Below are 115,343 nucleotides of genomic sequence, written 5' to 3'. Positions count from 1 at the left end.
TTTTTTAGGGGTATTTGGAAGCCTTGTTGCACTATGACCCTTTTGTGGAACAACTTGTATCTATTCACCAAGACAAAAAAGTAACCACTCTCCGCTGACCGGCAAGTTAGCAGGGTAGTTACTTTTCTTAAAAACACCGTGGAAATGGGCCGATCGCACGTCTTGCGGATGTCAGCTGTATGGACTGGGTGTTCGCGCACGCGGTCTTTCTTCGTATATGCTCAGGTTACCACAGTCATACAAAACGTACACGCATTCACCGAGATAATGCTGAGCTCAAATTTTATGAACTTCACTCAAACACCAAATGTACGGAATCCGCTATAAACCGGTAGCCGATCTCCTGGTAGATCTTGTTCGACGTGGGATTCGCCATGTCCGTGTACAGGATGCAGAAGTCGTAGTCTTTCAGCAGTTCCGCGGAACCGGCGGTGACCATGGTGCGGCCGTAGCCTTTCCGGCGTTCTTCTTCCGGCGTGTAGACGAATGATACGGTCACACCGTGCACGGTCGGACGCGCCTTTTTCATGACCGAGACGATGCGGCCGCCGTCTTCCCATAGGAACACTTCTCGTTTCCCTATGAATCGGGCGGTTTTTTCACGGATGGTGTCCGCGGAAGACGGTGGCAGTCCGCAGTCTTTTTCGAACGCAGCGAACCAGTCTTCGATCAGCGGGCTGTCCGCTTCCTCTGCATACCGGAACTGGCCGGGGCTTGCGGATAGACCGGAGACGACTTCATCCAGCCGATAGATCCCCTGGTCCATCGCCTCCCGGATGGATTGCCCTGTTACGGCGGCCCATTTTCCGGCAAGCGGCTTGACATGGTGTTTCCGGCCGATAATTCCTGTCGGCCGGACATCATGCGCCGTCAAACCTTGGACAATTGTATCCAGCACCGTCCCTGCGCGCGACTCCTCGATCAGCACGACATTGAGCGGATGCGGCGGCGTCATCAGAAGCAAGGCGAGCGGCCGGCCGTCTTCTTCCACCGCTGCCAGAAAGAACTCTTCATAGGTGCCTCCCTGAATCGCGTGGAGAACCCCCTGCATTAGGCTGAGACTGTCCTCGTGCTGCTGCAGGAAGGGTACCGCTTTCTTTGCGAATTCTTCCGGCTTCTCATATACGATCCATTCCATCGGTGTTCCCTCCTGACTGCCAAATTACGTAATTATTACTTCCTTCCGCCATCTTAGTTCCAATTTCGCCCTCATGATCCATTGTAAGAAGTCTGTTTCTGGCCGGCCGTCCGACCTTTCAGGGATAGCACGGCATATAGGACAATAACCATCAGGCCGGCCCATATGAGCAGGATGGCACTTCCCGTGTAGACACTGACGGACGGATTGTTCAGCAGCGTCGCCGTCTCTCCATTCAGGATTTTCGGCAGATCCAGATACAGGAAAGGCGAGTACAGGGCAAGCGCCTTCCATTGCCCGCTCAGCAGGCTGCCTCCGACTGCCAACAAGGCCGTGAGTAAATAGACCGCGAACGGCTGCCGGATAACCAGGCCGAGACTGTTCGTCAGTGCCACCAGGAACAGGGTGATGCACACATAGAGCAGCAGCGCCTGCAGCAGATAATCCCCAAGCGGGATGAACCCATACCCGCCTTCGAATGCGCGCAGCCCCGTGAAGTCGAATGACTGCACTTCCTGTTTGGTGTGATACTGCAGCACCGGATACATCCAGTCCCCGAACCGGTTGAAGACCGCGCCGATCACCATGGTGAAGAGGAACACGCCCGCAGCGCTGAGGACGGAAACCACCGACGCATTCACCACTTTCCCGAGGAACAGGGAGCGGCGTGTGAAAGGCAGTGTCGACAGCAGCCGCAGCGTCGGCCGCTTGCCGCGTTCCGTCGCGAGACCCGCTCCTGTCAGGTAAAGAAGAAGCACCAGCGGAATGACGAACAGATAGTCGCGGAAGACGCTATACAGCACGAACAGTCCGCTGTGGTCGACTTCCCGGTTCCCCTTTTCAAACAACACTTGTTCATTGCGGTCTTCAGGTTTCCAGCGGTTATGGATATTCGGGATGTAGCCGCCTAAGAACACCGGGCGGACGTCATGCTGCTGCATCCATTCCGTCCGTGCGATGACGGCTTCATAGCCGAAATACGTCAGCGCCCCTTCCATGGATCCTTGCGACTCTTTATACTCCTCGAACCAGCGCTCAACATACAGGCGGTGCGTATACACAGGTCCCCAATCGCCTTTCCCAAAAGCGATGGCAGACTGATCAGCGAGTTCGGCCTCTTCCTGTGCTTTCTCGATCATCTGCTCGAACATCGGGATGTTGTGGGCATAGATGGCTTCTCCGTCCTCGCCCTTTTCGTTCGCCTGTTCAATGAGCTCTTCGTACCTTCGGATCTCCTCCTCGAAATGCGGAACGATTTACGTCTCTGTACTCGCTTTCGTCCCCGCCAGTTCCTCGAGCGCCCGGCTCTCTTTCTCCTCCGACTGGTGCGCAAGGAGGAAATAGCCGACAGCCGCTCCAGCCAGCAGGACCAGAAGGCATTGGACGAGAAGCCCCTGCCGTCTGACTTTGCGCCACTCGAACAGGAGGCTTGTGATAATGCGACCCGCGTGACGCACCTTCCCCTGATGATACGGCTTTACATCCTGCGCGGCCCTGGACAGACCCCGGTTCCCTTCCCGCAGCCAGACGGCCGCCAAAAACAGGGCGGCACTCCACAGGACGGCAAAAATTGCATACAGCCCGATTGGATGGTCAGACGGGACGGCCAATACATCAGATGCCCGGAAGAGCTGGAAAGGATTCCAAGGGTGCTGCAGAAAACGGGACGTCCCGGTCAGCACAAACCCGATCATCGAAAGGAGCCCTGTCAGCAGGATGGCGGTGAATGAGCTGCGCAGCTGGGTGCCGAGCAAAAGCAGCAGCGCAAACAGGACGGCCGCCGATCCGATGAACAGGACGGCATGCTCGAACAGCAGCTGCCAGACCGGGAGGATGGCAAACGAGGATGCCGACTGCAGCACAACCGGATACGACCAGTCCTTGAAGGTTTCACCGAAAACGGACGGTGCTGCCCAGCTGCTGCCGGCGACAAGGAACACAAATACACCGGTCACTGCCAGCAGGATGACGTATTTGGCGGTCAGCAGTGCGCCTCGTCGGATCGGCTGCGTACGGAGCGTCGACAGGGTGTGCTGCTCCTTTTCCGCAGTGTAGAGACTGCCAAAAAGCACAAGCAGCAGCAACAGTCCCGCCGGTCCAAGAAGAGTTCTTTTCACCTGGTTCAGCAGCAGTCGGGTGAGACCGGGTAGGTTTCGTTGGCCTCCGGCAGCTGCCGCTCCATTAAAACCGCATTCCGCGCGATAGCGATCTCCCTGTCGATCCCTTTCAGTTCGGTGTAGGTGCCGCCCGCCTCTTCATAGGCGGACAAGCCCGTCAAAAAGTCCTGTTCGATCGGCGGGATGTCGTTCCAGCGATTCTCGTAGATCGCACTCCGCCACTGGAAGATGGCGGTTGCCATCTTGTTCAGGCTGTCGAACTGATGCTGCTGTTCCATAGACAGCTGATTCTCCCGCTCAAGCGGCAGAAGGCTGGCATATAATTGATCGGCTTCGACCGCTAGCGACTCCACCTGGTCGATCGCCTCTTTTACCCGCAAGTCCTGATTCACCTGGTTCTGGTAAAACAGCCAGCCGGCAATGACCGCCGCGGAAACCAGCAGCCAGATGAGCTTGTGCTGGCGGATGAGTTTCTTCAGCTCAAACTTCAGCAGGCGCATCGGCTTTTGCCCCTCCCCCGAAGATCATCCGGTAACGCTCTTCGGAACCGGAGATGTTCTTATCGATGTCCTGGATGGTGACCCCCTGCTGTGTCAGTTCCTGCAGCACCCGGTCCAGCGTACACGCCTTCTCCAGGAAGCGCAGATTTCCATCCGCCTGCTCAAACGGGATTCCGGCGGTCTCAAGTGTCTGAAGTGCTTTTTCAAGCGGGAGCGCCGTGATCTGATAGCGGATCTGTTCGAACGCCGCCAGATCTTCCTGGATGAGTTCCCCGTTTTTCAGGAACAGGATCGCAGACGTCACCCTGTCGATCTCCGCCAGATTGTGGGACGACAGCAGGATCGTGGTCCCTTCCGCCCGCAGGGACAGCAGCAGCTCCCGCACCCGGATGGCACTGGTCGGATCGAGGCCGTTGAGCGGTTCATCCAGAATGAGCAACTTCGGCTGATTGACGATCGCCATGGCGAGCAGCAGATGCTGTTTCATGCCAAGGGAATAGTTTTTCACTTTCTTCCGCAGGTAGCTCGTGATGCCGATGCGTTCTGCTGCGGCCAGCAATTGGTCCTCAGAAAGCCCCTGCACCTCGCAGATGAACTGCAGATGGTCATAACCGGTCAAATAGTCATACAGCACGATATTGTCCTGCATGAAGGACACATGGCGGAACATTTTCGTATCTTTGTTGCTGCTGCCGAGAACGGTGACGGTGCCCGTGTCTGCCGGCAGCAGATTCGCAATGATGTTGAGCAAGGTCGATTTCCCGGAACCATTCGGTCCGACAAGCGCCGTGATCTGCGCTTCCGCCAATTCAAACGAGACGCCTTTCAGCACGGGGTCTTTGCCGTACGATTTGGTGACATCCCGGACAGATAAAATCATTGTCATCCCCCTGTACTGACAAATGCAGACTATCCCCCAGTCATTTATGAAGTTAGAATAGTCGCACTTTCGTTTTTGCCAGTATATCACAACCATCTGCCAAGAAGACCGAAGACCGGAAAAGAATCCCTGGGAGACCAACTAGTTCCTTCAGAGAAGTGACAGGACATCTTCCGGCTGCCGAAGGATGAAATCCGCAGTCTCAAATTGCCCGGCGTCCTGCGCTCCCCACAAGGCGAGTGCAAACTGGACACGTGCGCTCTGGGCGCACTGCATGTCGTAGATGGAGTCACCGATATAGATCGCTTCGTCATGGGTGACTCCGAGTTTGTCAAGACAGAGCAGGAGCGGATCCGGGCATGGTTTGTGCAATTGTGTATCGCTTGCCGAGACAATTGCATCGAAATGATGGCTCAGCCCGAACGGATCGAATTCATCCGTCACTTCCCGGCGCGTTTTGGAGGTGACAATCCCTAAACGCAGCGGACTTTCCGCCAACTGCTCGATCACTTCCTGTGCCCCTGCAAACAAGGTGACATCATCCGCGTACGCCAATACGGCATCCGACCAGTCCGCCTGCACGCGCTCACTGTCCTCGATGCCGAGCCGAGCCAGCGTTTCTTTGCCCGGAATACCGAGCGCAAACCGCAAGTCTTCCTGCTCATAGGACAATCCTTCCTCTTTCAATACGTGCTGGAGGGATTGTAAGATGGACTGCTCCGTATCGATCAATGTGCCGTCTACGTCGAATATCACTGCTTTGTACATTTGGCAGCCTCCTCGAATTTCAAATACTTAACTTTCACAGATCCTGTGACAGCCGGATCATGTCCCGGCTGTGGATCCCGTTCTCCATGATATTCTCCGGATAATGCCGGAGAAAAAAATCCAGATCGACACCCGTGATACGGAATTCGCATTTCTGATAGAGTGCGAGCTGCGCGATGCTCGAATTGCCGGTACCGACGTCAATCGTCTTGAAACCTCTCTCTGCCGCTTCCCTGATCGCATCGAGCACCAGCTGCTTGCCGATCCCCCTGCCATGCAAGTCTTCCGCTACCGCCACATTCACGAGTTCCACGGTCTCCGGACGGGTCGGCAGCAGGACATAGACACCGACCGGCTGCTGATCCCGTTCAGCGATGAAACAAGAACCCCGGCTGACATAGTCTTCGATGATCTGGCGGGACGGATCGGCGAGCAGGAGGAGATCCATTGGCGGTGTTTCATTAGTTCTTAGTTCTCTGATAATGACTTTCATGGTCGAAACTCCTGTCACTTTATTGATCCATCAAATCTCTGCAATTCCTTTCAGCCGCGCCAGTCCCTCCTCCGCGGTCCTGTTCATCCCGTCGAACAGCTCCTGCACAGCCGGTACATCGTCGATCAGTCCGATTACCTGGCCGCCCCAGCCGAATCCTGCGGAGTCATCTCCGTCGTAGATATAGTTCCGGTTCGCTTCCCCGCTGATCGAATCTTTCAGGTCCTCGTAACCGGCGCCTTCCTCTTCATGCGAGAGGATCTGTTCCGAAAAGGGAGTTTTCAGTACGCGGCCCGGCGCGCCAAGGCTCCGTTTGATGATGACGGTATCCGTCTCGGCACCCTGTACGATCGCCTCCTTGTAGGCTTCGTGCGCATGGACACATTCTTTCGTCGCAATGAACCGTGTGCCCATTTCGATGCCTTCCGCACCGAGGGCCAGTGCTGCGAGCAGTCCGCGTCCGTCGCCGATTCCGCCACTCGCTAGAACCGGGATGGACACCGCATCGACAACACGTGGTGTCAGTACGATGGTACCGATGTCCTCCCTGCCGATATGGCCGCCGCCTTCCTGGCCGACCGCCATCACGATATCGGCGCCGAGCTGTTCGGCTTTTACGGCCTGCCGGACACCGGACACGAGCACGAGGGTTTTGATCGGTTCGCTCTGCAGCCGCTCGAACACAGGCTTCGGGTTGCCGCCGGTGATCGAAATGGCAGGCACTTTTTCTTCGATGGCCACTTCGAGCAGTTCTTCATAGTTGCCGTCATGCCGGGCGATGGCAAAGTTGACGGCGAACGGCTGATCCGTCAGCGTCCGCACTTTCCGGATCTCTTCACGCAGCCGGTCCGGCGTCCGCAGTGTAGCCGCTGTGATCTGCCCAAGGCCCCCCGCGTTCGACACGGCCGCCGCCAATTCCGCGTAGGCCAGATACGCCAGGCCCCCCTGGATGATGGGATAGCGGATTTTTAAAATTTCAGTCACTCGTGTTTTCAATGACCAAACACTCCTTTCTTCAATAAGGCCGCCAACCAATTACGGTCTGTCTTCCCGAGGTCCAAGTTGTCCAATGGTGGTCAATTCTGCTTTATGCGCAATTGCCTTCAGGACGCCCTGAGAAATCTCTTGATGGGTCAGCCATCTTGAGACACCGTTCTCTCGAATAGAACCAAGCTGTATTTGCGAGTAGCGACAATCAGCGGGCACATCCAAATCCCGTCTGAGCGCTTCGGCATCTGTCCCGCTGCTGATAACTTGAAAGAGTTTCCATGGCCCGGGAGTCTTAGAAATAGTGCGGATCAGTAAGGGCAGTGCTTCAGCGGCATCTGAATGGATCCAGGCAACAGCCATATCGATAGGACCATTCCTCTGGATTGTCTCTATTGTTTTATCTCGCAGCCCCGAACTGTCACGATAATCTGCTAAGAGTGGGGTGACTTGTTCGGACTCCTCCAAACTATCCAACAAGGCATCCATTGGAGCGGCGTTTCTGGCCAATACCGAAACATGATAGCCGTCAGCCGCCAGCTGTCGTGAGACGCCCGCCAGCATGCCGGTCCCCCCGACAACAAGTGCGTGTTTCAACAGGCAGCCCCCCTTTCTTTTAGCAAAATCAAATTCGGTCAAAATGCTACATAAAACGGATGCTTGCTGCGGTCAAGACAGTACTCAATCCGCTGTTTAAAATTAGGGAGTGATACCATTTCCAGCGCTTGATCGATCGGAAAAAAGCCGACCTCCAGACTTTCCGGGGAAGTCGTACACTCACCGCCGACCGGCTTCGCTAAAAAGAGAGTGTTGCAGATTGAACGCTGCACATTCTGGAAAACGCCGCAGAACTGTTAGATTTCAATATCTATCCCTGATTCTTCCTTTGTTTCCCGTATGGCCGCAGCTTCAAGAGATTCACCGTTTTCCACAATCCCGCCGGGCATCTCCCAGCCTCGACGCGGCCCCTTAATAAGCAGAAGTTCTTGCTGGCTATTCACCACGATAGCGGCAGCGGACACAAAATGTTTTGCGGGTAAGTTCTCTGTTTCCGATAATGATCCCATGAGTGCACCTCCTGTCAAACCAGCACTTGTATAAATATCTTCCTCTTTACAACTCCAATAGTTCGACCAAGCCACCATCCAAATTATAGAGAGGACTTTTTTGGACCACTTCTTTAAAGAGCAGAATGAGATGGTTTCTTGCAGCTTTTAACGTTCCAACACTCGTATCGGTTGGATAGATGCTCAGGAAATTAGAAACAAACTCGGGATCCAGCGTATTATACGCTTTGAACTGGTGAACTTTTTTCTGTTCATTCATCGCTTGGATGTACAGCAGGTAGGTCCGCATCGTTTCGAGCATTTGTAACGCGTAAATAGGATTGTTCCTGTTCAGCGCCTTCTTCGCGCTATGGGCACAATAGGCAAATTCAAACGGGAGATCGATACCTGTTTCGTACTGCACGGCCTCCTGCTCAAAACGTTTATTCTCCTGATTCATTCTTTCAGCGACAGCCCCTGTTTTATCTACTAGGATCTTCCAAAGTGGTGACTTGACGGGAAGGAGTCGTAGCGGAGCGACAGAAACATTGAATTCGAGCCCGTTATCAAGAAAGACGATCAGGAGATGGATGTCTGCACTGAATTGCTTCTCTTTTATATATAACGGCCGCAACTCTTCGAATATATCTTTTATATCTGTTTTCGCTTGCCCGGGGTCTGCGGAATTTGATACTCCCACCATCAGATCGATATCCGAGTAGAGGTCACTGAATCCATCCACACCTGAGCCGATCTGGACAACTCCTTCAACATTAGTCAGAAGCGTAATTTCTTCAGTGATACGCTCCAAAAACTGCTGTCTTTCACTCTCGCTGTATCCCATCTGACAATCAACCTTTCGCTAGAGAGCCCGCTGAAAAAGATTCAGCAATACCTTATTTCTTCTGGTATGTAATCAACGCAGGACAAGGCATAAATGGAAACCGTTTTAATATTTCCATTGCATACGGATCGGTCGTATCGAATTCCCCTTCAATTGTATGAATTTGCTGAGACACCGAGTAGTGCAACTGCTGCTGAACCAGCTTGGGCAGGACGGCTAATTCCGTTTTCTTATTGCAGCCGCACCACCCAAGCTCATGCACGCCATCTTTTCCGGATTCATGAAGAAATGAGTACGCAATGACTTGCCCTGTCTTCCTATCGGTAGAAACGAAACTCCCTTCTGGAATCATATCTTCAGCAAACACAAGCGGCTCCCATTCGTCAGTCGATTGATCAGCCGGCGGATTCACTTCATGCGTCTCCTCGTATATTCGTTTCACCAGCGATACAAGCTGGTCGCGGCCTTCTTTCGCCAAATCTGAAATACATTGTATAACTTGACCATCATGTTCTGTATTCAGCGGAAACTCCAACAGATCATTGCCTAAAGAGAGTGCCGGCATAGACGTTCGTCTGATTTCAAAAAATCCGTTTTTTTCATAGACGGATTTCAATGCGGCCGCTGTCTCCCAAATGGTTGTTTGCAATGGATAGCGAAATTTTTCCTGCTGTTCCACTTCTGCCAGGAGACATTCAAACAGCTGTTCATCTGCAATTAGAGGATTGCTCACTGCCTTGAAATATGTACAATTGGGATGAAAACGGCTCCTCCAGCCGAACATCACAGCTGCGAGCTTTTCACTCGAAAAGGCTGAATACGCAAAATCATATCTGTGCCGTTTCAATAGCTCCAGCAGATGGTCTTCTTCGAAAGACATGGAAAACAGCTGTTCTGCATGTGGTGCATCGTTTGTGCTGAACGGTTTTATATCCATTCCAAAGCAGCCTCCTTTCTTTACATGTTAGCTGAATGGTGGGCAACACATCTCCTCACTCATCAATTCGCTTTAAAAATGAAAGCATCCGTTCAACCATCTGCGCTGTCGCATCAGCATCATATCCAGGCTGGCTGTTGTCTGCGAAAAAGTGCTGGTCTCCCGGATAGAGGAACAGTTCACCGCTGTCCGAAGCCTCCGTGATCTTCTGGGCTGCTTCAAGATCTTCTTCGTCTGCGAAGAAATGATCTCCCTTCGTCCCGTGGACCTGCACGGGGAGCTCGGCTGGCCACGGACTGCCAAACTCCTCGGCAGGTGCGCAAGAAGCGATGAACAAGGCACCTCTCGCATTTGATTTCGTTTGGGCGAGCTGCTGGGCGGCCATCACCCCGAGGGAGTAGCCGGCGTAGACAACAGCCTCTGGCAGACCATCCGCTGCCTGTCCAGCGCGCTCCGTCAGCGTGTCGTATCCGGTTTCTTTCACATAAGCGAACCCTTCGTCAATTGTTTCAAACGTACGACCTTCGAATAGATCCGGCGTGTGTACCGCGTGTCCTGCTTGCTGCAGCTGCTCGGCCAAGTGAAGAATTCCTTCGGTGCGCCCCAATACATGATGAAAAAGTAAAACGTCTGCCATCTCATGACCTCCTCAATTTATTTTGCATTCTGTATATTGTCCCGTTGCTCATTCATCCTCTTCCGTCAGCAAGTCCAGCAACCCGTCGGGAACGATCCGAAGTTCCCCTGACTGAAATTTATGGATGGGGAGACGCCGGACGACGAAAGAGGCCCCGTTGTCTTCAATTCCTTCAAAGGTTTCCGCAGTATTGAAGAATTTGTCGACGAACACACCGTCATAGACACGCACAATCTCGTGTCCTGTCTTCCCGTTGAAGGTAAAGACATTCTCAACGGTACCCAAGTAGGTGAGATCCGTGATAGCCGCATTCAGCTCTTCTCTTATCTCCCGGGCAAGGGTCTCTTCACTGGTCTCGCCGAACTCGATACCGCCGCCGATCGGCCGGTAAAAGTGATCGCCCTTGACAGCATCATAACCTTCCGCAACCAGGATGGTGTCCTGCTGGCGGAATATACAGATAGCAATCGGGCGGATGACGCCTTCTTTCATGACCCTTCCCTCCCTTTTTCACTTGGAATGGGTGTAATTAGTTTCTCCGATAAGATCAGCAGCCGAAAATGCTTGCACATACTTATTTGACCGCATGGAAGATGAATGATTTAGTGTACGGATTTGCCTCTTCAAATGACCAGTCATGGTATGCCTGGAAGGATGCGAAACCGGCAGCCTGCAGACTCTCTGCAATCACATCATAGCTGCGAAAACGGAGCTGCATTTTTTCACGCACCAGCACGGCGTCTGTCCGCGCATTGACGACTGTTTCATAAAACGAATAGACATTCCCCTTGAATCCTTCATAGTCTGTCCAGATCAAAAGAGGCTCCCCGTTCTGGTCATCTATGGCATGGTCGGGAGTGTCGTCTTTCTCCCACTGCTCCCATGCTTTGGCTGCTGGATTCCGTGTATCGAAAATCAAATGGCCGCCAGGTTTCAATGCACGATAGACATCGGACAGAACTTGCTGCCAGCTCTCGTCCGTTAAGAACACTTGCGCGACATTTGCCGTCATGATGACCGTGTCGTATGCATCCTCCTCCAGATTGCTGCTGTCTCCGACAATCCACATGACGTCATTTCGATACGCCTTCCCCTTCGCGCATTCAATGGCCTCTTCGTTAGGGTCGATTGCAGTGATTTGGTAGCCTGCTTCCGAAAAATGTGTCGTCAGCCGTCCGGTTCCGCACCCGAGATCCGCAATTTTTTCGGGACTTACTTTCTTGAGCAATTTCATAAAGAATTCATCATCCCTTGCCCATCTGTTCACTTGGTCATATACAATGGGAATCACGTACATACCTTCTTTCTGTCTGCGTTTCTATTTCACAGCGCCTTCAAGGATTGTGAAACTCTTCTCGTTGCAGCCAATTTCCGCCAGCGCCCCATACGGCAGGATGCATTTCGGCTCGGTATGTCCGAAATTCAAGTTATACAGAATCGGCAGGTCTTCCAGGCCATACTCTTTCATGACCGTCCGGATCTCTTCTTTGTATTCATCATAAAATTGTTCGTCCTGCGGTTTACCGAAGAGGATGCCGTTTGCCTGTTGCAGGATTCCCTGGGCGGCATAGTTCCGCAGCCAGTAGCGGATGAGGTCCGGCTTCGGCTTCTCTTCGGATGTCTCGAAGAACAGGATACTGTCTTTCCAGTAGTCCTGATCCGGCCACAGCTCGGTCCCTTTGACGGTCTCCAACACTTCCATGCAGCCGCCGATCAGGCGACCCTGCACCGTCCCGGTACCCTGCAAGAGCTCGTACCCGTGGTTGTCCTGCATGCGGCGACGTGTGAACTTATTCTCTTCCACCCACTCCAGCCGCTCGCTCGTCCACTGTGCGGCCGGTTCAATCGGACCAATCGGCTGATCCAAGAACAGCGTCTGGTTCACCATTTCGACCGTGTACGGATCCATCTCAATATTTTCGGCAAAGTCGGTCAGGACGGCCGGACCGTAAAATGACGACAGGCCGGCTCTGTGACAGAACAAGTGGGAGATCGTGACATCCGAGTAGCCCATGAAGATTTTCGGGTTATCACGAATCACTTGAAAGTCGATGTACGGGAGCAGGCGGATGCTGTCCTCCCCGCCGATATTCGCGAAGATCCCCTTGATGGTATCGTCACGGAACGCCGTCATCAGATCTTCGGCACGTGCTTCCGGATGCTCATAAAGATAGCTTGCACCTTTCAGACTGTTCGGCATGGGCACGACTTCCAGGCCGAATACCTCCTCCAGCCGTGTCACTCCCTGCTCGTACCGCCAGCGGATCTCCGGCTCGCCGGCACCTCCCCACGAGGGGCTGACCGTGGCAACACGGTCCCCTTTTTGTAATTTATTCGGTTTTTGCAGCATGTTTCTTCACTCCTTTTTAAAAATCAATCGTCCAGTTCTCACAGACTTGTAAAGATCAATGAAATCCCGGTCGCCGCTAATAGGATATACGTGATGACCTGGAACATCGCGACATTGAGATACTTGAACAGGAGCTGCCCCAGGACAATTCCGCCGAGCAGTGCCGGCAGTGCAGCTGCCGAGGCGATCCATGTTTCCTTTTGTGTTCCGCCAAAGAGAATCTGCATGACCAGACTCACCGTATAGACAACAAGATAGAAGGCAAGTGTTGTGCTGCGCAGAACACTCTTGTCCATCTGGGTACCCGCAAAATACAAGAGCAGCGGAGGGCCCGGCACCCCGATACTGGTCGTCAGGATCCCTGAGATGCTGCCGGCGAGAGCATCCTTTCCTGCGCTGCGGGAAGTCGTCCATTTCAGCAGCAGCAAAGCGGTCAGGAAGAGGGTGGCCGTCCCCGTTGCCAGCTTAAGGATCCAGATGTCTGCATACAGGTAGATGAAGATCCCAACTAGCAATCCCACCGTGCTTCCTTTTAGAAGCCGGACGAAGAGTGTCTTATCCATTTCCTTATGGATGCTTTTGATCATCAGGGCAGACAGGCAGATGGACAGTATGATATTCACCTGGATGGCCATATGAGCGGGAAATAAGATCAGCAGCACAGGAGTACCCAGTATTGAAAATCCAAATCCGGTCACAGCCTGCAGCAGGGACGCAAGCAGGACAACCAGCAGTAACAGCAGCCATTCTTCCATATCCATTCACCTGCTTTACGATACGTGTTTCCGACATTCGGCAGAATTCCTATAATATAACCCTGCCGATATGTAAAAAGACGCTTACCTGTTACCGATAAGCGTCTTTCTGTTTTCACTTCAACAATGAATCCGTTAAGCTGACGAATTCGTCCACGTCTTTTTCTACGATTTCGATGCCGGCTGCCCAGAAGTCCTGCTGGGTGATGTCGACCCCCAGATGTTTCTGCGCAAGCTCTTCCACTTTCATCGAACCGGTGTCCTTCAGCAGCGCGATGTATTTCTCCTCAAATCCTTCCGGCTGCTTCAGGTATTCCGCATAGATGCCGAGGCTGAACAGGTAGCCGAACGTATACGGGAAGTTGTAGAACGGCACGCTGTCGATGAAGAAGTGCAGCTTGGCCGCCCAGAAGTGCGGATGGTACGACGACAGGCTGTTTCCGTACGCTTCCTTCTGTGCTTCTGTCATCAGCTCATTCAGCCGTTTTTCCGAAACGAACCCTTTGGCGCGTTCCTGATAGAAGCTGTCTTCGAACATGAAGCGGGACCGGATGTTGAGGAACATCGCCGTTGCGTTCTCGAGCTTCGTCGCAAGCAGGGCGATCTTTTCTTCATCACTGGAAGCGTTCCGCACGGTCGCATCGGCAATGATCGTTTCTGCAAACGTACTTGCCGTTTCGGCGACGTTCATGGCATAGCCGCGGTTCTGTCTCGGCACTTCTTTCATGACATGGCTGTGGAACGCGTGCCCGAGTTCGTGTGCGAGCGTGCTCGTATCACTCGGCGAGCCGGTGAATGTCATGAAGATCCGGGACTCCTCAAATTCCGGCAGGCTTGTGCAGTAGCCTCCCGGCCGTTTGTTCGACCGGTCTTCCGCCTCGACCCAGCGGTTTTCCAGCGCATGTTTCGTGAAGTCCGTCAGTTTCGGACCGAATGACGAGAAATTCTCGATGACGAAATCGGCCGCTTCATCATAAGTGAAATGGGTCGGCGCAAGATCGCCTGTGGCTACCGGTGCGTCGACATCCTGCCAGCCGAGCTTCTCCATGCCATACAGGTTTGCTTTCCGATCCAGGTAGTCGATGAACTTCTGTTTCCGCGCGTCAACTGCTCCCCACATCGCGTCGAGCGTTTCTTTGGTCATCCGGTTGTACTCAAGCGGTTCTTCCAGATGACCGTTCCGTCCGTGGACCTCCTGCAGCGTCAGGCGGTAGCCGGCCAAGTGGTTCAAAATATCTGCGAAGACCGGACCGAATTCCGTCCAGGCCGCTTCCCAGCTGTCGAACAGCGCCGTCCGCACGTCAGCATCGGGATCGGCATACATCCGGTTCATGGCCTGTCCGATGGAAAGGTCCTTCACCGTGCCGTCACTCTCCTTGAACGGGATGGTCATGATGGAGACCGTAGTGCTGTATAGGTCGCTCCATGCAGCAATCCCGTCCTTGTTCAGCTTGGCGAGCAGCCGTTCCTCTTCTTCGGATAGCAGGCGCTTGCCCTCATCCCGTGTTTCGTTCAGCACGAAGCTGATTTCCTTCAGGTGTGGCTCTTCCAACAGCTGTTTCCATTGGTCATCCGAGAAGGCCACCAGTTTTTTTGTGAAGATGGTGGACAGCTGCTGGATCTCACTGGCGAGCTCCATCACCTGACCTTTGACGACGCTTGCATGCTCATCATCCATGAAGGCATCGTGCCACATGTTGACGAACGTACTGACTTGGCCGAGTCCTTTCCCGATGAGTTCCTGCTGTGACAAGATCGCCTGCAAATCGGCTGCGTGATCCGCAGAATCACTGTTCCAGTTTTTCAGCAGATCCGCGTACTGTGCAATCTCCTCTTTTACAGCTGCCAGCTTCGTCTGCACTTCCTCCGAATTGGTCCCGCCTGGATAAATACTTTCCAAATCCCAAGTCTCTGCATATTTCACCATTATGTCACTCTCCTCATTCCCCTATTGTACTAGTAATCTATCAATTTAGAAAGTACTGTCAAGATGATTGGCCGGTAATTCTTCTATCCCTCTAAGTTCCATTCAAACCAGCGGCCATGACCATCCGTATTGCCGATTGTGTTCCGCTTCAGCTGCCCGGCAACATAGCAGTCGAGATGCAGCTGCGGGTCTTCCATATTGTTATACAGATGGAACAGGTCACGCTCGGAGCCAATCTGGGCCAGCGTGTCGGTCAGTGCTTTTTTTGTGTCCTCCGGCAGCTGATTGGCGACGTGGGTGTGGAAGATGCAGAGCGCCGCATCCGCGGGAATGGAATGGAAGCGTTCTTGCAGCAGCTGGATGCCATCCCCTTGTACGAGATCGACCGGATGATCCTGCAGACAGGCGGCTGCTTGGTCAAACAGCTCGCGTCGTTCCGTGTGCTCCGGCCAGATAAGCGCTTTCATCCACAGATAATCATCCCGCTTGGACAGATCGCTTACATGCAGATCGAAACCGATGCGGGAAATGACAGGCGGGCTTTCCGGAAGCAGGAACGGCAGGCTGCCCCCTTTCACTTCCGCATGGATCGTCAGGCAAGGGTCTGAATTTCCGTAGACTTTGTCTGTGCCATACTTATAGGCATAGTGATCCCACAGCAGCTGGAGGCCGGCGCTCGTCCCGATTTCGACAAGCGCGAGCGGCTTGCCTGTTTTATGGTGGATCCATGAAAACGCAGGGTACAGATAGGCGCAGCGCCGCACTTCATTCGTCTGGACGAGCCGGTGCGCAAGAATCGGAGTCAGCTCGCTCTGATGAGTCAGGCAGAAGTCCTTGAATTCAAGGAATGCCTGCTGGTCAGGCACTTTAGACGATACAGTCAAGCTGGGATAATATTTTTTCAGCGGGTGTTCTACACCCTTGAACAGCAAATACTGGACGCCTGCAAACAGCAGGTTCGGCACTGGCTGGCCATCCGGGACGGCTCCACATAGCGCAAGCAACTCTTCGTCCTGTGCGATTTTCTTTGACAGTAGTTCATACAGCTCACTCGATTCACGGCACTCCATTTCGGCGAATCGCTTGAATTTCTCAGCCGTCTGTTGACTATCCATTCGACGTCCTCCTTTATAGCAAGTCCTTCCGATCCATCTTCTCCGCAATCCTCCGGAGCAGCTCATTCCGCTCTTTCTGCGAACGGATCAAGGCAATTGCAAACCAGACCGCGCCCGCGATCAGCGCGAGATTGACCAGCATCATCAGCAGCGGTAAAAGTGCAAATACCCCCAACCCAGTACTCATATCCATATCCATTCAGTTCAACCCCTTCCTCAAGATGGATCATCCGCCAAATTGCCGGATTCTTCCTACTCGTAGTGTACCATACCGGCAAACCTGTCTGCGTGTTGTCAGGAATATGACCTGGCAATTCTGATTCCAATTGTAAACCTGCGTTCATCCTGCGTTCATGTTGGCGCGGTACACTGACAGTATCGAATAACGGAGGTGGTCTCCATGCAGATGGCGTGGAAAGAAGTGAAGAAAAGTAAAATGAAGTTCCTGATCCTCGGCTCGATCATCTTTCTGGTGAGTTTCCTGACGTTCATCATCTCAGGACTTGCGAACGGACTGTCGGAAGACAACGCAGCCCTCATCAAGAACATGCCGAACGGCCAGTTCTATCTGAATGACGACGCCAAACAGACATACAACCTGTCGAAGATCGATGAATCAAAGCAAGATCAGCTGCTCGACACGTATTCAAATGCGACGGCCATGTCCCTGCAGATGGGCTTTGTCAACGATGCGGACGATAAGCAGCACAGCGTGGCATTCGTGACGTCAACGGACAGCGAACTGTTCCCGAACGTGAAAGAAAACGAAATCGTCCTGGATGCCTCCCTAAAAGACGAAGGCGTCCAAGTCGGTGATATCCTGACGAACAACCAGTTCAGCGGGGAATTCAAAGTGACCGGCTTTGTTGAAAAACAGACGTACAGCCACGCGCCAGTCGCCTTCATCAACATGACAAACTACCAGGAAATGTACCGGGTGATGGAGATGCAGACGATCTTCATCCCGGGTTCGAATGCGCCGGATTCCATCAGCGGACTGGAAGCGTTCAGCAACAAGGAATACTTGAAGACGATTCCGAGCTACGGTGCAGAGCAGATGTCCCTCAACATGATCATCTGGTTCCTCGTCGTCATCAGCGGCATGCTGTTCGCGATCTTCTTCTATATGATGAACGTCCAGAAAATCGGCCTCTACGGCATCCTGAAAGCGATCGGTGTGAAGACGAGCAAACTGTTCAGCATGATGTGGTATCAGATGCTGCTGATCACGGTTGTCTCCCTTCTGCTGTCCGCCGGCCTCAGCCAGCTGTTCAGTGCGTTCGCTCCGAAAGGTATGCCGTTCAGTCTGACGATGCAGACGACCTTGACACTGTCCGCTGTGTTCCTCGTGATCGGGTTCATCGGCGCGACGATTTCCGGATTCCAAATCAAAAAAGTGGAGCCGCTTCAGGCAATCCAGCAAGGAGAGATGTAACATGGCGATTTTCCAGATTGATGAAGTCAAGAAATCCTTCAAAACCGGAGATGTCACTGAACAGATCCTGAAAGGCGTCGATCTCGACCTGAAACAAGGCGAGATCACGGCACTCGTCGGGCCTTCAGGGTCCGGCAAGTCGACGATGCTGACCATTGCAGCCGGGCTGCAGAAAGCGTCCGGCGGCCAGGTCATCTTCGACGGCAAGGACATGACAGAGATGAGCCAGGAAGAGATCCGCAAGATCCGATCGAGCGAGTTCGGTTTCGTCTTCCAATCATCGCACCTGGTTCCCTTCCTCAATGTCGAAGACCAGCTGCTGCTGATGCTGGATGTCGCGGAGACGAAGCTGAGCAAGAAGCAGCAGAAACAGGAAGTGGCGAAGATTCTCGACCTGGTCGGGATGGCCCACAGGAAAGACGCCTACCCGTCTTCCCTGTCCGGCGGGGAACGCCAGCGGATTGCGATCGCCCGGGCGATCATCCACCAGCCGAAAATGCTGTTCGCGGACGAACCGACCGCCAGTCTCGACTCGAAACGTTCGCAAGAAGTGATGGAGATCATCCGGGACTTGACGAAAACATTACAAATCACTACACTGATGGTAACGCACGACGAAGAGATGCTTCCGTACGCAGACCGGATTGTGACGATGAAAGACGGATTGATCGCCTGAAGAAGTTTTCCCCCGCCGGTACGTTCCGGACGGGGGTTTTTTGGGTAATCTGGACAATATGGTCTGATCCGCTGTCTGCACGGGACACAGACAGTGAGAACTACTGAAAGGGGGAGCGGACATGCATCACATTTTCGGCATTTTCAAACGGGACGTGCGCAATATTACGACAAACTGGGTCGCCGCGGTGCTGATCGGCGGCCTGATTTTCCTGCCTTCTTTATACGCCTGGCTCAATATCTACGCTTCCGGTGATCCATACGGCAGGACGGACAAACTGCCCGTTGCTGTAGTGAATGAAGACAAAGGGGCCGACGTGCAGGACAAGCACATCGATGTCGGAACGGATATCGTCGAAACGCTTCAAGAGAACCCCTCGATGGAGTGGCATTTCGTGTCGCATGACGAAGCGATGGACGGCGTGGAATACGGCGACTATTTCGCCGTGATGGTACTGCCGGAAAACCTTTCGGAACAGCTCGGATCCGTCGTCTCCGGCAACCCGAAAAAAGCTGAAATCGATTACTACGTGAATGAAAAGCTGAATTCCATCGCACCGAAGATCACGGAAAAAGGCGCTACGGTGATTGTCGACAAGGTGAGCAGCCAGTTCGTATCGACTGTGAACGGCGTCATCTTCGATATGCTCAATTCACTCGGCCTGGAATTGGAAAAGGATCTGCCTGATGTGAAAAAGTTCGAGAACTATATATTCGAAGCGGAGAAGAGCCTGCCGGAAATTTATGACCTGCTGAACCGGGGGCTGACCGATGCGGCGGATGCACAAAACGTCATCCATGACGCGCAAAGCAAACTGCCGGCCGCTCAGCAGATCACCGATGACGGCCTGGGACAAATCAACCGGGTTGTCACCTATCTGGACGACGCGGAAAAGAAATTGGATGAAACCTCGCCGAAGATCAAAGCGGATCTGAAGAAAGTCCGGGATATCTCAAATGAGGCCAACGACTTTCTGAAGAAACTGCAGGGGGTCAATCTCGATTTCACGGAACTGGACAAAGCGAAGAAAGCGCTGGACGACCGGATGACCCAAAGCATCGATCGGGTGGACAATGTCGAACAGGATCTGAAACAGCTGCAGGAACTGGCCCGGCAGGCACAGGCACAGGCACAGGCACCGTCGACGGAACCGGAAACTGAACCATCAGCAGGGACGGAAGCCGTACCGGATGATAACACAGGCCAGACCCCTTCCCTGCCGAAACCGGATCTGTCCGGCAAACTCGACGGTGCAATCACGAAGACGGGCGACCTGAAACGTCTGCTGCAGGAAGCGCAGACGAATGCCCGGAACGTCGACAGTATCGTCAAGGGCAAAGCGGAGGAACTCGATCAGGCGGTGGATGATCTGCAGAAGATCGCCGGCAATACGTCCGTCGAATTGGATGCATTCCTGAATGAGTATGTCAATACGATCGAACCGACCGTGAAAAGCGAGATCAGTCAGGCAAAATCGACACTCGGCCAGGCGAAAGGTCTGCTGACGGATATCCAGGCGGCCCTTCCGCAAGTGAAGACAATCCTTGGCAATTCGGACAGTGATCTGGATGAAGGAAAAGCGACCATAGAGAAAGCGGTCGCCCAGTATCCGTTCATTTCCGAGAAAGTGAACGAGCTTGCAGACCGCATCCGATCCACCCAAGGTGAAACGGACATCAACGAGATCATCAAGCTGCTGCAGAATGATCCGAATGCGGAGAAGACGTTCTTTGAAGAACCGATCCAGCTGCAGGAGAACCGGCTGTTCTCAATCGAGAACTATGGGACCGGTATGACACCGTTCTATACGGTACTGTCGCTGTGGGTCGGCTGCCTGCTGCTCATTTCGCTGTTGTCGACGGATGTCCACCAGGAGGGCTATACGGCACGGCAAGTCTATTTCGGGCGGTTACTGACGTTTGCGGTGATCGGGCTGCTGCAGATGCTCATTGTCGTCAGCGGCGATCTGCTCATCCTCGATGTCCATATCCGTGAACCGTTCTGGTTTGTCGTTTTCGGGACCATCATCAGCTTCGTGTTCATGTCGATCGTCTACACACTGGTATCCGTATTCGGGGATGTCGGCAAAGCGATGGCGATCGTCATGCTCGTCCTGCAGATCGCAGGATCGGGCGGCACGTATCCCGTCGTCCTGCTCCCCGATTTCTTCGGAGTTATCAACCCGTTCCTTCCGTTCACCTATGCTATAGATGTGATGCGCGAAGCGGTCGGCGGTATCGTATGGGAGCGGGCAGTGAAAGACCTGTCCTTCTTGCTGCTCTGCAGCGCCGCCTTCCTCGTATTCGGGGCACTGCTCAAAGAGCGCATTAACAGGGGGACGAAGAAATTGCTTAAGAAATCGAAGGAAGCGGAAATCTTCCATTGAGAACGCAAAAAGCACGGCAGCTGAGTGATACGGCTGCCGTGCTTTTCAATTGGACGCAATCTCTCGTCGGAAAAGAAGACCGAGGACCGTGCCGAAGACGGCATGACCGGCGAGCCAAAGCAGCATGGCAGTCCCATCAGTCACGTCAGGCGTCCTGTCCGACAGGGCGGTCGTCGGAAACAGCAGGATGCCGATCAGGACGCTCACAGCTGTGCAGATCAGCAAAGCGCGCCGCTTCCAATGAGGCCGAAGGATGTACATGAGCCGGAAGCCGAACGCGACGGCAACCGAGACGATCAGATGGAAGACGACTTCCAGCCATTCCGGGTAATCGACCGTACCGACGACCGGTATGTAATCGACATTCAGCAGGAACGTATACACCTTGACATCCGTGACCGCTTCCAGCCATTTCAGCAGGAAGGTCAGCACCAGACCGGCAATAAGGCCATAAATGGCTGTCCGGACGATATTCCAGTAAGAACGGACTCTCAAGGCGGTCATCCCTTCTGCCCTTTGATGCTGTCATAGACGGCCAGCGCCCGCTTCCGTGCTGCAGTATGATCGACAATCGGTTCCGGGTACGTGCTGCCGAGGATGACGCCGGCTTCTTCCAGCACTTCTGGATCAGCCGCTGCAGGTTCGTGGATGGCGTCATCCGGCAAAGAGGCAAGCTCAGGCACCCATCTGCGGATATACGTTCCGGCCGCATCGAATTTTTTTCCCTGTGTGATCGGATTGAAAATCCGGAAGTACGGCGCCGCGTCGAAACCGGATCCGGCGACCCATTGCCAGCCGAGTGTATTGTTCGCGATATCGTAATCGGCAAGAGTCTCTTTGAAGTACTCCGCCCCTGTCCTCCAGTCGATCAGCAGATGCTTGATGAGGAACGAAGCGGCCACCATGCGGACGCGGTTATGCATCGTTCCGGTTTCCCACAGTTCCCGCATGCCGGCATCGACGAGCGGGTATCCGGTGCGTCCGGCTTTCCAGGCGGCCAGCCCGTCGGCATCGCTGCGCCAAGGGAACTTCCGAAACTCGGGACGGAGGGATTCGTCCGTGATGGACGGGAAGTGATACAGCTGATAATACGCGAATTCACGCCAGGCCAGCTGCCGGAGGAACGGTTCCGGCTGCAGCACATCACCTTCTTCCTCGGCTCGCCGGACTGCATGCCACAGAGCGCGTATGCTCATATTGCCCGACGCAAGGAACCCGGACAGACGGGACGTGCCGTCAATGCCGGGATAATCCCGTTTCACTTTGTAGTCTTGAATCCCGTTATCCCGGAATGCTTCCCAGCGGACGAACGACCCATTCTCCCCCGGGGACCAATACCTTAGGAATTTTTCCTCCCACCCGCTTTCGCTGCTGAGCCGGCTGTCTTTCAGTATAGCGGATTCCACATCGGCTTCCGGCCAGGGAGACAAGGATTCCGGTACCGGAACCGGCCATGGCACGGTCTGCTGCTGGAACGCTTTCCAGAATGCTCCGAACACCTTGAAGGGGGTGCCCGATTTGGTCAGCAATGCATCCGGGTCGAGCATCATATCAGGCACAAAACGCCGGATGCGGAGATGGTTCAGGCTGCCCTCTTGGAGGAGTGCCGTTTCTTCTGAACGCGAGACGGGGTCGACCTGTCCGTTGAAATAGAGCGCCTCTGCCCCCGTCTCTGCAGAAAGACGCACAAACACATCCAGCGGATCCCCTTCCATCAGCTTCAGCGGACTGCCGAGCGCTTCCAGCCGGTCCATGAGGATAGCGAGTGATTCCCGGGTCCACCAATCGCAAGCGGACAGAGTCTCTTTTTCAGGCAGCACATAGACCGGCAGGACCTCCCCTTCTGCCGCCGCTTCCGCCAGCGCCGGATGATCATGGACCCGCAAATCTTTCCGGAACCAGACAATCGTTTTCACCTTGCATCCCTCCTGAAAAAAGGACCGCATCGCATGCGGTCCCTCGGTTTGTCTTGATTATAAAGGAGAGGGCGCCGGTTTTCCAAAATAATACCCTTGGAACAGCTGATACCCCTTCTCTTTCAGCCACTTGAAATCCTCTTCCCGCTCGATTCCTTCGGCCAGCGGGACGGAACCGCTCTCCCCTGCTTTCTCAAGGAACTTGAGCGCCGTCTGCTGCTTCTTTTCGTCTTCCGCCACACCGTCCACAAAAGAACGGTCCAGCTTCATGTAATGCGGTCTCAGATCCGTCAGCATCTCGACGGTACTGTACCCTTCCCCGACATCATCCAGCGCATAATGGAATCCTTTGTCACGATAATAACGCAGAATACTTTTCAGATGCTCCACGTCGTCCACGTGATCGGTCTCCACCACTTCGAAGACGAGCTGTTTCGGATCGATGTTGAATTGATTGGCGACCGCGACGGTGGACTGCAGACAGAACTCCGGCGAATAGATCGACGTCGGGACGAAGTTGATGAATGCCTTCAGATCGACCAAGGGCGCCGCATGCCGGACCGCCGTAATCCGGCAAAGCCGATCCAGCGCATACAATCTGCCCCGGTTACGGGCTGCTGCGAACGCCTCATTCGGAAAGATCATCTCCCCTTCCGGCGTCAGGAAGCGGGCCAGCAGTTCGTATCCGTATATTTGACGATCACCATCGACAATCGGCTGATAGTAGGAAATAAGTCTCTCCTGCTGGATCAGTTCGTCGATCCATAAAGAAGTGAAGACACGGTCCGTTTCTGAAAATGGACGCCATTTTTCTTCCCCGGCAATCCGGAAAACCATATCGCTGTCCCCCAGATAATCGTTCGCAAAATCCGCCAGATCATGCAGCCCTGCCTCGTTCACTGCAATAATGTCCGGGTCCCCTGATAACGACCCGAGTGTGTTCAGACGCTCCATATGGCCAGCGACCATTTCGCGTTCCTTTGCATCCGGCACGTTGACTTCAAATGTCAAGTCCGTCACGATGCATGCTGCTCTGCATCCCATCCTCAAGCCTCCGTCCTAATTTCGTATCCATGATAAATGACTTTGTTCTCCATTGTAATCGATTTATCCCATCAGAAGCAAGTGAAAACATACTAAATGCCTAGTGAATATATGAAAAAACAGCATGCCCGATAGGACTAGACGGGCATGCTGCATATTGTTTTCGTTATGTGGACAGACCAGGATCGGACGGCGGTATCTTCGTCGTCTCCGGTGGTGCTGTCTGGACTTCCACCGTCGTATCGATTTCCGATTCGATCGTCTTCCCAAGCATATAGTATTCCGTTTCTTCCTGCGTGAGACTGTTATATTTCTTCTGGATGACCAGATAGAAGCCGATTCCGAGCACAGCCCAGCTGACAAGCAGCACATACGATGGCGTAGACAGGGAAGCCGGTGAGAGCGGCACAAGCAGCAGGAGCAGGAATACGGCGCTCGCGATGATGCCGAACAGTGCCAATGCTTTCTTGACGGGTGCGATTTCACGGTTCGCTTCCTCTGCCCCCCATGCAAGCACTTTGTAGGCCGCAATGCACGTGAACAGATAAGCGACCGAGACGCCTGTTGCGGACATGTCGACGATCCAGGAGAGTGCCTGGCGGCCGAACCAAGGCGTCGGAAGCGTGATCAGAGTCACGAACCAGATGCCCCAGACCGGTGTCTGGTTCTTCTTCGAAATCGTGCGGAACATATCAGGCAGCGCCCGTGCGCGCGCCATCGAGAACAGCAGACGGCTGGATGACATATAGAACCCGTTGAGTCCTGTGAAGATCCCCATCATGATGGCGACCGCCATGACAATCAGTCCGATCTGGCCGAGCGCCGAATTGACGACCTGTCCGGTGAGCCACAGATCACCGTCCGCAATCGATCCGGCCGGGAATGTCCAGGCGGTCAGCCCGATCATCACGGCATAGATGAGGAACGAGGTGAACAGCGAAGCCACAATCAGCATCGTCGCTTTCCGCGGCGAGAAATTGAATTCCTCCGCCGCCTGCGGAACATTGTCGAAACCGACATAGGCCCATGGCGCAATCGCCAGGATGACCAAGATCGATGTCAGGATCGACTGCTCCCCGCTGAACAGCGGTTTCATGTTATCGATCGGGTTATCCGCAACCCCATACGTGAACGCCCCGAGGATGAAAACTCCTGCAACGAGGAAGACGCTGAAGTAGAACTGGATCCTTCCGGAGATATCCGTTCCCGTCGAATTGACGACGGCAAACAGCAGGATGATGATAGAGGAGATGATCACTTCCGGCAGATAGACATCCCAGCCGGCGATACTGTATAAGTACATCTGTTTCATGAAGCTTGGTGCCAGGAATTTCAGCAGCAGGGAGAATGCTGACGCATTCAGAGCAACGATCGAAATATAGCCGAGTGACAGGAACCATCCGCAGATGAACGCCCACACTTTGCCGGCTGCGATGAACGCATATGTAAAACCGCCTCCGGAAACCGGGAATTTCTTGATCATCACGCCGTAACTCGAAGCGATCACCATCATGACAAGGGCCCCGATCAGCAGGCCGATGATAGCTCCGAGCGGCCCGGATTCACCGATCCAGTCCCCGGGCAGGATGAACGCCCCCCATCCGACGGACGAGCCGAGTGCGATGGCGAACACCCATGACGGTTTGAGAGTCTTCGCCAGTTTCCTTCGTTTCTGATGCGTGTCAGATTGATCCATATGTAAGTTCCCCCTAGAAAATCTTTCTTGGAGTTATTCCCTCTCTCAACCAAGTGAAACATGAACTTTTTTCTGTCTGCCGACCTCCAGGTTCTCTACCATAGATGCCGGCTGCGCCTTCCCTCCATCTCGCCAGCACCATGTTTCGGAAGCCACGGCGAGGGTAATCTGAAACTAGCAATCAAAATACATTCACGAACCAGGAGGCGCTGCAATATGGTGAAACGTCAAGTAGTCGGATATTATAACAATGAAAACGATGCGATCCTAGCCATCGAAGATCTGAAACGCCAGGGGTACAATTCAGACGAAATTTCCGTGATCAGTAAAGAGCGCGAGCCCGCCGAAACGGTTGTGGAAGAAACCGGAACCCATGCAACAGACGGCGCGGCAACCGGTGCTGCGACGGGCGGGGTGCTCGGCGGACTTGGCGGGGTGCTTGCCGGTATCGGAGCCCTTGCCATTCCCGGAGTCGGCCCCATCATCGCGGCCGGACCGATTGTCGCCGGCATCACGGGAGCTGCCGCAGGCGCAGGCGTCGGCGGTCTGGCAGGTGCATTGATCGGCATGGGCATCCCGGAGGAGGAAGCCCATCAGTACAATGAGCGGTTCAACGAAGGCAAGATCCTCGTCCTCGTAGATGGGGACTACCCGCGTCGGGATACGGGACTCGATGAATACAACCGGACACTTCTTTAACATCCACAAGTGCACCCTTTCGCAAGCTGAAAGGGTGCTTTCCATGCTATACTGGTCGTATGGATACGACGAACGGAGGAAGCGGATCATGCAATACAACCAGCAGAAGATGGCCAAGCTCGTCAAACAGGAACCCGAACTGACGAAGCGGCTGAATACGATCATGAAGGAACACGAACTCGAACGGGCCTACGCCCTGAAGGCGCTCTATCACGCTGAAGTGAAAGAGAGCGGCCGGTTCATGAAGTCCTATCAGGAACTGAAATAAGACGACAGAGACAGGCAGCGGACACACGTACATGTCCGCTGCCTGTCTTTTCTCTATGGATGTCCGCGGCTGCTCTGTGACGCTTACCGGAAGTTTCCGCCGAGCAGAAAAGGTTCGGCCTATCCGCACTCGCATCAGGAGGTTTATGAGCGGTCTGCCGCCGGTTATGAGCGCTCATGCTTCAGTTATGATCACATTCTATGTTTTATGATCACTTTGGCCGTTTTATGAGCGGAATCCGGTTTTTATGAGCACACTTTCTGATTTATGAGCGCAATCCCTCTTTTTATGAGCCCTGCCCTCTTATACAAGACAAAAATCCGCATACAAAAACCGGCGCAGCTCATTGCGCCGGCCGGCCATTCAATAGTATGGCGAAATCAGGACATAGACGAGGACGCCGGTGAAGCTGACGTAGAGCCAGATCGGCATCGTCCAGCGAACGATTTTGCGGTGCCGTTCGACTTCCCCGTTCCAGGCACGCGCCACACTCGTCAGCGCAAGGGGGACGATGGCTGCCGCTAGAACGATATGGCTGAACAGGATGAAGTAATAGAACCCTGCCAGGAACCCGCTGCCGCCGAACGATGTCGATTCAGCAAGGAAATGGTACATGACATATGTGATCAGGAAGAAGAATGTCGTGACGAATGCCGCGTAGATGAACCCTTTATGTACGGTAATGTTCCGCTTCTTGATGGCGATCAGCGCACCGACAAGGAACAGGAAGGTGAACGTATTGAAGATTGCATTCAGCATCGGAAGGATCGTAATGTCAAATGCGTCGAAATCCTTCTGACCCGGGATGCCGGCCAGTATGCCGATCGCGCCGATCAGTATAATGGACGTGATCGTGATGAATGGTCTGTAATTGCGTTTCTTTATAGGGGGCTGCAAAGTCGTCGTTTCTTTCAAAGCTCTCACTCCGTTTTGTGCAATTTGCCGTACCCTTCCAGTCTACCACAACAAAAAAGGCGCGGCCAATGGGGATCAGCCCAATGTGCGCGCCAGGAACGCTTTCGTGCGTTCTTGTGTCGGATTTGTTAACAATGCGGCAGGATCGCCTTCTTCGACAATGTGGCCGTCCGCCATGAACAGCGCTTTTGAAGCGACATCTTTCGCAAACGACATTTCGTGCGTCACGACGATCATCGTCATCTCCTCTTCCGCGAGCTTCTTCATGACGGCGAGCACTTCCCCTGTCAGCTCCGGGTCAAGGGCGGATGTCGGTTCGTCGAACAGCAGGATCTCCGGCTCCATCATGAGCGCGCGGGCGATGGCTACGCGCTGCTTCTGACCGCCTGACAAGTTCGCCGGATAGGCATCGGCTTTATCCGCCAGACCGACCTTCGCCAGCAGCTCCGTGATCCGGCCCGCAAGTTTCTCCTTCGGTTCCCCTTTGACGAGCCGGGGGGCCAGCGCGAGGTTCTGCTTCACGGTCATATGAGGGAACAGGTTGAAGTGCTGGAACACCATCCCGATCCGCCGTCCGATCGTGCGGATGTCTGCAGGTTTTGCATAGTCTCCGTTTTCGACGAGCGCCTGCCCGCCGATCCGGATGGTCCCCCCTTCAATCTCCTCGAGGTGTGCCAGGCTCCGCAGCATGGTACTCTTCCCGCTGCCGGACGGACCGATGACGGCCACCACTTCGTTTTTCTCCACTGTAAACGTGATCTGCTTCAGAACTTCCGTCTCCCCGAACGATTTCCGCATATCGGTCACTTCTATCAAAGCCATCGCTGTTCACCTTCCTCATACATAATGGAACCGTCTCTCGAGCCACTTGAAGACGACCGTCAGCATCGCCGTGATCAGCAGGTAGATGATCCCTGCCAGCACAAACGGCACGATCGTGAAGTCCCGGTTGACCGCTGTCTGTGCGAAGTGCAGCAGTTCCGGCACGGCGACCGCATACAGCAGCGCCGTATCCTTCACGAGGGTCACCGATTCGTTCGCGAGTGCCGGCAGTGCAATCCGGATCATCTGAGGGATCACGATGCGTGTCGTCGTCTGCCATTTGTTCAGACCGAGCACCTGTGCGGCCTCATACTGCCCTTTGTCGATCGACAGCAGCCCGCCGCGGAAGATTTCCGCGAAGTACGCGGCATAGTTCAGGATGAACGCAAGCGCCGCGGCGGCGAACCGGTCGATGACGAGGTAGTCTCCGATGACCGGGATGAGCGGCAGCCCGAACACGAAGAACAGCAGCTGCAGCAGGAGCGGGGTGCCCCGCATGAGATAGATATAGACGTTCGCCAGCCACGACAGCGGCTTGAACGAACTTCGTACAGCGAGTGTCAGAAGGAAACCGAGCGGAATGGACGCGATGATGGCGATGAAGAACAGCAGGATTGTCGCCTGCGCCCCTTGCAGCATCGGTTTCAGTATGGATAACAGATAATCTGGTGACATGTCATTCCCTCCAAGCAGACTGGAACCTCTTCATCAGTCCAGGACTTTGTTCTCCCCGAACCACGTTTCGGAAATTTTGGCGGCCGTGCCGTCGTCGTTCATCGTATCGAGCGCTTTCTGCAGCTTCTCGAGCAGTTCCTCGTTCCCTTTCTTCACACCGACCCCGTATTCTTCAGGAGCGAGTGTTTCATCGAGCACTTGGAACGTTCCTTCTTCTTTCGACATATAGTAATCGATGACGACTTCATCGATGATGACCGCATCCACCCGCTTGCTCTTCAGATCGGACAGGGCGAGGACGTTATCCGCGAACTCCGTCTTGTTCTTCACTTTGTCGGCGATCGGATTCGCTTCGAGCGCATCGGACGCCGAAGACAGTGCCTGCAGCCCGACAGTCTTCCCTTCCAGATCGGCGAGCGACTGGATGTCGGAGTCTTTCAGCACGGCGACGACTTGCGCGTTGCTCAAATAGGGTTTGGTGAACAGCACTTTCTTCTTCCGTTCATCGGTGATCGTATAACCGTTCCAGATGAGGTCGATGCGGCCGCTGCTCAGCTCGGTCTCTTTCGCTTTCCAGTCGATCGGCTGGAATTTCGCCTTCATGCCCATGTGCTCGGCAGCCGCTTTCGCATAGTCGATATCGAATCCGGTCAGTTCGTTGTTCTCATCCCGGAACCCCATCGGTGCGAACTTGTCGTCGACGCCGATCACCAGCTCATCGCTATCTCCTGCCGCATCCTTCTGTGCCCCGCATCCTGCAAGGACGGCTATGATCCCGGCGCCTGCCAGCAGCATTTTCATCTTCTTGAAATTCATCTGGTTCTCCTCCGCTTCATCGCTTTAGTGTGGTAAAGTAATCATAGAATAGCATACTCGTCTTTCCGTTGCAAAGCATTTCGATCAAAATTTTTTCTGGAAATCCATGCAACCGTTTGCATGGCGGTCCGTATACAATGGAAAGAGAAAGGGAGGGGTGGCATGATGGGCATGGCCCCGTTTGAAACAGCAGCTTTCAACATAGTACCCGTGCTGGTTGGCATAGTCTTTGTCATTGTTATAGGAGTTATCCTCTTTGTCGCTGTGAAAAACATCAGTGAATGGAATACGAACAATCAGTCACCCCGGATGACAGTGGCTGCGCATGCGAAGACGAAGCGGACCGAGGTTTCCGGAGGCGGACATGATACCATGTCCCACACGTATTACTATGTAACGTTCGAATTCGAAAGCGGCGACCGGCAGGAATTCAGCGTCGACGGCAGGCAATATGGGCAGATTGCGGAAGGTGACATCGGTCATCTCACATTCCAGGGCACACGGTTCCTTGCGTTCGACCGCTCCCCTGCCTGAGAAGACCAAAAGCCCTTTGGATCCGCTGACGGAATCCAAAGGGCTTTTCGTTATTCCGGCTGCAGGGCCGGACGTTTCTTCCGGGCGATCAGCAGATACAGCACAAGGGCCACAACAATCAGACCGGCCAGTACCAGGTAGAGATCCCGGTACCCGTAAGACGTCGCGATGCCGCCGAGGAAGTACGGTCCGAAACCAAATCCGAAATCGAGGAAGATGTAGAACGTCGAGGTCGCGATTCCGATCCGTTTAATCGGCACCCCAATCAGTGCAATCGCCTGTGCACACGATTGGAAGTTCCCGAACCCTAAGCCGATGATGGCACCGGCAATCAGCAGGACAATCCCGCTCGTCGTCCCGCTCAGGACGAACAGACCGACAGCAAACAGAACGAGGGACGGCAGGACGACGAACGTACCGCCTTTCCGGTCCAGCAGTTTGCCGGAGAACGGACGGGAGACGAGGATAGCCAGTGCATACACGAGGAAGAAGAAGCTGGCCGCGTTCACCAGGTTCGCCTCTTTCGCGAAAAATGACAGGAACGACAGGACGCCCGAATATCCGACACCGGCCAGCAGCGTGATGATGCCGATCGGAATGGCGCGTTTTTCGATATAGTTCGCAATGCCTTTCGGCGCGTTTTCATCCTCGACCACTTCATGGCCTTCTTCTTCCGGACGTCTTTCCACAAAGAAGAACATGAACAGACCGATGATGCCGAGACCGAGCGCGAAGGCGAACAGCCATTTGAACTCGACATGCTGGCTCAGGTAGATGCCGACGAACGGCCCGATCGCTGTCGCGAGCACCGTACTCATACTGAAATAGCCGATCCCCTCACCTCTCCGCATCGGAGGGATGATCTGCGCAATCATCGTACCGGTCGCCGTCGACGCAATCCCGAGTCCCATCCCGTGGATGAAGCGGATGATCATGAGCAGCACGAGGTTGGTGGCCGTGAAGTAAAGACCTACCGCAATTACCGACAGCATCATGCCGATCAGCAGGATCTTCCGGCTGCCGACGCTTTCGATGACCCGTCCCGTGCCGAGACGTGCCAGCAGCGTCCCGATGATGAAAATTCCCGAGACGAGTCCGGCCATGCTGGCGGACGCGCCGTATTCATCGACCGCATACGGCGCCATGGTCACCATGAGCATGTACATGACGAGCATGAGGAAAAAGTTGATGATGGATATAAAGATGAAGTCCTTCGTCCAGAGATTTTGTTTTCCTTCCATATTGTCACCACTCCATTAGTTCATAAGATTTGCATATGTTTCGTCGAGCAGCCCGACAGCACGCTCGATGTCCTCTTTCGGGATGCCGGCCAGCAGCTCGTCGTACAGAGGCTGCAGCTCGGACAGGATCTCCTGGACAAGAGTCTCCCCATCCCCGGATAATTTCAGCCGTTTCTCCCGTTTGTCCTCACCCGGCGTCACGTCGAGATGCCCGAGTTCATGGAGCCGTTTGACGTTTTTTGCAACAGACGGCTTTTCGATCATCTGGTACTCCGCAATTTCCGCCGACGTCATCTCCCCTTCCCTGGACAGCAGACTGAGCACAGTCCATTGGGCAGTATGGAGATCGTAGCGGGCCAGCAGCTTGTTGACCTGATTGACGACCGGCCGGTACAGCTTGATGTAGCTTCTGAAAAACTGATGTGCCAGATGCAATGTGAACACCTTCTTTTAATTAGTTATCCTATCTAACTATTTCAGTATACGCCCGCTGGTTGCCCATGTAAATGGACGTGCCTGAAAAACGTAAGAAGACTGCTCCGGCAATGAATCGCCGAGGCAGCCTATTGTACAGATCAGTACGCGGACCAGCCGTTGTCCGCCTGCATGATGACGCCATTGACATAGGAAGACTCGTCTGATGCGAGGAACAGCGCAATGTTTGCAATCTCTTCCTTTGTACCCGGACGGCTCAGCTGAGGAACGCCTTTCATCGCCTGCTCCATACCATGCTTGTCCGGCTGCACGAGGTTGTTCGTTATATTGGTCGGCACAGAGGCTGGCGCAATCGCGTTGCAGCGGATGTTGAGGTGTGCATAATGCGAAGCAACGTTCTTCGTCATGCCCGCCACAGCGTGCTTGGATGCCGTGTACGCCAGCCCCCCGCGTCCGCCGGTCACAGCGGAAATCGAAGCCATGTTGACGATGACGCCCGATTTCTTCTCTTCGAAGATGGTCAGCGCTTTGCGCGTCGCCCGCATGACGCCTGTCGTGTTGATGGCGATGACTTTGTCCCATACATCATCGGTGATCGTCGCAGCCGAATACATGTTGTCCATAATGCCGGCATTGTTGACGAGGATATCGAGCGTGCCGAATGTCTCGACAGCCGTATCGATCATGTTCTGGATATCCTCTTCCGCCGTGACGTTCGTCTTCACCGCAAGTGCAGACCCGCCTGCTGCTTCAATTGTTTTTACGGTCTCTTCAGCGCCCTCCATGTTCATATCCGCAATGACCACTTTCGCACCTTCCCGCGCGTACAATTCCGCGATCTCCCGGCCAAGACCGGATCCTGCACCTGTCACAACAGCTACTTTGTTCTCCAATCGCTTCAACAGAATCGCCTCCATTACAAGTATGTACTTCATCTATCAGTATACTCTTTAACATCTAAATAATAAAACAATCCGACCGCCTGCACCGGATTCACACAAATACTTGCCCGCCCCGCCGGAATACCGTATACTGATAGAGTTCTTTCACAATGTCTCAGTAGCTCAGGGGATAGAGCAACAGCCTCCTAAGCTGTGGGTCGCAGGTTCGATTCCTGCCTGGGACGTACTGATAAACTGCCTTCTGTATGGGTCTTTCCAAAGACTTCACGCAGAAGGCAGTTTTCTATTTATCCTATTTTGTAACTTCCCGTCACCTCGCCCGTCTTATTGAGCTGAAGGAGTGATTATTTATGAGAAGAATCGTATTGCTTTCCCTGCTTACGCTGGCAGCTGTGGTAATGGCGGCATGCGGGCAAAGTAAAGAAAATGGAAATGCAGAAAAGGAAACAAACGGCGGCTCGGCAGCACTTGAAGAATCGGCGAGCCTGGCTGCGTCAGAGCAGACCTTGCCGCCTGATTTTGAACAGCGGAGTGCTGCTGAGGAGCCGGAGGGCTTTCTTGCGGAGCTGACGGAGGATGACGATTCCTATGAGGCCGCCTGGAAATTGTACGGGATGGAAGGCGAGCGTCCGGATATCGATCTGTCCGGCCAGTCCGTGCTGTTCCTGAGCCTGCAGGAGTCCAGCAGCTGTCCCCACGTACCGGATACGATGGAACTGGACGGTCAGCAACTGGCCATCGAGTTTGAGCCGCTTCCGGATGTCTGTACAGCGGACTTGGCTCCTCGGACGCTTGTATTTACAGTGAAGAAGACAAAAGACGAAGAGGCCCTGTCGTCCGTCCTTCTCAAACTGCCTCAGCAGGACGTGAAGGTGCCGATCACGTTGTTCACTTCGGAATCACAACCTTCTGGAGATCAACAGACCTCCATCGAGAGTACCGGCAAAATCACTGCCATCGAGGATGGCCGTCTTACCGTCATGATGGATGACATGAAACAGGAAGTCGTCGTGCTGACGGAACAGATCGATCCGGCGAAGCTGTCATCCCTGGAGGTCGGCCAGCAAGTGAACGTCACACATGACCCGGCGTTCACCAAATCGATTCCGCCACAGACAAACGGTTATGACATCGAGCCGCTGGAGAAGTAAAACACTGGACGATACTCCCCTTGTATTTCCGCGCCCGTGCGGGTAAGCTGAAAACAGCTCGCGAACACACCGGGGAGGTTGTCGCTGTCCTGTGAAAGAAATTTGGGAAAAACTGAAACGAAGCAGCCGGGGCCGGATGATCTATCTCGGCCTCCTGCTGCTGCTTGGGCTCGGCTATATGGGTACGGAAATCAGGAAAGTGAAGCTAAGCCACTCGCTGGGATCAATCGAGGAACTATCGAAAGCTGACGTCATGCAGCTCGATTCCCTGCATGGCACGTCCGTGGGGCTGCAGATCGGCCTGCTTGCGATCATCGGTCTGTATGCGCTGTACATCTTGACGGGACCGTCGGTGTCTTTACTTACCTTCGTCCAAGTACACGCGGCTGTTCTGGCCGTTTTGGCGGTGATCGGTCTACTGCTGAGTTTGCTGTTCCGGACAACGTTGCTTGCAATGATCCAGCCGCTTGCCGGACCGGCTGTCATCACTGGCGCCGTGTATTTCTTCTACCTGGTCCGGCAGAGCTTTGCAAAGCCGGCGAAATGACAAAAATGGACGTGACTGCCTATCAGTCAGGTCCGTTTTGTTTTTCCGTTCTTTCCTTTCTCACTTTCTTGCGGATCTTCTGAAGTACCAAGCCGCCAACGAAGGCATATAGAACGATTTCAAATTATTTTCATACAGTATATGGGTGATATGTGCCTGTGTATCACACTACTTCGACACTATTCTGATTTGTTTTCGAATTGTATCTTGCACAGGCATTTCCGAAGAAATGCCGCTAAATGTATCCATCACTGTTTTTTGTGTTTAAGAAAGTATCTATACTTAAACCATTCGCGAACTACTTCTATTAAGTCTTGCTTAATTATATCAATAGAAGGTTTTTTACTAGGACCTGTATCCCTTGTATTGCCATGCCTCGAGAGTCGTCCTGAGCCTTCATAAGTATTCATGTATCGAAAATGTTTTTTCATCTTTTTTATAGCAACTATCAAATCATCTGATAATACTAGCTCGCTATTTTTCTTGTCCACTTCCGTGTCTGCTCTTATACTATCCATAATCTTATAGGCATTGGTAATAAAATAAAGCAAGTCTTCTTCCCCTAAAGCTATCCACAATAATATATCCCTAGCAATATAATCATCAATACTTTCGTCTATTATAAACTCTATCATATTTGGATTCCGACCCACATCTTTACTCCGAATTTCTTTTACCACTTCCTGGTCAAAAGGATTTGTTAACTCTTCTAAAAATACATCTAAATCTTCATTATACCTCGGTTTCTTATAATAGCCGTTTTCAAAGAAGTGTAATTCTTTACAATGGCGTATCCTTCGTCCGCCTGACAAGATTCTTACCCCGCTAATAATTCTTAATAACGTTTGCGTTCTTACGAATGCCCTGTAGACTTCATCAGCATTCAAGATATTAACGTGCGGAGACGAAAAGCTGGGATCAAAGTCAGGCATATCCGTATTCTCATTCCAAAAATAGAAGTGGGAACTAGGACTCCAAGAAACAATTCCAGGATTTTCATAAACTAGAACTGACCATTTATCATACAACTACTCGCACCCCTTAAAGTAATCTTTATATAGCAAATAAAAAGTAGTATAATACTAATGGGAAATAACTTTGATTTGCCCTTGCTCTAATTTACTTATATTCCAAAAATACATGTATAATAATTGTATTATACACAGGGACGAAGTAAGGCTAGTCAGTTAATAAGCCTCCCTCTGTGCAGCTACTTGACTCTATAAAGATTTCTTATTTTACGTTTGAACTTTCTAGCAGCTTTATAGTAGAGGTCACTTAGAAAGACAATCTTTTTATTTATTTTCTTCTCATAAGGTAATCCAACTGCCTTTCTTAATTTATTAAAGTAACTTTCTACATGATGCAATAGCATTCGATCTTCATCTAAATAGATAAAATCATTGTATCCTTCTTCTTGATGAGCGTATCTTACATCCTCTCTAAGCTTCCATAAAATATTATCTAATTTCGGATCTACTAAGTTAATATTTTCCTCTGCTATCTTAGAAATGCAATCTAATTGATGATCATCAATGCTCTCGTAACCATCGCCAGGGACTACATCTTTAATTAATATTTTATATATTGGTGTATACACTTTTTCTAAAGTCTCTATTTTATAACTCGTCGATTGAATTCTAACTTCCTTTTTCATAGCAAATATATAACTAAAAATATTTGTGATAAATATAGTTACTGCGGCTACAAGTAAACCGATTACACTCTCAATCAAAAATTTTCAACCTCTACTCTCCGAATCCATTTCATTTCTTTCTGTTGCATCATCATCTTGTATTCGCCATGCTCTAGTAATTCTCGCAACTTCGCTTTCATGTCCGAAATTGAAACAACACAGTTTACCGGTAGATCGATTATACCAGGATAATTGAGAAATGTATCCATATTCAAAGCAATATCTTTGCCCAAATACACGCAGCTGTTCTGGCCGTGTTAGCAATGATCGGTCTGCTGCTGACAATTCTGTTCAGAGCATCGGTGCTGGCAATGATCCAGTCGTTCGCCGGACCGGCTCTCATCTTTGACGCCGCGTATTTCTTCTACCTTGTCCGGCAGAGCCTTGCGAAGCCGCAGGAATGACAAAAACGGACTTGACTGCCTATCAGTCAGGTCCGTTTTGTTTTTGATCATTATTTATTTAGGGCATTTTTTACACTTCCCCGGTTGATTGGAGCGGAAGGCGGCGACTCCTGTGGGAACAGCTCGCGCGGAAGACCCTGGACTGAGCGAAAGCCGTTGCGAAGTACGGCTTTTGCGAGTAAAAGCGAAGCGTTAGGAGCACTGCTGCCTTAATTTCTGGAAACCCGCAGAAATACGACAAAGCGAACCCTTCGCAGTTCGCTTGGCTGTGGCCGTGCCCGCGGAAAGCGTCCGCCTGCAGCGGAAGTCAACCTTGCCTTGGATGGCCACGTTTCATTCCACCAAATTCCCCAAAAACTGTTCCACCTTCTCCTTATATAGTTCCGGTTCCTTCGCATACGACTCCCCATGGTTCGCACCTTCAACCACGAGCAGTTCAGTACTGCTGGCGGTGCTGTTGTACAGCTCCAGTGCGTTCTTCAGCGGGACGAAGGTGTCGGAGTCGCCGTGGATGTAGAGGATCGGCACGTCGGTGTGCCGGACCGCCCGGAAGGCGCTCGCTTCCCGGAAGAAGTACCCCGCCCGAAGTTTAGTGATGAGACTCGTGCTGTCGAGCAGCGGAAACGCCGGCAGATGGAACATGCGGTCCATCTGGTAGGCGAACAGCTGATAGACCGAGCCGTACGGACTGTCGGCGACGATCGCTTTCACTTGTTTCGGCAGGTCCTGTTCCCCGCTTGCCATGAGGACGGTTGCCGCGCCCATCGACAGGCCGTGGTAGACGATTTCCGTCTGCTGGCCCAGTTTTCCGACAAGAAGGTCCGTCCAGTCGATGAGATCGAGCCGGTCGGGCCAGCCGAATCCGTAGTAGGTCCCACCGCTTTTGCCGTGTCCCCTGGCATCCGGCATGAACAGGTTGTAGCCGAGTTCCTGATAATAGAACATGCCGAACAGCCCCATCTGTTTGGCGTTGCCGAGATAGCCGTGCGTCAGGATGACGAGCTTACCGGACGGCTTGGCAGCAGGCAGGAAGTACCCGTTCAGCTCGATGCCGTCGCGGGACGTCATCGTCAGCTGTTCAAAGTCCTGATCCGCCACCCATGATGTCCAGTCGCCGTTCAGATAGAGATCCATCGATTCATCCGCCACATCGAGGTCGGCGTTGTTCTGAAGGAATTCTTTCGGTCCCCGCTTGATGGCGAGATCATAGAAGAATATGCCGCCCGCCAGCTGGATGAGGACGAACAATGCGATGACCCCGACGATGATTTTTTTCCAATGGTTTTTCAGCAGCTTCATGCGGTCCCCTTCTGTCTTCTAGTAGTTACTACAAGTATATAGCAGTCTGCCCCGGAAAGGACAGTGCAGACTGCTGGTGTTCAGCTGCTCGGCCTGCAACGTTTGACAGTGCCTGCTGACAGGGAAAAGGAAAAGGAATAGGACGGACTCTGTCGAAGACGGATGTACCGGGGAGGTGTTCGGATGAGTGTACGCAAACTGATGCTCCTGGCCGCATTCGCGCTGCTTTTGACTGCATGCGGAGATGCCGGCATGGGGAATCCTACGGCAAAAAATATTTTAAAGGAAAATCCGGAAGCCGATATCGTGCGCGTCGGCAGCTTCGTCTATACGGCGAGTGAGAAGCCTGCAGCTGAGATGACCAACCTGGAAAAAGGGATCAATATCGGAAAGGTGAAAAAGACGACGGATTCGCCGTATTTCTTCCATGACTTCTATGCGAGCCGCCTGGAAAAAGGCTCAAAGATCTATTCGACAGACAAACATGGCAGCCGGGAGGATACGCTGTACATCCTGGTCATTGAAGAGGACGGTGAACTGTACGAATACTATACTCTGCTTGAAGGATGACTCATCTATGTAGGCGGCACTGCTGGGCAGTCCCCAGTCGGAGCGGGCCGGGTATTGGTTTTCCACTTTCTGCCGAAAGTGCCCCTCAGGCGGGACAGAGTCGTGCCGCGGCTCTGTGATGCTTCAGTCTATGTCAATTCCAATAGGATTATTCATCGCAGATCCTGATGATCGAACGGACAGCTCCGGACTTCTAAACTTTTTTCCGTTGGACGGTTTGGTCAGCTGAAATCGAGGGAATTCAGGAAACAGGAAGATTGGTGAGGGAAGAAAGGATGACGACTTGTGATAGATACGAAACAGGCATTGCTGACGAAAGAAGACCTGACAACAAGAACGGATCTGCCTGAATGGCTGATCCGCGAATATTCGACATTCCATGAAACGGTTACGGATAAAACGTTCCCGTGCTATTTCGGTATGAACGGCGAACGGAAAGGTGAGCTCCGCTACGCCTACATCACCCAGGATGACTGGAGTAATCTCCCGCAGGCGCTGACAGAATTCCTCGCACTGTTCGACAATCCGAAACATAAGCGGCACGGCTTGTTCGTCTTTGTGGAACCATTTGAAACGGAAGGGACACTGGATGAATACCGGAAGCAGTTCTGGGACATTCTTCAATATCTGCACGATGAGGACGAGATCGAATGGCCTGCAGACAGCCCACGGGATCCCGACCACCATCTGTGGGATTTCCGGTTCCATGGAGAACCGATCTTCGCTTTTGGCAACACACCTGCCTATAAACAGCGGAAGACACGGGACCTCGGCAATGCGATGGTGATCGGGTTCCAGCCGCGTAAGATCTTCAAAGGACTGACCGGTACTGAAAAAGGCGGCATCATGTCACGCGAAAAAGTCCGCGAGCGCGTCGAAGCGTGGGATCATCTGCCGAAACATCCGGATATCAGCCATTTTGGCGACCCGGATCATAATGAATGGAAGCAGTTCTTCATCGGTGATGACAGCGAACCGATCCAAGGCAAATGCCCGTTCACCCATAAGGAAATGAAATAAGCCGTCCATACCGGGCGGCTTTTCCTGTGCCTGTATTGTCGTCCCGTCAGCCGAACTTCCCTGCAATATAGTCGGCTGTCTCCGAAAACTGGGGGTTGCTGAACACCCTCTTCGTCTCCCCTGTCTCCTTCACTTCCCCGTTCAGGAAGAAGGCTGTCCGGTCCGAAATCCTTTGTGCCTGCTGCATGTTGTGTGTGACAAGGATGATCGTGAACCGCTCTTTCAAGGACTTGATGAGCTGTTCGATCCGTGCGCCGGAGACCGGATCGAGCGCGGATGTCGGTTCATCCATCAGCAGGATTTCCGGCTCCACTGCAAGCGCACGGGCGATCATCAGCCGCTGCTGCTGACCTCCTGACAGGCTGGCTGCCGGCTTCTTCAGATCATCTTTCACTTCCTCCCAAAGGGCAGCGGACTGCAGACATGATTCCGCGATCTCGTCCAGTTCGGATTTCCTGAACGTTCCATGGATACGCGGCCCGTATGCAATGTTGTCGTAGATGGAAAACGGGAAAGGATTCGCATGCTGGAAGACCATCCCGACTTTCTTCCGGAGGGCGACCGTATCTTCCGTGCGTTTCGTGATGTCCTCACCGCCGATCCAGATGGAACCGGATGTCCTTGTTCCAGGAATCAGGTCGTTCATGCGGTTCAGTGAGCGGAGGAATGTCGACTTCCCGCAGCCCGACGGACCGATCAGGGCGGTGATCGCCTTCTGTTCGACAGTCAGATCGATCCCTTTCAGCGCTTCGTTCGTTCCATAGAAAAATCGGAACTGTTCTGTCCGGATTGCCGGTTCGTATGTGGGCACGGCAGCTGTCTTCATCATGTAGATCCCCCTATCCGATTTGTCCCGAGACGTATTGTTTCGTCCGTTCGTCCAGCGGCTGATTGAACAGCTGCTCCGTGGCTCCGTGTTCGACCATGTGCCCCATGTAGAAATAGGCGGTTTCGTCTGATATGCGTTTCGCCTGCTCCATGTTATGGGTGACGATGATGATGGTGATCTCCTGTTTCAGCCGGCCGATCAGCTCCTCGATCTTCGCAGTCGATACAGGATCGAGCGCGGAGGCCGGTTCATCCAGAAGGAGCACGTCCGGGCGCATGGCGAGGGCCCGGGCGATACAGAGGCGCTGCTGCTGACCGCCTGACAGACGGAGCGCCGAACTGTGCAGCTGATCTTTCACTTCATCCCACAGGGCGGCTTTCCGCAGGCTGTCTTCGACGATCCTGTCGAGTTCCGCCCTGCGCCTTTCCCCATGGCGGATCGGACCTGCAGCAACGTTCTTGTAGATCGATTTAGCGAAGGGGACCGGCCGCTGGAACACCATGCCGATCCGTTTGCGGACTTCCAGCAGATTCACTTGCGGCCGGTTCAGCTGGATGCCGTCATAATAGACGCCGCCTTCCGTCCGGCAGTCCGGAATGCTATCGTTCATGCGGTTCAGCGCCCGCAGGAAGGTCGATTTCCCACATCCTGATGGTCCGATCAGCGCTGTCACCGTGTTTGTCCGGAACGTCAGACTGACTTCCTTCACTGCCTGGACGCTTCCATAGAAGACCGACAGCCGGTCCGTTGACAGCTTGGGGTATTCCCGTCCGGAACCTGTGGCTGCGGTGACATGCGCACCTGCAGGTACTGACGGGTTCCTCAATGTGACTGCCTGCATACGATCACTCCTATTCTAGCTTGCGCTCATTTTTTTGAAGACGAAGCGGCCGATGAAACGTGCTGCCAGGTTGAACAGCAGGATGGACAGGATCAGCAGGGCCGCGGCACCATCTGAGATTGCGGCCGCATCCGGCATGATGCCTTCCCCATTGATTTTCCAAATATGGACGGCCATCGTTTCGGCAGGTCTGAACGGATTGAGCGGCGACACCGGCGACAGTGGATTCCAGTCACTGAAATCGAGTGCCGGCGTACTCATGCCGGCTGTATAGATGAGTGCCGCCGCTTCCCCGAATACCCGGCCAGCCGCCAGGATGATCCCCGTCAGCAGTCCCGGCAGCGCAGCGGGCAGAACGATCTGTGTAATCGTCTCCCATTTGGAGAACCCAAGTGCAAAGCCGGCATCCCGCTGTGCACGCGGCACGTTCTCAACCGATTGCTCGACGACCCGGACAAGCAGGGGCAGGTTGAATACGGACAGCGCGAGTGCTCCGGATATGATGGAGAATCCCCAGCCCATATAGATGACGAAAAACAGAAAGCCGAACAGACCGACGACAATCGAAGGCAGGGACGACAGGACTTCTATCGCGACCCGCAGACTGCGGATGAGCCAGCTGTCTTTTGCATATTCGGCGAGATAGATACCTGCGCCAAGTGCGACAGGCAGCGAGAATACGAGCGTCAGGATGAGCAGGTAGAACGAATTGAACAGCTGCGGGCCGACCCCGCCGCCGCTTGTGAAGATCTGCGGTGGCGAGGTGATGAATTCCAGGCTCAATATCGGAAGCCCTTTGACGAATACATAACCGAGAAGCCCGCCGAGCAGCGCGAGGATCAGTCCTGCGATGGCGTAAAGTCCGGCCGTTGCAAGCCGATCCGCCTGTTTTGCATTGATCATCGGCGTTTCCTCCTTCCGATCCAGCGGACACTGAGTGTGAACACGAGTGACATGAGCAGCAGGACGAGTGCGAGTGACCAGAGAGCATTGTTTTCCGCAGTACCGAGAACGGTATACCCCATCCCCATCGTCAGGATGCTCGTCAATGTCGAGGCAGGCTCGAACAGTGAATGCGGCAGCACGGCGGCGTTGCCGATCACCATCTGGACTGCAAGAGCTTCACCGAATGCGCGTGCCATTCCGAAGATGACAGCCATCAGCAGTCCCGGTTTGGCGGTTGCCAGGATCACTTTACAGATCATCTGCCAACGTGTGGACCCGAGTGCGAGAGACGCTTCCCGGAGCTGGCGCGGGACTGACTGGATCGCATCGAATGCAAGGCTTGTCACTGTCGGCAGGATCATGACCGACAGCACGATGGTGCCTGCTGCGATTCCGAAGCCGCTTCCTGATACATGGTCCCGCAGCAGCGGGACGACGACACTGAGACCGATGAAGCCATACACGACGGAAGGAATTCCGACAAGCAGCTCGATCACCGGCTGCAGTATGGTCCTTCCCGACTTCGGCGAAATTTCACTCATGAACAAGGCGGCACCGACAGCGATCGGCGTGCAGAGGATCGCCGAAAGCCCGGTGACCGCAAGCGACCCTGCAAGGAACGGCAGGGCGCCGATGATCGGCTGGCCCGATCCAGTTTGCCGGCCGGGATTCCAGGAGGTTCCTGTGAAGAATTGTTTCACACTTCCGCCGTTCACCGTGAATGTCGATATCCCTTTTGTAAAGACGAGGAAGAAGATTGCCGCAGTCAGCAGTGCGGTCATCAGAACGGCGGCAAAGGTCAATCCTCTGCCGATCCGTTCAGTGTGCTGTTTTCTGCTTCGTCTGAATAACGGATGCTCCGTCTCTTTCACTAACTTGGCCATCATCCGTTCCCCTTTCTGCGAAGACTGCGTTCTGCAGTTACTTTGTTTTCTCGATGGTACCTTCTGCATCCCGCTCGACTTCCATACCGGTCACCGGCAGGTAGCCCATCTCAGGAAGCAGTGTATCCTGTACGTCATCCGACAAGATGTAGTCGATCAGCTCTTTCGCGAGCCCGTCCGCTTCCCCATTCGTATACATGTGCTGGTAGGCCCAGATCTCCCAATTGTTCGTTTCGACTTCCTCTTTGGTCGGAGAGACACCATTCACTTTCAAAGCCGTGACGGAATCATCGAAGTACGAGAACGCCAGATAGCTGATGGCGCCTGGTGTTTCGCTGACAATCTTCCGGACAGTGCCTGAGGAATCCTGTTCCTGGGCGTCCATCGGTTCGTTCCCGTCCAGTCCGAATGCCTCGAATGTGGCGCGGGTGCCGGAGCCTTGCGCCCGGTTGATGACCGAGATTTCCTGGTCCGCTCCGCCAAGCTCTTTCCAGTTCGTCAGTTTGCCTGTGAAGATATCGATCAATTCTTCCGACGTGACATCTTCCACACCGGTATCCGGATGGACGACCGGCCCCATGCCGACGACTGCCACTTTATGGTCAACGATCTTGCTTGCATCGATTCCGTCCTTCTCTTCAGCGAAGATATCAGAATTTCCGATATCGACAGCTCCTTCACTGATCTTGCTGAGCCCTGTGCCGCTGCCGCCTCCCTGGACGTTGATGACAGCGCCCGGATGATCTGCGCTGTATTGCTGGGCTGCAGCTTCAACTAGCGGCTGGAGTGCACTTGAGCCGACCGCCGTAATGTTGCCTGATGCTTCTGCGGCAGGTTCCTTCGCATCTGCCCCGCCTTCTGACTGTTCTGCTTTTGACGAACTGCAGGCTGCGGACAATCCGGCACACAATAGAATAGCTGCTGCGAATGATAACCGATTTCTTTTCTTCAATCTGTATCCCACCTCAACATTTTTTTACAGCTCTCGTTCGCTGCTGTATCTATACTGTAACGAAGCAGTATTAAGGGCACTTGAAGCGGAAGTAAAGGTTATGTAAAGATCATATATTGATAGCTTTACACGAAAAAAACCGCCTGGCATAGGCGGTTTCGCGGTATGTATGCAGGATCAGTCACTGATCCGTTCCAGTTTGTAGCCGAACCCCCGGACGGTCTTGATATACATCGGCTTCCTGGAATCCCGTTCGATCTTTTCACGCAAGTGGCTGATATGGACATCTACGATCCTTGAATCCCCGGTATATTCATAGTTCCATACTTTGTCCAGCAGCTGTTCGCGGTTCAGCACTTTGCCGCTGTGGCGCGCGAGGTACAGCAGCAATTCGAATTCTTTCGGCGTCAGGTCCAGCGGCTTACCGGAGAACTGGGCCTCGATCCGTTCTGGATAGATGATCAGCTCCCCGATGCGGAACGGCTTATCCTGCTGCGGCTCAGGTTCTGGAACGGTCAGCCGGGACCTCCGGATGATCGCTTTGACGCGGGCGACCACTTCCCGCGGGCTGAATGGTTTCGTCAAATAGTCGTCAGCCCCCAGTTCGAGTGCGAGAATCTTGTCGAATTCCTCCGATTTTGCGGTCAGCATGAGGATCGGTGTCTGGATTTTCTCCTGCCGCAATGTCTTGCATACTTCCATGCCGTCCATTTCAGGCAGCATGATGTCGAGAATGATCAGATCCGGCCGGTTTTCCGCTGCCATGGTGACGGCTGACTGCCCGTCATGCGTGACATCCGCCAGAAATCCCGACTGTTCCAAATTGTATTTAAGCAATGCAGCTATGGACGGTTCGTCTTCGACAATCAAAACCCTGTTCATCCCTGTCAGCCCCTTTTTCAGTACTTTCACACAAAGCGATAGTCTCCTACCTAATGTAAAGGGTAACCTGTCAAATGTCTACACAATCCTGGCCGAGCAGGGATTCCCTGGTTCAGTCAGCTGGATCGTCTGCTCCATTCACTGCTTGGAACAGTTTATCGTGAATTTCCATACTGGGGTCCTCAATGTAAAAGTCTCCGATCTTCCCCTCTTTCTTATTGAAGACCGCTTTTCCAACCATGTCAAAGCGTCCGGGTTCCATGCCGTCAACCGCCATCTCGACAACTGCCGTGATATTGTACTGGTTGGACGCTGTCTTGACGTCACTCTGGGTGACCTCCGCTTCAATGAGACGCAGACTGTAATTGGTCTCTTCAATCAGATGATACCGGAATACCCCTGTTGCTTTCAGCCGATACAGGCCGTCTTCGGTGAAATAAGGTCCATACAGCGATTCGATCAGGGAATCATAGTCTGCTTGTTTCTCTTTTTCGCTCCCCGGACTGTTCATGATCTCATGCATGACCGCCTGGTATCTGGGGTTCGGCCCGTTCAGTTCGATATTCAGGACGGACTGCACTTTCGCAATCGCCACCGCGGGGATCAGCGTGTCTTCCGTCTTCCCTGCTTTCTCTTTCAGCTGAACGGTTCGCGCTGATTCCTTATCCGATTTCAGGTCCTCTGTATGCGGAGCATCCGTTTTCTCTGTGCATCCTGCGAGCAGCAGGCTGAGCACAACTGCCGCAGCTGAGAAACCTGCCCGCCGTCCCTCTTTCCATCTCCCCATGTTGCCGCCTCCCCGTCTTGTTTTCATCTGCCATGCTAATGTATACGTCCATGAAGACCGGTAAGGTTCAGAATCCCAATAAAAAAATCCGGCACATCCCTGTACCGGATTCCAATTATTATAGTAGATCAACAATCCATGTCGCGAAAATGATGACGATCGCTGCCGGCACGATATACCGGACGAGCGTTTTCCAAATTGTATGCAGTGTCGGATTCATCTTCAGTTCATCTGCAGTATCCTGCTGGCTCAGCACGAAACCTGCAAAGACAGAGACGGCGAGAGCGCCAAGCGGCATCGCGATCCGGCTCGTCAGCAGATCCGCAAAATCGAAGATTGAACCGCCGAAGATCTGGACGTCCTGGAGCAGGCCGAATGACAGGGCACTCGGAATCCCGACGATGAAGATCAGGCCGCCGAACAGCCATGCAGCACGGCCCCGCCGTTCGACTTTGCTTCGGATTCCCGTCGACACGACAATTTCAAGCATTGCAATTGCCGAGGTCAGGGTCGCAAACAGCATAAGGATGAAGAAGACGAGCAGGAAAAAGCCGCCGAACGGAATTTCGTTGAAGATGGCCGGCAGAATGACGAAAATCAGCCCGGGGCCTTCCGCAGGCGATTGGCCGAGCGCGAAAACGGCCGGAAAGATGACGATTCCCGCGAGCAGGGAGATGACGATGTTAAGTACCGAAACGTTCACGGCAGACTGCCCGAGCCGCTCTTCTTTGTTCAGATAGGATGCGTACGTCATCATAGCGGTGACCCCGACACTGAGCGAGAAGAACGCCTGGCCAAGCGCGAGCAGGAAGGTCTTTCCGTTCAAATAGGACCAGTCCGGCACGAACAGGAATTTCAGCCCTTCCATTGCACCGTCAAGCGTCAGCGACCGGATTCCGAGAACGACGAAGAAGATGAACAGCAGCGGCATCATCCACCGGCTGGCCCGTTCGACGCCGCCCCGGATGCCGCTCTGGACGATCCAGATGGTCAGCATGAGGAAAGCGGCCTGGGCGATCAGCACCTCGAATGGATTTTCGATGATACCGTTGAACAGCTGTCCATAGCTGACATTGCTCAAGCCGCCTGTCAGGGACCGGATCAGGTAAGACAGGATCCAGCCGCCGACCACACTGTAGAATGACAGGATGATGAACGACGCGGCCAGACCCATCCAGCCGGCCCAATTCCACTTCCTGCTGCTCGACAGCCGTTCAAGCGATGTGACGGCGTCCGCCTGTCCGCGCCTGCCGATGACAAACTCAGCCAGGAGGATCGGCAGACCAATCGCCAATGTGCAGAGGATGAACAGCAGCACGAACACACTCCCGCCATTCATGCCTGCCATGTAAGGGAATTTCCATATTGCGCCGAGACCGATTGCACTCCCGGCCGCCGCTAAGATGAATCCGATTTTCGATGTCCATTGTTCCCGTTCTTTCATTCCGTACCCTCGTTTCAGGCAAACCAGCAGTTTACACGTCGTTTAGATTTTTCAGATCGCCTGTCACCGCGTCGACACACTCTTCGGAATCGAGGAAGCCGCACAATTTATACCGCTCCGTTTCCTGGTGATAGACATAGACCGGATCCATGGTGATGAACGGCACCATCTCGTCGAATGCACTCTCCTGCGAGACGGTTGCGACGAGCGGCTGGGTGAAGCCTTCGAACAATCTTGCCATTTCATAGGAATCCATGTAATTCAGCACTTCATATGTATGGACATCCATCAGCAGTTTCAGTTTTCTGCGCAGCGGCCCGTTGATGCCGCCGACCATGCGGCATTCGGCTTCGATGATCCCCGGCTGCCTGTACACTTTGTACAGCTCCCATTCCCCTGACCCATCCGACACTGCGGATCCCAGGAAACGGGCAGCCGATCGGGCAGCTTCTTCGAGATCTGCACTATTCAGGTTTTCAGACGGCTCAGCCAGAATCCGGAATGCCTCGTCCGCAGCAAGATTGGAACGGAACGGAGTGACCGGGTGCCGCACATCGCTGATCTCTTCTTCCCCCGTCCAAGTCAGGAGGGCGGCCGGGAAGCATGCCCCCTGGTCTTCCGTATCATACGGAAGCACATGACCGTCCTGTGTGATATATACTTCATCGATCGCATAATAATCCGCAAACCGCTCTTCTTCCTCGATCGGCAGACGGACGAGTGTCAGCTGCTCCCGGACGAGCGGCTCCACATCTTCGAGCGTCAAGTCGAATACAGCCGGCTCGAACACCTGTGATGCGAGCAGGGGCATGATCGCTGTCAGCAGGCGGCCGTCCGCATCCCATTCGATCTTCATATGGGATTCGGTTGCCAGAGGGAACCCTCCGTGTGTCAGGATTGCTTCGTACCCATCTTCACCGGCAGCAGTCAGCGTCAGGGACTGTCCGAATTCCAAGCCGGTCTGCTGTTCAGCCCACTTTTTGAAAAAAGCGGTTTTGTCGCTGTCCGCAGTGAGCGGCATTGCACATGACGTGCCGCCGGCTGCAACTGCCAGTGTGATCTGTCCGAAGCGGAGGGAATAGTCGACGGACACTGCGCCATCCGGCAAGTTCACGTCTTCCTCCTCAACATCCGTATCAGCCGGGTACCAGTCGCAGGATACTATGATGTCCGTGCCTCCGAACGCACACGGCCGTTCAAATAACGACGTATTATGCAGACGGCAGTTTTGCAGGCCGATCATCTCGCTGATCTGCTCTGTGATCTTCTCAATTCGTAAGTCCACTGCTGACGCCTCCTTGGAAATTATTCGAAAAAGACTTTATCGGTATTGTACTTCGCACGCATGGTATTGATGATGTACGTTTCGTAAATTTCGCGCTCCATCGGGTCTTCAACTAGGATGACGCCGATCTTATTCACTTCGTCCCGGTGAGGTTTCAACGGGGACACGTTGTCCTCCAGATGTTTCTTCACTCGCGGGCGCAGTTTCCGTGCTTTGCCGACGAACAGCAATTCGTCCTGTTTGTTATAGAACAGGATAATCCCGCCTTTGTCGCGTGGAATCTCATGCAGATCGACGAACCCGTTCACCGGGGTGATCGGTGTTTCGGATGCCATCTGTTTCTGCAGGCGCTGTTCAATTTTTACAGTGATTTCAGGGATGGTAATCGATATCAATACAGTCACGTCCTATCTCATTTTGTTAGTATCCTACCACACATTCCCCATGAATGCGATTTGTCATTATTTTTCGACGAAAAGACCGCCCTTATACATGGACGGTCTCTGCTGAATTTTTTATTTGCCGAACACTTCATGGAGCACCTTATCCGCGCCGGAATTATTGAGATTCTTGTGCTGGATGCTGTCCGGCTTCTTCTGCATGGCAGCTGCGAACGCCTGCGCATATTCCGCTTCGCCGATGATGTGGACTTCATCCCAATGCCGTTCTTTTTTCATCTTACTGATGTCACCGGCAAGTGATTTGTAGAACCGCTCGAGATTCTCTTTCAATCTATCATCCAGATCGTCCACGTGGCTGCCGCCTGTGCCGCGGCTTCCTGAAGGGTTGAGCCCTTTCTGTTCACGCCAGACGTCGAGTCCGGAGTCGAATGTATAGGTGAAGTCATCGCCGACGTAGCCCATTGCAGTATCCAGGAAACGGACATTGCCGAAGCTCGGCATGACGATTCCCGAGTTCGGATAAGCGCTGAGCATATTATGAAGTTCGTCGATGACGGGATGGTCTTCCCAGTAGAAGTTCGTTTCAATCGGAATTTGCACGTAATAGACGGAAAAAAGTTCAGGATCCGCTGACGCAAAGATGACGACTCCTTTTTTCAAGTCGTTCCGGTTGTCCTCGATCTCCTTGACGACACGGTCTTTCGCTTTCTTGAATGCTTCTGTTTCCGCTTTGTCATCTGCCGCAGCCAGATATTCTTCCAGCCGCTTGAAGCCGGACTTCAGCTGGATCTTCCAAGCACCCTTCTGCTGATCAGGGTCTGCCGGGTTGGTGTTCAGATAGACACTGAGGACACAGCGGTTCTCGCAATGGAAATCTTTCAGAGTTTGAAGTTCTTCACTAAGTGACATAGTCGCTTCGACCTCCTCATAGTTTGCTTCCCTATTCCTCTTTCCCTTCAGCATTAAATACTAAACGGGATTCAGATCGGTTTTCTAAAAATTCATGCAGTATTCCGGATGGGTTGTCCGTCGGTTCCCCCAATGATATACTGCAGAAAAACATGAAGATGGACAGGTGATGAAGTAAATGGATTACGATGTATTTCTATTCGATTTGGATGATACCCTGCTTGAATTTGAAACAAGTGAGCGCAATGCGTTCAAACGGGCATTCACGGAAGCTGGACTTGCGGAAGGACTCGATGCATACCGTTCGGAATACCGCAAGATCAGCAGCGTTCTCTGGCGGGAGCTTGAAGAAGGCAGGACGACGATGGCCGAACTGAAGGTAAGCCGGTTCCGGGAATTGTTCCGGCGGTTTGATATTCGGCTGGATGCCGATGAATTCTCGGAGACATACTTGGCGATGCTCGGAGAGGAGGCGCACCTGATCGACGGAGTGGTCGATATGCTCGACTCGCTCGGCGATGCTCCGCTTGCTATCGTGACAAACGGTTTCGTAAAGGCACAGATTGCACGTATCGCCTGTTCCCCGCTGAACGAGCGCTTCAAGGTCATTCTGTCGTCCGAAGAAGCAGGCTATCAGAAACCGCGGCCGGAAATCTTCCGTGAGGCACTTGAACGTCTTGGAGCGGACGAAACTTCCCGTGTACTGATGACCGGTGATTCCCTCACTTCGGATATCAAGGGCGGAAATCAGGCCGGCCTCGATACATGCTGGTTCAATCCGGATAAGCTTGAAAATAAGACTGACGCTGTACCTACCTATGAAATTTCAGACTGGCGGGAATTCTCGTTCGGGAAATCGGCCGCAGGCACCAAGGGGTAACGAAGCAGCCATCCTTTCACTGAAAACAAAAAAAGGCAGCAGACCGCAATTCAGTTGCGGTCCGCTGCCTTTTCATGTCACTTTTTCCGTTCAGCGTATTCTGAGAGACCGGTATAATACCGGTTCAGCGACGATGGGGAAACCTCGAACGAACCGGCAATCGCTTTTACCGTGAGATCGAGAGGCTCGATCAGACCGCTTTCCATTCCATAACGGATCGCTCCGGCCGCGACGGCTGCATCTTTCCGTGCGTTCGGCTGCTCCTCGACCAGGTAATCCTCTACAAGGTCAAGCAGCTGGCCGCTGTCCCGGCCGTTCTCTTCCAGGAACGCTGCCAACCGGCTGAGGACACCCTGCTCGAAATGGGTGAACTCCTCCCCTTCATAGCCATTTTCGGCGAGCGCCTCCCATAAGGAAACAGCCTGCGCTGCCATGAAGGCTTCCGGTTCCTCAGACTGAGCTCTGAACCTGCTGACAAACGCTTCGAACACCGGCTGCTGATCAACCGGGAAGAAGATCAGCGTCGAGACGGCCAGAAGACGGCCGTTTTCTTTGTCTTCCGGCAGCGTGAAGCACCAGAGATGGACCCCGTCCGGTATGGGCTTGCCTGTTTCTTTCCGAAGCAGGACCTCTTTCTCCCTCAGTCGGTCCATAACAGTGATCGTCTCAGCGTCCGATGTCTTCACCTGACCAAGAAGTGTGAGGGGGGTCCCCCAATTTTCCAGAAGCCGGATGATGGAAGGCCGGATCGCTTTCTTCAGCTGTTTCTTAACAAAGCCTGCCCAAATATCATGACGGTGATGGAAAAAGAATTCATCAAGCGCAATCGCTTCGATCATTTCTTCATTATAGGAAGAGGCGAGCGGCCGTTTCCAGTTGAGTGCAAATTCCCGGTAGTCTCCGAAATCCTTTTTCTTCGGGTATTCATCATAGAACGCCTGCAGGGTCCGCTCGATCTCTTCGGATTTCACGGCTTCTACGGTCGTCTGTTCATTCGTCTCACAGCATTTCTTATACTTTTTCCCGCTGCCGCAAGGGCACGGATCGTTTCTGCCAATCATAGTCAACACCTGTTTCTTTATAAGCTGTTGTATAGTTTATCACTTTTATCTGTCTCCGGGAAGGGTGCCTACACTGTAGGTTGGAATTCCTCTGCATCGACGACACGGTTACGGCCATTTTCTTTGGCGTAATACAGGCACTCATCAGCAATTTCAATCAGACGTAAAAAGTGGATGGCATGTTCCGGCAGCTGAGCTGTCCCAGCGGAGAATGTGATCGGTTCACCGACAGGGCTGTTCTCAGCAGAGACATCGATCCGGAGCCGGTCTGCAAAGCGGGCCGCTTCCCTGCTGGTTCTGCCGGGCAGAACGATGACAAACTCCTCGCCGCCATACCGGTAGCAGGTGCCGGCTGTCCCGGTGTGCTCCGTCATCTTGCGGGCCAGGAACTTCAGCACCTCATCGCCGGCACTGTGACCGTATGTGTCGTTGATCCGTTTGAATCGGTCGATATCCAGGATGATAAGCGAGAATCCCGTTTTCTGCTCGGTCAGGGTGCGCGTTTGTTCAGTCAGCGCCCTCCGGTTGAACAGGCCGGTCAGTGGATCTGTCGAGGACTCCAGTATGAAATGGTCCATTTGTTCCCGGTAATTCATGAAACTGTCATTGAGCGCCCTGTCCAGTTCGATCGCCTCACGGTACCAGGCCCCGCTGTCGACAGTCTGCGGACCGGTGCCATTCTTATGATCGGCCGCATACCCCGCAAGGCGTTCCAGAGGTCTTGCGATTCTGGACGCCATATATAGAATGAGCAGAGCAGAGAGGATAAGCAGCGGAATTGTTTTGACGATCATTTCCAACAGCATCCGATTCGCAGGAGCAAGCGCTTTTTCGGCAGGCCGCTGGGAGACGATACCCCAGCCTGTCAGCGGGATGACAGCATATCCTGCAAGCATCTTCTGGTCCCGGCTGTTCACAAGCTGCATACTGCCTTCATTCCCCCGCTTGAGTTCTTCGATGACTTTGTTATTGTCAACATATTCCCCTACCCTGCTCGGATCCACATGGTACATGAGCATCCCCCGGCTGTCGACGACGTATACATACGAACCGTCCTCATAGAAATGCTGACCAAGCAGGTTATAGAGTACATTCTCTTCCGATAGATAAATGCTGCCGCCGACCATGCCGGCAATCTCCCCATCAGCGTTAAGGATCGGGGTGCTGATGAAAACGATCAGACGACCCGTTTTGGAAGTGAACGGCTCACTGATCTCCGGCAGACCAGTATGCAGTGATTTCACTGTATCCGTCCCTTGCATAGGCTCACCGACCAGCCCTTCCACACCTTTCGATGTCCCCCGGATGATGCCCCTGCCGTCCGTAATGACGACAGAGCTCAAGGATTCCGACTGGACCACCAGCCGTTCCGCTTCACGGTTCAAGTATTCGGTGTTTTCAAAGCTGACCGCCTTTGACAGGCTCGAAGCCGAATATGCGAGCGTCCGTTCCGTCCGCAGGAGATAGCCTTCTGTAATCTTCGCAAGTTTCTGGGCATATGCCGAATTGGTCTCCAGGGTGATGTCTTTCAGTGTCTGCCGGTCGGCCCGGTATCCGGCATACAGGCTGCTGGCGAGTGTAAGTATGATGGACAGGAGTGCCATTCCGAGTAACAGTTGTTTGATCGATCGCTTCATAGCCGGACACCGCCTTTAGTTTTGAATAGTTATATATACTCACGACTATTATGCCACATGTTAAGAAAGAACTAGCATTGGTTTTGGAGATTGATCAGCCAGTCATCCGTCTGTGGCGCAGAACAGGATGCCTGCCGGTGAACGTGGCGGTTTTCAGATACTTCTCGGCAGATCGGGTGCCCGACTGGAGGAGTTCCTGCTTCTCTTCATCAGAGAGGGCGAACTGTACAGCGGAGATCCCCTCCGTCGGAATGAACAGCACATCCTGTTCCAGATGCTTTGGAATATGCTTTTGGTCATGTGCGTCTTTCATCGTCGAAAAGAGGGCTTCGTAAAGGGTGAGACCGTTCCGGATGGATTTTTCTTTTTTGTGTCCGGCTTCATACGTGAGCTTCATTCCGACAACTGGCCGTGCGGGCGGTTTTTCTGCTTCACCGAACACCCAGAGCGGGAAGTTGCTCAGCACCCCTCCGTCCACAGTGACGGCATTGCCGGCCAAGGAATGGAGGGGGACAGGCTCGAAAAAGAAAGGGATGCTGGTACTCATCCGCAGCGCACGGGCCACCGGGAAAAAGTCCGGCCGGAGTCCATACTCTTCCAGATCATCTGGCAGGATGACCAGCTTGCCGTTCGTCAAATCGGACACGACGATTTTCAGCGACCCTTCCGGCAGGTCTGCAAACGTGTACACCCCTTTTTCCGCAAGCAGGTCACTGAACCAGTTCTCCAGCGCTACCCCTTTGTACAGCCCCATCTTCCAGTACAGCTGGATCCATTTAAGGAATGGCACGGGAAACCAAGTCTTGCGGGCATCGAGCAGAGCCGGGAAGTCCTGTTCCATCAGGACGTCCTCCATCTCGCTGGCCGAGTAGCCGGAAGCGATCATTGCGGCAACGATTGCTCCTGCACTCGTACCGACCGTATTTTTGAACGTGTACCCATTCTCTTCAAATACTTTGCAGGCTCCGACAAGTGCGAGCCCTTTCATGCCGCCGCCTGAGAATACGCCATCTATCTCCAAGTTCTCTCCTCCCTTTTTTCTACTGTAAGGTCAGGAGGAAGTAAATAGAACAAAAAAGACCATCAGTTGACATGAGGGTGAACAGCTGGTATACTTTATAAGTTAACAATTGTTTTGTTGATTGTTTGAATTCTGGCATTCTGCGGAATGTTTACCGATAATACGTATTCACACTGGCGCGGCTATAGGGCCGCAAGGACGCAAAAGTAGGTAGGGTTTGCGTTGCTTATGTTAGGAAACACCTGCTGGACAACGACCGCGGCAAATGATCGTTGTGACACATCACATTTCGAAAACAATCATCCACTATTGACGATTCGATAATCAGCAAGACACAAAAAACAAAGGGGCGCCCCATTACCGGGCGCCCCTTTTCCAATGGGTTCATGTCTCTGCTCTGTCGCCGATCAGCACAGCGAGAATGATCATTCCGACAAACATCGCTGCAAACAATGAGATGGTCACCTGATGGGTTCCCGTCAGATCATATAGGACCCCGATGACGAGCGGCAGCAGACCGCCGATCACATATCCTCCCGTCTGCATCATTGCAGTCCATGAATTGGTTTCCGCAGCGCTCTCCGTTTCGTCCAGCGGAAGCACGAGTGCGATCGGAAACATTCCGCCAAGCGGGATGCCCATCAGCAGAGCCCCGACCCAGAGCAGCGGGATATAGCCTGTATAAAACAGCCCGACAGCAATCAGACCCACGGACAGGATGAACAGCAGCCACATCTTCCTGCCGGGGTACTTTTCCATCATCAGCGGAATCGAGATATTGAGGACGATCTGCACTGCCGTCATCATGCTGACGAGCGTTCCCGCCTGTACGAGCGTCATGCCTTTCGAGACGGCGATCGGTGCCAGCCAGATGACGACGGAAAAGAACGCGGCCGACTGGAGTCCGAAGAACAGCAGGAACAGCCAGGCTTTCCCCGTCTTCCATGGGGAGCGGCCCGGGCTTGCAGCGGCAACTGTCTTCTGCTTCGCGTTCTGCCTCACCATGACCGTGTCATTCGCGGAAGACAGCCAGGCAGCGACACCGATGAACGCAAGCACCGCCCAGATGCTGAGGGCAAACGGATACGAACCCGTCGCTTCATAGAAGTAGGCGGATAACCCTGTACTCAGTGTAGCGCCGGTCCCGAGACCGAACGAATAGATGCCGATCACCGCGCCCGCACGATGCGGGAAGTTCTGTTTGATCATCGCGGACAGCAGCGGACCGGCCACTGCGATGGCGACACCTGCCCCGACGGACGAAATGACGAGCATAGAGTACGTCGGGATGAATTCCCGGACAGCCGTCATGACACCGATCAGCAGCACCATTGCCACCATCGTCGCATTCAGTCCGATACGGCGGTTCAGCACCGGCGCAAGCGATGCAAAAATCCCCATGCAGACGACCGGCAAGGCGGTCAGCAGACTGACCTGTGCGTTCGTAAGTTCCAGATCGGCCCGAATCGTATCGAGCAGCGGACCGATCGATGTGACAGCCGGCCGCATATTGAGCGATACTGCAAAAATGGCGAAAATCATCAAGTACATCTGCTTAATAGTCATTTGATTGGTTTCCATAGGCAGTCCCTTCCCTCACAGGTTCCTCCGAACTTGCGTTTGCCCCTCACTGCGGTTATAATTTCCAGTGAAAGGGTGGCGTACATGAAAATCATACATTGGTCGTATACACGCAAGTATCAGATCAAAGGTATATTCGACTTGTTTCCTGACGCTGTAGTCATCTTCCGGCAGATCAACGGCTATTATTTCATCCGCTCCATCAGGGGGCTTGAGCCGACCTATCTGCCAGAACGAAAACATTATGTACAAATGGAATATTGCATCAATAAAGAGCTCGGCACACTTGCAGCCTACCAGAACCGGCGTGCACTCGGCAGACAGCAGCAGAGCAGCTGACTGCGCAGTTTACGCGGCTGTTTCCATTGTAAATCCGGCAGCGGGATTATGCCACTTTGAATGGTTCCCCAGGCGCCGGTATTCATGCTATAATAGGCAAAGTGTGAATTTTAGGAGGTCAATCATGTTAGCAGTGAGTAATGTCAGTCTCCGGTTCGGGGACCGGAAACTTTTCGAAGATGTTAATATACAGTTCAACCCCGGCAACTGTTACGGTCTGATCGGTGCGAACGGTGCCGGCAAATCCACATTCCTGAAAATCCTTTCAGGAGAACTGGAGCCGCAGACAGGCAATGTCATCCTCAATAATGACGATCGTCTTGCAGTCCTGAAACAGGACCACTTCCAATATGAAGACGAAGCCGTACTGGATACCGTCATCATGGGTCATAAGCGCCTGTATGACATTATGACAGAGAAAAACGCCATTTACATGAAAGAGGACTTTTCCGACGAGGACGGCATGCGTGCAGCTGAGCTCGAAGGCGAATTCGGCGAGCTGAACGGCTGGGAAGCTGAATCGGAAGCAGCAATCCTTCTCCAGGGCCTCGGTATTCCTGAAAGTATGCACTCGATGAAAATGGCTGAACTGACAGGTTCGGACAAAGTGAAAGTGCTCCTCGCACAGGCCCTGTTCGGTAAACCTGACGTGCTGCTTCTCGATGAGCCGACCAACCACCTCGATCTGAAAGCGATCCAGTGGCTGGAGGAATTCCTGATCGGATTCGAAAACACGGTCATCGTCGTATCCCACGACCGTCACTTCCTGAACAAAGTGTGTACGCATATCGCGGACCTCGACTTCAGCAAAATCCAGATCTATGCCGGTAACTATGACTTCTGGTACGAGTCAAGCCAGCTTGCGCTGAAATTGTCCCAGGAACAGAACAAGAAAAAGGAAGAGAAAGTGAAGGAACTGCAAGCGTTCATCGCACGGTTCAGCGCCAACGCTTCAAAGTCGAAACAAGCGACTTCGCGGAAGAAGACTCTCGACAAGATCCAGCTCGACGACATCAAGCCTTCGTCTCGCCGCTATCCATACGTCAATTTCCAGCTTGGCCGTGAAATCGGCAACGACGTGCTGATGGTCCGTGACCTGTCCAAGAACCAGGATGGCGTCCAATTGCTGAAAGATGCATCGTTCACGTTGAACAAGGAAGACAAAGTCGTCCTGATCGGCAACCCGCTCGCGAAGACGGCACTCCTCGATATTCTCGCGGAAGAAGCGGAAGCGGACGCTGGAAGTGTCAAATGGGGTGTTACAACGTCGCGTGCATACTTCCCGATCGACAACAGCGAATTCTTCAAAGGGAATGAAAAGACACTTGTCGAGTGGCTCCGTCCCTATTCACCGGAAGATGAAACCGAGACGTTCCTGCGCGGATTCCTCGGCCGTATGCTGTTCTCCGGCGAAGAAGTGAACAAGAAACCGTCCGTCCTCTCGGGTGGCGAAAAGGTCCGCTGCATGCTGTCCAAGATGATGCTCACAAATGCAAACGTCCTTCTTCTCGACGAGCCGACGAATCACTTGGACCTCGAGTCCATCCAAGCGCTTAACAACGGCCTGATCGCGTACAAGGGTGCTATGCTCTTCACCTCCCATGACCATCAGTTCATCCAGACAATTGCGAATCGCGTCATCGAAATCAACGACGACGGAACGATTTTCGACAAGATGATGGGCTATGATGAGTACTTGGAATGGAAAGAAGCACAGCCTGCAGGGAACTGATTGAAATCAAAAACACAGGAGCCGCCGGATGATCCGGCGGCTCCTGTGTTTTTCTATTTTGACGGACATGATTTTGGGCAATCCGGAAATACTAAAGAAAAAGGAGAGGATTGCAATGAACCGATGGATAGGTTTCCTGCTGCTGATCATCCCCCTTCTTCTCACGCCCGCCTGCTCGAAACTGAACGGTCAGGATGTTACCACTCCCGATAATTCAGGCAATAGCGGAGAACGGACACCGCTTGACGAAGACAGTACAGGTGACGGTGAGGAGAACCGGGCGGACAGCAGCGGCGATCCCGAAAAGACAAAAGCTGACAGTGATGAAGAACACGGCGATATCCAGAATCCCGCGATGATGGACTATTTCCTTCCCGATGGCTCAAAAGTGCATTACAAAGGGCTCGGGAATGAGTATGCCGAAATCGACATGCAGGTGTTTCATCCATATGAAGACATTGTCATGACCTATGAAGACAACGGCGGCTCTCTGATCCGGAAGCTGTTCAAGGTCGAAGAGGACAAAATCATCAAATTGGATGAAGAGCATGTCGATACGGAATCCAATGCACCGTCCATCGCAGAGATCAAGCAGATGGAACGGCAGGGAATCTATTTGCAGAAGCCATTTGAAAAAGGGGCTTCCTTTGAGCATTGGACAGTCGTCGATACGGATGCTTCCGTCGATACACCCTACCAAAAATTCGATCATGCCATCGTAATAGAAGAAAAAGGGAATGACTACGTCAACAGGCGCTATTTTGTGGAAGGGTTCGGTGAGGTGAAACGGGAGTCGGTGATGAAGGGCGAGAACGACGAAGAGTTCACGATCACTTCCATCATGGAGTCGGTGAAACAGCCGCATTAAATCCATAAAAAAGAGGACCTGCCTCGGCAGGTCCTCTTTGTTCGGTTATTAGAGTTTAATAACGTTCGCAGCCTGGAGACCGCGGTTGCCTTCGACGATTTCGAATTCAACCTGCTGGCCTTCGTCCAATGACTTGAAGCCTTCGCCCTGGATTGCTGAGAAGTGTACGAATACGTCGTCTTCTCCGTCAACCTCGATGAAACCGAAACCTTTTTCTGCGTTGAACCACTTGACTGTACCTTGTTTCATAAAAAATTACCCCCAAATTATGATTGCTAATACATGAACCCGCCAGTGAAAGGCAAAATTCACGTATTACAAAAAGTACCGACGCAGCCGATCACTTTCTGTAATACGTGAATAGTTGTTCGTTGCGAGTATCTGCTATTAACCTGTAAAACTACTATACCATACAGCTAGTATATGTCAACGACACAATAGGAAATATTCTAATTATTATTCATCCAGGAAAGGAACCGGTTTCTCGCCGGATAAAATGAAAATCCCGTGATACAGCTGCAGATCCTCATCACATCCGTCACAATACGTCCGCTCCCCCGGATTCCAGAAGGCGGTGAACGTCCGATGTTTGCTGCGCTCCTTCTTGAAACGCGGACGCATTTCCTCCATCAGGGAATGTGCATACGCTGCCGCCTCTGCCAGTTCTCCGAAATAACGCCGGCTGCGCACCATTTCATCCCACCCATCAAACATCCACCAAGGTTCGTAATCCGCTTTCATGTAAATGACTTCATACATAGTGCAACCTCTTTTCCTGTTCAGTTGACAATTATACAAAGCACCCTCATTTTTTCCAAGCAATGCGTTCCGGACCCTGTCCTAAATATTCGTCTCCGGCCGAAATGTGCGGTATAATTGCAGAAGAACGATACTTAGACGAAACCTTTTACTGATCGATACGTAATAAAGATAATCACCTTACTCGAAAAGGAGGGCTGTCTGACGATGAAAAAAGTAAAGCAGTTCTTTTTGCGTCACTTCATCGTGGCACCCGTCAGTTTCGGAACGTTCTTTTTCCTGCTGCTCGGTACGGGGATGAACCTATTTGCTGCGACCGGCATCCTCATTGCCATGTATCTCGGCGGCACATTCGGCATCAAACAGCTCCAGATCGGCTCGGCAGTCAAGGAACTCGGCATGACGCGTTCCGAATATAAACATATTCAGTTCCAGCTCGAAGAAGCGAAAAAGAAAGTCAAAAAATTGGGCAGCCTCTATGGACAAGTGCGTTCCGTCCAGGCATTCCGGCAAGTGTATGAACTCAGCAGCCTGTCACGGAAAGTCATGACCATCGTCCGGAACGATCCGAAGAAGTTCTATCAGACCGAGCAGTTCTTCTACGCTCATCTCGATTCTGCCGTCGAACTGACGTCCAAATATGCCCTGCTGTCGAATCAGCAGCTGAAAGACAAGGAAGTGCGGATTGCACTCCAGCATACCCGGGAAACGATCACCGACGTCACCCGTCAGTTAGAAGATGACCTGCAGGATGCGCTTGCAACCGACCTGGCCGCCCTGCAGCTCGAACTCGATTATGTCGATGTGACCATGCGGCGCAGAAAAGAACTGCCGACTACAGAGGAGGAATTACTCGATGACCGAAAACAAGCCAATGACCGATGACGTGACATCTTTCGATGACTTGCTGAGCAACCCGTTCAGCCAGGATGATCAGCTGCTTCCTGAAGAAATGCAGACGAAACAGCCTGCTGCAGGTCAGCCTGTCAAGCTCATGGAGCGGCTGACAGATGAGGAACAGCAGAAAGCGAAGGAATTGGCGTCACAAATACCTGTCGGCGATTATGAAGCCATCCTGACATACGGATCAGCTGCACAGAATGAACTGTCCTCATTCTCCCATAAGATGCTCGACCACGTGCAGAGCAAGGATATCGGGCCTGTTGGAGATGTGCTGAACGACCTGATGGGCAAGCTTTCCGAAATCGATCCCGATGATCTGTCAGAGAAGAAGAAGTCGGGTCTGAGCCGGCTGTTCAATAAAGCCTCCCGGTCCATCCAGGAAATGATGACGAAATACCAGAAGCTGAGCACTCAGATCGATCGCATCGGTATCCAGCTTGAACATTCGAAACGCGGCCTGATCGAAGACGTGCATATGCTCGATAACCTGTACGAACAGAACAAAGTCTATTTCCAGGCACTGAACGTCTATATCGCTGCAGCCGAGCTGAAGCGCGACGAACTGGCTGGCGAAATCATCCCGAAGATGCAGGCGGACGCCCAGCAGTCGAACGACCAGATGGCGATCCAGGAAGTGAACGATATGATCCAGTTCCTTGACCGCCTCGAGAAACGTCTGTATGATCTCCAGCTATCCCGCCAGCTGACGATCCAGAGTGCCCCGCAAATACGAATGATCCAGCAGACGAACCAGACGCTCGCCGAAAAGATCCAGTCATCGATCATGACATCGATTCCCCTCTGGAAAAACCAGATTGCGATCGCCCTGACGCTCAATCGTCAGAAGAAAGCCGTCGAGTCCCAGCAGCTCGTGACGAAGACGACCAATGACCTGCTGCTCCGGAACTCGGAAATGCTGAAGATGAATTCAATTGAAACCGCTAAAGAGAACGAACGCGGGATCATCGAAATCGATACTTTGAAGAAGACACAGGAAAACCTGATCCAGACGATTGAGGAGACTCTCGCAATCCAGGCGGACGGTCGTGCGAAACGGAAGGAAGCCGAACGGGAAATCGGACGGATGGAAGAAGAACTGAAACAGCGTCTGCTCAATATCCACGAAAAAACGCAAAATCGTCCGCTTTGAGACGATTTTGCGTTTTTTTATTGCGTCACGATGGTCAGCAGCTTCCGCAGGATACGCAGCGTCTGGTCGGCAAATTCCTCAACCGAGCCGGCTGCTGCCGTTTTGCTGCCGAACATCGCAGAAAACAGCTCCCGCTGTTCCTCGGTCGTCTCTACGGCGGATAAGAACAGGTGAATGACGGAGATTCCCTCCCGCTCCGTCTCCCAGACCGCTTCCGCCGTATCCAGGACGCCATTCCGGTCGTACCCGAATGCCGATGGCTCCCCATCCGAAAATACGAGAAGGAACTTGTGCCGTTCCTGCCGTTTCGCCAGGCGCCCGGCCATCCAGCGGATTGCAAAGCCGTCACGGTTATCTTCATGAGCAGTGAAATTCATGATCGCGCCGCCGCTGTCCGTCCGTATGTCTTCGAAAGCATGCATGATCTCAAAATAATTCGGCTGTATCTCCTTCGTCGCTTCATAGGCATCTTCATAATACGACGCGATTTCGAACGGCACGGACAGTGCCCGCAGCACATCGTGGAACAGCAGAACGGCTTCCTTTGTTTCATCCAGTTTATCGATCATCGATGCAGAACCATCAACGAGAAGGCCGAACACAGCGTCGAGCTGGATGGAAGGCGCTGACTTCCTGTAGAACGGTTTCGGCCGCTCCTCCGTCAGCAGGCTGGTGAGCTTGGATGACAGACGTCCGGACGCAAGGCTTTCCCGCCGATCCTGCCGTTTCTGCTGCAGCCGTTTCCGCATCTCGGCGGTGATCGCTTTGACGAGCGGAGTATGCTTCGATCGAAGCAGTTCAAGCCTGCGGCGCTCACTCCCGTCTGTTTCATCCGGCAGCCGCACGACCTCATACGTGACATTCCGGTTGGCAGGGCCGAATGAGTCCCCCGCCCGTTTCATGGCAGTCTCCAGCTTTCCATCTTTGTGCGCTGCTACCCCCGACTCTGCGATTTCATCCTCGTTCCCTATCGACGTCCCTTTGCCGGTCTGCTGGATACTGGACGGATCATCCCCCGCCTTGGCATCATCCGAAGCCGACAGGCCGGACGTTCCTTGCTGGAGATCGAATGTCAGATGAGGCCCTTTTTCATCTTCCGTTTCACGGTGCCAAGCACGGAATTCCTCCTCGATCGTTTCCTTTTCCACGGATGATCCGATTTCTTCCGTTTTTGTTTTTCCGGATGGTGTCTGCATCCGCTCCCCGTCCTCAAACCCATCCCCGATCGTATAAACAGGCAAAATTACGTCGATCTGCAGGCTGCCTGCCGCCAGTTCGAGAATATGTCTTGCCAGCAGGATGCTGTCCCGCGTGGATGAGACGTCATAGACCTGTTCCGCAAGAAGCCGGATCCGATCTATCGGCAGACTGCCGAGGAGCGGATCCGGTCCTCCGAGCGTTCCGAGATGGATATCCAGAAACAGCTGGCTGATCAGCGCGTCTGCCAGAAAACCACGTTTTGCGTTGGCGGCCAGCCGATCGCGATGGTAAGCAGCGTACACGTCCCGCCGAGCATCGAACACCCTGCTTGTTCCCGGACGCTCAATTCGGATAGCTTCGGTGAGCCGGAATTCCTCCAGCATCATGACAAGCTGACGTCCGAGGATCGGCAACGGAGAGGCTCCTTCGGAAGCGGTGAATTGCCGCCATGCCCGGAGGTCGAACTGCCGGAAAAAGCCTGCGGACAGCAAGTATATATCCGACAGCCGGCCAAGATGTGTGACAGTATCGTCACGATGCCGCCAGAAGACGCTCATGGCGAGGACTGATTCCTTTGGCTGGTATTCGATCAGCTGCCGCTCTGTCAGGCGCAGGTACGGCGCTTCGGCGAGCGATTGTGCAATTTTTTCGTACAGCATCAGACTATGTGTCTCTACGGACTCATCGTTGAATTGGATGAACCGGCTTACTTTGCTCATCGCTCTCCCCTCACTTCACCCATGTGGCTGCCAGTTCGTTGACCAGGTCACGTTCCATCCTATCTTCCAGCAATTCTGCAATCGCATAGCGGACCGCACGGCCGATCGGTATATGAACAGCAAGTTCCAATGCATTCAGCAGGCTCCGGACTGAAGCCGCTTCGTCAGCCAGCAGTCCGTTTGCCACCTGTTTGGTCAGGTCTTCCGACAAGTTCATCAGGACATCGACCGTATCGGCCGGGGCATCCGGCACAGCTCGTTCGAGTACCTGGCGCAACTGACCGGCTGCCAAGTAGGGTATCGAAAACGACACAAAGCGGTTTTTCAGTGCTTCGTTCATCGGTGACGTCCCGATATAGCCTTCATTGATAGCTGAGATGACGGAAAAGTCAGGATGCGCCGTCAGCACCTCGCCCGTGAATGGATTCGTGAGCATCCTTCTGTGATCGAGGACGCTGTGCAGGACCGGCAGTGTTTCGGGTTTTGCCATGTTGATTTCATCGATATACAGGATATGGCCATTTTTCATGGCCTGGATCACCGGCCCATCGACAAACTCGATGATGCTCTGCCCATTCCTGACGATGATCGTCTTGAACCCCAGGAGTGCTTCAGCATCTAGATCGACCGAGCAGTTGACACTCTGCATCGGCTGATGGAACAGCGCTGAAATACTTTGCGCCAGCCGTGTCTTGCCGCTGCCGGACGGGCCTTTCAGCAAGACCGGTTTCCCGAGTGACACAGCTGCTGTAATATCTTCAAAAAGATGTTCTGTCGGGCTGATATATCCGCCGGACTGGATGAGCCGTTCTTCGTCTTCTGTATAGGTGCGTGCATGTCTGGACCGTATCATCCGTTCCACAATCGTTTCCACTCTGCAGTCCTCCCTGTTACGCAAAACGGTCTGATGCGATGGAAGCATCAGACCGTCTGCCGGATCATTCGAAATATGTCTTGTAATAGCCGCCGACTTTCCCTGTGTTATCGACAACGAACAGGAATTCTTCCGTCTCGTTTTTGACATCATAGGTACGGCCGGGCGTCAAGACATTCGTGACAAGATATTTTGCAGCGTCTGCATGCTTGCAGACGACTTGCCGGATTGCCGGAGCATCCGGCCATTCTTTGAACGATGACATTGCGGCTCCCGCCCTTCTGTAGGTAATGATGATGCAAGACACCGCCCATCAAACTGCAGGCGGTGCTGGCAGTCCGATTATGAACCGAGAAGGAGGTCTTCCGGATTCTCGATCAGTTCCTTGACCATCTTCAGGAAGCCGACAGAATCTTTGCCATCGATGACACGGTGGTCATACGAAAGGGCGACATACATCATCGGACGGATCTCAACGTTGTTGCCGACAGCGACCGGACGCTTCTGGATCGTATGCATGCCGAGAATGCCGACTTGTGTGCCGTTCAAGATAGGTGTCGACAGCAGGGAACCGAAGACGCCTCCGTTCGTGATTGTGAACGATCCGCCTGACATGTCTGCAAGTGTCAGCTTGTTGTCGCGTGCTTTCTTTGCAAGTTCACCGATCGTCGCTTCGATCTCTGCAAAGTTCTTTCGGTCAGCATCCACGACGTTCGGAACGACGAGGCCGCCTTCCGTAGACACGGCAATACCGATATCGTAATAGTTCTTCATGAGGAGCTCATCTCCGTCAAGCTCGGAGTTGACGTTCGGATATTTCTTGAGTGCCGCCACGACTGCCTTCGTGAAGAAGGACATGAAACCGAGACGGACGTCGTTCTTATCGAAGAATTCGTCTTTCTTGCGCTTTCGCAGTTCCATGACGTTCGTCATATCGATTTCATTGAACGTAGTGAGCATCGCTGTATTCTGCTTCACTTCCAGAAGACGTTTTGCGATCGTCTGGCGGCGGCGGCTCATCTTGACGCGTTCAACCCGGCCATCGTCCGCTGCAGGTGCCTGCTGTTTTGCAGGAGACGGAGCCGCTGGAGCCGGCTGGGATTTCGGCGCAGACCCGTGAGCTTCCACGTCCTGCACACGGATGCGTCCCATTGGGTCGACAGGTGAAACGTCTGCGAGATTGATGCCTTTTTCGCGTGCGAGCTTGCGTGCTGCCGGGCTTGCGATCGTACGGTCTCCTGAAGCAGCCTCTTCAGCTGCTGCAGGCGGTTCAGCTGCAGCCGGTTCCGATACTTGTGCAGGCTGCTGCGGAGCAGGCTCGACGGATGCCGCCGGCTGCTGTGCAGGAGCACCGGATCCGGCGCCGACTACTGCGATCACTTGTCCGACTTCAACTGTGTCGCCTTCTTCCGCCATCAGCTGCTGGACGGTCCCTGCTTCTTCCGAGATGACTTCGACGTTAACTTTGTCAGTCTCCAACTCAACGATGAATTCACCTTTGTCTACGTTGTCACCGGGCTGTTTCAGCCACTTTGCGATCGTTCCTTCGGTAATCGATTCTGCCAGTTCAGGTACTCGGATCTCTGCCACAATAAATTCCTCCTCTAAATATCGTTCAAAAAGTAGTTCAGGCTTACTGTTTCAGCGCTTCTTCGACAATGCGCTGCTGTTCGGCTTTGTGCATCGTGCCGTTGCCTTCAGAAGGACTTGCGCGATGGATCCTTCCGGTATAGTTTACCGGCAGGCCTTGTGAGATTTCGTTCAAATACGGACGCGCGAATGACCAGGCACCCATGTTTTTCGGTTCTTCCTGAACCCATACGATCTCTTCCGCATTCGGGTAGCGCTGGATGATCGCGGACAGTTTATCGGATGGGAACGGATACAGCTGCTCCACACGGGCGATGTGCAGATGATCGTAACCTTGTCCGTCTTTCACTTTCTCAGCAAGGTCGATCGCCATCTTGCCGCTGGTCAGGAGGATCTTTTTCACGCTGTCCGCGTTTTTCCCTGTATTCGGTTCTTCAAGCACCGTCTCGAAATGACCTTCCGTGAGATCTTCCACGTCTGCTCCGACGAGCGGATGACGGAGAAGTGATTTAGGAGTCGCCAATACGAGCGGGCGCTCGGCTTCATCACCCAGGATGGCCGCCTGCCTGCGAAGAACATGGAAGTAGTTCGCCGCGCTTGAAATGTTGGCGACGGTCCAGTTGTTTTCCGCACAGAGCTGCAGGTAGCGCTCGATACGTGTACTTGAGTGTTCCGGTCCCTGACCTTCATAGCCATGCGGCAGCAGCATGATCAGACCGGACTGCTGGCCCCATTTCGCGTTGCTGGAAGAGATGAACTGGTCGTACATCACCTGCGCCATGTTGGAGAAGTCCCCATACTGTGCCTCCCAGATTGTGACCGTCTTTTCCTCTTCCAGATTGTAGCCGAACTCATAACCGACTACGCCCGCTTCGGTAAGCGGACTGTTATAGGCGACGAACGATGCATTCGAGCCGCTGATATGATGGAGCGGTACGAACTCCTCACCTGTCTTCTCGTCGTGGAGAACGAGGTGACGATGAGCGAAAGTCCCCCTCTGGATATCCTGACCCGACATCCGGACCGGCTTGCCATCCTGCAGGATCGATCCCAAGGCGAGCTGTTCGGCGTGCGCCCAGTCGATCTTCCCTTTGCCGTTGAACGGATCCTGGCGGCGTTTGAGAATCCGGTCCAGCTTGCCGAATACATGGAAGCCTTCAGGATAGGTCAGCAGTTCCTCGTTCATGCGGCGCAGTCGGTTTTCTTCCACGCCTGTCTGGAGATCACGCGCATAGCCTGCGAGGACAGCTTCCGGTGTCGCGTTTGTTCCCGGTGTGCTGTCGGCGGATGTCTCCTTCACCTTATCGTAAGCCCGCTGCATCTCAGCGAATACATCCGCATCCAGCTTGTCGACTTCTTCCGCTGTCAGGATGCCTTCATTGACGAGTGCTTCCCCGTAAAGCTGGCGTGCCGTCGGATGGCTGTGGACTTCCTGGTACATTACCGGGTTTGTGACCATCGGTTCATCCATTTCGTTATGACCATACCGGCGGTAGCCGATCAAGTCGATCAGGATGTCCTTGCCGAATTTCTGGCGGTATTCGAAGGCGAACAATGCAGAAGCAATGACGTCTTCCGGACTGTCGGCATTGACGTGGACGATCGGCACCTCAAAACCTTTTGCCATATCCGATGAGTAATGGGTCGAACGGGAATCGTAATATTCTGTCGTGAAGCCGATCATATTGTTTGCGATAACATGGATGGAACCGCCTGTCTGGAAACCGCGGACCCGGCTGAAGTTGAACGTCTCCTGGACGATCCCCTCACCCGGGAATGCTGCATCGCCGTGCACCATGACAGCATATGCCGCGTTCGTATCCTGCACCGGAATCCCCGGAGCATCCGTGTTCTCCTGCGCTGCGCGTGTCTGACCGGCAATGACCGGATTGACGACTTCCAGGTGTGACGGGTTATAGGCAAGGAAACGGTCCATGCCGCCTTCTTTTTTATAAAGGGCGCCGAGATGGTACTTGACATCTCCGAACCAGCCGCGTGTCACCTCGACCGAGCCATCTTCCGGAAGGAATGGCGACGAAGGGACTCCCGCAAATTCGGCGAACATCATTTCATACGGTTTGTTCAGAATGTGCGTGAGTACGTTCAGTCGGCCGCGGTGCGCCATGCCGATCAGCATCTTCTTCGTGTCCGCTTCCTCAGAACGGCGTACGAGCTCATCGAGGAACACGACAAGCGTATCAAGGCCTTCTATGGAGAAACGTTTCGCCCCAACGAACGTCCGGTGGATGAATTTCTCGAAACCTTCGATCCTTGTCAGACGGTCGAGCAGCTGTTTCTTCTCATCCGCAGTAAGTGAGACTGCCAGCCGGCCGGATTCGATGCTCTGCTGGATCCACTGCTTTTCATCCTCATCGATCAGATGGGCGAATTCAACAGCGATTTTCCCTGTATAGAGCGATTTCAAGTAATTCACGGCATCCAGAGCATTCTCCACTTGAGCGGGTGCATCCTGAAGGAACAAGGATGCCGGCATCTCTTCCAGATCCCGTTCGGAAAGATCATAAGAGGACAGTTCCATGCGTGTTGCGTCTTTCGGACGGTCGTTCAGCGGATAAATATTCGCAGCGAGATGTCCGTATGCGCGAATAGCGTCCATCAGTCTGTAAGCGGACAGGACTTTCCCGAAATCAGCCGGACTGCCTTCTGTCCTTTCCGGCGACGGTGAGCCTGACTGACTTCCGGCTGCAGCCGGGGCTCCGTTCCTTCTGAAGAAGTCAGCAAGTTCTGCATCGACAGACTCAGGGTCGTTTTTGTACCGTTCGTACATTTCCATTACGTAGCCAAGGTTCGGGCCGGAAAAGGCCGCATACGGCGAACGTTCGGAACCAACACGATTCGACATGAATTATTACCTCCACATTTGCCTTTCGGCATGTTGCACAAATTTTTATATCCTTATCCATGTTACCATGCAGAATGAGGAATCGAAAGGGTTTCGTTCTAGTAACTGCATGTTTTATCCGCGAACTAGTTTACACGCTGCGGCTTATGGTTGCAAGGGTCAGGATCATATGAGACACGGAATTCCTTGCCGCATAATTATGCACCTGTTCGGCAGCCGAGGATGAGATCCGCCATTTCTTCCGGTGTTTTTGTCGAATCTGTCTTTTCCATAGTGGCGAGAATGGCCTGCCTGTCATCCTTGAGTCCATCCAGGCTCAACAGCAGCTCGGTTTCTGTCAGTTCTTCTTCTGTCAGAACACGGGCATAACCAAGTTTTTTGAAGTGTCGTGCATTCAGGATCTGATCGCCACGGCTCTTCTCAGCGGAGAGCGGCACGAGCAGCATCGGGATTCTGACTGCCAGCAGTTCGAAGATCGCATTGGAGCCGGCTCGGGATAAGGCGTAATCGGAGGCTGCCAGCAAGTGCGGCAGGCCTTCCGTCACGTATTCGAATTGGACATAGCCTTCCCTGCTGTCGAGTGACTCGTCGAGGTTCCCTTTTCCGCACAGATGGATCACCTGGAACCGGCTGAGCAGCTCGGGCAGACATCCGCGGATCCCTTCGTTCAGGACGGCGGATCCCTGGCTTCCGCCCATGACAATCAGGACGGGTTTCCCTTCCGACAATCCCGCCATGCGGAGTCCTGTTTTGCGATCGCCATCGAACAGCTCGGGCCGGATGATCGCTCCGATGCACGATGATCTGTCTGCGGGCACATAGGCAAGTGTCTCTTCGAAAACAGTGAAGATATGTTTTGCGAATGGAAGTGCGAGTTTGTTTGCAAGACCCGGTGACACATCGGACTCGTGGGCCACAACCGGAATGCGTGCAAGTTTCGCAGCCAGGACAACCGGCACGGAGACGAATCCGCCTTTCGAGAAGATGATCTCGGGCTTCAGCTTCCGCAATATGGAGTATGCCTGCAGGACCCCTGCTCCGACACGGAACGGATCCGTGAAGTTTTTCATGGAGAAATAGCGGCGCAATTTCCCGCTGTCGATTGCATGGTAGATGACTTCGGGATGACCTTTCCCGATCAGATCACGTTCGATCCCTTCATGGGACCCGATATAGTGTATTTCATAACCCCGCTCCAGAAATGCAGGAATGATCGCTTCGTTGACAGAGACGTGGCCTGCTGTCCCTCCGCCTGTTAACACGATTACTGGCCGTTTCATGTGGCCGTTCACCTCTTCTATTCGTTAAAAACTTAACGTCTTTTCTTCTAACCTCTTGATAGTATACCAAAAAAGCATGCTACAATTAGAGTCGAATTTGAAAAAGGAGGGGAAACCCATGGAACCTTCTCTTCTTCCGGAACGGAAACCGGTCCGTTTCCTGAAGATCGTGACACCGATCCTTATTACACAAGTGGCCCTGTACATGGTGACGTTCTTCGATATTCTTATGACTGGCCGCTACGATACATACCATCTGGCAGGCGTGACGATCGGTTCCTCATTCTGGGTGCCGGTCTATACAGGCCTTGCCGGCATACTTATGTCACTGACACCGATCATCGCCCAGCATATCGGCGCCCGCAGAAATACCGAGGTCCGGCCTGCGGTCCAGCAGGGGCTGTACGTATCGGCTGCACTGGCAATTGTCGTCTTTCTGCTGATCACCCTCGTGTTCTTCCCGGTCATCCGGTCGATGGGACTTGAAAATCCGGTCGGACCGATCGCTATCCGCTACTTGCAGGGCATGTCAGTCGGCCTGCTGCCGCTGTTTGCGTACACCGTTCTCAGGTCCTTCTTTGACGCGCTCGGATCGACACGGGTGTCGATGTTCATCATCCTCATTTCCGCGCCGATCAATGTCCTGCTGAATTATCTGCTGATCTATGGGAATTTCGGCTTCCCTGAGCTCGGCGGTGCGGGAGCTGGGTATGCATCCGGTCTGACATACTGGATCGTCTTCGGGATTGCTCTTGGGGTGGCATTGGGCGGAAGGCCGTTCCGTAAGTTCAGTCTGTTTGCACAGTGGCAGCGTCCGAAGTGGCTGTACTGGAAGGAGATTCTGGTCATCGGGGTGCCGATCGGCCTCTCCATTTTCGTGGAGACGAGTATTTTTTCGGTCGTCACACTGCTTATGAGCTCATTTTCGACCGAAGTCATTTCCGCACATCAGATCGCACTCAATTTTACGTCCCTGCTGTATATGATGCCGCTCAGCATTTCAATGGGCGCTACGATTCTTGTTGGTCAATCGGTCGGCGGGAACCAGTATGCGGATGCAAAACGATACAGCTACATGGGCATCACGTTTGCTGTCGCATTCAGTCTGCTGTCCATCGCCATCCTGCTGATCGCCCGCTCGTCGATTGCGTCCCTGTATACGACCGATCCTGCAATCATGGCACTGGCTTCCCAGTTCTTCATATTCGGTGCGCTGTTCCAGCTGTCCGATGCGGTGCAGGCCCCGATCCAAGGTGCCTTGCGGGGTTATAAGGACGTCAACATTACATTCATCATGGGGTTCGTCTCCCTGTGGGTCATCGGTCTGCCTGTCGGCTACGCCGCAGCTTCGTTCACCGGGCTCGGTCCATATGGATATTGGGTCGGCCTTATCGCCGGCTTGACCGTCGGTGCGGCTGTCCTGAGTTTCCGTCTGCGGTTTATCCAGCGAAAACACGAAATGCCCGCTCAATGAAAAACCGCTTCACTGCAAGTATGTCTGCAGTGAAGCGGTTTTTTGATCACTTCTGGATGAACTGCTGGGTCCAGTAGTTTCCGTTTGCATCGTAGCCGATACCGATATGGGTGAAACCTGGCGTCAAGATGTTCTGCCGGTGGCCTGGAGAATTCATCCAGTCCTGGACAACTTCCTGAGCGCTCCGCTGACCCATCGCAATGTTCTCAGCTGCAGAGCGGTAGGTGATGCCATTCGCTTTCATCTGATCGAACGGAGACCCGTATGTTGGACTTGTATGGGAGAAGTAACGGTTCGCTGCCATGTCGGCGGATTTCTGACGGGCCGATTTCAACAGTTTTTCATCAAACTGCAAAGGTTTCAGTCCGGCTTTCTGACGTTCTGCGTTCGTCAAGTCCAATACAGCCTGTTCGATCTGGCTTGCAGAAACTTGAGTCGAAGCTTCAGGCTGACTCGGTTTTTCTTGTGGAGGAGTCGGTACTGAAGGAGCAGTGTCAGGTTTCTGCTCGGGTTTCTGTTCGGGTTTTACCGGCTGCTCGGGCTTCGCTTCCGGCTTTACCGGCTGTTGCGGCTTTGTTTCCGGCTTCACAGGTGTCGGTGCGGGTTCCGGTTTAGCTGACGGTTCATCGGGTTTACTGTCCGGAGCAGGTGCGACAGGTGTCTGCTCTTGTCCGGCCTGATTTCTATATTGTTCGAAGAACAGTTTATACAGCTTGATGGAATCTATGTTGATGCGCCCATTGCTTCGGAATGCCTTAGAGTAGCAAGGCTGCTGGCCCGCTTCCAAATTGATCACTTGTGCTGCTGTCTTCGTCTGGACGGAATCCAGTGATGCTGCTTCTGCGTGGCTGGTATACGGCAAAACGAGTGCCGAACCCAGCAAGATGACTGCAATCGGTTTTTTCATCTTGTACGCCTCCCTTCGCAACTATCATATACGAAAGAGATTCGGCGAAAATTGGAAGAATCCGGTCTGGGGACCAATCCGGCTGGTCGAACCCTTTGTTAAGGTGATGTTTTTACGCACAGAAGGATATCTTTGGCAAGGTGCTGAGTTATTGCCATGTTTCGGATGTTGACATTCTCGCTGAAGAAGTTATTCGGCCTCCCATTCCAGCCTCTCGATGCCTTCCCCGATCATGACGATGCGAGCCGGCATCGTGACGTATTCCGGCATCCAATTCACCATCCCATATGCATACTGGAAGAGCATCGGATGCTTGGCGCCTTCCACTGGTATATAGCCTTTCATGCGGTACACTGTCTCCGGCAGCCTCCGTACCCAGCGCTCGACAGCTTCCTGTGTCACCGGTTCACGGAACTCGATGACCTTTGTTGAAATCGGCAAGTGCTTGCCTGAGATGACCGGACGTTCAGATGCGGACTTCCGGGCCAGCGTCTTTTCGATGAAACCGAAATCGAGCTTTCCCTGGACTGTCTGGACAATCGGAGCATCTTCATTTAAAGATGAAATCTCCATAGATATAGAGGCGAGTTCCGATTCACTGACCAGATCCGTCTTATTCAGCGCAATCAGATGGGCATGGCGGATCTGTTCCAGGAACAGGGCATGCATACGCGGAGACAGCTTTTCCCTGTGCAGCCAGTGCAGTGCATCCGCTACTGTTACGATCCCTTTGACAGACAGACGATCGGCAAACAGGGGAGAATGGACAGCGTCGAGCGCTTCCACCGGATGGGCCGCTCCCGTCGTCTCGATAAGGATGACATCGATATCCTCATAGTCCGTCAGCAGGCTTTGCAGCTGAGCCTCTGTGTTCTCTGAGCCCGTACAGCAAATACAGCCGCCGAGCAGTTCTTTCAGCGGCACGTCGCCGGATTGGGCCACGCTATCCGAGTCTACCGGGACGTCGCCGAATTCGTTCATGAGCACAGCCGGCTTCCTCCCTTGCGCTTGGAGCTGTTTGAGCGAGTGAAGCAGCAGCGATGTCTTCCCGCTCCCGAGAAAGCCGCTGTACAAATAGACATCTATCATCGAGACTGTTCCTTTCCTTGAAAGAAAGCGTCCGATCTCCAGGGATCAGACGCTTTCCAGCTCATTATTTTGCGATTTTCTTCTCAACTGTCTCTTTTGCCTTCAGCAGCTGAGGATCGTCGTTTTCCACTTTCTCTTTCAGTTTGTTCATCAGGCCGATTGTCGTATCACCCGTCAGCACGCCTGTTTCCTCAAGCTGCAGGTCAGCCTGCAGCTTCTTGACGGCCGCTTCGGTCTTTTCGTCGAACAGGCCGTTGATCTCACCGGGATCGTAGCCGACCGCTTTCAGCATTTCCTTGGCTGGTTCTGTATTCGGAGAGACCTCCCCTGCCTTCAGTTCTTCTGAAGGATCGAGGAACGGCAGCATGGCGTAAGTTGGATAGTCGACCTTCACATCCGGCTCGATCCCTTTCTTGTGGATCCAGTTGCCATCAGGTGTCAGCCATTTCGCTGTCGTGATCTTCAAGTTGGAACCATCTCTCATATCGGTCGGTGACTGGACAGTCCCTTTCCCGAATGATTTCGTTCCGACGAGCGGAATGCCTGCCGATTCCTTCAGGGCGCCAGCAAGGATCTCGGAAGCGGATGCACTGCCATCGTCGATGACGAGAGCAACCGGCACGTTGACCTTACGGCCGCCGGAAGCAGGGTACAGGACTGCCTTCTTGCCCCGTTCCTGTGTCTGGACCAGCGTCTTGCCTTCCTCCACGAAGAGGTCGGAAATTTTCAGCGCTCCGTCAAGTACGCCGCCCGGATTTTGGCGGACATCAAGAACAAGCCCTTTCATGCCTTTGGCTTCCATTTCATCAAGGGCTTTCAGCAGCTCATCATACGTATGCTCGGAGAACGTCGTCATACGGATGTGTGCAATTCCGCCGTCGAGCATTTCCGCATAGACGGTTTCGATCGGAATATCATCACGAGTCACTTTCACATCGAACGGCTCCGCCTTGTCACCGCGTTTGACGGTGAGCGTGACAGTCGTCCCTTTTTCCCCGCGGATCAGCATGACAGCTTCCGAAGAAGACATACCCTGGATGCTTTTTCCGTCAACCGCCGTGATGAGGTCGTTCGGCAGCAATCCTTCTTTTTCAGCCGGGGAGTTCTTGATAGGTGAGACGATTTTGATGTAGCCATCCGCTTCCTGGATTTCTGCACCGATCCCCTGGAAACTCGATGAGATGTTTTCCATCAGATGCTCGGTCTCCTCTTTGTTGAGGTAATCCGAATACGGATCATCCAAAGAATCGACCATCCCGTTGATGGCGCCGTCCAGAACTTTATTGTCGTCGATATTTTCGTAGTAGTTCTTCTTGATTTCGTCATATGCGTCATACAATTTCTGGAATTCAGCCCTGTCCGTTTTCTGCGGACTGACCACTTCCACCACTTTGTCCTCACCGAATGTCAGCGCGAAAAAAGTGATTCCCGCTGTCAGGATGACCAGCGTGAAAATCAGCATGACGAAAGAAAACGGCTTGATCTTAAAGTAGCGGTTCGCAGAAGGCGTACGCTCTGGTTCCGGCGAGCGGCTCGGCTCCCGCTGTTCGTTTTCGTCCATTTGGGATCCCACTTTCTTCGTTGAATTGCCAATACCGTCGAAAAAGGGCCGCTGATTTGCATGCGGCCCTTTTATCTATTACTCCTGGATCGCAGCTTCCAGAGCAACTTCGATCATTTCGTTGAAGGTCGTCTGACGTTCTTCGGATGAAGTTGCCTCGCCTGTCAGGATGTGATCGCTCACTGTCAGGATGGACAGTGCTTCACAGCCGTGTTTCGCAGCGAGTGTGTAAAGTGCGGCAGTTTCCATTTCGACAGCCAGCACACCATACGAAGCAAGTTTTTCGTGCTCTGCGTGTTCATTGTAGAAAAAGTCTTCTGTGAAGACGTTACCGACCTGGAGGTGGAGTCCCTTTCCTTTACCTGCATGATAAGCTTTCAGCAGCAGGTCGAAGTTAGCCGTCGGCGCATAGTCGACACCGTTGAAAAACGTACGGTTGATGGGCGAATTGGTCGTAGCGCTTTGCGCCAGGATGACATCGCGGACTTTGACGTCCTTCTGGATCGCACCGCAAGTACCGACGCGGATAAGTTTCTTCACACCGAATTCCTGCATCAGCTCTGTCGTATAGATGGAAATTGACGGAACACCCATGCCTGTCCCCTGTACGGAAATACGCTTGCCTTTGTATGTTCCCGTGAACCCGAACATGTTGCGGACTTCGTTGTATTGGACAACATCTTCCAAGAATGTTTCAGCGATGTACTTCGCACGGAGGGGATCTCCGGGAAGCAGGATCGTATCGGCGACATCGCCCTTTTTAGCGTTGATATGTATACTCATTTGTCCAAGCACCTCTTCTTTCTATTTCTTAACACATCATACAATTAAACCGTTTACTTTGCAACGGTATGCCGAGCTCTTACAAATACCGCTCCTCATACTGACGATACAAGTCATCGAAAATAACAGAGGGCATTTCGGAATCCGCTTTCTCTTCGATATAACGCGATAATGCGTCGAAAGAACGCTCACTCTTCGGAAAACTGTGATCGTTGAACATCCTTTCGGCGAATACCGCATTCAGGTCATCTTTTCCGCCGCCGCGGAATGAGAGGACAAATTGATAAAAAGAGCGGTCCATACGCGGACCCCCTTCCGTTCTTATTTGAATTGGGATTTATAGTCCCCGAGCCCTTCTTCGTCGAATTTATCGACAGGGACAAAACGCAGGGCTGCAGAGTTGATGCAATACCGGGTGCCGGCTTCTCCGGGTCCATCCGGAAATACGTGACCGAGGTGGGAATCCGCCGTCTTGCTGCGCACTTCCGTCCTCCGCATGCCGTGGGACGCATCGAAATGCTCGGTCACTTCCTCTTTCTCGATCGGTTTCGTGAAGCTCGGCCAGCCGCAGCCTGCGTCATATTTGTCTTTCGAACTGAACAGGGGCTCTCCTGACACGACATCGACATAGATGCCGTCTTCATAGTGGCTGTCGTATTCGTTCTGGAACGGCGGCTCTGTGCCCTGTTCCTGTGTGACGTGATATTGCAAATCTGTCAAACGGTTTTTCAGATCTTCTTTCATGGCTGCTCACTCCAATTCTCTGATTTGAATCGTTCGCGACCGGATCCGACGGAATACCGCTTGTAATGACCCGGGTTTTTCTTATAGTAATCCTGATGCCCTTCTTCTGCCAAATAAAACGGTTTGGCCGGCAGGATATCTGTAGCGATCGGTTCGCTGAATTTTTTCGATTCCTCAAGTTCCCGTTTGGACTGTTCAGCTTGTTCATGCTGTTCAGGCGTATGATAATAGATGGCCGTCTTGTACGATTCCCCGCGGTCAAAAAACTGTCCGCCGCTGTCTGTCGGGTCGATCTGCCGCCAAAAGATGTCCAGCAATTCCCTGTACGATATCACTTCATCGTCAAATTCTATCTGCACGGCCTCCCGGTGGCCCGTCGTTTCCGAACAGACCATCTGATAGGTGGGGTTCGGCACGTCACCGCCAGTATAGCCCGAAACAACGGATTCGACGCCGTCATACTTATGGAACGGTTTCACCATGCACCAGAAACAGCCGCCTGCAAATGTCGCTACTTGTTTCATCGTCTGCACTCCTTATCTTTTCAGAATTGACACATCGAGAACAATCTCATCCTTCTCCAGGTTGAACGATTTTGCACGGACGGATACCCCTTTGGCGACCGGAACTTTCGACAAGTCGATGAAAATCTCTTCCTCCTTCGGCCGGACGATCATCCAGGAAGGCAGCTTGATTGAATCCCGCAGGACCTTCAAAACAGCGGATGGCTGGATGTTCAGCTGTCCGAGTTCCATGGAGGATTGCTTCAGTATGAGGTTTCCATCCTCTCTGACGATCGGATCGAAGTGCATGACGACTGGCAGCCGGAACGAAAATACCGTCAGCTCCGAATAAAGGATCACATCATCCTTCACTTTCATCTGCACGGGCAGCTTTTCACCTTTCATCGCGTCACGGATATATGTATTCGCGATGCCCTCGAAGTCTTTCTTTGTCGTGCGAACCGTCAGGTGGTTCGCTTCTCCTTCACCGATCACTTCCGCAGCTGGCAGCTCCTGCGATTCACCGGCTGAACCGATCAGGAACAGCACCCCGGCAAATCCCGCAGCCACAACGCCGGATAATGTGAAGAAGGCTATTTTCCATCCATTCAAGCAATCATCTCCTACCTGTCCTTTTCCCCCTGGACGCGTACTTGCAAACCCCAATCATGCAGGACGCTCACATAGCGATCTTCCATCAATGCATAGCCTGTCGCATTCGGATGAAAGAAATCTGTATGATAGACGAGGTTCGCATTCTCTTCGAACAGATCCGCAACCGGGATGAAACAGCTGTTTCCATCCAGTTCGATCCGTGCCTGGATCGCTTCGTTCCAGTCCTCGATAATGTCTTCGAACTCTTTGACCTCATCAGTGATCAGCAGCATCGGATTGTACAGACCTGACATGATGATCGGCGCATCCGGATTCAGAGCACGGATCGTGCCGAAGATTTCATCGAGCCGTTTCGAATAGCCATCGAGTTCCGTATAGAACGGCTTCTTCTTCAGTTTGAACAAGTTGGCTTTCAGCACTTTCATCAAGTCGTTGCCGCCGATTGTCATGAAGATGACGTCCGCATCCCCGACTGAATCTTGGATCGCTTTCTCATCCAGCTGTTTCAGAAGCTGATCGCTGCGGCGGCCCCTTTTCGCCAGGTTCTCTGTTTCCACATACGTGATACCTTCCCATTCGGTCAGGTCTGAAGCGACCCGCTCGAAATAACCGCCTCTTTTCATCTCATCTCCGACACCTTGCGTCAGGGAATCGCCCAACCCGACAACATGCAGCGATTTCGGCAGGAAATCTGTCGGTATGTCCCACTCTGTAAATTCGACATCACGTCTTTCCGTAAAAGGCTCTGCGTTATTTCTGAACACCTGATCACACCCCGTAATCACCAATGAGAAGGCGAGAAAAATGACTAGCGCGCTTCTTCTCATTCTCCTTTTCCCCATTTCCTAAAAATTATGCGAGCAGCTATGCATACAGCGTTTCCTGCTCAGTCCGTGTAGTACATGAACCCGATTGCTCCGGCTCCGGTGTGGGTGCTGACGACAGGCGATGTGAAAGAGAACCGGATATCCGTGAAGCCGCTCTCTTCGATAAGACGTTTCAGCGGTTCGGCCATCGCCAATCCGTTGGCGTGGGAGATCCCGATACCTTTCACGAGTTTACCGGCCGTGTCCTCTTTGAAGGACGCGAAGAGCTGCGCAGCAACCTGCTTATGGCTCCGCGCCTTGCCGATCGGTGTATAGACACCATCCTGCAGCGAAGCGATCGGTTTGATGTTCAATAAGGAGCCGATGATCCCTTTGCCTTTTCCGATCCGGCCGCCTTTCACGAGATTGTCGAGCTTATCGACGACGACATACAGCATCGTCTTCATCCGGATGTCCTCCAGGCTGGCAGTGATTTCAACCATCGACTTTCCCTGCTGCGCCATCTTTGCCGCTTCGATCACTTGGAACGCCAGACCATGGGATATATATCGGGAGTCCACGACTGTCACGGGGGCTGCAGTCATTTCGGCTGCGGCTTCAGCTGACTTCACTGTACCGCTCATGCCGCCTGTCATATGGATCGACAGGATTTCGCTGCCGTCCGAGCCAAGTTCGTCGTAGATCTCCGCAAAAGTTCCGGAGGACGGCTGGGAACTCTTCGGGAGCGATTCGGCCTTTGCCATTTTCTCAAGAAATTCCTCAGGTCCGAGGTTCACCCAGTCTGTGTAGATTTCACCGTCAATATGGATGGATAACGGGACGATACGGATCCCGTATTCCTCGATTTCCTGCTGGGTCAAGTCTGCGGTGGAATCTGTCACAACTTTAATCTGTGTCATTGTCAATCTCTCCTCTATCAGTGGAAACAAGTTTTCTATTTCAGTATAATAAGCAAAAAAGGAGGCTTTCTGCCATTGGCGACTGCATTTGACTATAAGAACGGCCGTGAAGAACTTTGGAATGCGCTCACCCATGGTCTCGGCGTCCTGCTGAGTATACCGGCTCTCGTTCTGCTTATTCTGAAAGGCATCCGCCAGGAAAGTACGCTGGCCCTTGTCAGTTATACCGTTTTTGGGATTTCCATGCTGTTTCTCTATTTGATGAGCACACTTTTGCACAGTATGCCGGAACGCCATAAACGGCTGTTTGCGATTCTCGACCATTCTGCGATCTACCTTCTGATCGCCGGGACGTACACGCCATTTGTCCTTGTCGGAATCGGCGGCGGCTTGGGCTGGACCTTGTTCTGCATCGTCTGGGGTCTGACATTGTTCGGTACGGTATTCAAGATTTTCTTCATCCACCGTTTTGAAATTGTTTCTCTCTTGCTGTATATCATTATGGGCTGGCTGATCATCGTTGGACTTAAGCCATTATATGCGAGCCTGTCAGGCCCTGGCATCTCGCTGCTCGTAGCAGGCGGTATTCTGTACACTGCCGGCGCTTTCGTGTATGCCTGGCGTAAACTCCCCTACAATCACGCTATTTGGCATCTGTTCGTACTGGCGGGCAGTGCTTCCATGTATTTCAGTGTAATACTCTATTTATGAAGCGGTGTTTGTAAGTATGTTTGTAAAGAAAGGAGACTGATTCTTCGCGGATATCGCGAGTTACGAATCGGTCTCCTTTTTCGTCCGCACGGCTGACAGGCAGCTCAGGCAGCGGTTTCCCGTTCATAGATGCAATAGACGTATTCAATGCCGTCTTCCGTACGGTGGGCATCCGATTCAGAAATCAGTTTCCAGCCGGTTGAATACTCCGGGAAGTACGTATCCCCTTCGTATGAATGACGGATCACTGTTACATACAGACGGTCTGCGATCGGCATCGCCATTTCGAAGATTTCCGCCCCGCCTATGATCATCACCTCATCGGCATAGTTTTCTGCACGGACAATCGCCTCGTCCAGAGTCTGGACGGCCACCGCCCCTTCAGCATGATACCCGGCGTTCCGTGTGAGGATGAGGTTCAGCCGGCCTTTCAGCGGGCGTCCGATCGATTCGAACGTCCTGCGTCCCATGATGATCCCTTTCCCCATCGTCTTCTCTTTGAAATATTTCAGTTCTTCAGGGATATGCCATGGCATGGCGTTGTCAGCACCGATGACCCTGTTCTCGTCATGTGCAACCAGCAATGAAATCATAAAGTATCCTCCTGTTCAGACAGCGACGGGCGCTGAAATTTTCGGATGCGGATCATAGTTTTCAATGGAGATGTCCGCGGTTGTCAACTCGAAGATCGAGCGGCCTGCCAGATTGACTCGCAGATCAGGCAGTTTGCGCGGTTTCCGCGTCAGCTGTTCGTTCACTTGGCTGATATGGTTGGAATAGATATGTGCGTCCCCGAGTGTGTGGATGAACTCACCGGGTTCAAGCCCGGTCTCCAGTGCAATCAGGTGGACGAGCAAGGCGTAGGAGGCGATATTGAACGGCACACCGATGAAAATATCGGCACTCCGCTGGTACAGCTGGCAGGACAGTTTTCCGTCCGCCACATAGAACTGGAACAGGACGTGGCAAGGCGGCAAAGCCATGTCATCGAGTTCCGACGGGTTCCACGCTGTGACAATATGCCTGCGGGAATCAGGATTCGCTTTCAGACCTTCGATCAGCTGCCTGATCTGATCGACAGGTTCGCGTCCTGCTGCTCCTCCGAAACTGCGCCATTGTTTTCCGTAGACAGGGCCCAGATCACCGAAGCGTCCGGCAAAGCTCTCATCTATCAGAAGACGTTCTTTAAATGATGCCATCTCGTTTTCGTACGCTTCCCGGAATGTTTCATCCGCTGGTGCACGTCTGCCGAAATCTGTCATATCCGGGCCGGTGTACTCATCGCTTTCGATCCATTGGGCGAAAGCCCATTCATCCCAGATCGGATTCCGTTCTTCGACGAGCGTCCGGACATTCGTATCCCCTTTCAGGAACCAGAGCAGTTCCGAGACAATCAGACGGAATGCGGTCTTTTTCGTCGTCATCAACGGAAAACCCTGTTGAAGATCATAGCGCATCTGATAGCCGAAGACACTGAGCGTTCCTGTACCGGTACGGTCCTCTTTCTTGACCCCGGTCTCCAGTACATGACGGCAAAGATCCAAGTATTGCTTCATAACCCAACCTCCTGTTACTCAATAGCTTAACTATAACAAATCAAGCACTCAAATTACGAGCGAGAGAAATAAAAACCGCCGGCAGCTGTCAGGACAGCCACTTCGGCGGTGTGTTCTTCGACCAGTAGACTTCCCCGATCGTATGATGTGTTTCGTAGTCGTCAGCTGCGACATGATAGTGGAAATTGAAGAAATACCCGTCTTGCGGGCGTTTCTCCGTCCGGACGTGGAACAGGAGCAGGTTCTTATCGGTTTCGGCATCTTTTATGTTGAATATCTTTTCAGCATGTCCGCCGGATGGCCGCTCTGAAATCGCCAATTTCCGGTCCATCTGGAACTGTTCGCCGAATGTGTCCCGGATAACGCGCTCCATTTCAGGGAAGATCACCGTATCAAACTCGTCGCCGATCGCAGGTCCGATCTTCGTTCCGAATTTTGTGTACGCCAGCTTGCGCGCACCGCTGATCAGCTCGTCTTCCGAGGCAGCAGGGAGCGGATCGCGTTCAAACGTGGTCTCAAAACTGACAGAATAGGCACTTCCGCTTTCCGGAAGACCCGGTTGTTTGATGTTTTCCTTTTCATGCAGTGAATCCCAGATCTCATGACTCGGCGAAATAACGCCCAATGTTACGAACGCAACAGAAATGATCATCAGCTGCTGCAGCCATTTTTTCATCATCCATCACCTGCGCATTTCATAAAATATCGGTTTGCTTTCTGAACAGTACGAAAAATATTCGAAAAGGTTCCTTCTTTTGTAGTTTCATTGTACAATAAGTGACAGGGAACTGGTATGTTTTTTTAAGGAGGTTGCTCAGATGGATGTTCAACTGATTGCCGGTATCGGCATGCTTGTCTTTGTTCTATACTTAAGTTCACTCAATTTCACGCACTGATTGCTTAAAACGCCCGCAGATCCAGTTACTGGACCTGCGGGCGTTTCATGTTTCCATGCAGCCGAAATGAAATTTTGTATTCGGCCGGCGGATCCGTGTGAAGCCGAATGTCTCGAATGCCCGATCGCCGAAATGAGCTTTCAGAACGACCCGTTTGGCGGCGACCCGCCTGGCCTCTGCTATCCACTCGTCCGTCAATCCTCCATGCAATCCCGTGTCACGGAGCGGTGCGAAACTGGCGGATTCTTCGATTGATGTCGAAAACATCGGATCCAGATAGACGACATCAAACGAATCCGTTTCCATACTGCGCAATATTTCTACAGCCGTTCCCTGCTTCACCTGGATGCGTCGCATCGCTGCTTTCAATTCAGGGAAAGCGGGATCGTATTGCTGCAGTCCCTTGGCGGTGATGAAAGCGACCACTGGATCGGCTTCAATTCCGACAATTTTGCCTGAATGTCCTGCCGCGGACGAGGCAAGAATACAGTCCGTCGCAAGTCCGAGTGTGCAGTCGAGGAACCGGTCCCCTGCAGAAAGTGCACAGGCGGCCAGGAAAGGATCCTCTTCTCCCCTCAGTACCCGTTTCAGCCGGAACATCGCCGTGTCCGGATGAAAGAAGAACGGTGAACCCGAAGTTTCCCGGCGGTAGAATGAAAACCCATCCTTGCCGGCGATGAGGGCATCCGCCTTGTGATCAGCCATCAAGTTCTGCACCGACCGCTTCCTCCGTTCCTCGCACGGACAGCCGAGACGTTCGGCGGCTTCCCGGGCAAGCTGTTCGGAGAGCGAGTCCGGCCGGCTGGCTGTCGAAACGATCAGCTTCCGGTTCAAGAGGCAGACACTTGGTTCAGGGCTCCTGTCAGGTGCTCTTGTACTTGTTCCATCTCGAATCCTTCGATCTGCTCCCGCGGGATGAAATAGGCAAGCTCACCATCTTTCAGGACAGCGATGGAAGGGGAACTCGGCAGGACATCTGAAAAATAGGAACGCATGGCGGCTGTCGCTTCCTTATCCTGACCGGCGAACACCGTATAGAGCTGATCCGGTTTCCGGTCGGCCTGTCCAATCGCTTCACGGACAGCCGGACGGGCAAGGCCCGCCGCACAGCCGCAAACGGAATTCACGACGACGAGCGCTGTTCCCTTTTGGTTTCGCATCGCCTCTGCAACATCCTCTTCCGTTGTCAATTCCGTGAAGCCGGCAGCCGTCAGTTCGCTGCGCATCGGCTGGACAATCCCCTTCATGTATTCTTCATAGGCATTCATATCCCATATCCCCTTCCGGTTCATCATTTTTTGTCTTGCATCTGCTGTCCATTCTACATGGAAACGGGCGGAATGAAAACGAAGTGCTTTCAAGGCACCTGTGGTAAACTGTCAGCAGAGAACTAGGCAAGGAGATGTTTTGGGATGGACCTCAAAATGAAACAGCTGAATCAATACTATTATGACAAATTCACGGCTCGCGCATTCGATGAAAAAGATGTCCTCGGCTTCTTTGCAAGTGAGGTGCCTGATCATCCTGTATTGGCGGAAATACGCCGGCTCGTGTTGACGAGAGAGATTGGTAACGGGCCGGCTGAAGTGTACTTCCGGCACGCAGCCGAAGTGATCAGCCGGCTCGGTAAAGGCGGCCCGAAAGAGAAAATCGACCTCCTGTACACCTTCAAGGATATACGGAATGCACTCAACCAACATTTCACACAGGCCGGACGGGAAAAGCTGAGCATTGCCGCGGTCAGCGATTTCCTGCTCTGCCTTATATCGCTCCTGCAGCATATCCCGCTCGGTCGGGTGACCGGCAGACGTTCGTCGGGTTTCCTTTGTTTCGCGGCTTCCAAGAAGGAGCTGCTGCTGATGGGAAATTTAAAAACGACTGTCAACGGGCGTTCCGTTCCGGTCACGTTCCCGGTGCTCACGGTGAAGAACGACTACGAAAAAGTGGAGCCGCGCGACAGCGCCGACACCCCGTATCTTTTCGAATCGGCAGCTGCGGAAATCATCACCCAGGAAGGACGGCTCTTCGTCAGCTTTCCTGAGCTGACTGGACAATCGTGAAAAAACAGCCCTTCTCCAATACGGGAGAGGGCTGTTTTTCCGTGTCAGTTCCTGTCTGGCGTGTCGGTCGGCATCCGGGACCTCCAGACACTCTGTCTAGTCAGCAGGATAGTCGTTGATAGTCCGAAGACAGGAACTCCGCTTGCCGGATCACTTTCAATCGGACTCAAAAAGCAAAGCAGGATTCCTTAGCAAACAGATTCAGTTGGAGCTTCCGCGGACCTCCGTCATCTGCTTCCAGATCGATCCTTTGGCATCTTCCCCTTCTTCAATCCGCTCGATAGCCATACGGACCTGCAGCTTCACTTCGAATTCCGGATCGTCCTCTGCTGCATGCAGGGCAGGAAGGGCCTTTTCGGTGCCTGTTTCGTACAGGAACATGGCCGCACGCCAGCGGACAAGTTTGTTTCTGTCCTGCAGCAGGTCGATCGCAGCGTCTTCGAATTCCGTGAATCCGAGATCGCTCATGCAGTCGCCCGCTGTCCTTCTGACGGCCCAGCTTTTGTCGTGCAGCGCTTTTTCGATGTACGGAACGACGTCCGGAGACTCGATCATGCCGAGATAAACGGCCGCCAGCCGGCGGATCGACATCTTTTCGTCTTCCAGCGCACGGCTGAGCAGCGGCAGATCAGCGGTCGACGGATCCGCCATCTGATCGAGCAGACGGAACCGCGTTTCCCATTCGTCCGTTCCGAACTGTTTGAGTGTGACCGGCTGTCGTTTGGAAGACACAGTTTCGCCGCCTTCCAGTGTGCTGCGGACAATCGAGTCCAGGCGTTCCTGCGGATAAGCGGCCTCGATTTCCTTGACGACGGTTTCGCCGATCTCCTCCTTGCTGCCATATCGTATTCCGTAATCGGCCCATTTGCGGAGCAGGATGTAATTTTCGACTTCCGCGCTGTGGACTTTCTCCATCGCTTCAGTGAAGCGGCTGCCGAGAGCGAACCGTTCTTCGTTTTCACTGTCGAACACTTTCACCTGAAGCGGGATTTCCTTATACGTCTGGACATGTACATACACTTCACCATAGTGCTCCGCAGCCTCTTCAGTTGCTTCCGGTTCACCGGATTCCTCATCCGCAAACACATTCCGCACGTCAGCCAGGATCGTTTCCCACGGGACATTCCCCGCCCGTTCCAGCGCCATGAAGTCCATGACATGATAGATGCCTTTCACGCCGTTGATAGCGAGCAGCCGGTTCACCGGTTCAGGGGCTGATCCGGCATCCTCCTTTTTATAGTTGTGGCTTTCGAGCCCCGGTAATTCCGTGTCGAGCACAAGTTTCATGGAATTTGGGCTCGGTGTCGGTTCGATTGACAGGATATTCATCCGTCCGTACCTCCTTTTAATTCTTCATGATTTCTTCCAGTTCACTCCACCGTTCAATCAGAGTTTCATAACGGTCATTCGCTGTATTCAATTTCTCCGTAATGGAAGATAGTTTTTCATAGTCGGCACCGCATGTCACCATTTCGGCTTCCAGCGAGGCAATCAGCTGTTCCGTTTCGTCGATATCAGCTTCGATCGTTTCCCACTCGCGCTTTTCTTTGTAGGTCGGCTTCTTTTTCGGGACACTTTCCTGACGCGGCGCCTGCGGTTCGGCAGCAGGCTGTACTGTCTGTGCTTTTGCAGATTCATGCGTCTTTACGGACTGGAGATAATCCGTATAGGTCATGAGGACCGTTTCGATACCACCGCTGCCGTCGAGCACCCACAGCCTGGAAGACGTCCGGTCCAGGAAGAACCGGTCATGGGAAATCGTCATGACGACACCCGGAAACGTATCGATGAATGATTCAAGGACGGATAAGGTTTCGAGATCCAGATCATTCGTCGGCTCATCCAGCAGCAGGACGTTCGGCTGCTCCATGAGCAGTTTCAGCAAATAGAGCCGTTTGCGTTCGCCGCCGGACAATTTGCCGATCGGCGTTCCGTGTACAGAGGCGGGGAACAGAAAACGTTCCAGCATCTGTGAAGCCGAGATGCGGTTGCCTTCACTGTCTTCGATGTCATTCGATGTCTCGCGGACGTATTCGATGATCCGCTGATCCGGCTTCATCTCAGGCAGGTGCTGCCGGAAGAATGCGATCCGGACAGTCGACCCTCTGTCGATCTCTCCCTCATCCGGCTGGAGTACGCCGGCGAACAGATTGAGCAGTGTCGTTTTCCCGACGCCGTTCGGTCCGACGATCGCAATCCGGTCGCCGGACTGCAGCAATGCAGAGAAATCCTGTATGACAGGCCGTCCGCTGAACGATTTGGAGATGCTGTCCGCTTCGAGCACTTTCTTGCCGAGCCGGGATGTCTTCAGCGCAACATCCAGTTCATCCTTCTGCGTTCCGCCCTTCACCTGCTGTTCGAGTTCCTCGAAGCGTCCGATACGTGCTTTCTGTTTCGTCGAACGTGCTTTGGCACCTCTCCGTATCCATTTCAGTTCGGATCGGTATCGGTTCTTCAGCTTGTCTTCCGTTGCTGCACTCATCTCTTCCCGCAAAGCTTTCGCTTCGATGAAGTCGCCGTAATTCCCTCTATGCGTATAGAGTGTCTTGTCCGCGAGTTCGTAGATTGACGTGGCGACAGCGTCAAGGAAATACCGGTCATGGGTGACGAACAGGACCGCTCCCGATACGGTGGTGAGGTAATCCTGCAGCCATGTGATCGACGAAACATCCAGGTGGTTCGTCGGTTCGTCGAGCAGCAGCAGGTCGGCAGGCTCGATCAGCGTCTTCGCGAGCATGACGCGTTTCTGCTGGCCGCCGGACAATTCCCCCATCCGCTTATCGAATGTATCGATTCCGAGTTTGGTCAGTATGGTCCTCGCCTGTGTATTGACATCCCATGCATTCTGGTGGTCCATCTCAAGCTGCAGCGCTGCAAACCTGTCCTGCAGTTCCTGTGATTCAGGCTGGTCTGTCAGCGAACGCAGTGCGTGTTCGTAATTCAAGTTGAGCTGGATGACCGGTGCTGTGCTCTGGAAGACCGCCTCCATGACCGTCAGGCCGGGATCGCTTTCAGGTTCTTGCGGCAGATAGGCGATCCGGTACTGGTTCGGATGGTCGAACGTCGCGGTATCTGCATCTTCAGTGCCTGCGATGATGGAAAGCAGCGTCGACTTCCCTGTCCCATTTATGCCGACCAGTCCGGCCTTCTCACCGGAACCGATTGTAAACTGCACGTCCCGGAACAGCGTCTTGTCCCCTACCGTTTTTGTAAGTTTTTCTATGATCAGATGATTCATGCGTCCACTTCCATTCTGTAACCTGCTACTTGTATAATACCTCATTTGCGGCATGATTTGTAGGAATAGAGGGTATTGGAAGCTGGATGAGCAGAGAGGGAGGGAATTAGGGATTTTTCAATCAGAAGTCTTAAAAAGTTATAGGAGGATAACTATATCTATGTATTCATTCTTTCCAAATAGACTTAAAACTCAATGAAATCAGCATTATAAGACTTAATGGATTTTCGAATAAATTATTTTCAGACTACCATGGATAGTGGTACTATATTCTTCATAGTCAAAAGGAGGATTTAGAATGTCACAGCTGTCTAAAGAGGAGATTGTTGAAAGCGTCCCGCAAAAAGGCTTTTTCGGTCATCCTAAAGGATTGTTCTCGTTATTCTTCACGGAGTTTTGGGAGCGCTTTTCTTACTATGGAATGCGTGCGATCCTTGTTTTCTATATGTACTACGAAGTCTCGGAAGGCGGTCTCGGCCTCGACAAGGGAACCGCACTCGCCATCGTTTCGCTGTATGGCTCACTCGTCTACATGTCGGGGATCATCGGCGGCTGGCTCGCGGACCGCGTGCTCGGAACGTCGCGTTCTGTCTTCATAGGCGGAATTTTCATAATGCTCGGCCACATTGTGTTGTCCTTCCCGGGCAATCTCGGTATGCTGTTCTTCTCCATGGCGCTCATCGTCATCGGTACAGGACTGCTGAAGCCGAATGTGTCCAGTATGGTCGGCGATATCTATCCGGTCGGTGATAACCGCCAGGATGCCGGCTTCAGTATCTTCTACATGGGGATCAACCTCGGGAGCTTCATCGCCCCGCTGACTGCCGGAACACTCGGTACGGAGTATAACTTCCATCTCGGTTTCGGACTTGCTGCAGTCGGTATGTTCTTCGGACTTGTCATGTTTGTCATGACGAAGAAAAAGAACCTCGGACTTGCCGGAACTTATGTTGCAAACCCGCTGACGCCTGCAGAGAAGAAGAAAACGTCTATAATTGTCGGAATTGCGGTGATTGTGTTGGCGATTATCGTCGCTGTCGCCATCCCGACCGGCTACCTTACGCTGGATTCGTTCATCGCATTCGTAGGGATTCTCGGATTCCTCATCCCGGCGGCTTACTTCTTCGTCATGTACCGCAGCCCCAAAACGAATGCTGATGAGAAGTCTCGTGTGCTCGCGTACATTCCGCTGTTCTTGACTGCGGTCATGTTCTGGTCGATCGCCGAGCAGGGCTCCACGATCCTTGCATTGTATGCGGATACGCGGACCAATCTGGACTTCCTCGGAATCCATCTGTCACCTGCCTGGTTCCAGTCACTGAACCCGCTGTTCATCATCATCTTCGCACCTGTATTTGCATGGCTCTGGGTGAAACTCGGCGATCGGCAGCCGTCGATCCCGCATAAGTTCTCACTCGGACTGCTGTTTGCAGGTATTTCGTTCATCGTCATCCTGCTTCCTGGCGTCATGGGCGGCACGGATGCATTGGTAAGCCCGATCTGGCTTGCTTTGAGCATCTTTACGCTTGTACTCGGTGAATTGTGCATTTCGCCGGTCGGCCTTTCAGCTACGACGAAGCTTGCGCCTTCCGCATTCACTGCACAGACGATGAGCCTCTGGTTCCTGTCGAACGCAGCAGCACAGGCACTGAACGCACAGCTCGTGAAATTGTATTCAGCAGATACCGAGACGTTGTACTTCGGGATCATCGGCGGTGTCGCCATCGTCCTCTCGATCATCGTATTCTTCGTATCGCCGATCATTTCGCGTTATATGAAAGGTGTCCATTAATCACAACAAAAACGGTTCCCGGACAGGGAGCCGTTTTTTTGTTCGGGGATGAACGCGACCCGCGCTGCATACGATAATTATCCGGATAATTGCTGAGCGGAGGTGTGCGGGTGGTGTGGATACTGATATTGCTGCTGATCTTCGTTCTCGCGGGGCCATTCGTGTTTCCCTTCGCGGAACGGTATTTGGAGTTCTATCTCTTCTGGCTCGGCCTGGCTGCGGTTCTCGTGTCAGGTGTGTGGAGTGCGGAATTGCTGAAGACCTCGCTGGAAGAGCCGATAGCGATCACTCTGGCAGTGCTTGCAGCGGGAGTATTGTTCCGGCTCGGCAGTACGCCCTTCGGCCGGGCTATTCTTCTGGCTGAGCGGGTCATACCCTCCAGGCTCTTCACCGCGATGATCGTCTTCGGTCTCGGATTGGCCGCAAGCGTCATCACCGCAATCATCGCAGCCGTCCTCCTCGTCGCGATAGTCGGCATTCTCGGCTACGGCCGCCGCTCGCAGGTCCGTCTCGTTATCCTGTCGTGCTACTCGATCGGTCTGGGTGCTGTTCTGACACCGCTCGGCGAACCGCTGTCGACGATCGCCACGAGCCGCCTCGGGGAGAGTTTCTTTTACCTGTCAGGACTTCTCGGCAAGGATGTCCTGATTTCGCTCCTTATTATCGCAGCCGTTGCTGCCGCAGCTGTCGAGCCGCCTGTCCGTAAGGCATGCGGACAATCTACTGAGAAGGAATCATGGCATGCGATCTTTTTCCGCGGTTTCAATGTTTATGTATTCATCGTGGCGCTCGGCTTCCTCGGCGCGGGTTTCGCACCGCTTCTCGGGCAGCTGCTTGACGGCAGGAGCCCGGCGTTCCTCTATTGGGCCAACACGATTTCCGCGGTGCTCGATAACGCGACGCTCGCTTCGATCGAACTGAGTTCTTCAATGGATGCAAGCGTGGTCCGCGCTATCCTGATGGGGCTCATCATCAGCGGCGGGATGCTGATACCGGGGAATATCCCGAATATCATCGCGGCCGGGAAACTGTCGATCACGAGTAAGGAATGGGCACGGTTCGGTCTTCCCTTCGGTCTGCTCGGCATGCTTCTCTATTTCTTGGTCGCTGTCCGATGAAAAAAGCTGTTCTGCGGTCAGTTTCCTCTGACAGTCAGAACAGCTTCTTTTGTTATTCAACTTTTCTTATTTGCCTTTTTTCGTAAGACGTCCGAGTGCGAATGCGCCGGCCGCCAGACCGATCATCGTATTCGTCTTCTTGTTGAAGACCTGCTTGACGATCAGGTTCATGTTTTGCGGGCGCTCTGCCAGACGGCGCATGAAGTATCCGTACCAGTCCTGGCCGAACGGTACATATGTCGTGAAGTTGTACCCTTCCTTCGCAAGCTCCAGCTGCATATCCTTACGGAAGCCGTACAGCATCTGGAATTCGAATTTCTCGTTCGGGATATTGTTCTCCTTCACGAACTGCTTGACGTGGTTGATGACATGATGGTCGTGTGTTGCGATCGATGTGAACTTGCCGTTCAGCAGGTGCCATTCGATCAATCGGACGAAGTTTTCATCGATATCCGCTTTGTCCTGGTACGCGACGGCAGGTGATTCCTTATATGCGCCTTTGACGATCCGCAGACGGAAATCCTTATGCTCTTTCATGTAGTCTTCCGCTTCGAAGAAGTACGCCTGGATGACTGTGCCGATGTTCTTGTACTCTTTCGACAGGTCATCGAGAAGGTCGAATGACGGCTTCAGACGGCCATAGTCTTCCATATCGAAGTTGACGAAGATATCATACTCGTTCGCTTTTTTGACGATTTCACGCAAGTTGTCCTCACAGAAGTCCTTATCGATATCCAGCCCGAGCTGAGAAGGCTTGAGTGAGATGTGTGCATCCACCCCGTTCTCATGGATGGCTTCGATGACACTCAGGATCTGTTCTTTCGCGTCTGTCGCTTCCTCGCGGTTATGCACGAACTCGCCTAGATTGTCGACGGTGCATGAAATACCGTGGGCATTCAGTTCACGGATGCTCTCGATCGTTTCAGGGATGTTGGTTCCGGCTACGACGTTTTGGGCACCCAGTTTCAGGCCGTATTTTTTTGCTGCGCTGTTCAGCATCTGGTTTTGAGAAAGGCCGATAAAAAAGTCTTTTAGCATGTCGATAACTCCTCAGAACTAAAATTTTTCACTACTTCATTATATCATATATCGCGCAAAACAGCTCTGTTCTGATTTTACAATCTACTGAGAAAACGGGCTTTCAGAAAATGCGGGTCAGCTGACAGTCCCGCTGTCTCCGTCTTCTGCCAAACGGAATTTGCGGATGCTTGCTTCAAGCTCTTCCGCAAGCCGCTTCATGTCGTCCGACTGGCCAGCTACCTCCGTGATGGTCGCAGACGTTTCTTCTCCGGATGCTGAAATGTTGGCTGTCATCTCTTCGATGGAATGGATGGCGTCCGCCAGCTGGCGGATATGCTGCTCGGCTTCCTCTGAGAGCCGTGATTCCTTGATAAGGTTTTCGGAGATGGCCTCCACTTCCTTCACAGTCTCTTCGACCGCAGCGGAGATGCCGCCAAGTGTGTCTGCGGTCTTGCGGACAGTATCCGAACCACTTTCTATAAGTTCCCCGCTTTCCTCCGAGGATCTCACTACTTTTGAAATACTTGAAGAAATACCCTGGATGAGCGCGCCGACCTGCTGGACGTCTTCGTTCGACTGCTCGGCCAGAAGCCTCACTTCTTCGGCGACTACGGCAAACCCTTTGCCGTGTTCTCCCGCCCGTGCCGCTTCAATGGAGGCATTCAAGGCGAGGAGGTTCGTCTGCGCGGCGATATCGGAAATCGATTCCGTAATCAGCTGGATCTTCTTCGCAGACCCGATCAGGCCTTCGATCGCAGTCTGGGAACTCAATGCAGACTGCCGGATTTTCTGCATATCGTCATTCAGCAGTACTGCCCGCTGTCTTCCTTCCTCGGAGAGGAGTTTCGTGTTATTGGAAATGGCCGCTGCGTTTCCAGCGCGCCTGTCCGCCTGGCGCAGTCCTTCTGCCAGATCCTTCATAAGCTGTGCGGCCTGTTCCGCACTTGCGCCACCGTCGGCTGTGGAGCTTGCCGCTTCGTTGATGTTTTCCGAAACCATGTGGGCAGCCCCTTCCATTTCCTTCAACGAATCGGATGTTCTGGAAGTGCTCATCGTCAACTTCGAGGCTGTCGATCCGACAGTGCCGATCATGGTCCGCAAGTTGGCGGAAAGCGTATTGAGCGTCTTTGCCAAGTCGCCGACTTCATCCTGACTTTCAACAGGGACATCGCTGAGGCTCAGGTTCCCATCGGCTATCTGTCTGGAGTGCTCGATAAGCGAAGAGATCGGTTTCGTCTTCTTGCGGAGAAGGAACAGTGTCAGCAGAGCCGCCAGCAGCAAAGGCACGATGCTGATCAGAATACCGTTCCGCACTACGTCCCAGGTCCGTGATGAAACGATCGATGCGTCAAAATCAATGACGCTGACTGCGATCACTTCTTTTGAAGGGTCATGATCCTTGAAGATCGGTGCATATCCTGAGAGGCGTTTCATGTCTGCATAGTTGTAAGCCTTTGAGTAGGTTGGATGTTTCATCTCTTTCAGCATTTCAATCGCTTCCCTGTCAATATGGAAGTCATCACCCGGTGCGAATCCTTTCGCTTTCAGGTTATCGTCCAGCGCTACGATCGTTCCGTCCAATGTCAATATGTACTGAGTTTCAAAAATACTCTTGTGCTCAATTGTCCAATTCAACTGTTTCCCGATTTCGTCCTGGACATCCGAATCCCCGCCCAGCGCTTTTTCCATATCATCTGGCAGGATAAGCCCCGTCGTGATATTTGCACAGCCGTATGCTTCGATTCCCGCCGCATCGAACAATTTATCGTACGCTGTTTTGTATGTAGCGACAGATGTGATGGCAAGCATGACGACAAGGATGCCGATAATCAGACTGCCCAGCTGGAATGTTAAAGATCTTGTCAACTTCATGAGTCCTGATACCTCTTTCGATAAAATTATATATGACTTTATTCCTTGGTAAGTATACCGCTTGCCTGACGATAAAACTATACCTTTATACCTTTTCCACATAACGTTCACGAGACGGCCTTTCTAGTATCGGCTGTTCTGCAAAATTAGTAAGGGTTCAAATTATATTCTTTTTGTCCGAATAGTGTATGATACTGTAGATATCATTTTATTCGACATAAATTATTTACTGTAAGCCCCTTGCTTACAATGGAGGTTTCCAAATGACGGAGCAGAATATTTTTGAATTACTTCACACAATCGAGAAAGTGACCTATCAGATGGTCGTCCAGTGGCAGCAGCGGTCTGATAATGATCTGGGGATTTCGCATATACTCGTCCTGCAGGAACTGCTGAATGAAGGGGAAAGCCGGCCATCCGATATCGCGAAAAAATTGAATTTCACGCCTGCCTCTCTGACGCACCTGTCTACGAAACTGACAAAACAAGGGCTCGTCGTCCGCCGCCAGGCTGAAAACGATAAACGGACCAAATATTTGTCGATCACCGATGAGGGCAAATCTATCGTTGAAAAAGCATATAACGACGGCATCGAGGTTCGGCGTGAATTGTTTTCCCATATCTCGGCAGACGAACAACAGGCATTGCTCGATATTTATAAAAAACTGGATGATGCACTGAAAGAGGCGAAAGAATGACAGGTTTCAGGGAGGGATTGACCGATGTATGCCATTATTGCGAATCCGGCGGCAGGTCGCGGTAAAGCTGCGAACCTGTTCCAGAAGGTACATGACGGCCTGACAGCAGCCCGGATTCCATGCACAGCCCTGCTCAGTGATTCACCTGATGCAGCCGGCTCATTCATCACCGGCCTGCATGATCAGGCACCTGTATCGATGATCATTGTGATCGGCGGTGACGGGACAGCAAGCTCTGTTTTACAGCTTGCCGTCAGGCTTGACATTCCCCTCGCCATCCTGCCCGCAGGCTCGGGCAATGATTCCGCACGGACATTCGGACTGACTGCTGATCCCGGCCAATTCCTGTCCAGCATCCTTGTCCCGTCGATCCGGCGTGTCGATCTGCTGAATGTGAACGGCAGACTCGGTCTCACCATTGCAGCAGCCGGTGCCGATGCGGAAATCGGCAGACGTGCCAACCAATCCGCCTATAAGCCTGTGCTGAACCGGTTCGGTCTCGGTTCCCTCGCCTATCTGATCGCGGCTCTCGAGACACTGATTGAATTCAGACCTTTCTCAGCACGGCTTACAGTCGGCGATGACATCCATGACTGGCAAAGCGTCTGGCTTATCGCAGCAGGCAATACGCCGACATACGGCGGCGGCCTCCGCGTCTGCCCGTCAGCAGATCCGCTAGACGGTTCGATGGCCATCACGGCGGCCCACTCTGCCCGGAGACTGACCGTCCTCTTCCTGCTGCTGCCGAAGCTGCTGCTCGGAAAGCCGATCAGAAGCCGGGCTGTCACCTATGCGAATGGTCCGGAAGCCGTCCTGACTGCCGATCAGGACATCCTGTTCTTGATTGACGGGGAACCACAGGAGAATTCGGTGTTCCGTCTGAAGGTGGAGCCGGATGCCCTTCAGCTCGTCGACACGCGGCAGTTTTTGTGATTTTATAAAGAAAACGCTTACATATATTTTTTATGCCAAATTTTCTAACTATTTCGTTTAAAGCGTTGTCACTCTGCTTCCTGCATGGTAGTATTGAAAAATGCCAGTTGCCCAGGAGGTCTTCACTTTGACGAACATACAGGAAGCAGCGAAAAAACAGTTAGCTATCGAAGATATTCTGATTGCGAATCAGGTGCTGAAAGACGTTGTCGTCCATACACCGCTCCAGAAGAATGAGCGGCTGTCGAATGAATATGGATGCACCGTCTACATCAAGCGGGAAGATCTGCAGTCGGTCCGCTCGTTCAAACTGCGCGGTGCGTATTATAAAATCAAATGCATCGAAGAGGAGGCACGGCAGAAAGGTGTCGTCTGCGCAAGTGCCGGCAATCATGCACAGGGCGTCGCGTATGCATGTGCGGAACTCGGAATCGATGCCAAGATCTTCATGCCGCTTCCTACACCGAAACAGAAAGTCGATCAAGTGGAAATGTTCGGCAGAGGGACTGTCGATATCGTGCTGACAGGCGATACGTTCGATGATTCGTTCGAAGAGGCGAGCCGATGCACGTCGGAGGAAGGGCGGATCTTCATCCATCCGTTCGACGACTTCGATATCATGGCGGGCCAGGCGACCGTAGCAGTCGAAATCATGAATGACATCGGAGAGCCGCTCGATTATGTGTTCGCAAGCATCGGCGGGGGCGGCCTCATGTCCGGTATGAGTACATATATTAAAAACCTCTCGCCGCAAACCCGGATGATCGGCGTCGAGCCTGCAGGAGCGGCGAGTATGCGTGCATCGTTCGAGAATGGTTCGCGTACTTCCCTGCCCGATATCGATAAGTTCGTCGATGGAGCTGCGGTGAAGTGTCCCGGCCAGAAGACATTCGATGTCTGTTTCGAACTGGTCGATGAGGTCCTTGCCGTTCCTGAAGGGAAAGTCTGCACGGCGATCCTCGACCTGTACAACAAGCATGCCATCATTGCGGAACCTGCGGGCGCCCTGCCCGTGGCAGCGCTCGATGCGTATAAAGAACAGATCAGAGGTAAATCTGTCGTCCTTGTGATCAGCGGAGGGAACAACGATATCGGCCGTATGCAAGAAATCAAGGAAAAATCGCTGATCCATCAGGGCCTGCTCCATTATTTCATCGTCAACTTCCCGCAGCGTTCAGGCGCACTCCGTCAGTTCCTGGATAATGTGCTTGGACCGAACGATGATATCACGACGTTCGAATATACTAAGAAGAACAACAAAGAGAACGGGCCGGCATTGGTCGGTATCGAATTGAAAGACCCGGCAGACCACGGCGGCCTGGTCGGCCGTATGGAGGAAAACGGATTTCCGTTCACTGAAGTGAAGCATGACAGCATGCTCTTCGATCTCCTGATCTGAACAGCAAAAAGCAGGTACAGCGATGGCGGATGTACCTGCTTTTTGCTGTTTTCATATGCCTGCAGAAATATATTTCACTTCGACGAATTCCTCGATACCCTGGCGTCCGCCTTCGCGTCCAAGACCGCTCTGCTTGAACCCGCCGAATGGTGCCTGCGGCGTGGAAGGTGATCCGTCGTTCAGCCCAACGATCCCGTACTCGAGCTGCTCGCTCATCCGGATACCGCGGCTCATATTCTCCGTGAACAGATATGCGGCGAGCCCGAAGATCGTATCGTTCGCTCTCCGGATGGCTTCTTCTTCCGTCTTGAACGGAGCGATCGGCACAACCGGCCCGAACGTCTCTTCATGCATGCAGATCATATCATCGGTCACTCCTGTCAGGACAGTGGGCTGGTAGATGAGCCCTTCTTCCAGGTTGCCGCCAACGGCTGCTTCTGCGCCTTTGTCCAGTGCATCCTCCACATGGCGTTCGACTTTCTCGAGTCCTTTCCGGTCGACGAGCGGTCCGATCTTCGTTTCTTCTTCCAATCCGCTGCCCGTCTTCAGCTGTCTGACCTTTTCGCTGATCTTCCTCGTGAATTCATCTGCAATCGATTCCTGTACGTAGACGCGGTTCGCACAGATGCACGTCTGGCCAGCATTGCGGAATTTCGTAGCAATGACGCCGTCCACCGCTTTGTCGAGATCACAGTCATCCATCACGATGGCAGGCGCCAGCCCTCCGAGTTCCAGAGAAATCTTCTTCACAGTATCCGATGCTTTCTTCATGAGTTCCCGGCCGACTTCCGTAGAACCGGTGAACGTGATCTTCTTCACCCGTCCGTCTTCGAGCCAGGCGTCCGAGATTGCGCCTGAGTCCCCTGTCACAACGTTGACGACGCCTTCCGGGATACCGGCTTCGAGTGCAAGCCGGCCGAGTTTCACGGCAGTGAGGGGGGTCAGACGGGACGGTTTGATGACGACCGTGCAGCCGACAGCGAGTGCAGGCGCGACTTTCCGGGTGATCATCGCCGCCGGGAAATTCCACGGCGTGATGGCTGCGACGACGCCGACCGGCTGTTTCGTGACAAACAGCCGCTTCCCTGGTTTTGAAGCGGGGATCGTCTCACCGTATACGCGTTTCGCTTCTTCCGCATACCAGGCGTTGAAGCCGTTTGCATACTCCATCTCACCGCGCGCTTCCGTGATCGGCTTGCCCTGTTCCTCGGTCATCGTGCGGGCGAGGTCTTCCTTGTCCCGCTCGATCAGATCATGCCATTTCATGATGAGCCCGCTCCGCTCGTAGGCTGTGAGTGCAGCCCATGCGGGGAACGCACCATGTGCGGCATCCACTGCCCGTTTCGCTTCATCCGCCCCGCCGTCCGGCACAGTGGCAATCGTTTCCTGTGTATATGGGTTGACGATGCCGATCGTACCCAGCTGTTCGCCGTAATCCTGCTTCCCAATAATCATTTCATATTTTTCCATAACTGTTCCTCCTAGTGAACGATTTGGTTTTGCTTAAAATGTGTGGATTTTGTCATGCCGAAGGGTCAGACAGGAGCCGCTCCCCTTTTTATGATAAAATGAAGGACAGCAGGCTGTTCCAGCTGTCTGTTCAAATATTCGACATTGAGAGGCGACGTATAAATGGAAACTCCAGTTAAATTGACGACTCTGACAAAAAAAGGCGGCTGCGGCTGCAAAATCGGTCCCGCAGACCTGGCTGATGTTCTCCGGAATCTGCCGCAGGCGGAACCGGATCCGAACCTGCTCGTCGGTCTCGACACGAGCGATGATGCCGGTGTGTATAAAGTATCCGATGACCTCGCGATTGTCCAGACGCTCGACTTCTTCACACCGATCGTCGATGATCCGTACGACTTCGGTCAGATCGCAGCGGCCAATGCGATCAGTGACGTTTACGCGATGGGCGGCACGCCGATCACAGCCCTTAATATAGTAGCATTCCCTATCGCGGCACTCGACAAAACCATTTTGACGGAAATCCTCCGCGGAGCGGGCGACAAGCTGAAGGAAGCGGGTGTCACACTCGTGGGCGGCCACTCGATCGATGACCAGGAACCGAAGTTCGGACTGGCCGTGACAGGAACGGTGCATCCTGATCATGTACGCGCGAATGCAGGCGCAAAACCGGGGGATGTCCTCCTGCTGACAAAACCGATCGGCGTGGGGATCTACACGACTTCCCTGAAACACGGCAAGCTGTCCGGCGGAGAGGTCCGTGACGTGACCTCCGTTATGACGACACTGAACAAGACGGCCGCTGAAACGATGAAGCCATTCAGCGTCCACGCAGTCACGGACGTCACCGGTTTCGGACTGCTCGGACATACATCCGAAATGGCGAAAGGCAGCAACGCCGGCATCATCATCCATGCTGACGAGGTGCCGGTCCTCCCGCGTGCGAAGGAACTGGCGCAGGACGGCCATGTGCCGGGCGGAACGAAGAACAACTTTGCCCATCTGGAAGGTGCGGTCTCGTTCGATCCGCGGCTCGATCAGATCGATCAATGGGTATTGTGTGACGCGGTAACGTCGGGCGGTCTACTGATTGCAGTATCGGCGGATGATGCCGATCAACTGCTGTCCTCCCTCCAGGAAAACGGAGTGGCAGCGAAACGGATCGGTGAAGTGACGTCTGAACATCCAGGACATATTACAGTCCGATAAGAAGGTGCAGCTATGTTTCGTGATATTAGTTTAAAAGATCTGATGGAACTCCATGCAAGTGGTGCGCACACGCTCATCGATGTCAGATCGCCGAAGGAGTATGCCGAATCGAGCATTCCCGGCAGTCTGAACATCCCCGTCTTCAATGACGAAGAGCGGGCGGAAGTCGGAACGATCTATAAACAGGTCGGACAGGCGGAAGCGAAAAAGAGGGGCCTTGAAATCTTCTCGGCCAAACTTCCGCAGTTCATCGCCGATTTCCAGGCGATCGGGACACCGATGACCGTATTCTGCTGGCGCGGCGGGATGCGCAGCAAAACCGCGGCCACCGTGCTGGACCTGATGGGCGTGCATGCGAACCGGCTGATCGGCGGCATCCGTACGTACCGTCAGTGGGTCGTCGAGCAGCTGGATCTGATGGACTATCGGCCGGAATTGCTTGTGCTGAACGGCTATACGGGATCCGGCAAGACGGTCATCCTGCATAAGCTTGCAGATGCAGGCGAGGCGGTCGTGGACCTGGAAGGGCTCGCCGGACACCGCGGCTCGATCTTCGGCCAGATCGGCCTGCAGGCGAAGAACCAGAAGAATTTCGAGTCGCTCCTGCTCCATGAGCTGAAACGGACTGCAGAAGAACCGCTTGTCTTCATCGAAGGCGAAAGCAAGCGGATCGGCAAAGTGACGATGCCCACTTTCCTGTTCGAGAAGAAGGAACTGAGCCGTCATCTGATCATCCGGCTGCCGATCGAGGAACGGGTGCGTCTCACGCTCGCCGATTATAAGCCATGGGAGCAGCCGGACGAGTTCCTGATCGCGTTCGAGCAGATCAAGCGGCGCATCCATGTGCCGGTTGCAAAGGAGATCGGGACGGCCCTCCATGGCGGAGACTATGAGACCGCCACTCTGCTGTTGCTCGAGCATTATTACGACCCGCGCTATCGGCATTCGACCGGAAAGGTGGATGATGATCTGAAGACGATCATCGAAGCGGATACCGTGGAGGATGCATTCGAGCAGGTATTGGCCTGGAAAAAGGAATATATGAAGCGCATATGAAAAGCATGGCCGGAGGAATGACTCCGGCCATGCTTTTTTGTACTGGACCATACAGTCGGGCGGCAGCGAGCAGCTGGCCGGCTGTATGTCTTGCTGGATTTTCAGTTGTTATACGGGTTTATGAGCGGGATTGAAGATTTATGATCACTTTTCATGATTTATGAGCGAAAGTACGCATTTATGATCACTTTCCCGGGTTTATGATCACTTTCCGCGATTTATGAGTACAATCGCAGATTTATGATCACTTCGCCAGGTTCATGAACAGATCAGATGCCTTGCCGCCGCAGATTCCCGCTTACTTGCTGTCGTTCACCCGCTGAAGCGGTATGTCGGCGGTGATGTCGTTCAGCACCCAGCTGGCGGCGACCAGACCGGCGACGGATGGACAGTAGGCATTCGATGCGGGCGGCATTTTGGCTTTGCGGATCGCGGCGTCCGGCTTGCCGACTGTTCCGACGACATCTTCGCGCACGATGATCGGACTTTCATCGGAAAACACGACCGGCACACCTTTTGTGATACCCGCTTTCCGCAGTCGGGTGCGGATGACCTTTGCGATCGGATCGGTGTGCGTCTTTGAAATATCGGCGATCTGGAAACGCGTCGGATCGATCTTGTTTGCGGCCCCCATGCTTGAAATGATCTTGACGCCGCGCTCGAGGCACTGCTCGATCAGATGGATCTTGTAGCTGATCGTGTCAGAGGCATCGATCACGTAGTCCGGCTTCTCTGCGAAAAAGCGGTCTGCCGTCTCTTCTGTGTAGAACATATGGAGCGGTACGACTTCACAGTCCGCATTGATGTCTTTGATGCGCTCCTGCATGACTTCCACTTTCAGCTTGCCCACTGTTGACAGGTAGGCGACGAGCTGCCGGTTGATGTTGGTGATATCGACGTCATCCTTGTCCACAAGGATGATCTTACCGATGCCGCTCCGGGCGCATGCTTCTGCGGCGAACGAGCCGACACCTCCGACGCCGAGAATGGCGACTGTCGTATCCGCCATCCGGCCGATCCCTTCTTTGCCGATGGATAGTTCGTTTCGTGAAAACTGGTTTAACATGAGCCAACAACCTTTCTCTTTCAAAATAAAAACCTCTCAGCAGGATTGCTAAGAGGTGGACTGTCTGAAGTGGAACAAATCCCGAATGTGCCGTCTTTGTAATATCGTTTTGAACCCGCACGGTGCAGGTGGGTGCCCGGTCTTCTCACTTCTGAGGTCCCATGACAGGCATGTCATCATGAGAAGAACCTGGGCTCCCGACGATTAAAGTGTTCGGTCAAAACTGTCTGGCAAATAACGAACACCTCAGGATTTGTTAATACATGTATCATAGCATATGCTTGTAAGCGTTTCAATCATTTGCACACGAAATTCTTGATTGAAATCAGAAAAGTGCTAATTTCCTATTTTCGTTCTGGGGCTAATTGAATATGCAATTCCGTGAGCTGCGCCGGGTCCACAGTATCCGGAGCTTCTGTCAACAGGTCCGTTGCGCTCGCTGTTTTCGGGAACGCAATCGTATCACGCAAGTTCGTTGAACCGGTCAGCAGCATGACGAGACGGTCAAGACCGAAGGCGATGCCGCCGTGCGGAGGTGTGCCGTATTCGAACGCGTCCAGCAGGAATCCGAACTGCTCGCGCGCTTCCTCCTGGGTAAATCCGAGTGCTTTGAACATCTTCTCCTGCACGTCACGTTCGTAGATGCGCAGTGATCCGCCGCCAAGTTCATAGCCATTGAGCACCAAGTCATAGGCGAGCGCCTTCACTGTCTCTGGACTCTCCTCGAGTTCTTTGACGTCAGCAGGCATTGTGAACGGATGATGTGCTGCGTAGAACCGGCCGTCTTCCTCGTCGTACTCGAACAGCGGCCAGTCGGTGACCCACAGGAAGTTGTAGAGCGACTCGTCGATCAGACCGCGTTCTTTCCCGAATTTCATGCGCAGCGCGCCGAGCGTATCAGCAACGACCGATTTTTTATCGGCGGCAAACAACAGCAGGTCGCCAGGCTCCGCAGCAGCTGCAGTCTGCAGCGCTTCCGCTGTGTCCCCTTCGAAGAACTTCGCAATCGGTCCTTTGAGTCCGTCTGCTTCCACCTTCAGCCATGCCAGGCCTTTCGCTCCGTAGACGGCAGCAAATTCACCGAAGCCATCGATATCTTTCCGGGAGTAATCGGCAGCCGCCCCTTTGACGTTGATCAGCTTCACTTGGCCGCCGGACTCAAGTGCACCGGTGAACACTTTGAATGCTGTATCTTTCACGATTTCCGATACATCGGTCAGCTCCATGCCGAAACGTGTGTCCGGTTTGTCAGATCCGTAGCGAGCCATTGCATCCGCATACGTCATCCGTTTGAATGGTGCGTCGATTGCAATCCCTTTGACGTCCTTCATCACTTTTTGCATCATACGCTCATTCAGTTCGATGATCTCTTCGATCGACATGAAACTCATTTCCATATCGACTTGTGTGAATTCCGGCTGGCGGTCCGCACGCAGATCCTCGTCCCGGAAGCAGCGGGCAATCTGGAAATACCGGTCGAAGCCGGATACCATGAGCATCTGCTTGAATAGCTGCGGCGACTGCGGCAATGCGTAGAATTCGCCTTCATGGACACGGCTCGGCACTAGGTAGTCACGAGCGCCTTCCGGGGTCGACTTCGTCAGGATCGGCGTCTCAACTTCGAGGAACCCTTCATTGTCGAGGAAATTACGGATTGTCTTCGTAATGTCGGACCGCATCTTGAATGTACGGGCTAGCTGGGGACGGCGCAAGTCGAGATAGCGGTATTTCAAGCGGAGTTCTTCGCTGACGTCCGTATCGTCCTCAATCAGGAATGGCGGATTTTTCGCTTCGTTGATGATTTCAATCTGTTCCGCGTGTACTTCGATGCCGCCTGTTTTCAGGTTCTTGTTTTTTGTCCGCTCGTCGCGTTCGACGACATTTCCAGTCACCGAAATGACGAATTCACTGCGCAGCCGCTCAGCCGTCTCAAGTGCCTGGCCGGAAATCGCCGGATTGAAGACCGCCTGGACAATTCCTGTCCGGTCCCGCAAATCGACGAAGATCAGGCCGCCGAGGTCACGCCGCTTCTGCACCCAGCCTTTCAGTGTCACCTGCTCCCCGATATTCTGTTCGTTCAATTCCCCACAATACTGTGTCCGTTGCATCATTACCACTGCCTCTCTTAGTTCCCTGCTGCCAGGATGTTTTTCACTAGTTCATCGGCGGAAACCGATTGCTGCGTGCCTTCCGCCATGTTTTTCAGCTGTACGATATTCCGTTCGACTTCCTCTTCACCGATCACCGCCACCCATTTCGCCCGGAGACGGTCCGCTGACTTCATCTGCGCTTTCATCTTGCGGTCCATATAATCCATATCCGCCCGGATGCCCGCTGCCCGAAGTGTCTGCAGCACCTCAAATGCCCGGTCTTTCGCCGCTTCGCCGAGCGAGACGACGTAGATATCGAGCGCATCGTCGTTTTCAAGCTCAGCGGATTCCGCTTCCAGCGCAAGCAGGAGACGTTCGATGCTCATGCCAAATCCGATACCGGGTGCGGAAGGTCCGCCGATCTCTTCCGCCAGCCCATTGTAGCGGCCGCCGCCGCATAATGTCGTGATGGCGCCAAACCCTTCGGCGGCACTCATGATTTCGAAAGCTGTATGATTATAGTAATCAAGTCCGCGGACGAGGTTCGGATCCAGCTCGAAACTGATTCCTGCCGCCGTCAGCAGCTGCTGCAGCTTGTCGAAATATGCACGGGATTCATCGTTCAGATAATCCGTCAGCGACGGCGCAGTCTTCATGAGCGGATGCTCGCGGTCCACTTTGCAGTCGAGGATGCGGAGCGGATTTTTTTCCAGACGGCTCTGGCAGTCCGCACAGAATTCACTGATCGATGGTTTGAAGTGTTCGACGAGTGCATCCCGGTGCGCTGCGCGGGATACCTGATCACCGAGCGAGTTCAGCACAAGCTTGATGTCCTTCAGGCCTGCCCGTTTGTATACATCGAGTGCAAGCGCGATGACTTCCGCATCGATTGCAGGGTCGGCACTGCCGATCGCTTCCGTGCCGAATTGGACGAATTGGCGGTAGCGCCCCGCCTGCTGGCGTTCGTACCGGAACATCGGCTCGATGTAGTATAGTTTGACCGGCTGGTCGGGCCAGCCGAACATTTTGTTTTCAACGAACGAACGGACGACTGGTGCTGTCCCTTCCGGCCGCAGTGTCATGGAGCGGTCGCCCCGGTCTTTGAATGTATACATTTCTTTCGTCACGATGTCCGTCGTATCGCCGACCGTCCGCTGGAACAGTTCGGTCTGTTCGAACATCGGTGTGCGGATTTCCTCATAGCGGTACAGGTCGCATACTTCATGGATCATCCGTTCGAGCTTCTGCCATTTCCACGATTCGGACGGCAGGATGTCTTGTGTTCCTCTTGGCACTTTGAACTTCATCGGTAAACCCCTCTCCTGATCATGCGGGTCATTTCGCGGAATGCAAAAAAGCCCCCATCCCCTGCGTCTGCAAGGGACGAGAGCTTATATGTAAGCTTCCGCGGTTCCACCCAAATTGATGTCATCTGACACCCACTCGTATCCGGATAACGGCCGGTTCCGTCCCTGCCTACTAAGCGGTGTCCGCGTTTCAGCCTGGCGTCTCGCTGGTGTTTTTCTCCAAGGTTGCCTGAGGGGGATTTCAGCCTGGGTCCGCCCTTCTCTGTTCAGCCAGTTGCTTGAATACTTTCCAAGTCATCGACAATGTTCACTGCATGCAGTTATCAATAATAGTACCATCTGTCGCCAAGGTGTCAACCTTTTTCATTTGGTATGGTTTTTTCCCGTCCGTTCTTTTACAATATGGACAAAGGAGTGTGGAAACATGCCGAAACTTGCAAAAACAGCACTCGCTGCGGGGTTCTTCCTGCTGGCTGTGCTGCTGGGCGGCGGCTTCATCACAGCTGCTGCTGACGGTGCTGCAGAGACTGTCACAGTCGATTCCCCGACACTGAACATCCGGTCGGGTCCGGGGCTCACCTACTCGGTGACAGGCCGGCTGTCGGACGGGCAAACCGTTGATGTCATCGGGCATTCCGGCGACTGGCTCAAAATATCCGGAGATGGCGAAACCGGCTGGATTGCAGCATGGCTTACAAAGAAAGGGAATGCCTCCGAAACTGCAGGCAAAACGGTCGTATCCCGTGTCGATTCCCTGAACATCCGCTCCGGTCCTTCGACCAATTCCGCGGTCATCGGCAAACTCCGTTCCGGAGAACCTGCCGATCTGCTCGGCTACGACGGGGAGTGGGCTTCCATTTCAGCTGATGGTACAGACGGCTGGGTGCATACGACATACATAACGGAAGTGCCTTCATCCTCAGGTGTCACCGAGGAAAACGCCGACAATGCAAAAGCAGTCAAGGCGGATACGTTCACCGTGGCGGTCGATAAGCTGAATGTAAGGAAAAAAGCGACACAATCTTCGAAACGTGTCGGCACCATACAGAAAGACGAATCGTTTCCAGTTGAACGCATTGAGGGGAACTGGGTGAAAATCGCGCTGTCCGGCAAAACGTCTGGCTGGGTCTACGCATTTCACGGAGACCTGTCAGGACATCCCGAACAGCAGTCACTCGGCGGGAGCGCAGCCGTATCGGTCGTCACGAACGGGACGAACATCCGTCAGTCCCCTTCGACCGCGTCTGACGTGGTCCTGAGAGCAGATGCCGGAGACGTGTTCCGCGTGAAAGGCGAAGTAGACGGCTGGTATGAGATCATCCTGGAAAACGGCGGGACGGCATTCGTGGCTGACTGGGTCGTCAACCGGACTGGTGAATCATCAGATGCCTCTTTCGCACCCACGAAGAAGGCACGGGAAAAAGGGACACTGAAAGGGCTTACGATTGCAATCGATCCGGGACACGGCGGCAATGACCGCGGCACGACCGGCACGCGCGGAACGGACGAAAAGGACCTGACACTTCTGACTGCAGAGCTTTTGGCAGGCAAATTGAAGGACGCCGGCGCGACAGTCGTCATGACGAGGGATTCCGATACATACGTTTCGCTGAGAAAACGGACGGACATCGGCCATCAGGAGAATGCGGACGCATTTGTCAGTCTCCACTATGATGCCAATCCGGACCGGTCGATTTCCGGATTCACAACGTACTATACACAGCCTGCGCAAAAGGCATTCGCCGATGCGCTGAATGAAGGGCTCGCCGGTACGGTCGACCTCGGGAACCGCGGCACGCAATCCGCCAACTTCCTCGTCCTGCGGGAAAACCGGCTGCCGGCAGTCCTGATCGAACTCGGATTCCTGTCCAATTCGTCGGAAGAGCGTATGCTGACGAGCGGCTATTTCAGGGAGCAGGCATCGCAGGGAATCTATAAAGGGCTTCTCGATTATTTCGATGCCCAATAAAAAATCCGCAGGAGCCGGTTGCTCCTGCGGATTTTTCACTTGGATTCGATGATCAGGGTCACCGGTCCGTCATTGACGAGCGACACATCCATCATCGCCCCGAACCGGCCGGTTTCAACCCGAAGCCCGAGTGCACGAAGCTGCTCATTGAAATGATCGTAGAGCGGCTCTGCATGCTCCGGACGGGCCGCTTCGATGAAACTCGGACGTCTGCCTTTCCGGCTGTCCCCGTACAGGGTGAACTGGGAAATCGACAGGATCTGTCCCCCAGTTTCATCGATCGACCGGTTCATCTTGCCGTCTCCGTCTTCGAACAGGCGGAGTCCGGCGATTTTCTTTGCTGCATAGTCGGCGTCTTGTTCCGTATCCTCGTGGGTCAGGCCGACGAGCAGGACATAGCCATGCTCGATCGCACCGATGACTTCATCATCCACGGTGACAGATGCCTGTTTGGACCGCTGCAGGACGACTTTCATAGAAAACTGATCCCTCTTTCGTCAATTGATCACCCGCTGAACGGAGTAGATGTCCCGTACTTGCTTGATTTTATCGACAATCCGCTGCAAATGCTGCAGGTCGGTGATTTTGATGGACATGCTGATATGTGCGATCTTGACGCGGTCCGCCTTGCCGGAGACGGCGATGATCGGTGTTTTCGTATCCACGACGGCCATCATCACTTCGTTCAGCAGTCCCTGCCGGTCGTACCCTGTGATTTCGATATCGACCTGGAACTCCTTCTTCTGGCTGTCCATCGGGGCAACCGCCCACGCAACGTCGATCAGACGGTCGTCACGGCTGTCCGTATGGATATTCGGACAGTCCACCCGGTGGACGGAAACCCCCCGCCCTTTAGTGATGAACCCGACGATTTCATCGCCCGGTACAGGGTTGCAGCATTTCGACAGACGGATCAGCAGATTATCCAGATCCTTCACGATCACGCCGGATTCCGTCATGACCGGTGCAGGCGGATTCTTCAGATCGGCGACAATCTTATCGATCGCTTCCTTCTTCTCACGCTCTTTACGGATCTTGTCGGTCATCCGGTTGACGACCTGCTGGGCCGTGATGCCCCCCGAACCGATCGCCGCGTACATGTCCTCTTCCGACGTGAAGCTGAATTTGTCGATGACCCGCCGGATGCTTTCCGGCGTCACGACATCCTTCATCGTATATTCCTGCAGCTTGACTTCTTTTTCAAGCAGTTCCCTGCCTTTGAAGACGTTATCCTCGCGCAGCTGCTTTTTGAAATACTGGCGGATTTTGTTCCGTGCCTGCGACGTGTTCGCAATCTTCAGCCAGTCCCGGCTCGGTCCGAATGACTGCTTGGATGTGAGCACCTCCACGATGTCGCCGGTGAACAATTCGGTTTCGAGCGGCACCATTTTGCCGTTCACTTTGGCGCCGATCGTCCGGTTGCCGACTTCGGAATGGACCCGGTAGGCAAAGTCTATCGGGACAGAGCCTTTCGGGAGTTCAATGACATCCCCGTCCGGCGTGAATACATAGACCATGTCAGAAAACAGGTCGAATTTCAGCGATTCCATGAATTCCTCGGCATTCGAGGATTCGTTCTGCATTTCGAGGATTTCCCGGAACCACGTCAATTTCGAGTCGATCGTATCAGGGTGGTCCGCTGTAGTCCCCTCTTTGTAGGCCCAGTGTGCAGCGACACCGAATTCGGCGATCTTATGCATCTCTTCGGTGCGGATCTGGACTTCCAGCGGATCGCCGGCAGGACCGACGACCGTCGTATGCAGCGACTGGTACAGGTTCTGCTTCGGCATCGCGATATAATCCTTGAAGCGGCCGGGCATCGGTTTCCACAGCGTATGGATGATTCCGAGCACAGCGTAGCAGTCTTTGATGCTGCTGACGACAATCCGGACCGCGAGCAGGTCATAGATCTCATTGAACTCTTTCTTCTGCAGGATCATTTTCCGGTAGATGGAATAGAGGTGCTTCGGACGCCCGGACAGCTCCGCGTGAATATCCATCTTGCTGATTTCCGCGTCAATCTGCTCCATGACATTCGACAGGTAGTTTTCCCGTTCGACACGTTTTTGCTTCATGAGGTTCACTATGCGGTAATATTGCTGAGGATTTAAGTAGCGGAGGGCAATATCTTCCAGCTCCCACTTGATTGCAGAAATACCGAGCCGGTGTGCGAGCGGCGCAAAGATTTCCAGTGTTTCCGCAGAAATACGCCGCTGTTTCTCTTCACGGACATACTTAAGGGTCCTCATATTGTGCAGGCGGTCTGCGAGTTTGATCAGGATGACGCGGATATCCTGCGCCATGGCGATGAACATCTTCCGGTGGTTCTCTGCCTGTTTTTCTTCATTGGATTTGAACTTAAGTTTCTCAAGCTTCGTGACACCGTCGACAAGCATGGCGACTTCCTCGCCGAAATCACGGACGATGTCTTCCCGGCCGATTTCCGTGTCTTCTACGACATCATGCAAGAAGCCGGCCGCGACAGTCGACGGATCCATCTGCAGTTCTGCAAGTATGCCGGCGACCTGGACCGGATGGAGAATGTAAGGTTCTCCGGAACTTCTATATTGCCCTTCATGTGCGCGCTTTGCCGCTTCATAGGCTTTTTTGACGAACGCGACATGCTCACCGTTCATATATTTGCTGACGAGCGCGAAAATATCGTGTTCTGTCAGGTCTTGTGCGACAGCCATTCTCCCACCCCTTTCGGCCATTATCGAAAAAAGAATCATATCTCTATTGTATGGTGAAAACAGAAGTTTTGTAAAGAAATGAATTTGTCCAAAAAATATGTATGTGACAGAAACTTGACGACTTGCGGCCTACCAAAAATCCCCCCGCTGCGGGCAGCGGAGGAATCCGGTCAGTATGTCATCAGTGCACGAATGTTATAGTTATCCAGCTTTCTGCGGCCATCCAAATAGGAAAGCTCAATCAGGAACGCGCAGCCTGCGACAACACCGCCCAGTTTTTCAACAAGTTCAACTGTGGCGCCTACAGTTCCGCCGGTTGCCAGCAGATCGTCGACGATCAGCACCCGCTGTCCGGGCTTAATGGCATCTTTATGAATTGTCAGCTGATCGACACCGTACTCGAGATCATAGTCGACAGCAATCGTTTCGCGCGGCAGTTTGCCCGGCTTCCGGACAGGGGCAAACCCGATTTCGAGCGCATACGCGACCGGGCAGCCGATGATGAATCCGCGTGCTTCCGGGCCGACGATGAGCTCGGCGCCGACTTCTTTGGCATATTCGACAATCTGATCCGTCGCATATTTATAGGCTTCGCCGTTATCCATGATGGTCGTAATATCTTTGAAGCTGATTCCTTCTTTCGGATAGTCCGGCACTACTGTTACATACTGTTTCAAGTCCATACTGTTTCCTCCTCGACGGCCTGCACTTGCTGCACCTGTTGGAACCATTGTTTCAGTTCATGGTAAGGGGCGTAAAGAAGCCGTTCTTCCATTTCGATCTGCTGCTGCCGTTCCTTGTAGGCTGGCGCTTCTGCAAGGTCACGTTTGCCTGCTGCCGGTTCGGCGATGACAGCACCATTCTCTATCTTAACAAATCCAAGTTCAAAAAACACTTTCGACATGAAATAAATCGTTTCGATTTTCCAACCTTTGTGCTTCGCGAGCTGCCCACCCTGGTTGCGGATATCAAAAGTCCCCCGTTTTTTAAGGAACGTGAAATACCAGCCGAACTCCTGCCGGCTCGGAATCCCGTCGAAATACCGTGATTCCGGTGCATAGAAATGCGCGTAGATCCTGCCCGGACTGAACAGGGTCATCAGCTGTTCGAGCTGCCGCTGCTGGTCCGGTATGTCGAGCAGGACCAGACTTTCGACAGCCGCGTCTCCCGTGCAGTCTTCCGCCATACGAATATCGACATCGGGGAGGAACGGCGCGAAATACGATTTTGTATTCGGCTGGAACGCGACATACAGAACTTTCTCTTTCGGGATTGTACCGACCCAGCGCTGCGGATCCCGGATACCCCGCAAATCGAATACCTGACGCTCCTCGGAACGTATGTCTTCAATGAGAATCTGCGGTTTTTTGAAGTTATTCCATTCATTGACCTGCAGGTCGCCGATAACATTGAGCGACATGCCGTGGGTCATTTCATCCGCAAGCGGGCCCTGGCTGAAACCGATGGCGTCGAGCTTGTGCCCGCCGTCCTCCAGTTCGAGTTTCAGATGGTTTTTCGCTGCGCCGATCTTCCGTATGGAAGCGACCGATGTGTTCTCGATCATATAGACCGGTTTCGGGAACGACATGCCGAACGGACGCAGTTGTTCCAGTGATTCGAGGACACCGACTTCGATCTCGCCGATCGTCAGCGGCACATCGATCGAGACCGTAGCGGTCAGCTGCTCGTCTGTCAGCACGTCCGCTGCCTGCCGGTTCAGCTGGTTGCGGAGCGTATCGACATCCTCCAGTTTCAGTGTCATGCCCGCCGCCATTTGATGGCCGCCGAAATGAGGAAGGATGTCCCGGTTCTTTGCAAGTTCCTGGTACATGTCAAAACCTTCGACACTGCGGGCGGATCCTTTTGCTGTCCCCGCTTCGGGATCGATCGACAGGATGATCGACGGCCGGTGGAACTTCTCTGTGATCCGGGAAGAGACGATCCCGATGACCCCTGGATTCCACCCTTCTTTGGCCAGGACGAATACATGGGGGATATCGTTTCCATACTCGGCTTCGACCATGGCGAGCGCTTCCTGTGTGATGCCGTTGACGAGCGCCTGCCGTTCTTTGTTCAGCCGATCGAGTTCCGCGGCGATCCCCGCAGCGACAGTTGGCTCGTCCGCTTTCAGCAGATCGACCGCTGCATCCGCATCACCGAGCCGGCCTGGAGCGTTCAGCCGGGGGCCGACCATGAAGCCGAGCGTTTCTTCGGTGAACTGCCTTAGTTCCGTGCCGCCTGCTTTGGCAAGTGCCTGGATGCCCGGGCGGCTGGACATGCGGAGTCGCCGGATGCCTTCTTTGACGAAGTACCGGTTTTCATCCAGCAGCGGCACAAGATCAGCGACAGTGCCGATGGCTGCGAATTCCAGCAAGTCGAGCGGCGCTTCACCGAGCAGCGCGGTGGCCAGTTTGAAGGCGACACCGACCCCTGCGAGTTCGCCGAACGGATAGTGGCCGTCCGGATGCCGCGGATGGATGACCGCGTCCGCTTCCGGCAGAGTCTCGCCGATTTCGTGGTGGTCCGTGATAATCAGATCGAGCCCGATCGACTTGGCGTAGGCCGCCTGCTCGATACCGGATACTCCATTATCGACAGTGATGATGAGCGATGCACCAAGGTCGGCGATTTCCTGGAACAATCCGCTGTTCGGCCCGTAGCCATGGGAGAACCGGTTCGGGATGACGAATGAAACATCCGCGCCGAGCCGCTCGAGCGCCGTCGTCAGGACGGATACACTTGTCACGCCGTCCGCATCGTAGTCGCCATAGACGACGATGTGCTCACCGTCAGCAATCGCCTGTTTAATGCGCGCAACCGCCTTATCCATGTCATGCAGCAGGAACGGATCGTGCAGCACACCGGCATCTGCCGACAGGAATTCTTTCACTTCAGCGGGATTCGTGAATCCCCGTGACACCAGGATTTTCGCATGCATGGACGGAATCTTCAGCTCGTCCATCAACGTTTCCACCGCAGTTCCATCAGGTCTATGTATTTTCCATTGTTTGTTTGAACGTATCACTGTGCAGTCACTTCCTCTTCCGCAATTATACAGGGGTTTGCCGATTTCCGAAAGGATTGCGACGGAAAAGGAAAGGATTCTCCTCGCAACCGGCGGAGGAGTCACGGAAAAGCGATCGAAAAAGGGACGAGTGCTCATTAACCGGGTGAACCGCTCATTAATCTCTGAAAGTGATCATAACTCCTCGATTCTGCTCATAAATCACCGAAAGTGATCATAAAACCTGAAAAGTGATCATAAACTCGCAATTCCGCTCATAAACCATGCGAAAGCGCTCATAACTTCACAAATACAAGGCCGCCCCGGCCCCATGCCCGCGGTACAGCATCAGACACATACTCCCCTGAGACGCGTGAAAAGGCAGCAAGTCAAGAGCTGGCTTGCCGGCTTCGCTCCGCTCCGCATTTTTCTTCAGCTGCAGACTGGCGGGAATATGCGCCTTTCACAGGCTCATAATTGGAAGAGACATTGCTGCGTACTGGATGATCCAGCTGACAGAATCCCCATACTCCGCTGACCGGCTGCTGTACGAGCCTATAAAAACACCGCCAGCATGGATAACAAGTATCCATACTGGCGGTGCTGTTCTTCATTGTTTTGCGTCATACTCATCGGTCATGATTTCATTCGCAAGCTCCGGTGACTTCTGCAGCATGGCGATCTCGTTCTGCTGGTCGGCGATGATGCCTTCCTTTTCGGTGATCTGCCGCTGCAGTACTTTCAATTCGCGACGTGTGCGGACTGTCCGGAACACGGCGAAGAGTCCGCTCACGAGGGCGCCGAGCAGCGCAGACCCTAGTATCACGAGCACGAGCGGCCAATGTGCTTCGCCGAAGACATAATCGACGGGGACTTTCCCGACGTTGAATACTGCAAATACGGCAATTATGATAGCGGCCAATAATCCGACGATCAGCATCCATTGCGACTTCATCCGTTCAACTCCTTTTGTACTGGCCTGGCCCGCCGCATTGTGGCGGGACGGCATAGAAAAACAGGTATACCTGAGTATACCTGTTCAGAAAGCTCTTGAAACAAATCAGACGACCGGTTCGTCGGATCCCCATTGTTTCTTCTCTTTGACTGTTTTCAGCTTGCCTGTTTTCTTGATCTGCCGCTTTTTCATATCGTACCAAAGCTGTGCGGAGATGTAGATTGACGAATACGTACCGGCGATGAGACCGATCAGCAGCGCAATCGAGAATGGCCGGATCGACGGTGCACCGAGTGCGAGCAGGGCAACGACGACGATCAGCACGGTCAGCACAGTGTTGACCGAACGGCCGAGTGTCTGACGGAGTGATTTGTTGATGATATCCGCCAGTTCTTTCTCGTTGTCAAGATGACCGATCTTGTGCATGTTCTCCCTGATCCGGTCGAACGTGACGATCGTATCGTTGATGGAATACCCGACGATCGTCAGGACTGCAGCGATGAAAGTAATATCCACCTCGAGACGCAGGATGCTGAAGATCGCGATCATGAAGAACGCATCGTGCAGCAGACCCAGAATAGAAGCGACACCCATTCGCCATTCAAAGCGGAATGCGACATAGATGATAATGCCGAGCGCTGCGATGGCGAGGGCTTTGATAGCGTTTTTCACGAGTTCCTTCCCGATTGTCGGTGATACGGTCGACACGTTCGGCTCTGCGCCGTATTTCTCGGCGACTTGCGCTTTCAGGCTGTTGATTTCCTCTTGGCTGAAGTCTTCTTTGTACCGGGCGACCCCGATATTGTTCTTGTCACCAGAAATGACAATATCATCGCTCGGATGTCCGATGTCTTCCAAGTAAGTGCTGACTTCCTGTTTCGTGATTGCATGATCCGCCAAAATCTCAGCACGCGTACCGCTCGAGAAGTCGATCCCGAGGTTCAGCTTGAAAATGCCGAGAATGATTGCACCGGCAATCAGCAGGACGATGGACAATGTGTAGAAACGCTTGCGTGTATGGACGAAGTCGAAACGGTCGAATTTCGTCGTCAGATCGAGCGTGTCCATATGTTCGCCCGCCGGATGGACCCGTTTCTTCGAGACACCGAACCAGCTGGTCTTCCCGTCGAACAGGCCGCTTTGGACGAGCAGGCCGAGCAGCAGCCGCGCCCCCCATACTGCTGTGATGAAGCTGACTGCGATACTGATGATGAGCATCGTCGCGAATCCTTTGACCGAGCTTGTCCCGAAGATGAACAGGACGACAGCGGCCAGGAGTGTCGTGACGTTGGCGTCAAGGATTGCCGTGAAAGACTCCTTCGCACCTTTGGTAAACGCCGTCTTGATGGAGTTTCCAATCCTCAGTTCCTCTTTGATGCGCTCATAGGTGATGATATTCGCATCGACGGCCATACCGACTCCGAGCAGCAGGGCTGCGATACCCGGCAGTGTCAGCACCCCGTTGATGGCCGTAAAGACGACCATGATCAGGTAGACGTAGACCGAAAGTGTGATGACTGCGACCAGTCCGGGCAGCCGGTAATAGAACAGCATGAACAGGAAGATCGCGGAAAT

General features: G+C 53.2%; 113 protein-coding genes, 1 tRNA gene, 1 other RNA gene, 1 pseudogene and 1 other annotated feature (1 of these 117 only partly in view). Of the genes and pseudogenes, 29 read left to right on the top strand and 87 right to left on the bottom strand.

What is annotated here, in order from left to right; genetic code table 11:
- Positions 1-292: 292 nt before the first annotated feature.
- The 20 genes and pseudogenes from QWT68_RS04830 to QWT68_RS04735 all read right to left on the bottom strand — a co-directional run bounded on the left by QWT68_RS04830 (position 293) and on the right by QWT68_RS04735 (position 16,693).
- The gene (locus tag QWT68_RS04830; RefSeq protein WP_040286476.1) at positions 293-1,138 is read right to left on the bottom strand and encodes a GNAT family N-acetyltransferase; all 846 of its coding nucleotides are present in this window, start codon (positions 1,136-1,138) and stop codon (positions 293-295) included.
- A gap of 71 nt (positions 1,139-1,209) precedes the next feature.
- A complete protein-coding gene (locus QWT68_RS04825) occupies positions 1,210-2,277 on the bottom strand; it encodes an ABC transporter permease (protein WP_290149927.1) in 1,068 nt (355 codons plus the stop codon).
- A gap of 117 nt (positions 2,278-2,394) precedes the next feature.
- On the bottom strand, positions 2,395-3,255 hold the full coding sequence (locus QWT68_RS04820) for a hypothetical protein (RefSeq protein ID WP_290149925.1): 861 nt from the start codon (positions 3,253-3,255) through the stop codon (positions 2,395-2,397).
- A 5-nt stretch (positions 3,256-3,260) separates the two neighbouring features.
- Complete coding sequence (locus tag QWT68_RS04815) at positions 3,261-3,755, bottom strand: C1orf198 family protein (RefSeq protein WP_290149923.1); 495 nt, start codon at positions 3,753-3,755, stop codon at positions 3,261-3,263.
- On the bottom strand, positions 3,736-4,635 hold the full coding sequence (locus QWT68_RS04810; RefSeq protein ID WP_290149921.1) for an ABC transporter ATP-binding protein: 900 nt from the start codon (positions 4,633-4,635) through the stop codon (positions 3,736-3,738). Before QWT68_RS04810 ends, QWT68_RS04815 begins: the two co-directional genes overlap by 20 nt.
- Before the next feature lie 150 nt (positions 4,636-4,785).
- Positions 4,786-5,403, bottom strand: a complete 618-nt coding sequence (locus tag QWT68_RS04805; protein ID WP_040286473.1) for an HAD family hydrolase — start codon at positions 5,401-5,403, stop codon at positions 4,786-4,788.
- 34 nt (positions 5,404-5,437) lie between these two features.
- On the bottom strand, positions 5,438-5,896 hold the full coding sequence (locus tag QWT68_RS04800) for a GNAT family N-acetyltransferase (RefSeq protein ID WP_040286472.1): 459 nt from the start codon (positions 5,894-5,896) through the stop codon (positions 5,438-5,440).
- A 30-nt stretch (positions 5,897-5,926) separates the two neighbouring features.
- Positions 5,927-6,892, bottom strand: coding sequence for an NAD(P)H-dependent flavin oxidoreductase (locus tag QWT68_RS04795; protein WP_290149919.1), 966 nt, complete (start codon positions 6,890-6,892; stop codon positions 5,927-5,929).
- A 39-nt stretch (positions 6,893-6,931) separates the two neighbouring features.
- On the bottom strand, positions 6,932-7,480 hold the full coding sequence (locus QWT68_RS04790) for a short-chain dehydrogenase (RefSeq protein ID WP_290149917.1): 549 nt from the start codon (positions 7,478-7,480) through the stop codon (positions 6,932-6,934).
- Between the two features lie 38 nt (positions 7,481-7,518).
- Positions 7,519-7,950, bottom strand: a pseudogene (locus QWT68_RS04785) (NUDIX hydrolase).
- A gap of 46 nt (positions 7,951-7,996) precedes the next feature.
- Positions 7,997-8,773: an aminoglycoside 6-adenylyltransferase gene (locus QWT68_RS04780; protein WP_290149915.1), complete on the bottom strand. Its 777-nt coding sequence runs from the start codon at positions 8,771-8,773 to the stop codon at positions 7,997-7,999.
- A gap of 52 nt (positions 8,774-8,825) precedes the next feature.
- On the bottom strand, positions 8,826-9,710 hold the full coding sequence (locus tag QWT68_RS04775) for a hypothetical protein (RefSeq protein ID WP_290149913.1): 885 nt from the start codon (positions 9,708-9,710) through the stop codon (positions 8,826-8,828).
- Positions 9,711-9,765: 55 nt separating this feature from the next.
- A complete protein-coding gene (locus QWT68_RS04770; protein WP_290149912.1) occupies positions 9,766-10,347 on the bottom strand; it encodes a dienelactone hydrolase family protein in 582 nt (193 codons plus the stop codon).
- Between the two features lie 48 nt (positions 10,348-10,395).
- The gene (locus tag QWT68_RS04765) at positions 10,396-10,839 is read right to left on the bottom strand and encodes an NUDIX hydrolase (protein WP_290149910.1); all 444 of its coding nucleotides are present in this window, start codon (positions 10,837-10,839) and stop codon (positions 10,396-10,398) included.
- 82 nt (positions 10,840-10,921) lie between these two features.
- Positions 10,922-11,644: a class I SAM-dependent methyltransferase gene (locus tag QWT68_RS04760; protein WP_290149908.1), complete on the bottom strand. Its 723-nt coding sequence runs from the start codon at positions 11,642-11,644 to the stop codon at positions 10,922-10,924.
- A gap of 21 nt (positions 11,645-11,665) precedes the next feature.
- Positions 11,666-12,697, bottom strand: coding sequence for a S66 family peptidase (locus QWT68_RS04755; RefSeq protein WP_290149906.1), 1,032 nt, complete (start codon positions 12,695-12,697; stop codon positions 11,666-11,668).
- 38 nt (positions 12,698-12,735) lie between these two features.
- A complete protein-coding gene (locus QWT68_RS04750; protein WP_040286466.1) occupies positions 12,736-13,452 on the bottom strand; it encodes a sulfite exporter TauE/SafE family protein in 717 nt (238 codons plus the stop codon).
- 115 nt (positions 13,453-13,567) lie between these two features.
- Positions 13,568-15,376 (bottom strand): M3 family oligoendopeptidase, encoded by a 1,809-nt coding sequence (locus tag QWT68_RS04745; protein ID WP_290150453.1) that lies wholly within the window; start codon positions 15,374-15,376, stop codon positions 13,568-13,570.
- Between the two features lie 86 nt (positions 15,377-15,462).
- On the bottom strand, positions 15,463-16,494 hold the full coding sequence (locus QWT68_RS04740) for a DUF2332 domain-containing protein (RefSeq protein ID WP_290149904.1): 1,032 nt from the start codon (positions 16,492-16,494) through the stop codon (positions 15,463-15,465).
- Positions 16,495-16,507: 13 nt separating this feature from the next.
- The gene (locus QWT68_RS04735; protein WP_290149903.1) at positions 16,508-16,693 is read right to left on the bottom strand and encodes a hypothetical protein; all 186 of its coding nucleotides are present in this window, start codon (positions 16,691-16,693) and stop codon (positions 16,508-16,510) included.
- Positions 16,694-16,894: 201 nt separating this feature from the next.
- Here QWT68_RS04735 and QWT68_RS04730 point away from each other — a divergent pair, with 201 nt between their 5' ends.
- From QWT68_RS04730 to QWT68_RS04720, 3 genes are all read left to right on the top strand, one after another.
- Positions 16,895-17,929, top strand: a complete 1,035-nt coding sequence (locus QWT68_RS04730) for an ABC transporter permease (protein WP_040286464.1) — start codon at positions 16,895-16,897, stop codon at positions 17,927-17,929.
- Position 17,930: 1 nt separating this feature from the next.
- Entirely contained in the window at positions 17,931-18,605 is a 675-nt protein-coding gene (locus QWT68_RS04725; RefSeq protein WP_290149901.1) for an ABC transporter ATP-binding protein, read from the top strand.
- A gap of 121 nt (positions 18,606-18,726) precedes the next feature.
- A complete protein-coding gene (locus QWT68_RS04720) occupies positions 18,727-20,991 on the top strand; it encodes a YhgE/Pip domain-containing protein (protein WP_290149898.1) in 2,265 nt (754 codons plus the stop codon).
- Between the two features lie 45 nt (positions 20,992-21,036).
- On the opposite strand, the gene QWT68_RS04715 is transcribed toward QWT68_RS04720, so the two are convergent.
- The 4 genes from QWT68_RS04715 to QWT68_RS04700 all read right to left on the bottom strand — a co-directional run bounded on the left by QWT68_RS04715 (position 21,037) and on the right by QWT68_RS04700 (position 25,647).
- Positions 21,037-21,495 carry a hypothetical protein gene (locus tag QWT68_RS04715; protein ID WP_144036080.1) on the bottom strand — a complete coding sequence of 153 codons (459 nt, stop codon included), beginning with the start codon at positions 21,493-21,495 and terminating at the stop codon, positions 21,037-21,039.
- Positions 21,492-22,907 (bottom strand): cryptochrome/photolyase family protein, encoded by a 1,416-nt coding sequence (locus tag QWT68_RS04710; RefSeq protein ID WP_290149896.1) that lies wholly within the window; start codon positions 22,905-22,907, stop codon positions 21,492-21,494. The genes QWT68_RS04715 and QWT68_RS04710 overlap by 4 nt, the downstream gene beginning before the upstream one ends.
- A gap of 57 nt (positions 22,908-22,964) precedes the next feature.
- Positions 22,965-23,951 (bottom strand): EAL domain-containing protein, encoded by a 987-nt coding sequence (locus tag QWT68_RS04705; protein ID WP_040286461.1) that lies wholly within the window; start codon positions 23,949-23,951, stop codon positions 22,965-22,967.
- Between the two features lie 166 nt (positions 23,952-24,117).
- Positions 24,118-25,647 (bottom strand): APC family permease, encoded by a 1,530-nt coding sequence (locus tag QWT68_RS04700; RefSeq protein ID WP_290149894.1) that lies wholly within the window; start codon positions 25,645-25,647, stop codon positions 24,118-24,120.
- Positions 25,648-25,863: 216 nt separating this feature from the next.
- On the opposite strand from QWT68_RS04700, the gene QWT68_RS04695 reads away from it, so the two are divergent.
- Together QWT68_RS04695 and QWT68_RS04690 are read left to right on the top strand one after the other, a co-directional pair.
- Positions 25,864-26,346 carry a general stress protein gene (locus tag QWT68_RS04695; RefSeq protein ID WP_052461764.1) on the top strand — a complete coding sequence of 161 codons (483 nt, stop codon included), beginning with the start codon at positions 25,864-25,866 and terminating at the stop codon, positions 26,344-26,346.
- A gap of 43 nt (positions 26,347-26,389) precedes the next feature.
- On the top strand, positions 26,390-26,614 hold the full coding sequence (locus QWT68_RS04690; RefSeq protein WP_338066431.1) for a hypothetical protein: 225 nt from the start codon (positions 26,390-26,392) through the stop codon (positions 26,612-26,614).
- Positions 26,615-26,977: 363 nt separating this feature from the next.
- Here QWT68_RS04690 and QWT68_RS04685 read toward each other — a convergent pair whose 3' ends face one another.
- From QWT68_RS04685 to QWT68_RS04670, 4 genes are all read right to left on the bottom strand, one after another.
- The gene (locus QWT68_RS04685; protein ID WP_290149889.1) at positions 26,978-27,529 is read right to left on the bottom strand and encodes a DUF420 domain-containing protein; all 552 of its coding nucleotides are present in this window, start codon (positions 27,527-27,529) and stop codon (positions 26,978-26,980) included.
- A 75-nt stretch (positions 27,530-27,604) separates the two neighbouring features.
- Positions 27,605-28,351 (bottom strand): amino acid ABC transporter ATP-binding protein, encoded by a 747-nt coding sequence (locus tag QWT68_RS04680; protein WP_290149887.1) that lies wholly within the window; start codon positions 28,349-28,351, stop codon positions 27,605-27,607.
- Between the two features lie 15 nt (positions 28,352-28,366).
- Positions 28,367-29,026 carry an amino acid ABC transporter permease gene (locus tag QWT68_RS04675; protein ID WP_040286457.1) on the bottom strand — a complete coding sequence of 220 codons (660 nt, stop codon included), beginning with the start codon at positions 29,024-29,026 and terminating at the stop codon, positions 28,367-28,369.
- Between the two features lie 33 nt (positions 29,027-29,059).
- Positions 29,060-29,842, bottom strand: a complete 783-nt coding sequence (locus QWT68_RS04670) for an amino acid ABC transporter substrate-binding protein (RefSeq protein WP_244898701.1) — start codon at positions 29,840-29,842, stop codon at positions 29,060-29,062.
- 162 nt (positions 29,843-30,004) lie between these two features.
- Between QWT68_RS04670 and QWT68_RS04665 the strand changes: the two genes are divergently transcribed.
- Positions 30,005-30,376, top strand: a complete 372-nt coding sequence (locus QWT68_RS04665) for a DUF2500 domain-containing protein (RefSeq protein WP_040286456.1) — start codon at positions 30,005-30,007, stop codon at positions 30,374-30,376.
- A 50-nt stretch (positions 30,377-30,426) separates the two neighbouring features.
- Here the strand turns inward: QWT68_RS04665 and QWT68_RS04660 are convergent, their stop codons facing one another.
- From QWT68_RS04660 to QWT68_RS04650, 3 genes are all read right to left on the bottom strand, one after another.
- Complete coding sequence (locus tag QWT68_RS04660; RefSeq protein ID WP_290149884.1) at positions 30,427-31,617, bottom strand: MFS transporter; 1,191 nt, start codon at positions 31,615-31,617, stop codon at positions 30,427-30,429.
- A 15-nt stretch (positions 31,618-31,632) separates the two neighbouring features.
- Positions 31,633-32,052 carry a MarR family winged helix-turn-helix transcriptional regulator gene (locus QWT68_RS04655; RefSeq protein ID WP_290149882.1) on the bottom strand — a complete coding sequence of 140 codons (420 nt, stop codon included), beginning with the start codon at positions 32,050-32,052 and terminating at the stop codon, positions 31,633-31,635.
- 140 nt (positions 32,053-32,192) lie between these two features.
- Complete coding sequence (locus tag QWT68_RS04650) at positions 32,193-32,954, bottom strand: glucose 1-dehydrogenase (RefSeq protein ID WP_290149881.1); 762 nt, start codon at positions 32,952-32,954, stop codon at positions 32,193-32,195.
- 151 nt (positions 32,955-33,105) lie between these two features.
- On the opposite strand from QWT68_RS04650, the gene QWT68_RS04645 reads away from it, so the two are divergent.
- The 3 genes from QWT68_RS04645 to QWT68_RS04635 all read left to right on the top strand — a co-directional run bounded on the left by QWT68_RS04645 (position 33,106) and on the right by QWT68_RS04635 (position 34,652).
- A tRNA-Arg gene (locus QWT68_RS04645) sits at positions 33,106-33,178 on the top strand.
- 126 nt (positions 33,179-33,304) lie between these two features.
- A complete protein-coding gene (locus QWT68_RS04640; RefSeq protein WP_290149880.1) occupies positions 33,305-34,105 on the top strand; it encodes a hypothetical protein in 801 nt (266 codons plus the stop codon).
- 91 nt (positions 34,106-34,196) lie between these two features.
- On the top strand, positions 34,197-34,652 hold the full coding sequence (locus QWT68_RS04635) for a hypothetical protein (RefSeq protein ID WP_290149878.1): 456 nt from the start codon (positions 34,197-34,199) through the stop codon (positions 34,650-34,652).
- 248 nt (positions 34,653-34,900) lie between these two features.
- Here the strand turns inward: QWT68_RS04635 and QWT68_RS04630 are convergent, their stop codons facing one another.
- Together QWT68_RS04630 and QWT68_RS04625 are read right to left on the bottom strand one after the other, a co-directional pair.
- Positions 34,901-35,680 (bottom strand): hypothetical protein, encoded by a 780-nt coding sequence (locus QWT68_RS04630; RefSeq protein WP_290149877.1) that lies wholly within the window; start codon positions 35,678-35,680, stop codon positions 34,901-34,903.
- 182 nt (positions 35,681-35,862) lie between these two features.
- Complete coding sequence (locus QWT68_RS04625) at positions 35,863-36,387, bottom strand: hypothetical protein (RefSeq protein WP_290149876.1); 525 nt, start codon at positions 36,385-36,387, stop codon at positions 35,863-35,865.
- 215 nt (positions 36,388-36,602) lie between these two features.
- Here QWT68_RS04625 and QWT68_RS04620 point away from each other — a divergent pair, with 215 nt between their 5' ends.
- Positions 36,603-36,752: a hypothetical protein gene (locus QWT68_RS04620; protein ID WP_290149874.1), complete on the top strand. Its 150-nt coding sequence runs from the start codon at positions 36,603-36,605 to the stop codon at positions 36,750-36,752.
- A gap of 333 nt (positions 36,753-37,085) precedes the next feature.
- On the opposite strand, the gene QWT68_RS04615 is transcribed toward QWT68_RS04620, so the two are convergent.
- Positions 37,086-38,051 (bottom strand): alpha/beta hydrolase, encoded by a 966-nt coding sequence (locus QWT68_RS04615; RefSeq protein ID WP_290149872.1) that lies wholly within the window; start codon positions 38,049-38,051, stop codon positions 37,086-37,088.
- Between the two features lie 183 nt (positions 38,052-38,234).
- Here QWT68_RS04615 and QWT68_RS04610 point away from each other — a divergent pair, with 183 nt between their 5' ends.
- Both QWT68_RS04610 and QWT68_RS04605 read left to right on the top strand, forming a co-directional pair.
- Positions 38,235-38,621: a hypothetical protein gene (locus QWT68_RS04610; RefSeq protein ID WP_290149870.1), complete on the top strand. Its 387-nt coding sequence runs from the start codon at positions 38,235-38,237 to the stop codon at positions 38,619-38,621.
- A 285-nt stretch (positions 38,622-38,906) separates the two neighbouring features.
- The gene (locus QWT68_RS04605; RefSeq protein WP_290149867.1) at positions 38,907-39,641 is read left to right on the top strand and encodes a YqcI/YcgG family protein; all 735 of its coding nucleotides are present in this window, start codon (positions 38,907-38,909) and stop codon (positions 39,639-39,641) included.
- Between the two features lie 46 nt (positions 39,642-39,687).
- On the opposite strand, the gene pstB (QWT68_RS04600) is transcribed toward QWT68_RS04605, so the two are convergent.
- The 11 genes from pstB (QWT68_RS04600) to QWT68_RS04550 all read right to left on the bottom strand — a co-directional run bounded on the left by pstB (QWT68_RS04600) (position 39,688) and on the right by QWT68_RS04550 (position 49,800).
- Positions 39,688-40,467 (bottom strand): phosphate ABC transporter ATP-binding protein PstB, encoded by a 780-nt coding sequence (pstB, locus tag QWT68_RS04600; protein WP_098060152.1) that lies wholly within the window; start codon positions 40,465-40,467, stop codon positions 39,688-39,690.
- Positions 40,468-40,480: 13 nt separating this feature from the next.
- Positions 40,481-41,311 carry a phosphate ABC transporter ATP-binding protein PstB gene (gene pstB / locus QWT68_RS04595; RefSeq protein ID WP_290149864.1) on the bottom strand — a complete coding sequence of 277 codons (831 nt, stop codon included), beginning with the start codon at positions 41,309-41,311 and terminating at the stop codon, positions 40,481-40,483.
- A 15-nt stretch (positions 41,312-41,326) separates the two neighbouring features.
- Positions 41,327-42,211: a phosphate ABC transporter permease PstA gene (pstA, locus tag QWT68_RS04590; RefSeq protein WP_290150452.1), complete on the bottom strand. Its 885-nt coding sequence runs from the start codon at positions 42,209-42,211 to the stop codon at positions 41,327-41,329.
- Positions 42,211-43,143, bottom strand: a complete 933-nt coding sequence (pstC, locus tag QWT68_RS04585) for a phosphate ABC transporter permease subunit PstC (protein WP_040286439.1) — start codon at positions 43,141-43,143, stop codon at positions 42,211-42,213. The genes pstA and pstC overlap by 1 nt, the downstream gene beginning before the upstream one ends.
- A 34-nt stretch (positions 43,144-43,177) precedes the next feature.
- Positions 43,178-44,092, bottom strand: coding sequence for a phosphate ABC transporter substrate-binding protein PstS family protein (locus QWT68_RS04580; RefSeq protein ID WP_290149860.1), 915 nt, complete (start codon positions 44,090-44,092; stop codon positions 43,178-43,180).
- A gap of 177 nt (positions 44,093-44,269) precedes the next feature.
- Positions 44,270-44,974 (bottom strand): response regulator transcription factor, encoded by a 705-nt coding sequence (locus QWT68_RS04575; protein WP_040287221.1) that lies wholly within the window; start codon positions 44,972-44,974, stop codon positions 44,270-44,272.
- A 112-nt stretch (positions 44,975-45,086) separates the two neighbouring features.
- Positions 45,087-45,761, bottom strand: a complete 675-nt coding sequence (locus QWT68_RS04570) for a hypothetical protein (protein ID WP_290149858.1) — start codon at positions 45,759-45,761, stop codon at positions 45,087-45,089.
- A gap of 118 nt (positions 45,762-45,879) precedes the next feature.
- Positions 45,880-47,205 (bottom strand): sodium-dependent transporter, encoded by a 1,326-nt coding sequence (locus tag QWT68_RS04565; protein WP_040286436.1) that lies wholly within the window; start codon positions 47,203-47,205, stop codon positions 45,880-45,882.
- Positions 47,206-47,236: 31 nt separating this feature from the next.
- The gene (locus QWT68_RS04560; protein ID WP_290149856.1) at positions 47,237-48,490 is read right to left on the bottom strand and encodes a hypothetical protein; all 1,254 of its coding nucleotides are present in this window, start codon (positions 48,488-48,490) and stop codon (positions 47,237-47,239) included.
- 20 nt (positions 48,491-48,510) lie between these two features.
- Positions 48,511-48,825: a nucleotide excision repair endonuclease gene (locus QWT68_RS04555; RefSeq protein ID WP_082023379.1), complete on the bottom strand. Its 315-nt coding sequence runs from the start codon at positions 48,823-48,825 to the stop codon at positions 48,511-48,513.
- Positions 48,826-49,005: 180 nt separating this feature from the next.
- Positions 49,006-49,800 (bottom strand): VLRF1 family aeRF1-type release factor, encoded by a 795-nt coding sequence (locus tag QWT68_RS04550; protein WP_290149853.1) that lies wholly within the window; start codon positions 49,798-49,800, stop codon positions 49,006-49,008.
- Positions 49,801-49,978: 178 nt separating this feature from the next.
- Between QWT68_RS04550 and QWT68_RS04545 the strand changes: the two genes are divergently transcribed.
- Positions 49,979-50,680, top strand: a complete 702-nt coding sequence (locus QWT68_RS04545; RefSeq protein ID WP_052461761.1) for a YjjG family noncanonical pyrimidine nucleotidase — start codon at positions 49,979-49,981, stop codon at positions 50,678-50,680.
- A gap of 77 nt (positions 50,681-50,757) precedes the next feature.
- Here the strand turns inward: QWT68_RS04545 and QWT68_RS04540 are convergent, their stop codons facing one another.
- The 4 genes from QWT68_RS04540 to QWT68_RS04525 all read right to left on the bottom strand — a co-directional run bounded on the left by QWT68_RS04540 (position 50,758) and on the right by QWT68_RS04525 (position 55,980).
- Positions 50,758-51,741 (bottom strand): YecA family protein, encoded by a 984-nt coding sequence (locus QWT68_RS04540; protein ID WP_290149850.1) that lies wholly within the window; start codon positions 51,739-51,741, stop codon positions 50,758-50,760.
- A 68-nt stretch (positions 51,742-51,809) separates the two neighbouring features.
- On the bottom strand, positions 51,810-53,378 hold the full coding sequence (locus QWT68_RS04535; RefSeq protein ID WP_290149848.1) for a sensor domain-containing diguanylate cyclase: 1,569 nt from the start codon (positions 53,376-53,378) through the stop codon (positions 51,810-51,812).
- 94 nt (positions 53,379-53,472) lie between these two features.
- Positions 53,473-54,399: a patatin-like phospholipase family protein gene (locus tag QWT68_RS04530; protein ID WP_290149846.1), complete on the bottom strand. Its 927-nt coding sequence runs from the start codon at positions 54,397-54,399 to the stop codon at positions 53,473-53,475.
- Between the two features lie 384 nt (positions 54,400-54,783).
- Positions 54,784-55,980 carry an MFS transporter gene (locus tag QWT68_RS04525; protein ID WP_040286429.1) on the bottom strand — a complete coding sequence of 399 codons (1,197 nt, stop codon included), beginning with the start codon at positions 55,978-55,980 and terminating at the stop codon, positions 54,784-54,786.
- 84 nt (positions 55,981-56,064) lie between these two features.
- Here QWT68_RS04525 and QWT68_RS04520 point away from each other — a divergent pair, with 84 nt between their 5' ends.
- From QWT68_RS04520 to QWT68_RS04510, 3 genes are all read left to right on the top strand, one after another.
- Positions 56,065-56,319, top strand: coding sequence for a hypothetical protein (locus QWT68_RS04520; RefSeq protein WP_040286428.1), 255 nt, complete (start codon positions 56,065-56,067; stop codon positions 56,317-56,319).
- 124 nt (positions 56,320-56,443) lie between these two features.
- Positions 56,444-58,051, top strand: coding sequence for an ABC-F family ATP-binding cassette domain-containing protein (locus QWT68_RS04515; RefSeq protein WP_290149845.1), 1,608 nt, complete (start codon positions 56,444-56,446; stop codon positions 58,049-58,051).
- 115 nt (positions 58,052-58,166) lie between these two features.
- Positions 58,167-58,919, top strand: coding sequence for a hypothetical protein (locus tag QWT68_RS04510; RefSeq protein WP_290149843.1), 753 nt, complete (start codon positions 58,167-58,169; stop codon positions 58,917-58,919).
- Positions 58,920-58,967: 48 nt separating this feature from the next.
- Here the strand turns inward: QWT68_RS04510 and QWT68_RS04505 are convergent, their stop codons facing one another.
- Both QWT68_RS04505 and QWT68_RS04500 read right to left on the bottom strand, forming a co-directional pair.
- Complete coding sequence (locus QWT68_RS04505; protein ID WP_040286426.1) at positions 58,968-59,168, bottom strand: cold-shock protein; 201 nt, start codon at positions 59,166-59,168, stop codon at positions 58,968-58,970.
- A gap of 207 nt (positions 59,169-59,375) precedes the next feature.
- Positions 59,376-59,678: a DUF1033 family protein gene (locus QWT68_RS04500; RefSeq protein WP_040286425.1), complete on the bottom strand. Its 303-nt coding sequence runs from the start codon at positions 59,676-59,678 to the stop codon at positions 59,376-59,378.
- A 207-nt stretch (positions 59,679-59,885) separates the two neighbouring features.
- Here QWT68_RS04500 and QWT68_RS04495 point away from each other — a divergent pair, with 207 nt between their 5' ends.
- Complete coding sequence (locus QWT68_RS04495) at positions 59,886-60,563, top strand: 5-bromo-4-chloroindolyl phosphate hydrolysis family protein (RefSeq protein ID WP_040286424.1); 678 nt, start codon at positions 59,886-59,888, stop codon at positions 60,561-60,563.
- Positions 60,535-61,731: a toxic anion resistance protein gene (locus QWT68_RS04490; RefSeq protein WP_040286423.1), complete on the top strand. Its 1,197-nt coding sequence runs from the start codon at positions 60,535-60,537 to the stop codon at positions 61,729-61,731. Before QWT68_RS04495 ends, QWT68_RS04490 begins: the two co-directional genes overlap by 29 nt.
- Positions 61,732-61,748: 17 nt before the next feature.
- Here the strand turns inward: QWT68_RS04490 and QWT68_RS04485 are convergent, their stop codons facing one another.
- The 6 genes from QWT68_RS04485 to murG form a co-directional block, all read right to left on the bottom strand.
- The gene (locus tag QWT68_RS04485) at positions 61,749-63,650 is read right to left on the bottom strand and encodes a vWA domain-containing protein (protein WP_290149838.1); all 1,902 of its coding nucleotides are present in this window, start codon (positions 63,648-63,650) and stop codon (positions 61,749-61,751) included.
- Between the two features lie 10 nt (positions 63,651-63,660).
- The gene (locus QWT68_RS04480) at positions 63,661-64,503 is read right to left on the bottom strand and encodes an ATP-binding protein (protein ID WP_425313929.1); all 843 of its coding nucleotides are present in this window, start codon (positions 64,501-64,503) and stop codon (positions 63,661-63,663) included.
- A gap of 85 nt (positions 64,504-64,588) precedes the next feature.
- Positions 64,589-64,789, bottom strand: coding sequence for a DUF6501 family protein (locus tag QWT68_RS04475; RefSeq protein ID WP_040286421.1), 201 nt, complete (start codon positions 64,787-64,789; stop codon positions 64,589-64,591).
- Between the two features lie 77 nt (positions 64,790-64,866).
- Positions 64,867-66,114: a 2-oxoglutarate dehydrogenase complex dihydrolipoyllysine-residue succinyltransferase gene (gene odhB / locus QWT68_RS04470; RefSeq protein ID WP_040286420.1), complete on the bottom strand. Its 1,248-nt coding sequence runs from the start codon at positions 66,112-66,114 to the stop codon at positions 64,867-64,869.
- A 43-nt stretch (positions 66,115-66,157) separates the two neighbouring features.
- A complete protein-coding gene (locus QWT68_RS04465; protein ID WP_290149831.1) occupies positions 66,158-68,977 on the bottom strand; it encodes a 2-oxoglutarate dehydrogenase E1 component in 2,820 nt (939 codons plus the stop codon).
- A gap of 197 nt (positions 68,978-69,174) precedes the next feature.
- On the bottom strand, positions 69,175-70,257 hold the full coding sequence (gene murG / locus QWT68_RS04460; RefSeq protein WP_290149829.1) for an undecaprenyldiphospho-muramoylpentapeptide beta-N-acetylglucosaminyltransferase: 1,083 nt from the start codon (positions 70,255-70,257) through the stop codon (positions 69,175-69,177).
- 118 nt (positions 70,258-70,375) lie between these two features.
- On the opposite strand from murG, the gene QWT68_RS04455 reads away from it, so the two are divergent.
- Positions 70,376-71,731, top strand: coding sequence for an MATE family efflux transporter (locus QWT68_RS04455; RefSeq protein WP_290149826.1), 1,356 nt, complete (start codon positions 70,376-70,378; stop codon positions 71,729-71,731).
- Positions 71,732-71,777: 46 nt separating this feature from the next.
- Here QWT68_RS04455 and QWT68_RS04450 read toward each other — a convergent pair whose 3' ends face one another.
- From QWT68_RS04450 to QWT68_RS04405, 10 genes are all read right to left on the bottom strand, one after another.
- On the bottom strand, positions 71,778-72,638 hold the full coding sequence (locus QWT68_RS04450) for a CAP domain-containing protein (RefSeq protein WP_290149824.1): 861 nt from the start codon (positions 72,636-72,638) through the stop codon (positions 71,778-71,780).
- Positions 72,639-72,827: 189 nt separating this feature from the next.
- The gene (locus tag QWT68_RS04445) at positions 72,828-73,727 is read right to left on the bottom strand and encodes a CobW family GTP-binding protein (RefSeq protein ID WP_040286416.1); all 900 of its coding nucleotides are present in this window, start codon (positions 73,725-73,727) and stop codon (positions 72,828-72,830) included.
- 64 nt (positions 73,728-73,791) lie between these two features.
- Positions 73,792-75,288, bottom strand: a complete 1,497-nt coding sequence (locus QWT68_RS04440) for a lmo1851 family serine protease (protein WP_040286415.1) — start codon at positions 75,286-75,288, stop codon at positions 73,792-73,794.
- A gap of 78 nt (positions 75,289-75,366) precedes the next feature.
- Entirely contained in the window at positions 75,367-76,071 is a 705-nt protein-coding gene (deoD, locus tag QWT68_RS04435) for a purine-nucleoside phosphorylase (RefSeq protein ID WP_040286414.1), read from the bottom strand.
- A gap of 79 nt (positions 76,072-76,150) precedes the next feature.
- Positions 76,151-76,372, bottom strand: a complete 222-nt coding sequence (locus tag QWT68_RS04430; RefSeq protein ID WP_040286413.1) for a YozE family protein — start codon at positions 76,370-76,372, stop codon at positions 76,151-76,153.
- A gap of 20 nt (positions 76,373-76,392) precedes the next feature.
- Positions 76,393-76,815: a peptide-methionine (R)-S-oxide reductase MsrB gene (gene msrB / locus QWT68_RS04425; protein WP_040286412.1), complete on the bottom strand. Its 423-nt coding sequence runs from the start codon at positions 76,813-76,815 to the stop codon at positions 76,393-76,395.
- Positions 76,812-77,339, bottom strand: a complete 528-nt coding sequence (msrA, locus tag QWT68_RS04420) for a peptide-methionine (S)-S-oxide reductase MsrA (protein ID WP_040286411.1) — start codon at positions 77,337-77,339, stop codon at positions 76,812-76,814. Before msrA ends, msrB begins: the two co-directional genes overlap by 4 nt.
- A gap of 12 nt (positions 77,340-77,351) precedes the next feature.
- Positions 77,352-77,930, bottom strand: coding sequence for a YpmS family protein (locus QWT68_RS04415; RefSeq protein WP_040286410.1), 579 nt, complete (start codon positions 77,928-77,930; stop codon positions 77,352-77,354).
- A gap of 11 nt (positions 77,931-77,941) precedes the next feature.
- On the bottom strand, positions 77,942-78,697 hold the full coding sequence (locus tag QWT68_RS04410; protein ID WP_052461757.1) for an SGNH/GDSL hydrolase family protein: 756 nt from the start codon (positions 78,695-78,697) through the stop codon (positions 77,942-77,944).
- Between the two features lie 122 nt (positions 78,698-78,819).
- Complete coding sequence (locus QWT68_RS04405) at positions 78,820-79,659, bottom strand: DegV family protein (RefSeq protein WP_348539791.1); 840 nt, start codon at positions 79,657-79,659, stop codon at positions 78,820-78,822.
- 75 nt (positions 79,660-79,734) lie between these two features.
- Here QWT68_RS04405 and trhA point away from each other — a divergent pair, with 75 nt between their 5' ends.
- The gene (gene trhA / locus QWT68_RS04400) at positions 79,735-80,370 is read left to right on the top strand and encodes a PAQR family membrane homeostasis protein TrhA (RefSeq protein ID WP_040286407.1); all 636 of its coding nucleotides are present in this window, start codon (positions 79,735-79,737) and stop codon (positions 80,368-80,370) included.
- Between the two features lie 104 nt (positions 80,371-80,474).
- Here the strand turns inward: trhA and QWT68_RS04395 are convergent, their stop codons facing one another.
- From QWT68_RS04395 to QWT68_RS04375, 5 genes are all read right to left on the bottom strand, one after another.
- The gene (locus tag QWT68_RS04395) at positions 80,475-80,963 is read right to left on the bottom strand and encodes a dihydrofolate reductase (RefSeq protein ID WP_040286406.1); all 489 of its coding nucleotides are present in this window, start codon (positions 80,961-80,963) and stop codon (positions 80,475-80,477) included.
- 15 nt (positions 80,964-80,978) lie between these two features.
- The gene (locus QWT68_RS04390; protein ID WP_040286405.1) at positions 80,979-81,926 is read right to left on the bottom strand and encodes a thymidylate synthase; all 948 of its coding nucleotides are present in this window, start codon (positions 81,924-81,926) and stop codon (positions 80,979-80,981) included.
- Positions 81,927-82,014: 88 nt separating this feature from the next.
- Complete coding sequence (locus QWT68_RS04385) at positions 82,015-82,605, bottom strand: YpjP family protein (RefSeq protein ID WP_290149815.1); 591 nt, start codon at positions 82,603-82,605, stop codon at positions 82,015-82,017.
- A gap of 262 nt (positions 82,606-82,867) precedes the next feature.
- Positions 82,868-83,656 (bottom strand): class I SAM-dependent methyltransferase, encoded by a 789-nt coding sequence (locus QWT68_RS04380; RefSeq protein ID WP_040286403.1) that lies wholly within the window; start codon positions 83,654-83,656, stop codon positions 82,868-82,870.
- On the bottom strand, positions 83,653-84,090 hold the full coding sequence (locus tag QWT68_RS04375) for a BrxA/BrxB family bacilliredoxin (protein WP_040286402.1): 438 nt from the start codon (positions 84,088-84,090) through the stop codon (positions 83,653-83,655). The genes QWT68_RS04380 and QWT68_RS04375 overlap by 4 nt, the downstream gene beginning before the upstream one ends.
- A gap of 144 nt (positions 84,091-84,234) precedes the next feature.
- Here QWT68_RS04375 and QWT68_RS04370 point away from each other — a divergent pair, with 144 nt between their 5' ends.
- On the top strand, positions 84,235-84,882 hold the full coding sequence (locus QWT68_RS04370; protein ID WP_040286401.1) for a hypothetical protein: 648 nt from the start codon (positions 84,235-84,237) through the stop codon (positions 84,880-84,882).
- Between the two features lie 201 nt (positions 84,883-85,083).
- On the opposite strand, the gene QWT68_RS04365 is transcribed toward QWT68_RS04370, so the two are convergent.
- Both QWT68_RS04365 and QWT68_RS04360 read right to left on the bottom strand, forming a co-directional pair.
- A complete protein-coding gene (locus QWT68_RS04365; protein WP_290149813.1) occupies positions 85,084-86,211 on the bottom strand; it encodes a conserved virulence factor C family protein in 1,128 nt (375 codons plus the stop codon).
- Positions 86,212-86,227: 16 nt separating this feature from the next.
- A complete protein-coding gene (locus tag QWT68_RS04360; RefSeq protein ID WP_290149812.1) occupies positions 86,228-88,120 on the bottom strand; it encodes an ABC-F family ATP-binding cassette domain-containing protein in 1,893 nt (630 codons plus the stop codon).
- A gap of 298 nt (positions 88,121-88,418) precedes the next feature.
- On the opposite strand from QWT68_RS04360, the gene QWT68_RS04355 reads away from it, so the two are divergent.
- Both QWT68_RS04355 and QWT68_RS04350 read left to right on the top strand, forming a co-directional pair.
- The gene (locus tag QWT68_RS04355; RefSeq protein ID WP_040286398.1) at positions 88,419-89,912 is read left to right on the top strand and encodes a peptide MFS transporter; all 1,494 of its coding nucleotides are present in this window, start codon (positions 88,419-88,421) and stop codon (positions 89,910-89,912) included.
- Positions 89,913-90,022: 110 nt separating this feature from the next.
- Entirely contained in the window at positions 90,023-91,030 is a 1,008-nt protein-coding gene (locus tag QWT68_RS04350) for a DUF1646 family protein (RefSeq protein WP_040286397.1), read from the top strand.
- Positions 91,031-91,096: 66 nt separating this feature from the next.
- Here QWT68_RS04350 and QWT68_RS04345 read toward each other — a convergent pair whose 3' ends face one another.
- Positions 91,097-92,068 carry a proline dehydrogenase family protein gene (locus QWT68_RS04345; RefSeq protein WP_040286396.1) on the bottom strand — a complete coding sequence of 324 codons (972 nt, stop codon included), beginning with the start codon at positions 92,066-92,068 and terminating at the stop codon, positions 91,097-91,099.
- 117 nt (positions 92,069-92,185) lie between these two features.
- The gene (locus tag QWT68_RS04340; protein WP_040286395.1) at positions 92,186-93,922 is read right to left on the bottom strand and encodes a methyl-accepting chemotaxis protein; all 1,737 of its coding nucleotides are present in this window, start codon (positions 93,920-93,922) and stop codon (positions 92,186-92,188) included.
- Between the two features lie 263 nt (positions 93,923-94,185).
- Between QWT68_RS04340 and QWT68_RS04335 the strand changes: the two genes are divergently transcribed.
- The 3 genes from QWT68_RS04335 to ilvA all read left to right on the top strand — a co-directional run bounded on the left by QWT68_RS04335 (position 94,186) and on the right by ilvA (position 96,952).
- Complete coding sequence (locus tag QWT68_RS04335) at positions 94,186-94,620, top strand: MarR family winged helix-turn-helix transcriptional regulator (RefSeq protein WP_290149808.1); 435 nt, start codon at positions 94,186-94,188, stop codon at positions 94,618-94,620.
- Positions 94,621-94,644: 24 nt separating this feature from the next.
- Positions 94,645-95,553: a diacylglycerol/lipid kinase family protein gene (locus tag QWT68_RS04330; RefSeq protein ID WP_052461756.1), complete on the top strand. Its 909-nt coding sequence runs from the start codon at positions 94,645-94,647 to the stop codon at positions 95,551-95,553.
- Between the two features lie 136 nt (positions 95,554-95,689).
- Entirely contained in the window at positions 95,690-96,952 is a 1,263-nt protein-coding gene (gene ilvA, locus QWT68_RS04325; protein ID WP_290150451.1) for a threonine ammonia-lyase IlvA, read from the top strand.
- Between the two features lie 51 nt (positions 96,953-97,003).
- On the opposite strand, the gene QWT68_RS04320 is transcribed toward ilvA, so the two are convergent.
- A complete protein-coding gene (locus QWT68_RS04320; RefSeq protein ID WP_290149805.1) occupies positions 97,004-98,422 on the bottom strand; it encodes an NAD-dependent succinate-semialdehyde dehydrogenase in 1,419 nt (472 codons plus the stop codon).
- A gap of 162 nt (positions 98,423-98,584) precedes the next feature.
- Here QWT68_RS04320 and selD point away from each other — a divergent pair, with 162 nt between their 5' ends.
- The gene (gene selD / locus QWT68_RS04315; RefSeq protein WP_040286392.1) at positions 98,585-99,628 is read left to right on the top strand and encodes a selenide, water dikinase SelD; all 1,044 of its coding nucleotides are present in this window, start codon (positions 98,585-98,587) and stop codon (positions 99,626-99,628) included.
- Positions 99,629-99,640: 12 nt separating this feature from the next.
- Positions 99,641-100,684, top strand: a complete 1,044-nt coding sequence (mnmH, locus tag QWT68_RS04310) for a tRNA 2-selenouridine(34) synthase MnmH (protein WP_290149802.1) — start codon at positions 99,641-99,643, stop codon at positions 100,682-100,684.
- A gap of 298 nt (positions 100,685-100,982) precedes the next feature.
- On the opposite strand, the gene QWT68_RS04305 is transcribed toward mnmH, so the two are convergent.
- The 4 genes from QWT68_RS04305 to hisS all read right to left on the bottom strand — a co-directional run bounded on the left by QWT68_RS04305 (position 100,983) and on the right by hisS (position 105,147).
- Positions 100,983-101,750 carry a tRNA threonylcarbamoyladenosine dehydratase gene (locus QWT68_RS04305; RefSeq protein WP_040286390.1) on the bottom strand — a complete coding sequence of 256 codons (768 nt, stop codon included), beginning with the start codon at positions 101,748-101,750 and terminating at the stop codon, positions 100,983-100,985.
- Between the two features lie 74 nt (positions 101,751-101,824).
- A non-coding RNA gene (ssrS, locus tag QWT68_RS04300) (6S RNA) lies at positions 101,825-102,006 on the bottom strand.
- Positions 102,007-102,094: 88 nt separating this feature from the next.
- Positions 102,095-103,861 (bottom strand): aspartate--tRNA ligase, encoded by a 1,767-nt coding sequence (gene aspS, locus QWT68_RS04295; protein WP_290149799.1) that lies wholly within the window; start codon positions 103,859-103,861, stop codon positions 102,095-102,097.
- A 14-nt stretch (positions 103,862-103,875) separates the two neighbouring features.
- A complete protein-coding gene (hisS, locus tag QWT68_RS04290; RefSeq protein WP_290149796.1) occupies positions 103,876-105,147 on the bottom strand; it encodes a histidine--tRNA ligase in 1,272 nt (423 codons plus the stop codon).
- Between the two features lie 69 nt (positions 105,148-105,216).
- Positions 105,217-105,454 (bottom strand) — a binding site (T-box leader).
- 117 nt (positions 105,455-105,571) lie between these two features.
- Here hisS and QWT68_RS04285 point away from each other — a divergent pair.
- Positions 105,572-107,116 carry an N-acetylmuramoyl-L-alanine amidase family protein gene (locus tag QWT68_RS04285; protein ID WP_290149795.1) on the top strand — a complete coding sequence of 515 codons (1,545 nt, stop codon included), beginning with the start codon at positions 105,572-105,574 and terminating at the stop codon, positions 107,114-107,116.
- Between the two features lie 35 nt (positions 107,117-107,151).
- Here the strand turns inward: QWT68_RS04285 and dtd are convergent, their stop codons facing one another.
- The 6 genes from dtd to secDF all read right to left on the bottom strand — a co-directional run.
- Complete coding sequence (gene dtd / locus QWT68_RS04280) at positions 107,152-107,592, bottom strand: D-aminoacyl-tRNA deacylase (RefSeq protein WP_290149793.1); 441 nt, start codon at positions 107,590-107,592, stop codon at positions 107,152-107,154.
- Positions 107,593-107,613: 21 nt separating this feature from the next.
- Positions 107,614-109,809: a RelA/SpoT family protein gene (locus QWT68_RS04275; RefSeq protein ID WP_290149790.1), complete on the bottom strand. Its 2,196-nt coding sequence runs from the start codon at positions 109,807-109,809 to the stop codon at positions 107,614-107,616.
- Positions 109,810-109,979: 170 nt separating this feature from the next.
- Complete coding sequence (locus QWT68_RS04270) at positions 109,980-110,492, bottom strand: adenine phosphoribosyltransferase (protein ID WP_040286385.1); 513 nt, start codon at positions 110,490-110,492, stop codon at positions 109,980-109,982.
- Complete coding sequence (recJ, locus tag QWT68_RS04265) at positions 110,483-112,834, bottom strand: single-stranded-DNA-specific exonuclease RecJ (RefSeq protein ID WP_290149789.1); 2,352 nt, start codon at positions 112,832-112,834, stop codon at positions 110,483-110,485. The genes QWT68_RS04270 and recJ overlap by 10 nt, the downstream gene beginning before the upstream one ends.
- A gap of 589 nt (positions 112,835-113,423) precedes the next feature.
- Positions 113,424-113,768 (bottom strand): LapA family protein, encoded by a 345-nt coding sequence (locus tag QWT68_RS04260; protein WP_040286383.1) that lies wholly within the window; start codon positions 113,766-113,768, stop codon positions 113,424-113,426.
- Positions 113,769-113,873: 105 nt separating this feature from the next.
- Positions 113,874-115,343: the 3' portion of a protein translocase subunit SecDF gene (secDF, locus tag QWT68_RS04255; RefSeq protein WP_040286382.1), read on the bottom strand. The gene runs 807 nt beyond the window's last position; only the last 1,470 of its 2,277 coding nucleotides appear in the window; its start codon lies off the right edge, out of view; it ends in the stop codon at positions 113,874-113,876.

Source organism: Sporosarcina trichiuri (genome assembly GCF_030406775.1).
Classification (GTDB): Bacteria; Bacillota; Bacilli; order Bacillales_A; family Planococcaceae; genus Sporosarcina; species Sporosarcina trichiuri.
Note: the sequence above shows the minus strand (reverse complement) of the source record. Positions and strands in the feature narration are given on the sequence as shown.

Excerpts from the sequence above, each read along its gene's own strand:
- QWT68_RS04830 (WP_040286476.1), bottom strand. The coding sequence starts at position 1,138 with ATGGAATGGATCGTATATGAGAAGCCGGAAGAATTCGCAAAGAAAGCG.
- QWT68_RS04825 (WP_290149927.1), bottom strand. The coding sequence starts at position 2,277 with ATGATCGAGAAAGCACAGGAAGAGGCCGAACTCGCTGATCAGTCTGCC.
- QWT68_RS04815 (WP_290149923.1), bottom strand. The coding sequence starts at position 3,755 with ATGCGCCTGCTGAAGTTTGAGCTGAAGAAACTCATCCGCCAGCACAAG.
- QWT68_RS04810 (WP_290149921.1), bottom strand. The coding sequence starts at position 4,635 with ATGATTTTATCTGTCCGGGATGTCACCAAATCGTACGGCAAAGACCCC.
- QWT68_RS04805 (WP_040286473.1), bottom strand. The coding sequence starts at position 5,403 with ATGTACAAAGCAGTGATATTCGACGTAGACGGCACATTGATCGATACG.
- QWT68_RS04800 (WP_040286472.1), bottom strand. The coding sequence starts at position 5,896 with ATGAAAGTCATTATCAGAGAACTAAGAACTAATGAAACACCGCCAATG.
- QWT68_RS04780 (WP_290149915.1), bottom strand. The coding sequence starts at position 8,773 with ATGGGATACAGCGAGAGTGAAAGACAGCAGTTTTTGGAGCGTATCACT.
- QWT68_RS04775 (WP_290149913.1), bottom strand. The coding sequence starts at position 9,710 with ATGGATATAAAACCGTTCAGCACAAACGATGCACCACATGCAGAACAG.
- QWT68_RS04770 (WP_290149912.1), bottom strand. The coding sequence starts at position 10,347 with ATGGCAGACGTTTTACTTTTTCATCATGTATTGGGGCGCACCGAAGGA.
- QWT68_RS04765 (WP_290149910.1), bottom strand. The coding sequence starts at position 10,839 with ATGAAAGAAGGCGTCATCCGCCCGATTGCTATCTGTATATTCCGCCAG.
- QWT68_RS04760 (WP_290149908.1), bottom strand. The coding sequence starts at position 11,644 with ATGTACGTGATTCCCATTGTATATGACCAAGTGAACAGATGGGCAAGG.
- QWT68_RS04755 (WP_290149906.1), bottom strand. The coding sequence starts at position 12,697 with ATGCTGCAAAAACCGAATAAATTACAAAAAGGGGACCGTGTTGCCACG.
- QWT68_RS04750 (WP_040286466.1), bottom strand. The coding sequence starts at position 13,452 with ATGGAAGAATGGCTGCTGTTACTGCTGGTTGTCCTGCTTGCGTCCCTG.
- QWT68_RS04740 (WP_290149904.1), bottom strand. The coding sequence starts at position 16,494 with ATGGATAGTCAACAGACGGCTGAGAAATTCAAGCGATTCGCCGAAATG.
- QWT68_RS04735 (WP_290149903.1), bottom strand. The coding sequence starts at position 16,693 with ATGGATATGGATATGAGTACTGGGTTGGGGGTATTTGCACTTTTACCG.
- QWT68_RS04730 (WP_040286464.1), top strand. The coding sequence starts at position 16,895 with ATGCAGATGGCGTGGAAAGAAGTGAAGAAAAGTAAAATGAAGTTCCTG.
- QWT68_RS04725 (WP_290149901.1), top strand. The coding sequence starts at position 17,931 with ATGGCGATTTTCCAGATTGATGAAGTCAAGAAATCCTTCAAAACCGGA.
- QWT68_RS04720 (WP_290149898.1), top strand. The coding sequence starts at position 18,727 with ATGCATCACATTTTCGGCATTTTCAAACGGGACGTGCGCAATATTACG.
- QWT68_RS04715 (WP_144036080.1), bottom strand. The coding sequence starts at position 21,495 with ATGACCGCCTTGAGAGTCCGTTCTTACTGGAATATCGTCCGGACAGCC.
- QWT68_RS04705 (WP_040286461.1), bottom strand. The coding sequence starts at position 23,951 with ATGGGATGCAGAGCAGCATGCATCGTGACGGACTTGACATTTGAAGTC.
- QWT68_RS04700 (WP_290149894.1), bottom strand. The coding sequence starts at position 25,647 with ATGGATCAATCTGACACGCATCAGAAACGAAGGAAACTGGCGAAGACT.
- QWT68_RS04695 (WP_052461764.1), top strand. The coding sequence starts at position 25,864 with ATGGTGAAACGTCAAGTAGTCGGATATTATAACAATGAAAACGATGCG.
- QWT68_RS04690 (WP_338066431.1), top strand. The coding sequence starts at position 26,390 with ATGCTATACTGGTCGTATGGATACGACGAACGGAGGAAGCGGATCATG.
- QWT68_RS04680 (WP_290149887.1), bottom strand. The coding sequence starts at position 28,351 with ATGGCTTTGATAGAAGTGACCGATATGCGGAAATCGTTCGGGGAGACG.
- QWT68_RS04675 (WP_040286457.1), bottom strand. The coding sequence starts at position 29,026 with ATGTCACCAGATTATCTGTTATCCATACTGAAACCGATGCTGCAAGGG.
- QWT68_RS04670 (WP_244898701.1), bottom strand. The coding sequence starts at position 29,842 with ATGAATTTCAAGAAGATGAAAATGCTGCTGGCAGGCGCCGGGATCATA.
- QWT68_RS04665 (WP_040286456.1), top strand. The coding sequence starts at position 30,005 with ATGATGGGCATGGCCCCGTTTGAAACAGCAGCTTTCAACATAGTACCC.
- QWT68_RS04660 (WP_290149884.1), bottom strand. The coding sequence starts at position 31,617 with ATGGAAGGAAAACAAAATCTCTGGACGAAGGACTTCATCTTTATATCC.
- QWT68_RS04640 (WP_290149880.1), top strand. The coding sequence starts at position 33,305 with ATGAGAAGAATCGTATTGCTTTCCCTGCTTACGCTGGCAGCTGTGGTA.
- QWT68_RS04615 (WP_290149872.1), bottom strand. The coding sequence starts at position 38,051 with ATGAAGCTGCTGAAAAACCATTGGAAAAAAATCATCGTCGGGGTCATC.
- QWT68_RS04610 (WP_290149870.1), top strand. The coding sequence starts at position 38,235 with ATGAGTGTACGCAAACTGATGCTCCTGGCCGCATTCGCGCTGCTTTTG.
- pstB (WP_098060152.1), bottom strand. The coding sequence starts at position 40,467 with ATGAAGACAGCTGCCGTGCCCACATACGAACCGGCAATCCGGACAGAA.
- pstB (WP_290149864.1), bottom strand. The coding sequence starts at position 41,311 with ATGCAGGCAGTCACATTGAGGAACCCGTCAGTACCTGCAGGTGCGCAT.
- pstC (WP_040286439.1), bottom strand. The coding sequence starts at position 43,143 with ATGATGGCCAAGTTAGTGAAAGAGACGGAGCATCCGTTATTCAGACGA.
- QWT68_RS04575 (WP_040287221.1), bottom strand. The coding sequence starts at position 44,974 with ATGAACAGGGTTTTGATTGTCGAAGACGAACCGTCCATAGCTGCATTG.
- QWT68_RS04570 (WP_290149858.1), bottom strand. The coding sequence starts at position 45,761 with ATGGGGAGATGGAAAGAGGGACGGCGGGCAGGTTTCTCAGCTGCGGCA.
- QWT68_RS04565 (WP_040286436.1), bottom strand. The coding sequence starts at position 47,205 with ATGAAAGAACGGGAACAATGGACATCGAAAATCGGATTCATCTTAGCG.
- QWT68_RS04555 (WP_082023379.1), bottom strand. The coding sequence starts at position 48,825 with ATGGCATCCGAAACACCGATCACCCCGGTGAACGGGTTCGTCGATCTG.
- QWT68_RS04550 (WP_290149853.1), bottom strand. The coding sequence starts at position 49,800 with ATGTCACTTAGTGAAGAACTTCAAACTCTGAAAGATTTCCATTGCGAG.
- QWT68_RS04545 (WP_052461761.1), top strand. The coding sequence starts at position 49,979 with ATGGATTACGATGTATTTCTATTCGATTTGGATGATACCCTGCTTGAA.
- QWT68_RS04540 (WP_290149850.1), bottom strand. The coding sequence starts at position 51,741 with ATGATTGGCAGAAACGATCCGTGCCCTTGCGGCAGCGGGAAAAAGTAT.
- QWT68_RS04535 (WP_290149848.1), bottom strand. The coding sequence starts at position 53,378 with ATGAAGCGATCGATCAAACAACTGTTACTCGGAATGGCACTCCTGTCC.
- QWT68_RS04525 (WP_040286429.1), bottom strand. The coding sequence starts at position 55,980 with ATGGAAACCAATCAAATGACTATTAAGCAGATGTACTTGATGATTTTC.
- QWT68_RS04520 (WP_040286428.1), top strand. The coding sequence starts at position 56,065 with ATGAAAATCATACATTGGTCGTATACACGCAAGTATCAGATCAAAGGT.
- QWT68_RS04515 (WP_290149845.1), top strand. The coding sequence starts at position 56,444 with ATGTTAGCAGTGAGTAATGTCAGTCTCCGGTTCGGGGACCGGAAACTT.
- QWT68_RS04510 (WP_290149843.1), top strand. The coding sequence starts at position 58,167 with ATGAACCGATGGATAGGTTTCCTGCTGCTGATCATCCCCCTTCTTCTC.
- QWT68_RS04505 (WP_040286426.1), bottom strand. The coding sequence starts at position 59,168 with ATGAAACAAGGTACAGTCAAGTGGTTCAACGCAGAAAAAGGTTTCGGT.
- QWT68_RS04500 (WP_040286425.1), bottom strand. The coding sequence starts at position 59,678 with ATGTATGAAGTCATTTACATGAAAGCGGATTACGAACCTTGGTGGATG.
- QWT68_RS04495 (WP_040286424.1), top strand. The coding sequence starts at position 59,886 with ATGAAAAAAGTAAAGCAGTTCTTTTTGCGTCACTTCATCGTGGCACCC.
- QWT68_RS04490 (WP_040286423.1), top strand. The coding sequence starts at position 60,535 with ATGACCGAAAACAAGCCAATGACCGATGACGTGACATCTTTCGATGAC.
- QWT68_RS04485 (WP_290149838.1), bottom strand. The coding sequence starts at position 63,650 with ATGAGCAAAGTAAGCCGGTTCATCCAATTCAACGATGAGTCCGTAGAG.
- QWT68_RS04480 (WP_425313929.1), bottom strand. The coding sequence starts at position 64,503 with ATGATACGGTCCAGACATGCACGCACCTATACAGAAGACGAAGAACGG.
- QWT68_RS04475 (WP_040286421.1), bottom strand. The coding sequence starts at position 64,789 with ATGTCATCGTTCAAAGAATGGCCGGATGCTCCGGCAATCCGGCAAGTC.
- QWT68_RS04465 (WP_290149831.1), bottom strand. The coding sequence starts at position 68,977 with ATGTCGAATCGTGTTGGTTCCGAACGTTCGCCGTATGCGGCCTTTTCC.
- murG (WP_290149829.1), bottom strand. The coding sequence starts at position 70,257 with ATGAAACGGCCAGTAATCGTGTTAACAGGCGGAGGGACAGCAGGCCAC.
- QWT68_RS04455 (WP_290149826.1), top strand. The coding sequence starts at position 70,376 with ATGGAACCTTCTCTTCTTCCGGAACGGAAACCGGTCCGTTTCCTGAAG.
- QWT68_RS04450 (WP_290149824.1), bottom strand. The coding sequence starts at position 72,638 with ATGAAAAAACCGATTGCAGTCATCTTGCTGGGTTCGGCACTCGTTTTG.
- QWT68_RS04445 (WP_040286416.1), bottom strand. The coding sequence starts at position 73,727 with ATGATAGATGTCTATTTGTACAGCGGCTTTCTCGGGAGCGGGAAGACA.
- QWT68_RS04440 (WP_040286415.1), bottom strand. The coding sequence starts at position 75,288 with ATGGACGAAAACGAACAGCGGGAGCCGAGCCGCTCGCCGGAACCAGAG.
- deoD (WP_040286414.1), bottom strand. The coding sequence starts at position 76,071 with ATGAGTATACATATCAACGCTAAAAAGGGCGATGTCGCCGATACGATC.
- QWT68_RS04430 (WP_040286413.1), bottom strand. The coding sequence starts at position 76,372 with ATGGACCGCTCTTTTTATCAATTTGTCCTCTCATTCCGCGGCGGCGGA.
- msrB (WP_040286412.1), bottom strand. The coding sequence starts at position 76,815 with ATGAAAGAAGATCTGAAAAACCGTTTGACAGATTTGCAATATCACGTC.
- msrA (WP_040286411.1), bottom strand. The coding sequence starts at position 77,339 with ATGAAACAAGTAGCGACATTTGCAGGCGGCTGTTTCTGGTGCATGGTG.
- QWT68_RS04405 (WP_348539791.1), bottom strand. The coding sequence starts at position 79,659 with ATGACACAGATTAAAGTTGTGACAGATTCCACCGCAGACTTGACCCAG.
- QWT68_RS04395 (WP_040286406.1), bottom strand. The coding sequence starts at position 80,963 with ATGATTTCATTGCTGGTTGCACATGACGAGAACAGGGTCATCGGTGCT.
- QWT68_RS04390 (WP_040286405.1), bottom strand. The coding sequence starts at position 81,926 with ATGAAGCAATACTTGGATCTTTGCCGTCATGTACTGGAGACCGGGGTC.
- QWT68_RS04385 (WP_290149815.1), bottom strand. The coding sequence starts at position 82,605 with ATGATGAAAAAATGGCTGCAGCAGCTGATGATCATTTCTGTTGCGTTC.
- QWT68_RS04375 (WP_040286402.1), bottom strand. The coding sequence starts at position 84,090 with ATGAATGCCTATGAAGAATACATGAAGGGGATTGTCCAGCCGATGCGC.
- QWT68_RS04370 (WP_040286401.1), top strand. The coding sequence starts at position 84,235 with ATGGACCTCAAAATGAAACAGCTGAATCAATACTATTATGACAAATTC.
- QWT68_RS04365 (WP_290149813.1), bottom strand. The coding sequence starts at position 86,211 with ATGAATATCCTGTCAATCGAACCGACACCGAGCCCAAATTCCATGAAA.
- QWT68_RS04360 (WP_290149812.1), bottom strand. The coding sequence starts at position 88,120 with ATGAATCATCTGATCATAGAAAAACTTACAAAAACGGTAGGGGACAAG.
- QWT68_RS04355 (WP_040286398.1), top strand. The coding sequence starts at position 88,419 with ATGTCACAGCTGTCTAAAGAGGAGATTGTTGAAAGCGTCCCGCAAAAA.
- QWT68_RS04345 (WP_040286396.1), bottom strand. The coding sequence starts at position 92,068 with ATGCTAAAAGACTTTTTTATCGGCCTTTCTCAAAACCAGATGCTGAAC.
- QWT68_RS04340 (WP_040286395.1), bottom strand. The coding sequence starts at position 93,922 with ATGAAGTTGACAAGATCTTTAACATTCCAGCTGGGCAGTCTGATTATC.
- QWT68_RS04335 (WP_290149808.1), top strand. The coding sequence starts at position 94,186 with ATGACGGAGCAGAATATTTTTGAATTACTTCACACAATCGAGAAAGTG.
- QWT68_RS04330 (WP_052461756.1), top strand. The coding sequence starts at position 94,645 with ATGTATGCCATTATTGCGAATCCGGCGGCAGGTCGCGGTAAAGCTGCG.
- QWT68_RS04320 (WP_290149805.1), bottom strand. The coding sequence starts at position 98,422 with ATGGAAAAATATGAAATGATTATTGGGAAGCAGGATTACGGCGAACAG.
- selD (WP_040286392.1), top strand. The coding sequence starts at position 98,585 with ATGGAAACTCCAGTTAAATTGACGACTCTGACAAAAAAAGGCGGCTGC.
- mnmH (WP_290149802.1), top strand. The coding sequence starts at position 99,641 with ATGTTTCGTGATATTAGTTTAAAAGATCTGATGGAACTCCATGCAAGT.
- QWT68_RS04305 (WP_040286390.1), bottom strand. The coding sequence starts at position 101,750 with ATGTTAAACCAGTTTTCACGAAACGAACTATCCATCGGCAAAGAAGGG.
- aspS (WP_290149799.1), bottom strand. The coding sequence starts at position 103,861 with ATGATGCAACGGACACAGTATTGTGGGGAATTGAACGAACAGAATATC.
- hisS (WP_290149796.1), bottom strand. The coding sequence starts at position 105,147 with ATGAAGTTCAAAGTGCCAAGAGGAACACAAGACATCCTGCCGTCCGAA.
- QWT68_RS04285 (WP_290149795.1), top strand. The coding sequence starts at position 105,572 with ATGCCGAAACTTGCAAAAACAGCACTCGCTGCGGGGTTCTTCCTGCTG.
- dtd (WP_290149793.1), bottom strand. The coding sequence starts at position 107,592 with ATGAAAGTCGTCCTGCAGCGGTCCAAACAGGCATCTGTCACCGTGGAT.
- QWT68_RS04275 (WP_290149790.1), bottom strand. The coding sequence starts at position 109,809 with ATGGCTGTCGCACAAGACCTGACAGAACACGATATTTTCGCGCTCGTC.
- QWT68_RS04270 (WP_040286385.1), bottom strand. The coding sequence starts at position 110,492 with ATGGACTTGAAACAGTATGTAACAGTAGTGCCGGACTATCCGAAAGAA.
- QWT68_RS04260 (WP_040286383.1), bottom strand. The coding sequence starts at position 113,768 with ATGAAGTCGCAATGGATGCTGATCGTCGGATTATTGGCCGCTATCATA.